115 protein-coding genes, 1 tRNA gene, 1 riboswitch and 6 other annotated features (2 of these 123 running past the window's edge) are annotated in these 115343 nt (G+C 45.6%); of the genes, 15 read left to right on the plus strand and 101 right to left on the minus strand.

Features of this window, described 5'->3' with window-relative positions; all coding sequences use genetic code 11:
* The 25 genes from obgE to JOJ89_RS15405 form a co-directional block, all read right to left on the minus strand.
* Nucleotides 1-21, minus strand: partial view of a GTPase ObgE gene (obgE, locus tag JOJ89_RS15285; protein WP_029279391.1) — the start only. Its footprint begins 1266 nt before the window's first position; the window shows 21 of its 1287 coding nt (coding positions 1-21); it begins with the start codon at nucleotides 19-21; the stop codon falls past the left edge of the window.
* A gap of 22 nt (nucleotides 22-43) precedes the next feature.
* Nucleotides 44-613 carry a sporulation initiation phosphotransferase B gene (locus tag JOJ89_RS15290; protein WP_277987891.1) on the minus strand — a complete coding sequence of 190 codons (570 nt, stop codon included), beginning with the start codon at nucleotides 611-613 and terminating at the stop codon, nucleotides 44-46.
* Between the two features lie 206 nt (nucleotides 614-819).
* Nucleotides 820-1113, minus strand: coding sequence for a 50S ribosomal protein L27 (gene rpmA, locus JOJ89_RS15295; protein ID WP_029279387.1), 294 nt, complete (start codon nucleotides 1111-1113; stop codon nucleotides 820-822).
* 1 nt (nucleotide 1114) lies between these two features.
* Complete coding sequence (locus tag JOJ89_RS15300; protein ID WP_203288264.1) at nucleotides 1115-1468, minus strand: ribosomal-processing cysteine protease Prp; 354 nt, start codon at nucleotides 1466-1468, stop codon at nucleotides 1115-1117.
* An 11-nt stretch (nucleotides 1469-1479) separates the two neighbouring features.
* On the minus strand, nucleotides 1480-1788 hold the full coding sequence (gene rplU, locus JOJ89_RS15305; protein ID WP_029279382.1) for a 50S ribosomal protein L21: 309 nt from the start codon (nucleotides 1786-1788) through the stop codon (nucleotides 1480-1482).
* A 15-nt stretch (nucleotides 1789-1803) separates the two neighbouring features.
* Nucleotides 1804-1887, minus strand: a sequence feature (ribosomal protein L21 leader region).
* 52 nt (nucleotides 1888-1939) lie between these two features.
* Complete coding sequence (locus JOJ89_RS15310) at nucleotides 1940-3370, minus strand: Rne/Rng family ribonuclease (RefSeq protein ID WP_203288266.1); 1431 nt, start codon at nucleotides 3368-3370, stop codon at nucleotides 1940-1942.
* 59 nt (nucleotides 3371-3429) lie between these two features.
* Nucleotides 3430-4296: a M50 family metallopeptidase gene (locus tag JOJ89_RS15315; RefSeq protein WP_029279379.1), complete on the minus strand. Its 867-nt coding sequence runs from the start codon at nucleotides 4294-4296 to the stop codon at nucleotides 3430-3432.
* Nucleotides 4289-5065 (minus strand): peptidoglycan DD-metalloendopeptidase family protein, encoded by a 777-nt coding sequence (locus JOJ89_RS15320; protein WP_203288269.1) that lies wholly within the window; start codon nucleotides 5063-5065, stop codon nucleotides 4289-4291. Before JOJ89_RS15320 ends, JOJ89_RS15315 begins: the two co-directional genes overlap by 8 nt.
* Nucleotides 5066-5195: 130 nt before the next feature.
* Complete coding sequence (minD, locus tag JOJ89_RS15325) at nucleotides 5196-6002, minus strand: septum site-determining protein MinD (protein WP_029279375.1); 807 nt, start codon at nucleotides 6000-6002, stop codon at nucleotides 5196-5198.
* A 2-nt stretch (nucleotides 6003-6004) separates the two neighbouring features.
* Entirely contained in the window at nucleotides 6005-6688 is a 684-nt protein-coding gene (gene minC / locus JOJ89_RS15330; protein ID WP_203288271.1) for a septum site-determining protein MinC, read from the minus strand.
* A 175-nt stretch (nucleotides 6689-6863) separates the two neighbouring features.
* Nucleotides 6864-7385, minus strand: coding sequence for a rod shape-determining protein MreD (gene mreD / locus JOJ89_RS15335; RefSeq protein WP_029279371.1), 522 nt, complete (start codon nucleotides 7383-7385; stop codon nucleotides 6864-6866).
* Complete coding sequence (gene mreC / locus JOJ89_RS15340) at nucleotides 7382-8278, minus strand: rod shape-determining protein MreC (RefSeq protein ID WP_029279369.1); 897 nt, start codon at nucleotides 8276-8278, stop codon at nucleotides 7382-7384. The genes mreD and mreC overlap by 4 nt, the downstream gene beginning before the upstream one ends.
* Before the next feature lie 94 nt (nucleotides 8279-8372).
* Nucleotides 8373-9395, minus strand: a complete 1023-nt coding sequence (locus tag JOJ89_RS15345; RefSeq protein ID WP_029279367.1) for a rod shape-determining protein — start codon at nucleotides 9393-9395, stop codon at nucleotides 8373-8375.
* Between the two features lie 113 nt (nucleotides 9396-9508).
* Nucleotides 9509-10192: a RadC family protein gene (radC, locus tag JOJ89_RS15350; protein WP_029566785.1), complete on the minus strand. Its 684-nt coding sequence runs from the start codon at nucleotides 10190-10192 to the stop codon at nucleotides 9509-9511.
* Nucleotides 10193-10228: 36 nt separating this feature from the next.
* Nucleotides 10229-10798 carry a Maf family protein gene (locus JOJ89_RS15355; RefSeq protein WP_203288273.1) on the minus strand — a complete coding sequence of 190 codons (570 nt, stop codon included), beginning with the start codon at nucleotides 10796-10798 and terminating at the stop codon, nucleotides 10229-10231.
* A gap of 159 nt (nucleotides 10799-10957) precedes the next feature.
* On the minus strand, nucleotides 10958-11986 hold the full coding sequence (locus JOJ89_RS15360; protein WP_203288275.1) for an SPOR domain-containing protein: 1029 nt from the start codon (nucleotides 11984-11986) through the stop codon (nucleotides 10958-10960).
* A gap of 117 nt (nucleotides 11987-12103) precedes the next feature.
* The gene (locus tag JOJ89_RS15365) at nucleotides 12104-12931 is read right to left on the minus strand and encodes a hypothetical protein (RefSeq protein WP_035319196.1); all 828 of its coding nucleotides are present in this window, start codon (nucleotides 12929-12931) and stop codon (nucleotides 12104-12106) included.
* Entirely contained in the window at nucleotides 12912-13529 is a 618-nt protein-coding gene (locus tag JOJ89_RS15370) for a PilN domain-containing protein (RefSeq protein ID WP_051865417.1), read from the minus strand. Before JOJ89_RS15370 ends, JOJ89_RS15365 begins: the two co-directional genes overlap by 20 nt.
* On the minus strand, nucleotides 13530-14561 hold the full coding sequence (gene pilM, locus JOJ89_RS15375) for a type IV pilus biogenesis protein PilM (protein WP_203288277.1): 1032 nt from the start codon (nucleotides 14559-14561) through the stop codon (nucleotides 13530-13532).
* Nucleotides 14562-14577: 16 nt separating this feature from the next.
* A complete protein-coding gene (locus JOJ89_RS15380) occupies nucleotides 14578-15336 on the minus strand; it encodes a prepilin peptidase (RefSeq protein ID WP_203288279.1) in 759 nt (252 codons plus the stop codon).
* A complete protein-coding gene (locus JOJ89_RS15385) occupies nucleotides 15336-15746 on the minus strand; it encodes a type IV pilin protein (protein WP_203288281.1) in 411 nt (136 codons plus the stop codon). Before JOJ89_RS15385 ends, JOJ89_RS15380 begins: the two co-directional genes overlap by 1 nt.
* A gap of 106 nt (nucleotides 15747-15852) precedes the next feature.
* A complete protein-coding gene (locus tag JOJ89_RS15390; RefSeq protein WP_203288283.1) occupies nucleotides 15853-17058 on the minus strand; it encodes a type II secretion system F family protein in 1206 nt (401 codons plus the stop codon).
* Nucleotides 17058-18098, minus strand: coding sequence for a type IV pilus twitching motility protein PilT (locus JOJ89_RS15395; RefSeq protein ID WP_203290361.1), 1041 nt, complete (start codon nucleotides 18096-18098; stop codon nucleotides 17058-17060). Before JOJ89_RS15395 ends, JOJ89_RS15390 begins: the two co-directional genes overlap by 1 nt.
* Nucleotides 18099-18103: 5 nt before the next feature.
* Complete coding sequence (locus JOJ89_RS15400; RefSeq protein ID WP_242524619.1) at nucleotides 18104-19759, minus strand: GspE/PulE family protein; 1656 nt, start codon at nucleotides 19757-19759, stop codon at nucleotides 18104-18106.
* 4 nt (nucleotides 19760-19763) lie between these two features.
* On the minus strand, nucleotides 19764-21071 hold the full coding sequence (locus JOJ89_RS15405; protein WP_203288285.1) for a VanW family protein: 1308 nt from the start codon (nucleotides 21069-21071) through the stop codon (nucleotides 19764-19766).
* A 184-nt stretch (nucleotides 21072-21255) separates the two neighbouring features.
* On the opposite strand from JOJ89_RS15405, the gene JOJ89_RS15410 reads away from it, so the two are divergent.
* Genes JOJ89_RS15410 through JOJ89_RS15420 form a run of 3 tightly spaced genes read left to right on the plus strand, consistent with a single transcriptional unit; the run spans nucleotide 21256 to nucleotide 23877 of the window.
* Complete coding sequence (locus tag JOJ89_RS15410; protein WP_035319200.1) at nucleotides 21256-21687, plus strand: type IV pilus modification PilV family protein; 432 nt, start codon at nucleotides 21256-21258, stop codon at nucleotides 21685-21687.
* On the plus strand, nucleotides 21684-22193 hold the full coding sequence (locus JOJ89_RS15415) for a prepilin-type N-terminal cleavage/methylation domain-containing protein (protein ID WP_029279342.1): 510 nt from the start codon (nucleotides 21684-21686) through the stop codon (nucleotides 22191-22193). The genes JOJ89_RS15410 and JOJ89_RS15415 overlap by 4 nt, the downstream gene beginning before the upstream one ends.
* Nucleotides 22194-22203: 10 nt before the next feature.
* Nucleotides 22204-23877 (plus strand): hypothetical protein, encoded by a 1674-nt coding sequence (locus JOJ89_RS15420; protein ID WP_203288287.1) that lies wholly within the window; start codon nucleotides 22204-22206, stop codon nucleotides 23875-23877.
* A 34-nt stretch (nucleotides 23878-23911) separates the two neighbouring features.
* Here JOJ89_RS15420 and JOJ89_RS15425 read toward each other — a convergent pair whose 3' ends face one another.
* The 3 genes from JOJ89_RS15425 to JOJ89_RS15435 form a co-directional block, all read right to left on the minus strand.
* Nucleotides 23912-25624, minus strand: a complete 1713-nt coding sequence (locus JOJ89_RS15425) for a sensor domain-containing diguanylate cyclase (RefSeq protein ID WP_029279339.1) — start codon at nucleotides 25622-25624, stop codon at nucleotides 23912-23914.
* Between the two features lie 83 nt (nucleotides 25625-25707).
* Nucleotides 25708-27012 (minus strand): bifunctional folylpolyglutamate synthase/dihydrofolate synthase, encoded by a 1305-nt coding sequence (locus JOJ89_RS15430; RefSeq protein WP_029279337.1) that lies wholly within the window; start codon nucleotides 27010-27012, stop codon nucleotides 25708-25710.
* 72 nt (nucleotides 27013-27084) lie between these two features.
* Entirely contained in the window at nucleotides 27085-29727 is a 2643-nt protein-coding gene (locus JOJ89_RS15435) for a valine--tRNA ligase (protein ID WP_029279335.1), read from the minus strand.
* Between the two features lie 75 nt (nucleotides 29728-29802).
* Nucleotides 29803-30032 (minus strand) — a binding site (T-box leader).
* A 161-nt stretch (nucleotides 30033-30193) separates the two neighbouring features.
* On the opposite strand from JOJ89_RS15435, the gene JOJ89_RS15440 reads away from it, so the two are divergent.
* Complete coding sequence (locus JOJ89_RS15440; protein WP_029279333.1) at nucleotides 30194-30385, plus strand: hypothetical protein; 192 nt, start codon at nucleotides 30194-30196, stop codon at nucleotides 30383-30385.
* Between the two features lie 27 nt (nucleotides 30386-30412).
* Here JOJ89_RS15440 and ysxE read toward each other — a convergent pair whose 3' ends face one another.
* Nucleotides 30413-31450, minus strand: a complete 1038-nt coding sequence (gene ysxE / locus JOJ89_RS15445; RefSeq protein ID WP_081414174.1) for a spore coat protein YsxE — start codon at nucleotides 31448-31450, stop codon at nucleotides 30413-30415.
* A gap of 93 nt (nucleotides 31451-31543) precedes the next feature.
* Nucleotides 31544-32551, minus strand: coding sequence for a stage VI sporulation protein D (gene spoVID, locus JOJ89_RS15450; RefSeq protein ID WP_029279330.1), 1008 nt, complete (start codon nucleotides 32549-32551; stop codon nucleotides 31544-31546).
* A gap of 155 nt (nucleotides 32552-32706) precedes the next feature.
* Between spoVID and JOJ89_RS15455 the strand changes: the two genes are divergently transcribed.
* Entirely contained in the window at nucleotides 32707-32895 is a 189-nt protein-coding gene (locus JOJ89_RS15455) for a CsbD family protein (RefSeq protein ID WP_029279327.1), read from the plus strand.
* Between the two features lie 83 nt (nucleotides 32896-32978).
* Nucleotides 32979-33146, plus strand: coding sequence for a SoxR reducing system RseC family protein (locus JOJ89_RS15460; RefSeq protein ID WP_139015502.1), 168 nt, complete (start codon nucleotides 32979-32981; stop codon nucleotides 33144-33146).
* Between the two features lie 39 nt (nucleotides 33147-33185).
* On the opposite strand, the gene hemL is transcribed toward JOJ89_RS15460, so the two are convergent.
* Genes hemL through hemA form a run of 6 tightly spaced genes read right to left on the minus strand, consistent with a single transcriptional unit; the run spans nucleotide 33186 to nucleotide 39430 of the window.
* Nucleotides 33186-34472, minus strand: a complete 1287-nt coding sequence (gene hemL / locus JOJ89_RS15465) for a glutamate-1-semialdehyde 2,1-aminomutase (protein ID WP_203288289.1) — start codon at nucleotides 34470-34472, stop codon at nucleotides 33186-33188.
* A gap of 19 nt (nucleotides 34473-34491) precedes the next feature.
* A complete protein-coding gene (hemB, locus tag JOJ89_RS15470; protein ID WP_203288290.1) occupies nucleotides 34492-35472 on the minus strand; it encodes a porphobilinogen synthase in 981 nt (326 codons plus the stop codon).
* A 3-nt stretch (nucleotides 35473-35475) separates the two neighbouring features.
* The gene (locus tag JOJ89_RS15475) at nucleotides 35476-36258 is read right to left on the minus strand and encodes a uroporphyrinogen-III synthase (protein ID WP_203288292.1); all 783 of its coding nucleotides are present in this window, start codon (nucleotides 36256-36258) and stop codon (nucleotides 35476-35478) included.
* Nucleotides 36258-37190 (minus strand): hydroxymethylbilane synthase, encoded by a 933-nt coding sequence (gene hemC / locus JOJ89_RS15480; RefSeq protein ID WP_029566806.1) that lies wholly within the window; start codon nucleotides 37188-37190, stop codon nucleotides 36258-36260. Before hemC ends, JOJ89_RS15475 begins: the two co-directional genes overlap by 1 nt.
* A 32-nt stretch (nucleotides 37191-37222) precedes the next feature.
* Nucleotides 37223-38056: a cytochrome C assembly family protein gene (locus tag JOJ89_RS15485; protein WP_029279318.1), complete on the minus strand. Its 834-nt coding sequence runs from the start codon at nucleotides 38054-38056 to the stop codon at nucleotides 37223-37225.
* Nucleotides 38057-38074: 18 nt separating this feature from the next.
* The gene (hemA, locus tag JOJ89_RS15490; protein ID WP_029279317.1) at nucleotides 38075-39430 is read right to left on the minus strand and encodes a glutamyl-tRNA reductase; all 1356 of its coding nucleotides are present in this window, start codon (nucleotides 39428-39430) and stop codon (nucleotides 38075-38077) included.
* A gap of 268 nt (nucleotides 39431-39698) precedes the next feature.
* On the opposite strand from hemA, the gene JOJ89_RS15495 reads away from it, so the two are divergent.
* The 4 genes from JOJ89_RS15495 to JOJ89_RS15510 all read left to right on the plus strand — a co-directional run bounded on the left by JOJ89_RS15495 (nucleotide 39699) and on the right by JOJ89_RS15510 (nucleotide 41141).
* A complete protein-coding gene (locus JOJ89_RS15495; protein ID WP_029279315.1) occupies nucleotides 39699-40184 on the plus strand; it encodes a LiaI-LiaF-like domain-containing protein in 486 nt (161 codons plus the stop codon).
* 122 nt (nucleotides 40185-40306) lie between these two features.
* Nucleotides 40307-40564: a hypothetical protein gene (locus JOJ89_RS15500; RefSeq protein ID WP_234703411.1), complete on the plus strand. Its 258-nt coding sequence runs from the start codon at nucleotides 40307-40309 to the stop codon at nucleotides 40562-40564.
* Between the two features lie 105 nt (nucleotides 40565-40669).
* Nucleotides 40670-40816, plus strand: coding sequence for a hypothetical protein (locus tag JOJ89_RS15505; RefSeq protein WP_161781208.1), 147 nt, complete (start codon nucleotides 40670-40672; stop codon nucleotides 40814-40816).
* A 115-nt stretch (nucleotides 40817-40931) separates the two neighbouring features.
* On the plus strand, nucleotides 40932-41141 hold the full coding sequence (locus JOJ89_RS15510; protein WP_029566809.1) for a hypothetical protein: 210 nt from the start codon (nucleotides 40932-40934) through the stop codon (nucleotides 41139-41141).
* Here the strand turns inward: JOJ89_RS15510 and JOJ89_RS15515 are convergent.
* Nucleotides 41138-41386 carry a hypothetical protein gene (locus JOJ89_RS15515; protein WP_203288294.1) on the minus strand — a complete coding sequence of 83 codons (249 nt, stop codon included), beginning with the start codon at nucleotides 41384-41386 and terminating at the stop codon, nucleotides 41138-41140. The genes JOJ89_RS15510 and JOJ89_RS15515 overlap by 4 nt on opposite strands.
* An 82-nt stretch (nucleotides 41387-41468) precedes the next feature.
* Between JOJ89_RS15515 and JOJ89_RS15520 the strand changes: the two genes are divergently transcribed.
* Nucleotides 41469-42104, plus strand: a complete 636-nt coding sequence (locus JOJ89_RS15520) for a hypothetical protein (RefSeq protein ID WP_203288296.1) — start codon at nucleotides 41469-41471, stop codon at nucleotides 42102-42104.
* Between the two features lie 38 nt (nucleotides 42105-42142).
* Here the strand turns inward: JOJ89_RS15520 and yihA are convergent, their stop codons facing one another.
* The 26 genes from yihA to JOJ89_RS15650 all read right to left on the minus strand — a co-directional run bounded on the left by yihA (nucleotide 42143) and on the right by JOJ89_RS15650 (nucleotide 71201).
* Nucleotides 42143-42730: a ribosome biogenesis GTP-binding protein YihA/YsxC gene (yihA, locus tag JOJ89_RS15525; RefSeq protein WP_029279293.1), complete on the minus strand. Its 588-nt coding sequence runs from the start codon at nucleotides 42728-42730 to the stop codon at nucleotides 42143-42145.
* A complete protein-coding gene (gene lon, locus JOJ89_RS15530; RefSeq protein ID WP_203288298.1) occupies nucleotides 42727-45051 on the minus strand; it encodes an endopeptidase La in 2325 nt (774 codons plus the stop codon). Before lon ends, yihA begins: the two co-directional genes overlap by 4 nt.
* A 203-nt stretch (nucleotides 45052-45254) precedes the next feature.
* On the minus strand, nucleotides 45255-46913 hold the full coding sequence (lonB, locus tag JOJ89_RS15535) for an ATP-dependent protease LonB (protein ID WP_029566813.1): 1659 nt from the start codon (nucleotides 46911-46913) through the stop codon (nucleotides 45255-45257).
* Nucleotides 46914-47185: 272 nt separating this feature from the next.
* Nucleotides 47186-48451: an ATP-dependent protease ATP-binding subunit ClpX gene (gene clpX, locus JOJ89_RS15540; protein ID WP_203288300.1), complete on the minus strand. Its 1266-nt coding sequence runs from the start codon at nucleotides 48449-48451 to the stop codon at nucleotides 47186-47188.
* A 447-nt stretch (nucleotides 48452-48898) separates the two neighbouring features.
* Nucleotides 48899-50185 (minus strand): trigger factor, encoded by a 1287-nt coding sequence (gene tig / locus JOJ89_RS15545; RefSeq protein ID WP_029279285.1) that lies wholly within the window; start codon nucleotides 50183-50185, stop codon nucleotides 48899-48901.
* Nucleotides 50186-50427: 242 nt separating this feature from the next.
* The gene (locus tag JOJ89_RS15550; protein WP_203288302.1) at nucleotides 50428-51435 is read right to left on the minus strand and encodes a tetratricopeptide repeat protein; all 1008 of its coding nucleotides are present in this window, start codon (nucleotides 51433-51435) and stop codon (nucleotides 50428-50430) included.
* Between the two features lie 71 nt (nucleotides 51436-51506).
* Entirely contained in the window at nucleotides 51507-52094 is a 588-nt protein-coding gene (gene leuD, locus JOJ89_RS15555; protein ID WP_203288304.1) for a 3-isopropylmalate dehydratase small subunit, read from the minus strand.
* The gene (gene leuC / locus JOJ89_RS15560; protein ID WP_203288306.1) at nucleotides 52066-53505 is read right to left on the minus strand and encodes a 3-isopropylmalate dehydratase large subunit; all 1440 of its coding nucleotides are present in this window, start codon (nucleotides 53503-53505) and stop codon (nucleotides 52066-52068) included. The genes leuD and leuC overlap by 29 nt, the downstream gene beginning before the upstream one ends.
* Before the next feature lie 77 nt (nucleotides 53506-53582).
* The gene (gene leuB, locus JOJ89_RS15565) at nucleotides 53583-54695 is read right to left on the minus strand and encodes a 3-isopropylmalate dehydrogenase (protein ID WP_029279274.1); all 1113 of its coding nucleotides are present in this window, start codon (nucleotides 54693-54695) and stop codon (nucleotides 53583-53585) included.
* Between the two features lie 43 nt (nucleotides 54696-54738).
* Nucleotides 54739-56283, minus strand: coding sequence for a 2-isopropylmalate synthase (locus tag JOJ89_RS15570; protein ID WP_029566818.1), 1545 nt, complete (start codon nucleotides 56281-56283; stop codon nucleotides 54739-54741).
* On the minus strand, nucleotides 56270-57292 hold the full coding sequence (ilvC, locus tag JOJ89_RS15575) for a ketol-acid reductoisomerase (protein WP_029279270.1): 1023 nt from the start codon (nucleotides 57290-57292) through the stop codon (nucleotides 56270-56272). Before ilvC ends, JOJ89_RS15570 begins: the two co-directional genes overlap by 14 nt.
* A gap of 111 nt (nucleotides 57293-57403) precedes the next feature.
* Entirely contained in the window at nucleotides 57404-57919 is a 516-nt protein-coding gene (gene ilvN, locus JOJ89_RS15580; protein WP_029279266.1) for an acetolactate synthase small subunit, read from the minus strand.
* A complete protein-coding gene (ilvB, locus tag JOJ89_RS15585; RefSeq protein ID WP_029279265.1) occupies nucleotides 57916-59634 on the minus strand; it encodes an acetolactate synthase large subunit in 1719 nt (572 codons plus the stop codon). Before ilvB ends, ilvN begins: the two co-directional genes overlap by 4 nt.
* 150 nt (nucleotides 59635-59784) lie before the next feature.
* Nucleotides 59785-60042, minus strand: a binding site (T-box leader).
* A 3-nt stretch (nucleotides 60043-60045) separates the two neighbouring features.
* Nucleotides 60046-60951: a branched-chain-amino-acid transaminase gene (gene ilvE, locus JOJ89_RS15590; RefSeq protein WP_029279264.1), complete on the minus strand. Its 906-nt coding sequence runs from the start codon at nucleotides 60949-60951 to the stop codon at nucleotides 60046-60048.
* A gap of 827 nt (nucleotides 60952-61778) precedes the next feature.
* Nucleotides 61779-61854 (minus strand) — tRNA-Arg (locus tag JOJ89_RS15595).
* Nucleotides 61855-61978: 124 nt separating this feature from the next.
* Nucleotides 61979-62491 (minus strand): metallophosphoesterase family protein, encoded by a 513-nt coding sequence (locus JOJ89_RS15600; RefSeq protein ID WP_029279262.1) that lies wholly within the window; start codon nucleotides 62489-62491, stop codon nucleotides 61979-61981.
* A 19-nt stretch (nucleotides 62492-62510) separates the two neighbouring features.
* A complete protein-coding gene (locus tag JOJ89_RS15605) occupies nucleotides 62511-63098 on the minus strand; it encodes an XTP/dITP diphosphatase (RefSeq protein ID WP_029279261.1) in 588 nt (195 codons plus the stop codon).
* Between the two features lie 5 nt (nucleotides 63099-63103).
* Nucleotides 63104-63862, minus strand: coding sequence for a ribonuclease PH (gene rph / locus JOJ89_RS15610; RefSeq protein WP_029279259.1), 759 nt, complete (start codon nucleotides 63860-63862; stop codon nucleotides 63104-63106).
* Between the two features lie 169 nt (nucleotides 63863-64031).
* Nucleotides 64032-65117, minus strand: coding sequence for a GerMN domain-containing protein (locus tag JOJ89_RS15615; RefSeq protein WP_029279257.1), 1086 nt, complete (start codon nucleotides 65115-65117; stop codon nucleotides 64032-64034).
* A 569-nt stretch (nucleotides 65118-65686) separates the two neighbouring features.
* On the minus strand, nucleotides 65687-66484 hold the full coding sequence (racE, locus tag JOJ89_RS15620; RefSeq protein ID WP_029279255.1) for a glutamate racemase: 798 nt from the start codon (nucleotides 66482-66484) through the stop codon (nucleotides 65687-65689).
* 9 nt (nucleotides 66485-66493) lie between these two features.
* Nucleotides 66494-66946, minus strand: coding sequence for a MarR family winged helix-turn-helix transcriptional regulator (locus JOJ89_RS15625; protein ID WP_029279254.1), 453 nt, complete (start codon nucleotides 66944-66946; stop codon nucleotides 66494-66496).
* A gap of 188 nt (nucleotides 66947-67134) precedes the next feature.
* On the minus strand, nucleotides 67135-67359 hold the full coding sequence (gene gerE / locus JOJ89_RS15630) for a spore germination transcription factor GerE (protein ID WP_029279253.1): 225 nt from the start codon (nucleotides 67357-67359) through the stop codon (nucleotides 67135-67137).
* Between the two features lie 134 nt (nucleotides 67360-67493).
* Nucleotides 67494-67961, minus strand: coding sequence for an acyl-CoA thioesterase (locus JOJ89_RS15635; protein ID WP_029279251.1), 468 nt, complete (start codon nucleotides 67959-67961; stop codon nucleotides 67494-67496).
* Between the two features lie 72 nt (nucleotides 67962-68033).
* Nucleotides 68034-68798 (minus strand): succinate dehydrogenase iron-sulfur subunit, encoded by a 765-nt coding sequence (sdhB, locus tag JOJ89_RS15640; RefSeq protein WP_029279249.1) that lies wholly within the window; start codon nucleotides 68796-68798, stop codon nucleotides 68034-68036.
* A gap of 3 nt (nucleotides 68799-68801) precedes the next feature.
* Nucleotides 68802-70562, minus strand: coding sequence for a succinate dehydrogenase flavoprotein subunit (sdhA, locus tag JOJ89_RS15645; RefSeq protein ID WP_029279247.1), 1761 nt, complete (start codon nucleotides 70560-70562; stop codon nucleotides 68802-68804).
* Between the two features lie 30 nt (nucleotides 70563-70592).
* Nucleotides 70593-71201: a succinate dehydrogenase cytochrome b558 subunit gene (locus JOJ89_RS15650; protein WP_029279245.1), complete on the minus strand. Its 609-nt coding sequence runs from the start codon at nucleotides 71199-71201 to the stop codon at nucleotides 70593-70595.
* A gap of 347 nt (nucleotides 71202-71548) precedes the next feature.
* On the opposite strand from JOJ89_RS15650, the gene JOJ89_RS15655 reads away from it, so the two are divergent.
* Entirely contained in the window at nucleotides 71549-71965 is a 417-nt protein-coding gene (locus JOJ89_RS15655) for a YslB family protein (protein ID WP_051827337.1), read from the plus strand.
* A 49-nt stretch (nucleotides 71966-72014) separates the two neighbouring features.
* Here the strand turns inward: JOJ89_RS15655 and JOJ89_RS15660 are convergent, their stop codons facing one another.
* The 13 genes from JOJ89_RS15660 to zapA form a co-directional block, all read right to left on the minus strand.
* Nucleotides 72015-73256, minus strand: a complete 1242-nt coding sequence (locus tag JOJ89_RS15660) for an aspartate kinase (protein ID WP_029279241.1) — start codon at nucleotides 73254-73256, stop codon at nucleotides 72015-72017.
* Nucleotides 73257-73386: 130 nt separating this feature from the next.
* Nucleotides 73387-73568, minus strand: a riboswitch (Lysine riboswitch).
* Nucleotides 73569-73642: 74 nt separating this feature from the next.
* Complete coding sequence (gene uvrC / locus JOJ89_RS15665) at nucleotides 73643-75427, minus strand: excinuclease ABC subunit UvrC (protein WP_029279239.1); 1785 nt, start codon at nucleotides 75425-75427, stop codon at nucleotides 73643-73645.
* 281 nt (nucleotides 75428-75708) lie between these two features.
* A complete protein-coding gene (gene trxA / locus JOJ89_RS15670) occupies nucleotides 75709-76023 on the minus strand; it encodes a thioredoxin (protein WP_029279237.1) in 315 nt (104 codons plus the stop codon).
* Nucleotides 76024-76187: 164 nt separating this feature from the next.
* Nucleotides 76188-77165: an electron transfer flavoprotein subunit alpha/FixB family protein gene (locus JOJ89_RS15675; RefSeq protein WP_029566825.1), complete on the minus strand. Its 978-nt coding sequence runs from the start codon at nucleotides 77163-77165 to the stop codon at nucleotides 76188-76190.
* Nucleotides 77166-77222: 57 nt separating this feature from the next.
* Nucleotides 77223-77996 (minus strand): electron transfer flavoprotein subunit beta/FixA family protein, encoded by a 774-nt coding sequence (locus tag JOJ89_RS15680; RefSeq protein WP_029279233.1) that lies wholly within the window; start codon nucleotides 77994-77996, stop codon nucleotides 77223-77225.
* Between the two features lie 72 nt (nucleotides 77997-78068).
* Nucleotides 78069-78842 carry an enoyl-CoA hydratase gene (locus JOJ89_RS15685; RefSeq protein ID WP_029279231.1) on the minus strand — a complete coding sequence of 258 codons (774 nt, stop codon included), beginning with the start codon at nucleotides 78840-78842 and terminating at the stop codon, nucleotides 78069-78071.
* Between the two features lie 42 nt (nucleotides 78843-78884).
* Nucleotides 78885-79469 carry a fatty acid metabolism transcriptional regulator FadR gene (locus JOJ89_RS15690; RefSeq protein WP_029279229.1) on the minus strand — a complete coding sequence of 195 codons (585 nt, stop codon included), beginning with the start codon at nucleotides 79467-79469 and terminating at the stop codon, nucleotides 78885-78887.
* A 472-nt stretch (nucleotides 79470-79941) separates the two neighbouring features.
* Nucleotides 79942-81630, minus strand: a complete 1689-nt coding sequence (locus tag JOJ89_RS15695) for an AMP-binding protein (protein ID WP_203288308.1) — start codon at nucleotides 81628-81630, stop codon at nucleotides 79942-79944.
* Between the two features lie 332 nt (nucleotides 81631-81962).
* Nucleotides 81963-82367, minus strand: coding sequence for a DUF350 domain-containing protein (locus JOJ89_RS15700; protein WP_029566828.1), 405 nt, complete (start codon nucleotides 82365-82367; stop codon nucleotides 81963-81965).
* A 17-nt stretch (nucleotides 82368-82384) separates the two neighbouring features.
* On the minus strand, nucleotides 82385-84742 hold the full coding sequence (locus JOJ89_RS15705; RefSeq protein WP_203288310.1) for an endonuclease MutS2: 2358 nt from the start codon (nucleotides 84740-84742) through the stop codon (nucleotides 82385-82387).
* Between the two features lie 44 nt (nucleotides 84743-84786).
* Nucleotides 84787-86511 carry a DNA polymerase/3'-5' exonuclease PolX gene (polX, locus tag JOJ89_RS15710; protein WP_029566830.1) on the minus strand — a complete coding sequence of 575 codons (1725 nt, stop codon included), beginning with the start codon at nucleotides 86509-86511 and terminating at the stop codon, nucleotides 84787-84789.
* Between the two features lie 115 nt (nucleotides 86512-86626).
* Nucleotides 86627-87169, minus strand: coding sequence for a CvpA family protein (locus tag JOJ89_RS15715; RefSeq protein WP_029566831.1), 543 nt, complete (start codon nucleotides 87167-87169; stop codon nucleotides 86627-86629).
* An 8-nt stretch (nucleotides 87170-87177) separates the two neighbouring features.
* A complete protein-coding gene (gene zapA, locus JOJ89_RS15720; RefSeq protein ID WP_035207236.1) occupies nucleotides 87178-87450 on the minus strand; it encodes a cell division protein ZapA in 273 nt (90 codons plus the stop codon).
* A 103-nt stretch (nucleotides 87451-87553) separates the two neighbouring features.
* On the opposite strand from zapA, the gene rnhC reads away from it, so the two are divergent.
* Nucleotides 87554-88492 carry a ribonuclease HIII gene (gene rnhC, locus JOJ89_RS15725; protein WP_203288312.1) on the plus strand — a complete coding sequence of 313 codons (939 nt, stop codon included), beginning with the start codon at nucleotides 87554-87556 and terminating at the stop codon, nucleotides 88490-88492.
* 54 nt (nucleotides 88493-88546) lie between these two features.
* On the opposite strand, the gene pheT is transcribed toward rnhC, so the two are convergent.
* From pheT to JOJ89_RS15740, 3 genes are all read right to left on the minus strand, one after another.
* Entirely contained in the window at nucleotides 88547-90961 is a 2415-nt protein-coding gene (gene pheT / locus JOJ89_RS15730) for a phenylalanine--tRNA ligase subunit beta (protein ID WP_203288314.1), read from the minus strand.
* Between the two features lie 14 nt (nucleotides 90962-90975).
* Nucleotides 90976-92010: a phenylalanine--tRNA ligase subunit alpha gene (pheS, locus tag JOJ89_RS15735; protein ID WP_029279212.1), complete on the minus strand. Its 1035-nt coding sequence runs from the start codon at nucleotides 92008-92010 to the stop codon at nucleotides 90976-90978.
* Nucleotides 92011-92075: 65 nt separating this feature from the next.
* Nucleotides 92076-92320 (minus strand) — a binding site (T-box leader).
* 61 nt (nucleotides 92321-92381) lie between these two features.
* A complete protein-coding gene (locus tag JOJ89_RS15740; protein WP_029566834.1) occupies nucleotides 92382-93134 on the minus strand; it encodes a TrmH family RNA methyltransferase in 753 nt (250 codons plus the stop codon).
* A gap of 354 nt (nucleotides 93135-93488) precedes the next feature.
* Here JOJ89_RS15740 and sspI point away from each other — a divergent pair, with 354 nt between their 5' ends.
* Nucleotides 93489-93701 carry a small acid-soluble spore protein SspI gene (gene sspI, locus JOJ89_RS15745; protein WP_029279208.1) on the plus strand — a complete coding sequence of 71 codons (213 nt, stop codon included), beginning with the start codon at nucleotides 93489-93491 and terminating at the stop codon, nucleotides 93699-93701.
* Between the two features lie 47 nt (nucleotides 93702-93748).
* On the opposite strand, the gene JOJ89_RS15750 is transcribed toward sspI, so the two are convergent.
* Both JOJ89_RS15750 and JOJ89_RS15755 read right to left on the minus strand, forming a co-directional pair.
* Entirely contained in the window at nucleotides 93749-94834 is a 1086-nt protein-coding gene (locus tag JOJ89_RS15750) for a M42 family metallopeptidase (protein WP_029279206.1), read from the minus strand.
* 62 nt (nucleotides 94835-94896) lie between these two features.
* Nucleotides 94897-95385 (minus strand): dUTP diphosphatase, encoded by a 489-nt coding sequence (locus JOJ89_RS15755; protein ID WP_203288316.1) that lies wholly within the window; start codon nucleotides 95383-95385, stop codon nucleotides 94897-94899.
* 128 nt (nucleotides 95386-95513) lie between these two features.
* Here JOJ89_RS15755 and JOJ89_RS15760 point away from each other — a divergent pair, with 128 nt between their 5' ends.
* On the plus strand, nucleotides 95514-95909 hold the full coding sequence (locus JOJ89_RS15760; protein ID WP_029279202.1) for a hypothetical protein: 396 nt from the start codon (nucleotides 95514-95516) through the stop codon (nucleotides 95907-95909).
* A gap of 22 nt (nucleotides 95910-95931) precedes the next feature.
* Here the strand turns inward: JOJ89_RS15760 and JOJ89_RS15765 are convergent, their stop codons facing one another.
* The 20 genes from JOJ89_RS15765 to pnpS form a co-directional block, all read right to left on the minus strand.
* On the minus strand, nucleotides 95932-96516 hold the full coding sequence (locus tag JOJ89_RS15765) for a TVP38/TMEM64 family protein (protein ID WP_051827309.1): 585 nt from the start codon (nucleotides 96514-96516) through the stop codon (nucleotides 95932-95934).
* Nucleotides 96517-96577: 61 nt separating this feature from the next.
* The gene (locus JOJ89_RS15770; protein ID WP_203288318.1) at nucleotides 96578-96847 is read right to left on the minus strand and encodes a DUF1294 domain-containing protein; all 270 of its coding nucleotides are present in this window, start codon (nucleotides 96845-96847) and stop codon (nucleotides 96578-96580) included.
* A gap of 65 nt (nucleotides 96848-96912) precedes the next feature.
* The gene (rplT, locus tag JOJ89_RS15775) at nucleotides 96913-97272 is read right to left on the minus strand and encodes a 50S ribosomal protein L20 (protein WP_029279197.1); all 360 of its coding nucleotides are present in this window, start codon (nucleotides 97270-97272) and stop codon (nucleotides 96913-96915) included.
* 27 nt (nucleotides 97273-97299) lie between these two features.
* Entirely contained in the window at nucleotides 97300-97500 is a 201-nt protein-coding gene (gene rpmI / locus JOJ89_RS15780; RefSeq protein WP_029279195.1) for a 50S ribosomal protein L35, read from the minus strand.
* Between the two features lie 21 nt (nucleotides 97501-97521).
* Nucleotides 97522-98040, minus strand: a complete 519-nt coding sequence (gene infC / locus JOJ89_RS15785) for a translation initiation factor IF-3 (RefSeq protein WP_161781213.1) — start codon at nucleotides 98038-98040, stop codon at nucleotides 97522-97524.
* A gap of 49 nt (nucleotides 98041-98089) precedes the next feature.
* Nucleotides 98090-98219: a sequence feature (ribosomal protein L20 leader region), on the minus strand.
* A 132-nt stretch (nucleotides 98220-98351) separates the two neighbouring features.
* Nucleotides 98352-100280, minus strand: coding sequence for a threonine--tRNA ligase (gene thrS, locus JOJ89_RS15790; protein ID WP_203288320.1), 1929 nt, complete (start codon nucleotides 100278-100280; stop codon nucleotides 98352-98354).
* A gap of 54 nt (nucleotides 100281-100334) precedes the next feature.
* Nucleotides 100335-100576 (minus strand) — a binding site (T-box leader).
* 78 nt (nucleotides 100577-100654) lie between these two features.
* Entirely contained in the window at nucleotides 100655-101479 is an 825-nt protein-coding gene (gene ytxC, locus JOJ89_RS15795; RefSeq protein WP_029566838.1) for a putative sporulation protein YtxC, read from the minus strand.
* 116 nt (nucleotides 101480-101595) lie between these two features.
* A complete protein-coding gene (gene dnaI, locus JOJ89_RS15800) occupies nucleotides 101596-102531 on the minus strand; it encodes a primosomal protein DnaI (protein ID WP_029279187.1) in 936 nt (311 codons plus the stop codon).
* Between the two features lie 21 nt (nucleotides 102532-102552).
* A complete protein-coding gene (locus tag JOJ89_RS15805; protein WP_029279185.1) occupies nucleotides 102553-103950 on the minus strand; it encodes a replication initiation and membrane attachment family protein in 1398 nt (465 codons plus the stop codon).
* Between the two features lie 84 nt (nucleotides 103951-104034).
* Entirely contained in the window at nucleotides 104035-104493 is a 459-nt protein-coding gene (gene nrdR, locus JOJ89_RS15810) for a transcriptional regulator NrdR (RefSeq protein ID WP_203288332.1), read from the minus strand.
* A gap of 114 nt (nucleotides 104494-104607) precedes the next feature.
* Nucleotides 104608-105006: a hypothetical protein gene (locus JOJ89_RS15815; RefSeq protein ID WP_029279181.1), complete on the minus strand. Its 399-nt coding sequence runs from the start codon at nucleotides 105004-105006 to the stop codon at nucleotides 104608-104610.
* 116 nt (nucleotides 105007-105122) lie between these two features.
* Nucleotides 105123-105503, minus strand: coding sequence for an adenosylmethionine decarboxylase (speD, locus tag JOJ89_RS15820; RefSeq protein ID WP_029279179.1), 381 nt, complete (start codon nucleotides 105501-105503; stop codon nucleotides 105123-105125).
* Nucleotides 105504-106925: 1422 nt separating this feature from the next.
* Nucleotides 106926-107948, minus strand: a complete 1023-nt coding sequence (locus tag JOJ89_RS15825) for a glyceraldehyde-3-phosphate dehydrogenase (RefSeq protein WP_029279177.1) — start codon at nucleotides 107946-107948, stop codon at nucleotides 106926-106928.
* 126 nt (nucleotides 107949-108074) lie between these two features.
* Nucleotides 108075-108680: a dephospho-CoA kinase gene (gene coaE, locus JOJ89_RS15830; protein ID WP_029279175.1), complete on the minus strand. Its 606-nt coding sequence runs from the start codon at nucleotides 108678-108680 to the stop codon at nucleotides 108075-108077.
* A gap of 17 nt (nucleotides 108681-108697) precedes the next feature.
* Nucleotides 108698-109333 carry a sporulation membrane protein YtaF gene (gene ytaF / locus JOJ89_RS15835; protein ID WP_029279173.1) on the minus strand — a complete coding sequence of 212 codons (636 nt, stop codon included), beginning with the start codon at nucleotides 109331-109333 and terminating at the stop codon, nucleotides 108698-108700.
* 61 nt (nucleotides 109334-109394) lie between these two features.
* Nucleotides 109395-110219: a DNA-formamidopyrimidine glycosylase gene (mutM, locus tag JOJ89_RS15840; protein ID WP_203288345.1), complete on the minus strand. Its 825-nt coding sequence runs from the start codon at nucleotides 110217-110219 to the stop codon at nucleotides 109395-109397.
* A 12-nt stretch (nucleotides 110220-110231) separates the two neighbouring features.
* Entirely contained in the window at nucleotides 110232-112862 is a 2631-nt protein-coding gene (gene polA, locus JOJ89_RS15845) for a DNA polymerase I (protein ID WP_203288347.1), read from the minus strand.
* Nucleotides 112863-112963: 101 nt separating this feature from the next.
* A complete protein-coding gene (hflC, locus tag JOJ89_RS15850) occupies nucleotides 112964-113899 on the minus strand; it encodes a protease modulator HflC (protein WP_203288349.1) in 936 nt (311 codons plus the stop codon).
* A complete protein-coding gene (gene hflK / locus JOJ89_RS15855) occupies nucleotides 113889-114866 on the minus strand; it encodes an FtsH protease activity modulator HflK (protein WP_203288351.1) in 978 nt (325 codons plus the stop codon). Before hflK ends, hflC begins: the two co-directional genes overlap by 11 nt.
* A 200-nt stretch (nucleotides 114867-115066) precedes the next feature.
* Nucleotides 115067-115343 carry the final stretch of a two-component system histidine kinase PnpS gene (pnpS, locus tag JOJ89_RS15860; protein WP_203288363.1) on the minus strand. The gene runs 1484 nt beyond the window's last position, so the window shows 277 of its 1761 coding nt (coding positions 1485-1761); the start codon falls outside the window, past its right edge; it ends in the stop codon at nucleotides 115067-115069.

A 115343-nucleotide genomic window follows, 5' to 3' on the forward strand; every position in this document is an offset into this window, starting at 1 on the left:
TTTCACCTGATCTATAAACATGGTAATCCTCCGTCCAAGCCAATTATGCAAGTTCAACCGCAACGGTCAATTCATTCGGGGAAAGCTCATAGTGCTTCACTTCAACCCCGCTTTGCTCATTTGCTTTCAGCCAGTTTAATAACAGTGCTTTATCTGTTATTATGCCGTTAAAGTCAAAAAAGAACCGGGCTTGTCTTTGATTGGCTTCTGTTTCTATTGTAATGCTCATATGATTTTCAGCGCAGCGGTCCGCAGCATCATCAAGAATCTGAAAGAAATGTCCGCACCAATCTGTAGCTGTCTGATCGAGTTCAGACAGATCACACGCAGTGCCGAGCACCTCGTATTCGAGGGCATACTGATGCCTGTGCCAGTTGAACGTCATCAGCATACTCGCAAACGAAAGCATCTTCAGATTGCAGAGCTTTGATTCATTCTGGGATTCAATCACAATTTCTTCGATAATCTGCTGTACGCGGTCATATTTATTCAGCGTTATGTTTCCTTTTAGTAACTGAAGTTTATTCATCCAGTCGTGGCGGGAATGACTCAGCACCTCGACAATATTCCACTCTTCATTTGTTTTTTCATGTCGGCACTCCTGCTCCCTTATCTTTCTCTATTCATTTCTCTAGGAGTTTCAACTTGGAAACTGAATGTCGTACTAAATTATAACAAACAATCCAGGGGAAAATAAGGGCAATTTGAAAAAAGCAGAAGGAATCAGCTAGATGGGGGGTATTGAATGAGGCTGCCATCGTTTGCATTTAATAAACAAAAGAAAAACTCTAACCAGGGGCTAGAGTTTTCCTAAAGAAATTATGCTTCTTGTGCTACAGGATATACGCTAACTTTTTTGCGGTCACGTCCGAAACGCTCGAAACGCACAACTCCGTCCACTTTCGCGAAAAGAGTGTCGTCGCCGCCGCGGCCAACGTTTTCACCTGGATAAATTTTCGTACCGCGCTGACGGAAAAGGATAGAACCACCGCTTACGAATTCGCCATCTGCACTCTTAGCGCCAAGACGCTTAGAGATTGAATCACGTCCGTTCTTAGTAGAACCTACTCCTTTTTTAGAAGCGAAGAACTGAAGATCTAAAGTTAAAAACATTCTAGTCCACCTCCTGCTGGTTGTTATTTATAACAATGTGTATGAAATGCCCGTAGCTAAGTTCAATTGACTGCAGAGAAACAAGCATTCCCTCAAGCAGAAGCTGTGCCTTGCCGGCTGCTTCCTGCTCAAGTTCCTGCGGCAGCTGAAACGAAAGATATCCTCCGTCACCGCCCTGCTCGACAATCGGCGTTATGCCTGTTAATTTATGTACTGCATTAACAGCGCCGAATACGACAGCAGATGCTCCAGCACAGACAATGTCCTTGCCGTGAACATCGAAATCGGCATGTCCAGATAATGTAAACGATTCAATTAAGCCGCTGCTGGAGCGGTTAATGACTGCTTTTATCATCTTAAAAAGCCTTATGCGTTGATTGCATCAATAACAAGTTTCGTGTATGGCTGACGATGACCTTGCTTTTTGCGGTAGTTTTTCTTAGCCTTGTATTTGAATACAGTGATCTTTTTAGCGCGGCCCTGTTTTTCAACTTTCGCTGTAACAGTCGCACCAGCAACGATCGGGCTTCCAACTTTCACGTCATCTCCGCCGATGAATAATACTCGGTCAAAAGTAACAGTGTCGCCTTGCTCACCAGCAAGCTTTTCAACGTAGATCGCCTGACCAGCTTCTACCTTGATTTGTTTGCCACCAGTTTCAATAATTGCGTACATTCCTATGCACCTCCTAATTAGACTCAGACTCGCCAGCAGACAGGTGTTCCGGATGAACCGAAAGGCTTAAAACCTGCATCTGAGCGGTTGTAGCACGGGTGCTACAATCAATAACATAACAATACTATCAAAAGCAGGCTATCTGTGTCAATCACATTTTCTCTTTCTTTTTCAGCAGGCGGATAATTTCTTCCGCGTCTCCCTGGTGAATAATTCTGTATGTGCGTGATTCAGATGAAGGATTCAGGAAGATGCGAAAGCGCAAAACGCTCTCAAGGCGCTTAATATGTTCGTCCTGTTCTCCCCTGAAAATCCGCGCCGCGTCTGCCGGAAGCTCGACTAAAACAGCTTCATGCTCCATATACTGACGCTCCCACAGCTCCCGCTCAAGCCTGAACGCTGTCGTTTCCGCTGAAACGACCGTACCGGTGCCGCTGCAGTGCGGGCAGGGGCTCATCAGCAGGGAGGCAAGATCCGGCCGCACTCTTTTTCTTGTCATCTGAAAGATATTCATCTGGGTAAACCCGATAATCCTTGACTGCACCTTATCACGCTTAGCCTCTTTCAGCATTTGTGAGAGAACAGCCTGCCTGTCCTCCTGCCTGTCCATATCAATAAAATCAATGATGATCATTCCGCTCAGATTGCGGAGCCTGATCTGGCGGGCGGCTTCCTTTGCAGCTGCAAGATTTGTCTTCAGCACTGTATCCTGAAGAGAGCTCTTGCCGGAAAATTTCCCTGTATTAACATCAATGACTGTCATGGCTTCAGTCTTGTCAATCACAAGGTACGAGCCATTAGACAGCCAAACAATCCTCTTGAGAGCTTTCTCTATTTCCTGTTCAACATCATACGCTTCAAAAATCGGCTGCTTAGACTGGTGAAAGATAACCTCCGTCCCGCTGCACCGCGCTTTAAGATCCAGAGCAAGCTCACTCTCATCACAGACGATCCGGTCAATTTCCCCAAGGTCATACTCCCTCAGCATCCGGTCAAAAAACGGCGTGCCCTCTGCAAGCAGACATGGCACTTTATCCGGTTTTTTACTATTTGCTTCTTCGTATTTCCCTTTCAAATAATCAAATTCACGCGTGAGTTCCTCTTTCTCTCTACCGTTTGCCGCGGTTCTGAATACAAGGCCTTCTTCTTCTTTGCAAAGAGAGGCTCCGATGGCAAGCAGCCTCTCTCTTTCAGCGGGATCTTCAATTTTTTTTGAGACGGCTGTATATCCGGAATCAGGCATATAAACAAGATACTGTCCGCCAAACTCCAGTTTTGCTGTTAGTTTTGGCCCCTTATGGTCTGTTGCCTCTTTTACCACCTGAACAATGATCTGCTGTCCTTCTCTTATTCTTTTTTCCATAGAGGAAGGAAGGTCGTGGACAGACAGATAGCCGTTTTTCTCTGACCCAGTATCAACAAACGCAGCCGCCATTCCCTTCAGAACATTTAAAACACGGCCCGCGTAAATGGCGCCGGCCGTTTCATGTATGTGATGAATGTGTATCTCCTGGATCTGGCTGTCTTCAAGCAGCGCGCAGCGGTTCTCGCTGCCCTTTGCATTGAAAAGTAACGTACGCAATGAAACATCCTCATTTCTATAAGTGCTTTCTCTTATTTACTCATTTTATGAGGCCAGCGTCAATAGAGGTAGTTCAGCTCACCGACTGTCGACTGCACGCGCTTATCTGCAAAATAAGCATGCAGCAGCTCATTCTCATCAAGCTCAAACAGTTTTTTTCCGTCACGTTCAACAATAATTGGATGCTTGCATCCCCGCCTGAACTTCAGGAGGGTCTGATAGATCATCTCATCCTCATCTACTACAATCGGCTCAAGGATTCCCGGGTCCTGTTTATTGCCGTAATACCTCTCAAGCAAAAAACGCATGCTTACAAAGCTTCGGTGTTTGTATTCAGTATATAAGGAATAGATGAGAAATCCTGCAATGATCCAGACATTCAGCTGCTGCGGAGAGAACAGGAGAAAAAACAGCAAATACACTGCAAGAAAGACAGCTGACACAAGCAGCATCAATTTGTGGGCCTCCTGATAGGACCGCCTCACGGAAACAAACAAAAACAGCAGCTTTCCGCCATCCAGCGGCCAGATCGGCAGCAGATTAAACAGAAAGATCATTCCGTTGTAAAACGTAAAAAGCTGAAATGTTTCCGGGCTCATATAGCCTGCTGAAAACAAAAGAAAGGCAGCTCCCTGCAGAGGAAGATGCTGAAACGGTCCCGCAGCAATCGTAATAAGCTCTTCCTTCAGCGGCCTGTTCCCATGCTCCTCAACTTCTGCAACCCCTCCAAATGGAAGGAGGACAATTGATTTCAGCCTCCAGTCAAAATGTCTTGCAGCCATCGCGTGCCCAAGCTCATGCACAAGAATGATCACAAGCAGAATCAGCAGTGACTGAAAGTGGGCAGTCATGACTGAGATTCCCATGATCAGCCATAGAATGGGGTGAATATGAATGTGAAGAAACACAGACAAATATTTATTCAAAGGAGATCACCTGTATTGGGTCTATAAATTGCTCACCCTTTTTAATAGCAAAATAATACGTTCCCTTCTGATCTTCTGCTGCTTTGATTTTACCGATTTCCTTTCCGTTTTCAACGAAGTCATATAGGGAGACCTGCACTTCTTCGAGGTTTCCGTACCAGCTTTCTGTTGAATCGTCATGCTGGACGACAACCGTCAGACCTGACTCTTCCTTCTTTCCAATTTCAATGACAACCCCTTCATTCATCGCTTCAACAAGCGTGCTGCTTGTTTCAACCATGACACCCTGGCCGTTATCTTCAAACGTTTCAAGCACCTTGCCTGACGCAGGAGCGGTATACTGGTCTGAAGCAGGCTGTTTGTCAGCAGCAGGCTTGATCAGAGCCAGCGGGTCTCCGAACTGTTCCCCGTACCATTTCGATAGTCTCGCAAACTGGAACTCTTCTTCAAACGTGCCTGTTACAACATGCTGCACATTTTCAAACGGAGGCGAATCATTTTTAAACACGATCGCTGATACCAGCACAAGACAGGCGCCGATCAGCAGCTTGAACATAAACACATCCGGCTTAAACAGCGGATGCTGTCCTCTCCCGCCGTCACTGCCGGGATCGTACGAATGATACGCAGCGCCGCTGTATTTTTCCTCATCATCCGTGTAAGGAAGAGCTGAAAACGGTTTGGGATCCCGTTTAGAAGCATCTCCCAATCGGAGCTCCCGTTTTCTCTTCGCCATTTTTTTCCGCAGATCATCCGCACGATTTCCCATTGCAGCTCCCATCCCCTCATAGCACATTTACTGCATCATATGCCTTGTCCGACGGGTTTATGACAAGCCCTCAATGGAATTGCCTGAATGCACTAAAAAAACAGCCTCCCTGAATAAGGAGACTGTCCGTTTATACTCTTACACCGAAAAAGCGTTTGATTTTTGTAAACATGCCCGGATTTGCATCCTCAAGCGACTGAAGAGGAACGGCTTCGCCAAGGATCCGGCGCGCGATGTTCCGGTAGGCAATAGATGCGCGGTTTGAAGCGTCCATTGCGATCGGTTCGCCTTTATTGGAAGCTTTAATGACATCATCATCATCCGCTACAATCCCAATGAGGTCAATCGACAGATGAGCAACAATATCATCTATATCAAGCATATCGCCGTCTTTCACAAGATGATTCCGTATACGGTTAATCACAAGTTTTGGAGGTTCAATGCCTTCTTCACGTTCAAGCAGTCCGATAATGCGGTCTGCATCCCGCACAGCAGACGTTTCCGGAGTTGTTACGACAATTGCCTTGTCCGCCCCTGCGACTGCGTTTTTAAAGCCCTGCTCAATGCCTGCCGGACAGTCAATGACGATATAATCATAGTCCTGTTTCAGCTCATCAACAAGCTTTTTCATCTGGTCAGGATTCACAGCCGACTTGTCGCTCGTCTGAGCAGCAGGAAGCAGGTAAAGCCTGTCTTCAAAGCGTTTATCTTTAACCAGGGCCTGATGAATTTTGCAGCGCCCTTCGACAACATCCACCAGATCATAAATGATCCGGTTTTCAAGTCCCATTACAACATCCAGGTTGCGAAGACCGATGTCTGTATCAATGAGACATACCCGTTTTCCTAAAATCGCCAATGATGTTCCTAGATTGGCAGAAGTCGTTGTTTTTCCAACTCCGCCTTTGCCAGAGGTAATAACGATTGCCTCACCCACGGTTAAATTCCTCCCTCAAACCTTGTCAATTCAGGTCGTAAATGAGTTAACTGCTGCAGCCGGTCAATGACGATCGACTCGCTTTCATCTATGTACGCACATTCCATCTCATGCGTTTCTTCCCGGTCATAATCAGGCGCTCTGCCGACTGTCGAGCCAATCCGGATTTGCGACGGCATCATCACGGATGCGGCAATGACAGCTGAGCTCTTCCCGTTATATCCGGCATGAGCAATTCCTCTGAGTGTTCCCATAATGAAGATGTTGCCCCCGGCAATCACTGTGCCGCCAGGATTCACATCTCCTATCAAAAGAAGATCACCGTCAACCTTCAGAACCTGGCCTGAGCGGATGACCTTTGCCGCAGAAACGATTTCCGCTTCTTTTTTCATGCGTGCGGCATGTTCTCTTGTAACCACATTGCTTTCAAATGTTTCAACAACCAGATTCCGCTTTTTCTGGATCACAGCCTCAATTTGTTCCTGATGGTTTCTGTGAAGCAGACGGTTGCCCGCTTTAACGTTAACGGTGATCGTTGGCCCATCTTCATGTATATACTGTTTTAGAGACAGCATCTGCTCAAGATCATTCAGCAGTTCTTCAAACGAACACGAATCATCAAGATGCAGGGTTAGGCCGTCTTTCGTGCCTTTTATCGTGACATAATGCTGTTTTTGAGCCTTCATGACGTTCACCTCAACGACTATACAATTTCGACAGATCGATGCCTTCTTCCTCTTTTTAAAACGCAATTTCTGAAACTTTGTCCGTTTCCTGATTCAGGAAGAATGGATCACAAGCAGTACTCATTTCACCCGGCCATCTGTTTGCACAGGCCGTAATCTGCTGTCAGATTACAGTCTACAAATCGTCCATATAGTCCCTTTTCACTTTTGAAATAAAACGGCTCATCGGATAGATCAGGACGATGGCGCCAACTGAGTTTGCAAGAATCGTCGGAAGAAGCCTCAGATTTGTAAAATCATAGAATGGCAGATTCGAATAGCCGATCAGCATCTGAATGCCGTAAGAATAAAATTCCAGAAGAGTCACTGCCAGCAGAGACAGGAAAAGCACAACAAGCATGTTCCCCTGAAGAGCCTTCAGCGCTTTTGAGATCAGGTAGGCAAACAGCGGATAGGCAAACAAATAGATACCGAGGATTTCGGTATACACAATATCATGCAGCAGACCGAAAACCATCCCGTAGATAATCCCCATCTTCTGGCTGTAGTAAGCCGTAATAAAAACGATGGAAAGCATCACAAACCTCGGGATAATCACTTGATCTTCAGATGTAAACGGAAGCTCAATCAAATCGGTAAACGTGCTTTCCGATATAAAAACGAACAAAATGAAAAGAGGAAGGAGGATACGGTTCATGATTCCTCCTCCTCCTCTGGATCCATATTGGTAATATCGATCGTTTCTTTAACTCTGTCTGTTACAAATACCCGGTCAATATCATAAAGATCTGCTTCCGGCTTAATGTAGGCCATTTGCGAAAGGCCGTATGAATCGGGTTCTACTTCAAGCACTTCACCGATGACAAGACCTTCAGGGAAGATCCCGCTGCTTCCGGACGTTACAACTTTCTGGCCTTTTTCGATTTTGACGTCCGATTCAATCTTCTTAAGCAGAAGAGCTTTTTTCTTCTCGTCATATCCTTCGATTAGACCGAAAATATTTGGCTGTCCGTCTTTGCCCTGAATTTCAGCCGCGATCCGGTTTTTTCGGTCCGGGGAACTTAAAAGCTGAACGGTGGAATTGAATTTAGAGGTGCTTTTCACTTTCCCGATCAGGCCTTTATTTGTAATAACGGCCATATCCTTTTCAACGCCGTGCTGTGACCCCTTATCAATGGTAATCAGATCAAACCATCTGCCCGGGTCCGGGTTTCTCGCAATCAGCGCTGCCGGAATCGGATTGTATTCTCTAAGTGATTCCTGTGCACCCAGCTCTTCGCGCAGCTTTTCATTGTCGCGTCTGAGAGCCTGCAGCTCTGTTTCGATTTTCATATGCTCATCAATCTTGCTTTTGAGGAGCTTGTTTTCTTCATACGTATTTTTAAGATCGCCGACATTCTCAAAGAAGCCCGCTACATATTGTGCGGGCTTATGAAAGACTGTTTGAAATAATCCTGTTGAATCTTTGACAAATTGCTCCGGCCAAGTAAGCTCTCTGTCTTCTTTTAGCGAATAGCCGATCAATGCCACTAAAAAGATAATACTGACCAGGAGCAGGATAAGACGTTTATTCAAGAAAAACTGCGGCATGTGACTTTACACCCTCTAACTATTTGCTGTGTTCGCAGGAATCAGTCCGTGCAAATGCAGCTGTTTTAAAACGAACCTTCAGAAGGCACGTGTATTATCTGCTGTCTTTTGCTTTTGTTTTGAAAAGATGAATATGCTCAAGAGCTTTGCCGGTGCCGACTGCTACACAGTCAAGAGGATTCTCGGCAATGAGGACAGGCATGTTCGTTTCTTCACTAATCACTTTATCAATATTGCGAAGCAAAGCGCCGCCGCCAGTAAGGACGATGCCGCGGTCCATAATGTCCGCTGCAAGCTCAGGCGGAGTCTTTTCAAGTGTATTTTTAACAGAATCGACAATTGAATTAACCGTATCGCGAAGAGCCTCCGCAATTTCTTTCGCCGTAATTTCAATTGTTTTCGGTAGACCTGTCAGAAGATCGCGGCCGCGGATGTCCATGTTCTCAACGCCCTCAGGAGATCCTGCTGAACCGATTTCCATTTTGATGGATTCAGACGTACGGTCACCGATCATTAAATTGTACGTTTTGCGGATGTAGTTGACGATCGCATCATCCATTTCATCGCCTGCTACGCGGATTGACTGCGACGTTACAATCCCGCCAAGAGAGATGATGGCTACTTCAGTCGTACCGCCACCAATATCAACAACCATGCTTCCAGTCGGTTCCCAGACAGGAAGATTTGCACCGATCGCAGCTGCAAACGGCTCTTCTATCGTATAAGCATCACGTGCACCAGCCTGTCTGGTTGCATCGATCACTGCACGTTCTTCTACTGCTGTAATGCCGGAAGGAACACAGACCATAACGTAAGGCTTGCTTGAGAAAATGCCTTTTCCTTTTGTTGCTTGTTTTATGTAATACTTCATCATTGCTGCCGTTGTTTCATAGTCGGCGATAACCCCGTCTTTCATCGGGCGGAGCGCCACTACATTGCCGGGTGTGCGTCCGATCATATTTTTCGCGTCGTTTCCTACTGCCACGATCGACTTCGTGTCCGTCTGCATCGCAACCACAGAAGGCTCGCGCACAACAATTCCTTTTCCTTTAACAAATACCAGTGTATTGGCCGTACCCAAATCTATACCAAGGTCTCTTGTCCCAATTCCAAACATTACATGTATCTCCCTTTCTAAAAACCGAATTACTTATTTTAAAAGCAGTCAAATGCGACGGCGAAAAAAACTCATAAACATTATTATAGCGTAATTACACAAAAATAAAAGTGTTACAAATATCCTTTTTCTTTTAAACTCACATATTTTTGCTCGCCAATAATAAGATGGTCCAAAAGCTCTATCCCTAACATTTTACCACACTCTGTTAATCTTTTAGTAACTTCAATATCTTCTCTGCTCGGGGAAGGGTCGCCTGATGGGTGGTTATGGATGCAGATAATTGAAGCGGCAGAACGTTTCAGCGCTTCTTTAAATACTTCGCGGGGATGAACAATGGAGGCATTCAGGCTTCCGATAAAAACGGTTTGTTTATGAAGCACCTGATTTTTCGTATTTAAATAGAGACAGACAAAATGCTCCTGTGACAAAAAGCGCATTTCTTCCATTACATAATTGGCGCCGTCCTGAGGAGATTTAATGACATATCTGTCTTCATAGGCAAGACGGTTGATCCGTCTGCCGAGCTCAAGCGCTGCCAGAACCTGAACGGCCTTTGCCTCTCCAATTCCGGAAATGCTCGTCAGCTCGGCGACTGATGCTTCTTTTAAAAACCTCAAGCCTTCAAAGTGGTTGAGCAGACGGTTGGCAAGCTGCAGAACAGACTCTTTTTTTGAACCTGTCCGAAGCAGGATGGCCAGCAGCTCATGGTTGGCAAGACTTTCAGGACCGTCATGAATCAGCCTTTCACGCGGCCTGTCTTCCAGCGGGAAATCATGGATTTTCAGCACTTCCAATCTGTTTCTCCTCCTGAGTCCCTCTCTGCCTTTCTCTTAACGGATGTAGCCCGCTTTTTTAAGCTCTCTCGCTGTCCTCGACAAAGGAAGTCCTACGACAGAAAAATAATCGCCGCGGATTTCTTTTACAAACAGCGATCCAAGACCCTGTATGCCGTAGGATCCTGCCTTGTCCATCGGCTCTCCGGACAGCACATACTCTTCAATGTCTTCATCTGTGAGCGGCCAGAATGTCACATCTGTCTGCTCGTAAAAAACGATTTTCTTCTCTTGATGCAAAATGGCAACACCTGTGAGCACCTGATGTGTCCTGCCTGAAAGCTTGGCAAGCGTTGTTTTTGCATCCTCTTCATCTGCAGGTTTCCCTAGAATTTCGCCACCGTACACGACTACTGTATCCGATCCAAGAACAACGGAGTCTCTGAAGCGCTCTGCAACGGCAGCGGCCTTCTGCTCAGCGAGCGACATGACAATGTCAGAGGGCGAAAGCGCCGGGTCCACTTTCTCTTCCACATCACTGACAACAACTGTAAACGGGATGCTGACTTTTTCAAGAAGCTCTTTTCTGCGCGGAGATCCTGACGCTAAAATAAGATGATGTTCCATTCTTCAACATCCTTTCATTCGGTTTAAAGGGAGATACACTCGTATCTTAGCAAACACAGGCAGGATGCACAAACGGCCAAAATGGAATTTTGCACGGAAAACAGCAGCTTTTTCTGCAATAAAAAAAGCATCTCTTTTCATCGAGATGCCCCGGGAAATTTAATTTAGCGAAACGAGCAGGTCCATCAGCTTCTGCTGGGCGGCCCATCCTGTCTTTTCATCCGCGCCTTTCGAAAGCATTGACGACACATCCGTTAACTCTTTTTTCATCGAAACAAGACTTTCATCCTTCGGTTTAAGCTTTCCAAGCTCTGTGAGAACAGCTTCAGATTTCGATGTTACCTCTTTGCTGTTCCCTTCCACTGCGGCAGATGACAGGGTAACAAGTGTTTTGAAATGGCCGATGAATGCCGACGCATCTTCATTTGATTTCACAGAGAAGTCAGCTGTTTTTCCGCTCCATGTATCAATGGAGCTGGATTTATAGACATTGCTCAGCCCATCTGCCTCCTGTTTTTCATTGCCGACTCCCCCGTAAACGAAGTAGGAGCCGTCTTCCTCAACTGCTGCAGCGGGAAACCCTTTAGCTTTTAAGTCGGCAGCCGTTGCTTCGGCACCCTCTTTAGAAGAGAACTTTCCGATTTGGGCGAAGTAAAGCTGCATCGTTTGCTCTGCAGCTCCTGAGCCAGCGTCCCCTCCTGCTGCCTCAGGAGCCGCTGCCACGTCCTCAGCCTGTCCTGCGCCTGTCTGAAGAGCGGCAGGCAGATCCTCATCTGACATGAAATTCAGGGCAAGAAATCCGAAGCTTACGCCCAGCACAATCGCAAGCACAATGGTGATGGCATATTGCTTAAAAGGATAGGCACTTAGATGAACCTTCTTCCCTGTACTGAAATATGGAGAATGCTTTGATTTTGAGGATACCTTTTTAACGGCGACAACCTTGGGATCATCCTGGAAAACCTCCCCGTCATCCTCCGGGAGAACCCATGTGAACTCATCCTCTTTTTCAGCATCGGACGCGGCGGCCTCCTGTTCAGCCATCGCTTTCTCATTCCAGCTCGTTACAGGAATGTCAGGCTTTTCTGCCTCCTCCCCTTTCTTTCCTTTCTTCCGGCTGTTCTTGTCTTTCCAATTCCGTTCCTCCCCGTTGATCTTCACCTTCATTGCATGTGCACGCTTGTCCACCTCTACACCGCCTATCTGTACGATTCAAGTATTTGGTATTCATGCTAGCACAGCAAAAATAAAAAAGAACAAGACATTTGTCGTCTTGTTCAGAAAGGTTTTCGTCAAATACCCGCTCTATTCGCCATCTTCTTCCTTTACAAGCGAAGGATTAAGAGGATTGAGCTTGCCCACCGGCTCCGGGGCTGCCACTTTTGGAGTCTCATCCTTAAGGTCCTGAAGGGTATCCATATAAAAGGCAGAGACCTGCAGCGAATACTTAAGCGGCTCCGCTTCCTGATCAAGCGAAGTCAGCTCTTTCACCCCGTTGAATGTCAGCAGATCCACTTTCGCGACGCGCTGCTGATTTTCTAGCTCCGAGATAAACGCCTCCATATCAAAATAGCGGCTGGACGTCACTTCAAGGGAAATGAGGATTCGCTTTAGTCCCTCAGGTGCTGCAGGCAGCCCAGCGCTCTCCTGAGCACTTACAGGCTGTGCAGGCGGTGCGTCCGCTGATTCTGACGGCACCTCTGCAGTTCCAGATTGATCCGCAGGAGCCTCTGAGCTTTCAGCCCCGTCAGCCGGAGCTTCACTTGGGACAGCTTCCGGTTCGGCCGGCGGCAGGAATGCATCTTCGCTTTCAGCGAATGTGACGCTTTCTATTTTACTGTTTGAAACCGTTTCAGCCTTTTCAAGATCCAGCACAAGCTGTTCCACCATCGGGGAAACCGGGACTTTTCGCTGTAATTCTACAGAATGAACAGGCGCCTTTGTTTCTGTCGAAGGATTTTCACCTAACGTTCCGATTTGGGTCAAATACATGTCCCTTGAATTCTCAAGCGAGCTGATTTCTGCCTTAACAGGCTTTATAAAGAGGTGGTACGAACCGAAATAGAGCAAACCGAGAGTGAAGGCTGCTGCAAGCAGGAGGAAAAAATGTTTTTTATGAAGATGAATCGTCATCAGTTTGTTCCCCGCTCTCTGCTTGTAAATAATCCGGATTCAATGTAAGAATATACTGCGCTTCCGACCGAGGGAGCCCGCCTGATTCTTCTCCCTCAGGAGCCTCTGTCCCCTCTTCTTTGACAGCGGTGATGCTGATTAAATCGGCTTTGGTGAAGTAGGCAGATTCTTTTAATCTTGCAAGATAGTACGCTGCCTCTCGGTTTGTGTCAAATTGAACGGAAAGCGTCAGCTCTCCAGCATCATTATAGGAGAAGGTTTTAAAGAACCCCCGTTCAGGAAGCTTGCCTGCGAGTTCTTTCACAACCGGAACAGAATCGAGCGATACGCCGTCAGCGTATTCAACAGCGCTTTGAAGAGAGGAAACCGAAGAGCTTGTATTGCTTTTTGTTCCTTTTTCAGCTGCGAGCCGCTCATACTCTGATTGGAGTGCCCCAGCCTGACTCTTCAGCTCTGCTTTTTCTCCATTGGCAGAAGTCAGCTGAATGATAAAAAGCCCCGCAAAAATAACGGCGATAAAAGCAAGAAGAATATAAAGCGTGGCATTGGCCACATTCCTGGGATCTTTTTTCGGCAGCAAATTAATATCAGCCAGCATTTAACGCACCTCTTTTAATGCCAGACCGGCAGTCAGATAAAACGAAGCAGGCAGCGGAGTTTTATTCAACGTTTCAGCTTGCGCATTCTTTAATGAATCAACAGGATAGTCATACCGTTCAGCCAGAAGCCGCTCTGCTTCATGGAGCAGCGGGTGATCTCCCGTCAGGATGAAGGATGAAACTTCATCATTCCCCTGATTCAGTGAAAATCTGTAGAAATTGAGGACATGGTCGATTTCCTTTATAATTTCGTTTGCCTGGAGACGGAAATCTTCTGGTGAAATATTTACTTTTACGTACTTTTCACCTGAATCTATGAATTCTAATTCTCCGTTTTTCCTTACGTATTGCTCTCCTTTGTCTAAAACAAGGTAGTTTTTATCAACCTCTATGTTCCGCATAAACACAGGCTGCTCCTGCTGAAAGATGCTCAGATTTACACCTGACAGATCATACTGGATAAGCATGACAGAGGCTGCATGATCCACTTTTGGTTTTTGATTCAAATAAAAACGGTACTGACAAAGGGGAGAGATATCGGCGGCATCCGGTTTCAGGCCCGCATTGTCAAACAGGTCGGAATAGCTCCTGACAAGCTCTTCACTTGACGCAAACAGCAGCAGATGAAGCTCTTTGTCCGTCCGGCCTGTCACTATGTAATCAAAAACAGCCTCATCAAAAGGCAGATGGATCGACGAACCGATTTCCACATAGAGATGTCCGCGTATCTCATCGTCGATTAAATCACCGGGGACACTCACCTTCCGGATCACTACATGAGAATCAGGAACCGTAAACCGGATTTTCCTGCCCTTAATGCCCCATTCTCTCACACACTCATCCAGTATGAGGGAAAGGGTGTCAAAATCCTGGATGACCCCTCCGCGGATAAGTCCTTCAGGAAGCAGGCGCTCTTCGCACATTCCCATCATCAATGGTTCTGCCTGCTTCAATTCCGCATAGCGTATGGCATCATCTTTAATCGTAAAATTTCCTGTCTTTTTGCTGAAACGAAATCCCGAAAGCCTCAATATGTTCCCTCCTTTCCTAGTAACCGATCAAACGGATATACCAGTCTATTAATTGTTCTCCAAAAAAGTAGGCTGCAAGAGTCCCTGCCATGATGGAAGGGCCGAACGGCATCGGCTCCTTCCGCTTTGCTTTTCCAAGAAGCATCGCTATTCCTCCGGCAAGCGAGCCGGCGAGACACGAGAGAAAGAAGGCAAGCAGAACAAGCTTCCATCCAAGAGCAAGGCCAAGAACGGCAAAAAGCTTGATATCCCCGCCGCCCATTCCTTTGCCCCTCGTCACGAAAGCAATCGCATAAAGCAGCGAAAATCCGGCTGCAGCGCCTGCAAGCGGATCCCACCAAGGCGAAAGCGGAATTAAAATTCTTTCAAAAACCAATAGTCCGCCGAAAAACAGCAGCACTTTATCTGGGATCACCATATATTTCACATCAGACACAAAGATAATCATAAACAGCGAAATAAGCGTCAGAGCAACAGCCAGTTCCCCTGTCCACCCCAAAAGCAAAGCCGCCGCTGCAAAAAGCAGCGCCGTCATTCCTTCCACAAACGGATACAGCGGAGAGATGCGGGCTTTGCATTTTTTGCACTTACCGCCCTGTAAAACATAAGAAACAACAGGAATAAGCTCGCCTGCTGTTAATGTATGTCCGCACCCCGGACACGCGGAACGTGGTGCGACTATGGATTGTTTCATTGGAACACGGAGGCCGACTACGTTGTAGAAGGAGCCTAGTAGGAGGCCGTAAGTAACTATGAAAAATAAAAAAGTTACCATTATTGAGAAGTGTCGTTAGCACGCAACTTAGCCTCAGTGGCATAAGTTTTAGTAATATTATTTTTTGTAACTTTAATATTGGTATAAGTGTACTTCCCATTAGTAACAGCCATTGTAATAGAGTATTGGCCCACTCCATTTAAATTATCGTTTAACGCTGTACTTGGGTTAGTTCCTTGGTTGGTGTTTGTATAAGTAACACCGCTAGTTGAACCATTAGTTGAATCATATAATTTCGCAGCTTCTAAGACAGATATTGCCTCTGCATGAACTGCATCTTCTTTAGATTTCTGTATCACATTCCCAATAGCTGGAACAGCAATAGCCGCAATAATCCCCAAAATCACAACAACAGCAAGCAATTCGATCAGCGTTAATCCCCGTTCGTTCTTAAGCATTTTTTTAAACATGTCTCTTTCTCCTCATCTAGTAATTTAGAAGTATAGGTCTTTGTGTTTATTCTATCGTCATTATAGCATACAAAATTGGATTTTACTGCTAATTTTTTCTCGAAAATCAATTTATTTTGTTGAAAATATCAAACATAGGTACTAGGATGGAAGTCACGACAACACCGACAATTCCTGCAAGAAAGACAATCATCAGCGGCTCGATCAGCGACTTCAGTCTGTCTGTCGCCTGCTCGACTTCATCTTCGTAAAAATCCGCAACTTTCGAGAGCATTTCATCGAGTGATCCCGTCTCCTCCCCAATCGCAATCATCTGCGTAACGAGCGGCGGAAACACCCAGTGATCTCTCATTGGCTCTGTAAGAGAATGACCTTTTTCAAGTGCATTTCTCGACTCTTTCAGCACCCGGCTGATCACTTCGTTTTCTACGATGCTTTCCACAATTGAAATCGCCTGCAGGATCGGAACAGAGCTTGAGAACAGAGAACTGAGTGTTCTCGTCATTCTTGCAAGCGCCGCCTTCTGCAGCATTTTTCCGAAGATCGGCATTCTCAGAGTCGCTGCATCCAGATAATACTTTGTTGAAGGCTGCGATTTCATGGCTGCAAGGCCCGCTAAGAACAGGAGAATGAAGATAATCACAAGCCACCAGAACGACTGCATCCATTCACTAGCCCCTAGAACAAACTTCGTAATAAGAGGAAGTTCTGCCCCGAAGTCCTGGAACATATCCACAAACGTCGGCACAACGGCCACTAACAAGAAAATGACGACAGCTATGGCAACAATCCCGACAACGGCAGGATAGGCAAGTGCGGAAATGATTTTCTGCTTTGTTTTATGCTGCTTTTCATAGTGCAGCGCCAGCCTGTCGAGCGTTTCGTCCATATTCCCTGCAGCTTCCCCGGCTTTGACCATATTCGTAAACATATTGGAGAAGATTTTCTTATGCTTTGCCGCTGCGGCAGACAGCGGATTTCCTGACCTGAGCTCTTCTTCTACGTCAAAAAGCGCTTTTCCGAGTGCTTTGCTTTCTGTTTGTCTGGCAAGAATGTTCGTCGCATCTACCACGGAAATTCCCGCTTTTAGAAGCGTGGAAAACTGCCGAAGATAAATGACAAAATCCTGCAGCTTAACAGGATTGCCTATGCTGATTTCTTTGGTCAGCAGGGTTTCCTGCAGCTCCTCAATCTTTGTAATTCTAAGGCCTTTTTCCTGCAGTTTCACCATGGCATCCCGTTTTGAAGTGCCGGCGATCACGCCGCTTGTCTGGCCCGCTTTTCCCCGGCCTTCATATTTGAACCGCGCCATTACCGTATTGTCTCCTGCAAGAAGGGCTCTGCCATTTCCCTCAAAATTACGCCCGATTGAACAAGTTCTCTTATTGATCCTTCTAGCGTCATCATTCCCTGATCACGGCTTGTCTGCAAAATGTTATGAATCTGGTGGATTTTCTCATTTCGAATTAAATTCGCAATGGCAGGGTTGTTCACTAAAATTTCCGTGGCCGCTCTTCTTCCTCTGAAGTCCGCCGTCTGAAAAAGGCGCTGAGACAGAATGCCGGTCAGCACGGATGCTAGCTGAATCCTTACCTGCGCCTGCTGGTTCGGAGGGAAAACATCTATGATTCTGTCAATCGTTGAAGGTGCGCTGGATGTGTGCAGCGTCCCAAGGACCAGATGCCCTGTTTCAGCAGCAGTAATAGCCGTATGAACAGTCTCTAAATCCCTCATTTCACCGACAAGAATGACATCCGGGTCCTGCCTGAGCGCTGCCCTTAATCCATTGGCAAAGTTCAATGTATCAAATCCCACTTCTCGCTGATCGATGATGCACGAGCCATGCTTATGAAGATATTCAATCGGATCTTCAAGAGTAATAATATGCTTTCTCGCTGACTGGTTCATATGATGAATCATTGCTGCAAGGGTGGTCGATTTGCCGCTTCCTGTCGGGCCTGTCACTAAAATAAGCCCCTGAGGTTTATGGGACAGTGTTTTCAGGACTTCCGGAAGATGCAGGTCCTCAAGTGTCGGGATGGACGTTGGAATAATCCGGATGGCAAGCGCAGTACAAGAACGCTGCTTATAGGCGTTCACTCTGAATCTTGAAACGCCGGATATTCCGTATGAGAAATCCAGCTCCCCTTTTTCCTGAAACTTTTCCCACATCGCCTGGGGAAGGATGGATTTCGCCATTTCTTCCGTATCCTCCGGTAGCAGAGCGACACCGCTGTAGCTTCTCAACTCACCGTTGATTCTCAGCATAGGCGCTATCCCTACGGTAAGGTGAATATCTGATGCCTTTAGTTCAAAGGCCTCTCTCATAATTCCTTCAAGTTTCATTTTCATCATTATCACTCCGATAGGGCGACGCGCAGTATTTCTTCCGTCGTCGTCAGCCCCTGCTTTACTTTCAGCAATCCGTCGTCTATCAGGAAAAGCGTTTTGTTTTTAATGGCAAGCTCACGTATTCCTGAGAAGGATTCACCATTCATAATCACTTTTTTCATTTCATCTGTGACAACGAGCAGCTCATGAATGGCAAGGCGGCCTTTGTACCCTGTCATATTGCATGTTCCGCATCCTCTTCCCCGTACAATGGATTCAACCGTCATGCCCCGCTTGGCGAAAATCTCCTTTTCCCGGACAGATGGCTGAACAGTTTCCGCGCAATCGCGGCATACTTTTCTGACAAGCCTCTGGGCGACGACTCCTGAAAGAGAAGTAGCAACGAGAAACGGCTCGACACCCATATCAATGAGACGTGTGATTGTACCGACCGAATCATTTGTATGGAGAGTACTGAGTACAAGATGACCTGTCAGAGACGCACGTATGGCAACTTCAGCGGTTTCTTTATCTCTTATTTCACCAACCATGATGATGTTCGGGTCCTGTCTCAAAATGGATCTTAGCCCTTTTGCAAACGTCATGCCGACAGTCTGGTTGACCTGGATCTGATTGATTCCTTCAAGCTGGTACTCGACCGGATCCTCAATGGTGATGATGTTAACATCCTCAGAGTTCAATTTGTTCAAAGCCGCATACAGCGTCGAAGATTTCCCTGAACCGGTCGGGCCGGTAATCAGCACAATTCCCGACGGCCGTTCAATCAGCTGCGAGAATCGCTCAAGATTTCTTGGATGGAAGCCGAGCTGCGTCATGTCATTTAACGCACTGCTGAGATCGAGCACCCTGAGAACAATTTTTTCCCCGTAAATGGTGGGCAAGGTGGCGACACGCAGATCAATCGGATGAAAATCAAGCGTCAGTTTAATTCTTCCGTCCTGGGGAACCCGCTGCTCCGTTATATCGAGGTTGGACATAATTTTGATCCGGGCGGTAAGAACGCTCTGCATGTGTTTCGGAAGAACACGCTCCGTTTTCAGGACGCCGTCTATTCTGTAGCGAACAGCAATCTTTGTTTCCTGCGGATCGATATGAATATCGCTTGCCCGCTGCTGGACGGCATTTTGAAGCAGCTGATTGACAAGCCTGACAATCGGCGAGTCCGCTTCAGTTGCTTTCTCATCCTGCACCGTCTCCTGAGGCATCCCGATCAGCTGGTCAATGTCTTCTTCCATATCAAAATACTTTGTGATCGTTCTTAATATATCGTCCTTTGTGGCAATCGCCGGTTCTACCTGAAAGCCTGTGGAAAGTCTGAGATCTTCAATTGCGTAGTAATCCATCGGATCCGCCATTGCGACATACAGCTTGTCCCCCTCTTTTTTCAGGGGAATCATGTAATTGCGTTTAGCCGTTTCCTTTGGAATCAAGGTGAAAAGCTTCGTATCAAAGGGATATCTGAACAGGCTCACATGCGGAATGCCCAGCTGAAATTCAAGCACTTCAATCAGCTGCTGCTCCGTTATATAGCCTCTCTGAAGGAGCGCATCCCCAAGCTTCTGCCGCTCACTTTTCTCTTTTAACGTGACCTTCAGCTGTTCATCCGTTATCAGGCCTGTTTCCACAAGAAGATCTCCAAGCCTTTTTCGCGTCTGCTTCAAAGTGTTATTCATCTCCTTTTTCAACTGCAGGTTCTTCCCACAGCTCCTGATCACTGCCGGTTTTAGGACTGTTCTCAGGAAGGTTTTCTAGTGCAGGGTTCTCCGCATTGGCCGGAGCTTCAGTTTGACCGGATTCAACGCCCGGCTGAACTCCTTCACCTGGAGCAGCCGGAACGGACTCCTGCTGTTCTTTCTTGAGCGGCTTCACTTCCACTCTGTGAACAGGTGCATAATAGTCATCAGAGATCAGGGTGCTTGAAAGAAGCTTTCCTTCACGGTTCAATTCATTTCTGTAGACCGCAGCTGACTGACCGTTTCTGCCTTCTTCTATGACTCTCGTTGTATTGTCATTAAGAGCCGAGTCGTATTGGATGATTTTTTTCGGCTTGTAGCTTTTCTCATTTTCCATCGTCAAACTGTACGTGTTTTCAAATGCGGCACCTTCAATGCTGATGGTTAAAGAAGCGCCGTCCTGAGCAAGCTTCAGCTCGTATGCAGCATCGTTGGGATTGTAGAAAACAAGGTCCCGTTTTCCTTTCGCAAATGCCGCTTCTTTCCCGAGTTCTGCATAAGACGGTAGCTCCGCACTAATGTGCCGCTCAAGAATTTCAAAGTTGATCAGCAGAATGGTCTGATAGATTCCGGTGGCCAGCTGGCTCAGAGCGTCATCCTCCATCTCAAGGGCAACCTCTTCCACATAAGCTTCTAACGAGAACGATCCGAAGGGTGCAATTTCTATAACAGCAGGCTGCTCTAAAACAGCTGAGCCGGCAGGAATCACCGTACCTGCAAGCAGCGTTTTTGGCAGCTTTTCTTTCACAAGGTAGTCTTCAATAGACAGGGTGAAGATCCCCTCCGTTAATTCGGACGCTGCAAGCTCAATTTCTGATGCCAGCGTCTTCTGATCAACAGCCGGCAATACGTCCGGACCAAGCTCGTTTTCCAGAAAAACGCCGAGAGCTTCTGGATCAACAGCGGCAATCAGCTTGTCCGTTTTATTTTCAAGGGCAAGCTCTGCCGTTTTCTTCACATCAAATGTGACAAAGTTGGAATCAAGACCAAGCTCCCGGTCTGCCTGGAGAAAATAAAAGCTGTTTTCTTTCCATACGGCAACTCCCTGATTCAGCTTCTCTTCCGCTTCTTCCAGCGTTAAACCCGCTAATACAATTCCGCCGACCTCCACACCTTCAGGAACCGTCTTTACATTAAAAAGCGCCCCATACGCTTTCACACCGAAAAAAGAAAATCCAAAGAGAATAAAAACACATCCGAACAAAACAAGTAACACTTTTCCTTTTGATGATGTACCCACTTCATGCCCCCCCTTTTGTCACAATACGCTTTCTACTAGTTAAATAAACCTAAGTCATTCGAATTATTATTTTCCAAATACTAGACAAAAATCGACTAGTTTTATTGTATAATAGCTCTATTCAGATGGAAAGAAAGATTTTCCTTCAAATCCATAAATTATAATAGAAAGTACGGGGATGCCTATGAAAAAGGCTTTACAAAAGGAACAGGGGTTCACACTGATTGAAGTTTTAGCCTCCATCGTCATTTTGACCATCATGTTTTCTGTATTAAGCAGTTTTTTCGTGAATAGTGCTTCTTACTCAAATTCTTTCGACAAAAACATTACATCCCAGCAGTTAAGCAAAAGTCTTCTCGAGGCCTATCAGGCGGAAGGATTTATTGAAGCAAAAAGAAAAATAAACACAGGAGAGAATCTTGCCCCTGATGTCATAAAGCAGAAACTCGCGCTTCATGAAGATGCTTTTTCTCTGAACGGATATTCTGCCAATGTCTCCTTCAGAGAACCGTCTCAGGCAAATTTGCGAGGAAAGCTTGTAGAGATTTCTGTCACAGTGACAAACCGTGACGGGATATCCTCCTCTTCAACACTCGAGGGGTATGTGCGCAAATGAAGAAACTTCATTTAAATCAAAAGGGAATAACACTGATCGAGCTGCTTTTGGTGCTTGTCCTCTCATCTATCATTCTCACAATGAGCACGGGATTTTTACTATCTATGATGAAAGCAGGGGAATCTACGCTTTCTAAAACCAATCTCAGAAATGAGGCGGTCCTGATTATTGACTCTTTAAATAAGGCGCTTGAGAACGCGGATGAGTTTGGACTTGGAGATATAAAAGGACAAGAGCTTACAAAAGTTACTCCCATTAAAATCACTAAAAGGGTCAATGCTTCAAATGTATTGGAAGAAACAAGAATGCCTATTCCGGTCATTTTTTCAGGCGGAAATTTAAGCATTGACGGAAAACCCGTCAACAATGAAAACATTTCTTTAGAAGGCAGCCATTTTTTTATTGCAGAGGATTCCTCGCAATTGATCTGCAAGCTTGTCCTGAAAGAAAAAAACACAGATTCAAAACCGTATGAAATCCTGAAAGTATATAACCTGGCAGATTGAGGTGATTGGTTTGAAAAAGTTAAATCAGAATGGCTATGCCCTGCTTAACGTGCTGATGGTTTTTACATTGGTCACCATTTTGGGAATCTCACTCCTCAGCATAACAATCAGTTCTCAAGCATATGTAAAGCATTCTAAAACGTACCTTGAGGATATGACGAAAGCAGAAAAACGCCTTGACGAAGCGTCCGCAGAATATGAAGTTCTTTTAGAAGGCATCAACAATGAAGTGCTGAATTCTCAAACACTGCTCACTAAATTGGGCAGTTTGGAGGCAAGAATTGAACAGCGGTCAGGTATTGAGGTAATCGCAAAAACACTTAAGCAGATCACTGCAACCAACAATCTGTTTGTGCAGACTGTCGATATTACTGCTCCGGTCGGGCCTGAACATGCCGGAAAAAAATTAAAGCGAACTCTAAAGGTGTCTACAATTGCAGATATCTTTAATTACGGGGTAGTAACGAATGGAGATTTAACATTAAACGGTGCAGTAGATATTAAGGGGAACATCTTTGTACAGAAAAGGCTTTATTTAAGCAATAGAGGAAAGTTCATTCAATCTGGTACAACGTATTATCCTGGAACCGTTTATCCGTCGATACAGGGTGATATGACAGTAAAAGGGCTGGATGCTTCGGGTCAGCCCTATTCATCTGCCTATTTTTACAACAGTTCTTCTTCCAGCACCACCGCTCAAAATTTCCGGCCGATAACGAATACAGGCAGCCTGTCGAGTTATTTTGTGTCATCACCAAGAATAAGAGATGCAATTGTTTCAACAAACCAGATTAACATTCTGGGCCGGATTAATGAAAAACATGCAGCTTACACAGCAAGAAAAGGACAAATAGCAAACGGTTTAAACAACAGCCTCCTTTCCGGCACCACCGTTTACAATACCAGCAAAAAGTTTCTTCAAAATCTTGAATTGACCGGTGTTCTCAACGTAGCAGGCGATGTTTTGATGGAAGGCAATTTCACTATGGGGGAAGCAGGCAGGCTCATTACAAGCGGCAATGTCTTTATTAATGGACAGGCGGATCTAAAAGGCACCATCGAATTAACAAACCCGAACAGCTATGTCTATATTAACGGAAAAGCTGCGATATCAAATCTGAATCTCGATGGACAAATGTATATCTCGGATGCAGCAGATATCCGATCAGATTTTAATACGAACGGAACGGTTTATGTGGAAAAGAATACATCAATCGAAAATCTCAACAATGTAAGCGGCGGAACAGCGGTTATCTTGAGCAACGGCAGCATGCTTGTCGCAAACAATAATGAGTACAGCAGTACACCGAAGATTATTGATGCTTTTCTTTATTCCAATGAAACGCTTGAAATGTACGGAGTAGGTTCCAACATTAAAATTAAAGGAGGCGTTTATGGATCGAATATTATCTTGAACGCCACCAAGGGAGAAACAAGAAATAGCCTAGGTGGACGATATGTCTGGGTTGGCCCTAAATGGTATCATTATGAATGGCGCTATGATTTAGATCCTGAACTTTATAACAACGTCGGCGGACTGTATTTTGAAAAAAATCAGCAAAAGCCGGGATTGCCCTCAAGGCTGCAAATAGAATTCAAAGAGGACCTGATCCTTAATCCCCCTACAGGCATTCCGACAGTAGAAAAACTGAAAGTCGAGACCATTGATACCGAAGTTAAATAACAAAAAAAGCCGGCATTTTTTATGCCGGCTTTTCCTATTTCACATATTCCGCAACCCTGTTCCGTCCCGCCTGCTTTGCACCGATGTACATGGCGCGGTCTGCGTGGCGGATGAGGTCGAGCGGTCCTTCTGCATCTTCAGGGGCTGTTGCATAGCCGATGCTTGCTGTGATGGAGACAGGCTGCCTCTTTCCGTGATGCTGGATGCTTTGTTCGACGATAAAGGGACGGTTTGCAATGCTTTGGCGGATGCCCTCAGCGGTTGCAAAGCACGCAGGCTTGTCCATATTTGGAAGAAGGATCACAAATTCTTCCCCGCCGTACCTTGCAACCGTACCTCTGTCACCTATGAATCTCGTAAGCCGCTCAGCAAGCGAGATCAAAATTTCATTCCCTGCCTGGTGCCCGTATGTATCATTCACCTTTTTAAAGTGATCAATGTCGAGCAGGATCAGCGAAAGCTTCTGCCCTTTGAGCTGAACCAGTTCAGTGTATTCATATTCAAGAAGCTTTTCCATATAGCGGTAATTGTAAAGGCCCGTTAATGGACAGCGTTCACTTTGTTTTTTCGTTTCTTCGTAGCTCTTTGCATTTTCAATTGCCACACCAAGATAGGCGGTCAATAGATCCGTAATCATCAGCTGCGCCCGGTCATAAAACCGTTTCTTGTTAGACGCCAGAATGACAATCCCGACGACCTTCTGGTTTCTGACAATCGGAACGGCAATCACGCTTTCTATGCTTTCCGGCAGGAGTGTTCTCTCAAGCTTTGCCCAGTGGTCCCTCTTTTTGTAGAGCACGCTTTTTTTGGTTGCATAGACGAGGCCGCTTACGCCCTGGTGAACGGAAATGGACTCTTTTGCGTGTTTCACAATCTTTCCGTTGTCGAGCTTTCGGATGACCTTCAGTTCATTGTCGCTGATGACATCAATGATATAAGCATAGTCCGCTTTGATCATGGACGTCAGTTTGTCCAGATACACTTCAACGACTTCCTTCACTTCAAGCCTTTCAGTAAGCTGATGGCCGATTTCGCTCGCTTGCTGAAGATAGGTATTCAGCCGCTGGCTCTGTGAGAGAAGCAGGAGGATAAACGAGATTCCCACAAAAGGAATTCCTACAAAGAAGAGAGCCTGCGGTCCAAGGTCAAGATAGAGCAGGTAGAGCAGAATGCCGACCGGCAAAAACATGAGCGTTGTGAAGATCTCCCACAGAAAATCCCTGGAAAAAAACTTTTCTTTCTTTTTGTAGAAGATTCCTCTGATGACATGCTGCAGAAAGAAATGATTCACAAGACAGATGGTAAACGAATAGGCAATGACCTTCAGGATGAACGGCAGCGTTAGAGCCTCATGATCATGTGTGCCGCCAATCGCATAATAGACGGCTGCCCCTGCTGCTGATACGATCAAAAACATCAGCGAGTTTGTTGGATACCGGTAAATTTCCCGTTTTCCGATTCTGAGCTTCAGCAGGAGCACGGTGAGCGCTGCCTGCATAAGAATCATTTCAACAAAAGGCCCAAAAAGGAGAAAAACGGATATGGAAACACCCTGTGCGAAAAAGACAGGGGTTTCGTTGACAATGATCGGGAAAATCGAAACAATGCACATGAAAACCAGAAAAGCGGCAATCGTCCATTCATTTCCTGAAATCTTTACCGGCCAGAGAGTGTAAGCTGCAAATAGTGCTGAAGGAAATACAAAAGCCCAGACGGCCCATAAAATGGACTTCAGCTTTGTTTCCATGGATTGTCCTCCTCTCCCGCCGTGCTGTTTTTTATATTTTAACAAAAATTCAGATTTCTGTCATTTATTTCGGGACTATCAGCCTAATTTTCATGTGATATTTTTCGACAATAAGGCCTAACCTCAGAAATGAAGTAGAGAGAACCTGTGACTAAATAGATGTCCCCGCTCTCACCTGCTGTCATCATTTCATCAATCGCCCCTTTCCAGTCTTCATGGAACGATTTTACCGGATGCGTGCATGCTTCATACAGCTCTGATGCGCAAGCAGCTCTCGGAAAATCAAAAGTTGTGAAATGCATGGTATCTGCAATAGCGGAAAGAGTTGAAATCATCGGGCTGTATTCCTTGTCCTTCAGGGCAGAGAAAAGAACATGGATCCGCTTGCCGGCATAGTGCCTTCTCATCACTGCCGCAAGACTTTCCGCTCCCTCTTTATTATGAGCACCGTCAAGAATGATGGCAGGAAACTCGGAAACCTGTTCAAACCTTCCGCTCCAATTTGTCTGATGAAGGCCTTTTCGAATGTGCTCATCCCCAGCAGCAAACAAGTCATGAACCCTTAAATAATCCAGAGCCATAACAGCAAGCGCGGCATTTTGCACCTGATGCTCTCCCCTCATGGAGATCTCAAGCCCTTCGAATGAGTGATATGGTGTTTTCATATCGAACCTCTCCCCGCCTCTTAGCGGTTCGTGTTTCAGAACAGGAAAAGAATCGTGGAAAAGATCAGCGTTTTTTTCTGCCGCTCTTCTTTTTATAACGTTCAAAGCACGCTCATCCGTTACTGCCGTAAGCATCGGTACACTCTGTTTAATAATGCCCGCTTTTTCACCGGCAATTTCCTCTATGGTGTTCCCCAGAATATGCATGTGATCATAGCCGATGCTTGTAATCATGGTCAGGACCGGCTCTGAAATATTCGTTGAATCTAATGTGCCTCCAAGCCCTGTTTCAAGCAGCAGCACATCTGTTTTTTCATGGTTTCCGAAATAATAGAAAGCCATGGCGGTGATGATTTCAAACTCGGTCGGCCCTCCAAGCTCTGTTTGCTCAAGCTCGTCTGACAGCGGTTTTATCGTATTTGCCAAAAACAGCATCTCCGCATCCGGAATAGGAATTCCGTTCATGCTGATCCGCTCGTTGAAGGTTTCAAGGAACGGGGATGTGAAGGTGCCGGTTTTATAACCTGCTTCTGTAAGCACGTTTCTCATGTAGGCAATGGTCGATCCTTTTCCGTTTGTGCCTGCCACATGGACGGTTTTCACTTTTTTATGCGGATTACCGAGTCTGTCAATCAGCCATTCCATACGCTTCAGGCCGGGTTTGATGCCGAATCTGAGGCGGGAATGTATCCACCCGACAGCTTCTTCGTACGTTTGAAACATATCATCTGCCCCTTCTTTTTATGTACATGAAAACTCGGGCATGATCATCAATCACACCCGAGCCTTTGTCATTCAGCCTTTCAGCTCTCCGATTCTTGAAAGAACGGCTTCTCTTTTTTCTGTATAATCTTTTTCTTTCGCGCGTTCTTCTTCTATAACCTTCTCAGGCGCTTTTTTAACGAAGCCTTCATTGCTCAACTTTTTCTGAACACGTTCAACTTCTTTATTTAATTTATCAAGCTCTTTCTCAAGGCGTGCAATTTCTTCATCGAGGTTGATCAAGCCTTCAAGAGGGAAGATCAATTCCGCTCCTGTTACAACAGATGTCATCGCTTTGTCGCCTGTTTCAGCATCTATGCCGATCGAAAGGCTTGACGTGTTGCAGAAACGCTCGATATAGGCGCGGTTCTGCTCGAGCTGATTTTGGATGTCTGCTGATTTTGCCTTGATCATCATTGGAATTTGCTTGCTCATCGGCGTGTTCACTTCTGCTCTTACATTTCGAACCGACCGGATCACTTCAACTAGAAGCTTCATATCTGCCGCCGCAGCTTCATCCGTAAGTGAAGGATCAGCAACCGGCCATTTGGCGGTTGTAATGGATTCCCCTTCGTGAGGGAGGTTCTGCCAAATTTCCTCGGTAATAAACGGCATGAACGGATGAAGAAGTCTCATCGTGTTATCTAGTACATATGCAAGAATTGAACGGGTTGTCTTTTTCGCCGCTTCGTCTTCGCCATAAAGCGGAAGCTTCGCCATTTCAATGTACCAGTCACAGAAATCATCCCAGATAAAGTTGTACAGATGACGGCCGATTTCACCAAATTCGTATTTATCGGCAAGCTTTGTCACGTGCTCGATTGTTTCATTGAGGCGTGTAAGAATCCACTTGTCAGCCACTGATTTTTCACCGGTCAAATCGATTTCATCATATTTCAGGCCGTCCATGTTCATCAGCGCAAAGCGTGAAGCGTTCCAGATCTTATTGGCAAAGTTCCATGTTGCTTCTACTTTTTCGTAGCTGAAACGCAGATCCTGGCCAGGCGAGCTTCCTGTTGAAAGGAAGTAACGAAGAGAATCCGCTCCGTACTTATCGATTACATCCATCGGGTCTACGCCGTTTCCAAGTGATTTACTCATTTTGCGTCCCTGCTCATCGCGGACAAGTCCGTGAATCAGCACGTCTTTGAATGGACGCTTGCCGGTAAATTCAAGACCCTGGAAAATCATGCGGGAAACCCAGAAGAAAATGATGTCATAGCCTGTTACAAGCACATCTGTCGGATAGTAGCGCTGATAGTCAACTGAATCCTCATCCGGCCAGCCCATTGTAGAAAACGGCCACAGTGCCGAACTGAACCACGTATCAAGCACGTCTGTATCCTGTTCCCAGTTTTCAAGGTCTGCAGGCGGTGCGTGATCAACATGCACTTCGCCTGTTTCTTTATGATACCAGGCAGGTATGCGGTGTCCCCACCAAAGCTGTCTTGAAATACACCAGTCGCGGATATTTTCCATCCAGCGCATATAGGTATTCTCAAAACGGTTTGGAACAAAGTTCACTTTGTCTTCTTTGTCCTGAAGCTCAATCGCTGCATCTGCAAGTGGCTGCATCTTAACGAACCACTGCGTAGAAAGGTACGGCTCAACAACCGCTCCGCTCCGTTCGCTGTGCCCGACTGAATGCATGTGCTCTTCAATTTTGAACAGAACATCCATTTCCTGAAGATCCTTCACGATCTGCTTTCTGCACTCAAAACGGTCAAGTCCGCTGTAGATTCCCGCTTTCGCATTCATCGTTCCGTCCTCGTTCATCACAAGAACACGTTCAAGGCTGTGGCGGTTTCCGATTTCAAAGTCATTCGGATCGTGCGCCGGAGTAATCTTAACCGCTCCGGAACCGAATTCCATATCTACATAGTCATCTCCGACAATCGGAATTTCGCGTCCTACGATAGGGAGAACAACGGTTTTGCCGATCAAATGCTTGTAGCGCTCATCTTCCGGGTGAACAGCAACCGCTGTATCGCCAAGCATCGTTTCAGGACGTGTCGTGGCAACTTCAATGGCACCGGAACCGTCTGACAGCGGGTAGCGCATGTGGTAAAATGCGCCCTGAACATCTTTATAGATAACTTCTATATCAGAAAGAGCCGTTTTTGTCTGCGGATCCCAGTTGATAATATATTCGCCGCGGTAAATGAGTCCTTTTTTATAAAGAGAGACAAATACCTCATTAACCGCTTTTGAAAGGCCTTCATCAAGCGTAAACCGCTCTCTTGAATAATCTAGGCCAAGGCCAAGCTTAGACCACTGCGCGCGGATATGGGATGCGTATTCTTCTTTCCATTTCCATGTTTCCTCAACAAACTTTTCGCGACCAAGGTCATAGCGGGACTTGCCTTCCTCGCGAAGCTTTCCTTCAACTTTTGCCTGAGTGGCGATTCCGGCATGGTCCATTCCAGGCAGCCAGAGAACGTCATAGCCCTGCATGCGTTTCATGCGCGTCACGATATCCTGAAGCGTCGTGTCCCAGGCATGGCCAAGGTGTAGCTTTCCTGTTACGTTCGGCGGGGGGATGACAACCGTGTACGGCTGCTTTTCCTGGTCGTTTGAAGCTTCAAAAAACTTTCCCTTCAGCCAGTAGTCGTAGCGATCGCGCTCAATTGCCTGCGGATCATATTTTGTAGAGAGTGTCTGCTCCTTGTTCTCCATGTTTCTTCCTCCTTAAAATCTTCAAATCAGTTCATTTCCGCACTTTTCGGAAAATAAAAAACTCCCCTCGTCCGGTAAAAGGACGAAAGGAGTTGATTTCGCGGTGCCACCTTTTTTCACAGGCAAAAAAGAACCTGTGCTCTCAAATGGGATAACGGCGTTCATGCCGATTCTCTCTACTTCATGGTTCAAGAGAATTACTCCAGGGCGACCTTCAAGCACGCTTGTTTAAGAAATCTCTCAGCAGGCGATTTCTCTCTCTGAAAACAGCTTTCCGCTTTACTCTTCCCTATCACGGTATGTGTTCGATTATGAAAACATGATATATGTTGTATTGTATACAATCCAGTCATTTCACGTCAATCATCTTCTCCATTTTTCACAGTCTTTATTCCCGAAAAGGCACAAAACTGGGTAAATGCACATATTCTTTATACAAGAAGGATTCAGTGAGGAGAGTTTTAGGATGCGCAGAAAAATAAACGATTATAACCTGTCGCCGTATGTAAAGCAGTTTAAGCTCATTGCCGGACAGTTCATCGTGCCGATTACCATCTTTCAGACCGTCCGGACCCTGATTTTCCCGTCGCCCGTCGACCTTGTCCTGCTGGCGCTGCTGATATTGCTTGGGGTGGCGCTTTATATGGAATGGATTTAAAAAACCCAATCACTGATTGGGTTTTGTTTATGTCGACTGCTCTGCGGCCAGTTTTTTGTTTTCTTCGATCTGCGTCACCTTCATGACGAAGTACTCGATGTTTTTAAAGGTCCAGTAAGATTTGATCAGGTCCTGATTTTTCTGAAGCTGCGACGCGCTTCTGTCATTCAGGTTCATGTGCTTTTTCACTTGTTTGTAGACAAAATCCGGATAGGCAAGATAGCAGATGAACAGCTGCATTTCCTCTTCTCTGTATGGAAACGTCTGCTGATAGGTGTAAAACCAGTCGGCACAGTTATCATCTGCAAACGGGTACGTATGGAACGTCCTGTGGTAAAAGAGAAGCGCATCATCAATGGGCGATGAATACCTGGCATGTTCAAAATTGGTGAAATACCCCGTTCCCTGTTCATCATACAAGTAGTGATGAATGGACGCTCTGCCGTGGATCATGACTTGCCGCACATCCTCTTTTTCCTTCATCATCTCATACCACTCATCAAGTTTTTTGCGGGCAAATTCTGTCGCACGGGCGGTTTCAAAGTAATACGTGACGGCCTGCAGTTCAAACGGGGAGAGATACCACTTCTTCTCGCATTCCTCCACGTATTTTTCATACTGGGCTTTGTTGTCGTCCCATTGCTTGGCAAGGGTATCGTAGTGAATTTTCAGGGCATTCTGATTCAGCTTTTCCTCAGCAGCCGTTCTCTGGTGAAGCGCTGCAAGCTCCCTGAACATATTTTTATGCCGCTCATCCCGCTCTTCTTCTGTTTCGTTGGTGAGCCAGGGCATAATGTAGTACCAGTTTTCTCCGTCAGAGGTGAAAAACTGCCGGTGCCTGTTTCTGAAGATGGGTACATACCCTGAATAGCCTTTCTGATGAGCACCGTGAAGCGTTTCAATGAATTGGCCATTCCGGTTCGATGACATCTTTTTCAAGGCGTAGGAGGCACCTGAACTGGCATAGACCTTCGTCAGTTTATCTGTAACAGACTCCGCATATTCCGCTTTCAGCTCATACTCTTTTAAAACCTCCGCAAGTTTATCCATATTTTCTCTCATCATTTTTTGTCCCACTTCCTTTTAGCCGGGTCTCATTTAAAGAGACTTACAAAAAAAACAGCTGAGGAACTCTCCTCCCCAAGCTGCTTTCTTTTCTTAATGAGTATTTGCGTAAACAGGAATGTAAAGTGTCTGGCCTTCGTGCACATCTGCGCTTGAATTCAGCTGATTGACTCTGTGCAGCTGCTGGACCGTAATCCCGTAGCGGTCGCAAATGCTGTCAATAGTGTCACCCTGCTGGACAAGGCAGATCTTAAGCTTTGTAAACTCCTCTTCTTCATCCCGTTCAAAAAGCTTCGTCAAGTAGAGGGAGTTTTCCGTCTGCTTTGGTTCCTCCTGCTTTCTTGCCTGTTCTTCTTTTCTTGCTTTCGGACTTTGCTTTTGAGGCGCCTTATACGGTTCCTCATACTGCGGCCTGCTTGCAAAATAAGAAATGTCCGGTGCAGCCGCTTCTTCCTCTGCAGCCTCTTTTTTCACTTCTACATGAAACGGTTCATACAGATCGTCATGATTTTGGCTGCCTGCATGCGCAAAAGCATCATATTCTTCTACTTGCGTTTCCTCTTCATACAGTGCCTGAGGTGAGCGGAACAGCGGCTGGAGCTCTGGTTCCTGCTCCTGCTCAAACACATATTCCTGCTCCTGCTCCTGTTCTTCTTCCGCCTCAGCAGCCGCATCCCCGCTTGCAATACCACTGATTTCAAGGTCAGCTACGAGCCTAAGGTTTCTGCTTTCTGACAGATCATAATCAAAAGACTCAATCGTTACATACACTTCTTCCAAGTTTCCAATGCGGTTTCTCGGAATCGTGATATCTACAGGAAAACCGTGAACAAGCTGCGATATGCCGTCTTCTCTTGTTTCTACACTGCTGATAAACCGGAGATTGGCATATTCAAATTCCTCTTCGCTATAATCCTCATCTATTTTGTACTCACCCGTAAGCTTAAGCGCACCCCGAATCGAGATGTACTGGTCAAACTCCTGGATGGTGATGTCTGGATCTAATGAGATGGATAACAGCTCACCCACTTCCTGTCCCTTTTGAAACCAAACGGATTCCTCAACAGAGAACCGCAATGATGATTGTTGATCCTGTGACAACTTGAACTCCTCCTTTCAGGTGTCCTTACGAAAATACCTGTGACATTAAAGGAATATGCCGCACGGTGAAGGTTTATGATTTTTTTGATCAAATGCCTGGTTTAAGCTCAGGAAATGCAGGGAACATGAAGGATACAAGAAAGGAGTGTTTGATGATGTCAAAAGATCACGGCATGAGCGACAAAGTAAAAGGCAAGGTAAACCAGGCTAAAGGCGAAGTGAAAGATCAGGTGGGCAATGCAGCAAACAATCCTGAGCTTCAGCGTGAAGGAAAGAAAGACAAACTGAAAGGGAACCTTCAGGAAGACGCCGGAAAAGCAAAAGAAGGTTCAGCTAAATATTGAGTACATAGAGAACCTGCCGTCTGCAGGTTCTCTTTTTTCCGCCCCATTTGCTATACTAAAAGAAAAACATTCAGGAGATTAGTATGAGACCCCTATTCTTTGTTATCATCGGCGCAATTTTTCTGCTTCAGATTCCGTTATGGATCACGATTGTATCTGATTTGCTTATGATTGCCGTCGCCATTATCGGACTGACCATTATCCTTGCCAGCAAATGGCTGAGCCGGAAATCAGGATATACGCCCAAATAATAAAACCCCCTGCACATTGACTCGCAGGGGGTCTTCACTTTATTTAAGGGCAGCGAATGCTTTCTCTGCCGCTGCAATCGTTTTTTCAAGATCCTCATCACTGTGGGCAGTGGAAAGGAACAGACCTTCGAACTGTGACGGCGGAAGGAACACACCTTCGTTTGCCATTTCGCGATAGAACTTTGAGAAGTACTCGAGATTGGATGTTTTCGCTTTTTCGAAATTGATGACGTTCTCGTCTGTAAAGAAAAAGCCAATCATAGATCCCGCGCGATTCACTGTAATCGGAATGCCGTGTTTTTCAGCAGCCGCTGTTAATCCTTCTTCAAGGATGTCCGCTTTTCTGCCGAACTCTTTGTAGGTATCCGGAGTAAGCTGGCTGAGCGTTGCATAGCCTGCTGTCATCGCAAGAGGGTTTCCGGACAGGGTGCCTGCCTGGTAAATCGGTCCGCTTGGGGCAACCTGTTTCATAATGTCGGCACGGCCGCCATATGCTCCGACAGGAAGTCCGCCGCCAATCACTTTCCCGAGACATGTCAGGTCAGGCGTCACGCCGAAGTACCCTTGAGCACAGCCGTAATCAACGCGGAAGCCCGTCATCACTTCATCAAAGATAAGCAGTGAGCCGTACTCCTCTGTGATGCTGCGCAGGCTTTCGAGGAAGCCTGGAAGCGGAGGGACAACTCCCATGTTACCAGCCACCGGCTCAACAATCACACCGGCAATGTCATCACCGAACTGTTCAAAGGCATATTTCACGCTTTCCATGTCGTTGTATGGAACAGTGATCGTGTTCTTTGCTACTCCTTCAGGAACTCCCGGGCTGTCAGGCAGTCCAAGTGTTGCAACACCTGAACCTGCTTTGATCAGCAGGGAATCCCCGTGGCCGTGATAGCAGCCTTCAAATTTCAAAATCTTATTTCTTCCGGTAAAACCGCGTGCAAGTCTCAGGGCACTCATCGTTGCTTCTGTTCCCGAACTCACCATCCGGATGATTTCAATAGATGGCACGCGGTCAATCACAAGCTTGGCCAGCTCATTTTCAATCAGCGTCGGAGCCCCGAAGCTTGTACCGGATTCTGTCACCTTTTTAATGGCTTCAACAACCGCGTCATTTGTATGGCCTAAAATAAGTGGTCCCCATGAAAGCACATAATCAATATATTCATTACCGTCAATATCGTAAATTTTAGAGCCTTTTCCCCGCTCCATGAATATGGGATCCATATCGACGGATTTAAAGGCGCGAACAGGGCTGTTCACTCCGCCCGGCATCAGCCCTTGAGCTTCTGCGAAGGCCTTGCCTGATTTTTCATAACTGCGCATTTGACTTCTCCTCCTGCGATTAGTGTTGTTCCTTCAGCCAGCGTGCACAATCCTTGGCATGATACGTCAAAATCATATCCACGCCTGCGCGTTTCATGCTGATCATCATTTCCATCACGATTGCCTTTTCATCGACCCATCCGTTTTGTGCGGCTGCCTTGATCATGGCATATTCGCCGCTTACGTTATAGGCAACAATCGGCACGTTAAAGTTATTTTTCACATCGCGGATGATATCAAGGTAAGACAGGGCAGGTTTCACAATCAGGAAGTCCGCCCCTTCCATCATGTCCGATTCTGCTTCTCTGAGCGCTTCAAGGCGGTTTGCAGGATCCATCTGATACGTTTTGCGGTCTCCGAACTGAGGAGTGCTGTGGGCAGCATCCCTGAACGGACCGTAAAAGGCGCTTGAGTATTTAATTCCGTATGACATAATCGGCACATCTTCAAATCCCGCTTCATCCAGGCCATGGCGAATAGCAGCCACAAACCCGTCCATCATGTTTGAAGGCGCGATAACATCGGCACCCGCTCTTGCCTGGCTGACCGCAGTGCGCGCCAGCAGATCAAGCGTCGGGTCATTGAGGACTTTTCCCTCTTTCACAATTCCGCAGTGGCCGTGGTCTGTATACTGACAAAGACACGTATCGGCAATCACAACAAGCTCAGGGAAATTTTCTTTGATCTGTGCAATCGCACGCTGAACGATGCCGTGGTCATGGTAAGCCTGTGTGCCAAGCTCATCCTTATGATCAGGCACTCCAAAGACGATAACGGATTTGATGCCGAGATCGCTTACTTCCTGCATTTCTGCATTCAGGTAATCAAGCGAAATCTGTTCAACGCCGGGCATTGATTTTACCTCATTGCGTTTTTGCTCGCCTTCAACAACGAAGATCGGATAAATAAAGTCTTCTGCGTGCAGATGTGTTTCGCGGACGAGTGACCTCATGCTGCCTGTGCTCCGGAGTCTGCGGTGTCTGTTAAATTGAATGTCCATAGCTTATTCCTGCCTTTCAGCGTGTGTTTGGATACGGTCAATCATGGCATCGATGGTGTACGGATCTGACACAATGCCGTCATAGCCGTACTTCTTAAGCGTTTTATGTGTGATCGGTCCAATGCTCACAAGCGTAACGCCCTTGAGCAGAGTATCCAGATTTTTGTTTTTCATGACCTTCATAAAGGCATCAACAGTGGATGAGGAGGTAAAGGTAATGTAATCGAGTTTTTGCTCCTGAAGAAGCTGCTCAATTCTGTCTCCATCCTCTGTATTATGTATTGTTTCATATAGCGTAAGGTCTGTCACGGAGAAGCCCTTGAGAGTCAATTCTTTCATGAGAATTTCCCTGGCAAGATTCCCCCTGAAGAGATAAATATGCTGGAACGGCCTGATGCTCCCAGCGATTTCTTCAGCAAGCCTTTCAGCTACATACTCCTTCGGCATGATTCTGACCGTATAGCCCCTGTCTTCAATCAGCTGCCTTGTTTTCCGCCCCACGGCGGCAAATGTGCAGTGCGACAGGAAATCAGAAGGGAAGCCGTGCTCTTTCAGAAAATCAAAAAAGAAAAGCACCCCGTTCATGCTCGTAAAGACGAGGCAGTCTTCAGCCTTAATACCTTGAACTGCCTCTTTAAGTTTATGTATATCCTTCGCTTTTTCAAAGGAAATCAGCGGAGCAGCAACAGGAACTCCGCCGGCTTTTTTAATTTTCGCTGCAAAAGTGGTTGCCTGCGTTTCTTCTCTCGTAATCAGAATGGTCTTTCCTGAGAGACCGCCGGCCATTAAAGGTCTAGCTCCTCTTTTACCTTGTCGATCAGCTGCTTTGCTCCCTGAGCAATCAGTCTTTCAGACACTTCTTTTCCCATGGCTACGGGATCTTTGCCTGTGATTCTTTCTTTATAAATCTCTTTTCCGTCAGGAGAGGCAATCAGTGCGGTAAGAGAAATTTCTTTGTCAAAAGCGACTTCTGCATACCCTGCAATCGGCACCTGGCATCCGCCCTCCATCACGTGAAGGAAGGTGCGCTCCGCCTGTACGGCAAGCTGTGTCGCTTCATCCGTAAAATGGGACAAAAGAGTAAGCAGTTCGTGATCGTCTGCGCGGCATTCGATGGAAAGTGCTCCCTGGCCGACTGCCGGAACGCAGTCTTTCGCATCAAGAAACTCTGTCACAACGTCCTGGCTCCAGCCCATTCTCGCAAGACCCGCTGCAGCAAGGATGATCGCATCGTAATCTTCGTGCTGAAGTTTTGCCAGGCGCGTGTCGATATTGCCTCTGATCCACTTAATATCAAGATCAGGCCTCATGGCAAGGAGCTGTGCGCTTCTTCTTAAACTGCTTGTTCCCACCACTGCACCCGCAGGCAGATCAGCAAGACTGACGTGATTTTTAGAAATAAAAGCATCCCGCGGATCTTCACGGTGCGGAATGCAGCCAATTGTCAGCCCTTCCGGCAGAACAGCAGGCATATCCTTCATGCTGTGAACAGCCATATCAATCTCGCCGTCAAGCATGGCCTGTTCAATCTCTTTTACAAAAAGGCCTTTTCCTCCCACTTTCGAGAGGGTGACATCAAGAATCTGATCGCCCTTTGTCACGATTTCCCGGACTTCAAAGTCAAAAGGCAGCCCGATTTTTTTAAGCTGGTCAATCACCCAATTCGTCTGGGTCAAAGCCAGTTTGCTTCGTCTGGATCCTACAATGATTTTGCGCATAATGAGTTCCTCCAACTAGGATGTATCTTGCATTAAGAGTCCCAAATATGAAACCTTGAAAGGCTTCCGAATAAAAAGAAATTAATTAATAAAATTAAAAAGGCTGCTGCGTTATAATACGCAACCTGTTTCCCGTGCCATTCCTTCACGATCCGGCTGTATAAATAATAGCCGTACACAAGGAGCATCATGAACGAACCAGTTACCTTCGCGTCGTACCAGTGGAAGTTCGGGATTTTTAAATATGCCCAGATCATCCCGAGTATTAAGCTCAGTAACAGCATCGGTACACCGATCACATTTAATACATATGACATGTGATCAAGCTTGGCCAGGTCGTCAATCCGGATAAGCTGCTTGCCCCATTTTTTCTTCTTCAGCAAATTATACTGAATCAAATACAGAATGGAAAAAACGAAAGACAGGGTAAAAGCCCCGTAAGACAGGATGGCCATTGTGATGTGTATAAACAAAAGCTCCGAAATCAGCTGTCCGGAAACCGCTGCCGATTCATATTGTGATGGCGCGAATGTGTGGATGCTGAGCATGATAAATCCGAGTACATTTGTAAAAAAGATGATAAAATCCGCTTTCAAAAAACGGTTTAAGACGACTGACAGCGTCACAAGCACCCACGAATAAAAATAAAGCCCTTCTGATATGTTCAGGACTGGAAATCTGCCGGTCTCAAACATTTGATAAAACAAAAAAATTGTTTGCAGCAGCCAAACAATAGAAAGCAACCAGAAGGCAATTTTGTTAGCCTTCCGGTTGTTATGAATAAAATCTATGAAAAAAAAGAGAACACTGAATGCATAAAGAATAATAATCAGTTCATTAATTCTAGGTAAACTCATTTCTGGCATACATCAAATTCCTCTCACTTACGTTTGAAGTGAAGCTCTTGCCTGCCCAGGCACTGCCTGAGAGCTGCTTAAAGAAACCGAGTTTTCTCTGCGTTTTTGCTCTTCAACTGCTTCTTCAATATCAAAGATCTTCATGAAAAGCTCCAGATTCTGTTCTGCGTCCGAATCAGCAGCAAGCTCTTTCACCTTAAGAATCGGATCGCGGAGCATTTGGTTAATGATGCTTTTGGTGTGCTTGTTCAGAAGCTTCAGTTCACGGTCAGTCAGATTAGGCATTTTGCGCTCGAGGCTTTGCATCGTTTCCGCCTGAATGCCAAGAGCTTTTTCGCGAAGCGCCGAAATGACAGGAACAACTCCGAGTGTGCCAAGCCATTGCTTGAAGGCGACAATCTCCGCCTCTAGCATTAATCCGATTTCCTCAGCTGCTTTTTGGCGCTCCTGAAGGTTTGCGTCCACAATTCCCTGAAGATCGTCAATATCATACAGAAACACACTTTCAAGTTCATCAAGAGCAGGGTCAAGGTCGCGGGGAACCGCAATATCCACCATAAACAGCGGCTTGCCCTTTCTCATTTTTTCAGCAGGAGCCATCATCTCTTTTGTGATGACAAAATCGCTTGAACCGGTTGAGCTGATCAGAATATCAGCTTCAACAAGCGCGCACTGAAGCTCATTTATCCCTTTTGCATGGCCGCTGAATTTCCTTGCCAGAACCTCTGCTTTTTCAAACGTGCGGTTAACAACCGTCACTTTGCGCACTCCGCTGCCATGAAGGTTCTGTGCAGCAAGCTCGCCCATTTTGCCGGCACCGAGAATAAGCACATGCTTGTTCGTCAGGTCGCCGAATATTTTCTTCGCAAGTTCAACAGCCGCATAGCTGACAGAAACTGCGTTAGCTCCGATATCAGTCTCAGAGTGTGCTTTTTTGGCAAGAGTCACTGCCTGCTTAAACAGATGGTTAAATACCGTTCCGATCGTACCTTCTGTTTGTCCGAGCATGAAGCTTGTACGCACCTGGCCGAGAATCTGTGTTTCTCCGAGGACCATTGAATCCAGTCCGCATGAAACACTGAAAAGATGCTCAATGGCACCATCATTTTCATACATAGTTAAAAAAGGAGAAAAGGAATCCTTATCAAGGCCGAACCACTCGGCTAAAAATGCTTTAATATAATAACGGCCAGTATGAAGCTGGTCCACAACCGTATAAATCTCTGTCCGGTTACATGTCGAAACAATGATGTTTTCAAGAATGCTCTTCTGCTCTTTCAGTGCTTTCATGGCATCTCCGAGTTCATTCGGCTGAAAGGTCAGTTTTTCACGGATTTCGACAGGGGCAGTTTTATAATTTAAGCCTACAGCTAAGATATGCATAATGTCATACACCCCACATACAAGAATTCTATTACTATTATACCATGTGTCTGTTTTTTCTCTTTTTACAAATGTGAACAGTTCTTGAAAGCTTGCCGGACTGTGATATCATACTAGTTAAACAGCCGGCATGATTCCGCATGACAATGCGGATTCGTGCTGATTTGTATTTTAAACAGCAAAAGCTGCAGCAAATTCGTCCACCTTGAACAATACCAAAAAAAGTGCTTACAATCAAGGTAATCGTCTTAATTCAGAGGTGACTGAAATGAAAAAATCGACAAACTTTTCTGCCTATGCCCTGCTTGCGATCGGTTTTTACTATGCTCTGGAAACCTTTCAGATCAAGCTTTTTGACCAGCAGCAGTCATGGCAGACACTGCTCATTCTTTTTGGGCTCGCTTTTCTGATCGGAGGCCATTTTGATCAGGATGAAAATGCCATACTTCCAGGCATTTTGCTTGGAGGACTCGGCGTGCACTTTCTTTGCTTCGGGCAGTTCCCCGACTGGCCTGAACACGCGCCTGCCATCACCTTTATCATCGGACTCGGCATCATACTCCGGTCGGCCAAAACAAAAACAGGATCCATACAAGGAATCATTCTACTCCTGCTCGCCGCATTTCTCCACTTTTTCGACTCGATCATTAACGGTCTCGGGTGGGTCGAACAAGGCGTTCAGGTCGTCCAGAAATTCTGGCCTGTTCTGTTAATTCTTGGCGGTTTTTACTTATTGTTTCTGAAAAAGAAGTAAATATGTAAGAAAATCCTCATAAAAGGGAAAGGAGTTTCATCTCCTTTCCCTTTTGTGTGTTTTCCAAACAAGTTCACACTGCACGCATCCAGAACATATACTAAGGTATTACAGCAGGAGAAATGGAGGATTGGATTGTGCCGGTATCTGTCGTATTCAATATGATCAATGTTGTAAGCATGGCTGCAAATTCCATCATTTCTTCGGGGCAGAACAGCCAGCCGGACTGGAATGCCCAGGGGAAATTCAATTCAGGAAACGGGAACTTCATCAATTCGGGTGCAATTGGCTGCACAAATATTATCAACGATCAGGATCTGGCCGATATGGCGATTGCCCAGCCTGAAAATATCAACCCTCAGCCTGTTTCACAGATTTAGATGAAAAGTTTATCTATACAGTTCACCAATATAAATGTGACCTCCCTTTCCGGAAACTCCGGAATTTTCACAGGGACGAATACTCAATATGACTGGACAGTGAGCATGAAGAGCAATTATGGATTCGGGAAAATCATGGGTGCGAATAATCTGGCGGTAGATACAGTGAATATTATTCATGATGATGATTTTATGGATTCGGATTTTACCCAGAATCAGGGTTCCAATGATCAGCCTGTCTATCAGAGCTGACTGAAAACCACCGCAAACGGTGGTTTTCTTTATGCCGCGGTCATACTTCACCGGAGATTCTATATACATGTAATAGGGGAAAATCGTGTGCAGAGTTTGAGAGAGGGGCCCGGAATTGGCAAACATCCATTTTCATTCAATAAATGTCTACCAGATAAAGCATAGCTCAGGCATGTTTTATGGAGAGAACTTTCAGTACAAATGGACAAATCGCTCCGGCGCCCATGAGGGATTTGGACGAGTACGCGGAAATTCCAATACCATTCATCATACAATCACATTGGCAAACGTTCAGAAAAAGAAAACAGACGGCGAACAGAATTAGGGCGCCCCGCTTCCTTTGTCCGTCTGCTGAGACCCTTTTTCTTTTTTTACATGCTCATGCAGGACAAGATGTATCGTATGGGCGATTTCATTTTCATTGCCGGAGATTCTGCCGAAACCGGAGTAACTGCCTGCCGCAGTATTCCACTTGACCTGCCTGTTTCTTCCTATAAAAACACCAGAGTTGTCAGCTATTTCAAGAACGTTAAGGTCCGAAAAAGATATTTTAGAGGATCTGATTTTCATTGCATCTGCCTCCAATCAAAATTCCGGTTTGCCTCCTATTTTATTCACCAGTCAGGCGAACGTGCTAAAGGGGTGAAACGGTATGACGCTTGAGGATGAGTCTTTCCTGACACTTCTTCGCAAAATTGAAAAAAGGCTGCATGCATTAGAGGAAGCGGTTAACGCTCAAAACCTCAGCCGCCAAACCTTTCACATAGACCGGGTACAAACTATGAATGTTCATGAGCTTGTTTACAGGCTTGAAAATATAGATGTAAAGCAAGTGAACGGAACGATGAATATAGGAAATACCTTTCTTTCAAAATCACGTCAGCAGCCAAAGCGGGAAAATGATATTTCCATTATCGTTAATGGAAAACACATTCCTTACGAAATAAACGAAAAGAAAAGCAGTCAGCCTCTGCCTGATCATGATCAGGCCCTGTCCTCATCTTTTAGAATCGGAGATATACACATCGGCACAGTGGAAGGTGCCTCAGCCGTGAACTTCGGCAATAACTTTCCTTCCAATTTCAAAAACAGCAGCAAGCTGAATCAGGGGTTTGGCAACATCCTTGGAAACGGAAATGATATCCACGATATCTTTTCGCATCAGGATGAAAGGGATACAATTAAAGTTTTCAGCGAGGGCCCCGATCAGCCTCAGCCAGAATGGCTGAAATCGCTGAAAGAGGTGCAGAATGATGACACCGATGATGAGAAAGAGGCAGAAAAATAAAAAAACCTGTGCAGATTGTTCTGCACAGGTTTTTGCGTTTAGACTCCAGTGTACTGTCTGATGACAGCCCAGGATTCTTCTTTGCCGAGCCCTGTTTCGGATGAGAAGCAGATCATCGGGTCTTCAGGGTCCTTATTCAGCGTTTCTCTTACGACTTTCATGTGTTTTTGCCATTTGCCTTTAGGGATTTTATCTGCCTTTGTGGCAACGACCATGACAGGAATATCATAATGCTTTAAAAATTCGTACATCATGACATCGTCTTTTGACGGTGCATGGCGCAGGTCGACAAGAAGGACGGCTGCACGAAGCTGCCTTCTTTTCGTAAAGTACGTTTCGATCATTTTTCCCCAGGCTTCGCGCTCGGTTTTTGAAACCTTTGCATACCCGTAGCCGGGCACATCCACAAAATGCATGATTTCATTGATGATGTAAAAGTTCAGGGTCTGGGTTTTGCCGGGTTTTGATGACGTTCTGGCAAGGTTCTTCCTGTTAAGCAATTTGTTGATAAACGATGATTTTCCTACGTTTGAGCGTCCTGCCAGTGCAATTTCAGGCAAATCAAGATCAGGGTACTGATCCGGCTTTACTGCACTGATGACGATCTCGGAACTTGTGACTTTCATTTACTCTCTCCCGTTAATGCATGCTGCAGCACTTCATCAAGATGTGATACAGGCACAAAAGTTAATTCACTCCGTACACTTTCCGGAATATCTTCAATATCCCGTTCATTGTCTTTTGGCAGGATGATTTTCGTCAGCCCTGCACGGTGAGCGCTTAGCGTTTTTTCTTTTAATCCGCCGATCGGCAGCACTCTGCCTCTAAGGGTAATCTCCCCTGTCATGCCTACTTCTTTTCTGACCGGCCGTCCGGTAAGAGCTGAAATTAAGGCAGTTGCCATGGTAATCCCTGCAGATGGCCCATCCTTCGGCACAGCGCCCTCCGGCACATGAATGTGAATATCATTTTTCTCGTGAAAATTCTCATCAATGTTCATTTCTTTAGCGCGCGAACGAATAAAGCTGAAGGCAGCCTGTGCAGACTCTTTCATCACATCGCCAAGCTTTCCGGTCAGAATCAGCTTTCCTTTTCCAGGTGAAAGGGACACTTCGATCGAAAGGGTATCTCCGCCGACAGTCGTATAGGCAAGGCCAGTCGCTACTCCAACCTGATCCTCAAGCTCTGCCTGGCCATACCTGAATTTATTCTTGCCGAGATAATCGGACAGATTTTTATCAGTGATGATTAATTTCTTTTTCTCTTCAGATACAATTTGCTTCGCCGCTTTTCTGCAGATCGATGCAAGCTGGCGTTCAAGGCTGCGCACTCCCGCCTCGCGCGTGTGGTAGCGCACAATGTTTCGGATCGCAGACTCTCTTATTTGAAGGTGGGATTTTTTCAGCCCGTGATCTTTCAGCTGCTTTGGCAGCAGATGATCTTTGGCAATGTGAATTTTCTCAAGCTCTGTGTATCCGGCAATTGTGATAATCTCCATCCTGTCACGAAGCGGGCCCGGTATCGTGGCCAGATTATTGGCCGTTGCAATGAACATAACCTTTGACAGATCATACGTCTCTTCAATGTAATGATCGCTGAACGTATGATTTTGTTCAGGGTCAAGCACTTCAAGCAGAGCTGAAGAAGGGTCCCCCCTGAAATCATTGGACATTTTATCGATTTCATCAAGCAAAAAGACCGGATTGATCGTTCCTGCTTTTTTCATTCCCTGGATAATGCGGCCCGGCATTGCCCCTACGTAGGTTCTGCGGTGGCCGCGAATTTCGGATTCATCCCTGACTCCTCCAAGGGAAATGCGGACAAAATGACGGTCAAGGGATTTTGCCACTGACTTCGCAAGGGACGTTTTCCCCACTCCGGGAGGTCCTGACAGACAAAGAATCGGGCCTTTTAGCGAATTGGTCAGCTTTTGGACGGCAAGGTATTCAAGCACGCGGTCTTTTACTTTTTCAAGGCCGTAATGGTCCTCATCAAGAATTTTCTCGGCGCGCTTTAGATCAAGACGGTCTTCTGTCGCATTTGACCACGGCAGGGAAATGAGCCAGTCGAGATAATTGCGGATAACCGAGCTCTCAGCAGAAGTTGAAGGTACTTTTTCGTACCGCTCAAGCTCTTTAAGCGCTGTAAGCTTTACATGGTCAGGCATTCCCGCTTCCTCAATCCTGCTGCTCAGGATATCCACTTCTCCGGTTTTGCCTTCTTTATCGCCAAGCTCTTTTTGGATGGCCTTCATTTGTTCGCGGAGATAGTATTCCTTTTGCGTCCGTTCCATTGACCTTTTGACTCGCTGGCCGATTTTCTTTTCAAGCTGAAGAACTTCTTTTTCATTGTGAATAATCTCAATGACCTTGTTCAGCCGCTCTTTAATGTCCAGGGTTTCAAGCACATCCTGCTTTTCTTTGAGCTTAAGCGGAAGGTGAGAAGCAATGATGTCAGCCATTCTGCCGGGTTCATCAATGTCTGAAACAGTTGAGAGCGTTTCTCCGGAAATTTTTTTTGACAGCTTTATGTACTGATCAAAATGATCAAGCAGTGTTCTCATCAGAGCTTCATCTTCAGCATCCTTGCTGTCTCTTTCATCCAAAGGAAGAGCGGTTACCGAAAAATAGTCGCCTTCATCTGTGTATTTGGTCATTTCTCCGCGCTGCATGCCTTCGACAAGAACTCTGATTGTTCCATTTGGAAGCTTCAGCATCTGTTTTATTTTTGTGAGCGTGCCTACTTTGAAAATATCCTCTTCAGCAGGTTCATCAATTGAAATATCCCGTTGTGTCGTTAAAAAGATTATGTGATCATCCATCATCGCTTTCTCAAGCGCCTGTACGGATTTTTCGCGTCCTACATCAAGGTGAAGTACCATTGTCGGGTACACTAACAATCCTCTAAGAGGTAGGAGGGGGACGATTTTCTCTTCTTTTTTCGCCAACTTTAAAAGCACCTCCATGACTAAGTATCAATCATTATAATATAAGAGCTTCGTTCTTGTACAATCCTATTCTGCAGGCAGAGTCATCTGTAAAGCATATAGGTTTACCTTATGTAGTATACCCTTTCCGTAACCAGAAGACTAAAGAAATTACTTCTTAACTTCAAGCAAAATACTTTTCCCCATAAAAAAACCCCGAGATATTACCCGAGGTCCTGTTTTATAAGTGTAACCGGGTTTTCCTGCTCAGTTGGCGGGTTGACGAGTGCAAGGTCAAAGACTTCCTGCAAGTGAGCGACCGGTATGATGCTGATGCCTTCAATGGTCTTTAAGATGGACTGCATGTTTTCAGCAGGAATAATCACGGTTTTTGCGCCCGCAAGCTTGGCTGCTTTAATCTTAGGCACTACTCCGCCAATCGGCTTTACACTTCCGTGAATGCTGATTTCCCCTGTCATGGCTACTGTGTGATCGACCGGTATTTTATGAATGGCTGAGAAAATTCCCGTAGCCATCGCTATGCCGGCTGATGGACCGTCAACAGGAATGCCGCCTGGGAAATTGACATGAATGTCATAGTCATTGGCGTTGATGCCCATTGAGCGAAGGACTGTGATGACATTTTCAATGGATCCTTTTGCCATACTTTTTCTTCTGACGGATTTCCCTCTGTCGCCGATGCTTTCTTCTTCAACAATGCCTGTAATGTTTATTGTGCCTTTATCCTTTGCATAAATAACGGTTACCTCGATCTCAAGCAGCGAGCCTGAATTTGGACCGTGCACAGCAAGTCCGTTTACAAGACCGACCCTGGCGTCTTCATAGATTTTTTTATCATGCCGCGGCGTCAGCTGGCTTGAACTGACAACCCATTCAATATCCTGCATGGTGATTTCGCTGCGGTCTTCCGTCATGGCCATCCCGGCTGCAATCTGCATCATATTGACAACTTCGCGGCCGTTCCGCACATAAGAGGTCAATGTGGCAATGCTCTTGTCGCTGACGTTCATATTCACTTTTACTGCTGCTTTTTTAGCAACAATGGCCAGTTCCTCTGACTCCAAATCCCTGAAAAAGACCTCAAGACATCTTGAGCGGATGGCCGGCGGAATTTCGTTCGGTGTTCTTGTTGTCGCACCGATCAGCCGGAAATCAGCAGGCAGTCCATTTTGAAAAATGTCATGAATATGGTTTGGAATTTGTGTGTTTTCTTCGCTGTAATAAGCACTCTCTAAAAAGACTTTTCTGTCTTCAAGCACTTTTAGAAGTTTGTTCATCTGTATAGGATGAAGCTCTCCGATTTCATCAATGAACAGCACACCGCCATGTGCATTCGTGACGGCTCCTTGCTTCGGCTGGGGAATCCCCGCTTGTCCCATGGCTCCTGCTCCCTGATAAATAGGGTCATGAACAGAACCGATTAAAGGATCTGCAATGCCCCTTTCATCAAATCTCGCCGTTGTGGCATCAAGTTCAATAAATACGGCCGAAGGCTTAAATGGGGACTTGGCATTGCGTCTTGCTTCTTCTAGAACCAATCTCGCAGCCGCGGTTTTCCCCACTCCGGGCGGACCATATATAATCACGTGCTGCGGGTTGGGTCCGCACAGGGCGGCTTTAAGGGCCTTAATGCCGTCCTCCTGCCCCACGATATCTGTAAAGCTTTTAGGACGCACTCTCTCAGATAAAGGCTCTGATAACTTAATTGATCTCATTTTCTTCAGCTGTTCCATTTCTTTTCGTGATTCGCGGTCAATTGAAACTTTCTGCGTACGCTGATTTTTTAATAAGTTCCAAAAGTACAAGCCAATGATGACCCCGAAAAAAAGTTGTACAAACAAGGCAATGCCAGTCCAGCTCATAGTGGTCCCTCCTACTGCGATGTCATTTTATCCCGCATAAACGTGCAGTAATCACCCGCCGGCTTTCCTGTCCGCACATGCCCGGTCTGTTCCACTCGTCATCTATTGATGAAAGTTTCACTGTACAAGCTAGTATCTCCGAGGGGTAATTTTAATAAACGTAAATATGCCAACTATAATTGCGCCGTTTATGTATAAAAACAATTGAAAACGAGAAAGGAAATAACAGCAAAAACCCCTGGAATACAAATTCCAGGGGTGTAAAATACAGGTTATGCAGATGTTTTGGTATCTTCGACGATAACCGTTCCATCTGTCAGCACTAGCTTAGGAGGAACTTTGTCTGTTACCGTTTCTGCCGTAATGACACACTTCGTAATATCGTCGCGGGACGGTAGCTCAAACATTACTTCAAGCATGATTCCCTCGATAATAGAACGGAGTCCGCGTGCGCCTGTTTTGCGTTCAATCGCCTTTTTGGATATTTCCATAAGGGCATTGTCTTCAAATTCAAGCTCTACGCCGTCAAGATCAAGCATTTTTTGATACTGCTTAACAAGCGCATTTTTAGGCTTTGTCAGAATTTCAACAAGGGCTTCTTCATCAAGCGGCTGAAGGCTTGCAATAACCGGCAGACGGCCAATGAACTCCGGAATAAGCCCGAAGCGGAGAAGATCCTCCGGAAGTACTTTAGACAGAAGCATTTTTTGGTCCAGATCATCATCCTTCTTATCGGATCCAAAGCCGATGACCTTCTGGCCAAGACGGCGTTTTACGATTTGCTCGATGCCGTCAAACGCTCCGCCGCAGATAAAGAGAATGTTTGTTGTATCGATCTGGATGAATTCCTGATGCGGATGCTTGCGTCCGCCCTGCGGCGGAACACTTGCAACGGTTCCTTCAAGAATTTTAAGAAGGGCCTGCTGCACACCTTCACCTGACACATCGCGAGTGATGGACGGGTTTTCGGATTTGCGGGCCACTTTATCGATTTCATCGATATAGATGATCCCTTTTTCAGCCTTTTCTACATCGTAATCAGCAGCCTGGATCAGTTTTAGAAGGATGTTTTCAACATCTTCCCCGACATATCCGGCTTCTGTAAGCGATGTTGCGACGGCAATCGCAAACGGTACATTCAGGATGCGCGCCAGCGTCTGGGCAAGAAGGGTTTTACCGCTTCCCGTAGGCCCGATCATGGCGATGTTGCTTTTTGAAAGCTCAACTTCATCAATTTTGCTGTTGGAGTTGATGCGTTTATAGTGATTATAAACCGCAACTGCCAGGCTTTTCTTTGCCTGTTCCTGACCGATGACATATTCGTCAAGAATTTCACGAATCTCCTTCGGCTTTGGAACATCCTTAAATTCTACTTCTTCCTCTGTTCCAAGTTCCTCTTCAACGATCTCTGTGCACAGCTCTATGCACTCGTCACATATATAGACACCCGGTCCAGCAACTAATTTACGGACTTGGTCTTGTGTTTTACCGCAAAACGAACACTTAAGCTGACCTTTTTCGTCGTTAAATTTAAACATGTCTTCACCCCTTATTTCTTTGTATCATCAGCGGGCCACACCTTTACCGGACGGGACAGCAGCATCATGCATGCTTATCCTCAGGCAGAAAGGAAATGGGGATGACGATTGCGCAACTGACTTGCCGCAAGAAGCGGAAAAAGTCTGAAAAAATTGGTATGTATTGCATTGTACCATAAGTATGTAGACTACTGGAAATAAAACAGCTTTACCTAAAAGAGGAGTATATTATAGTATTCGCTCTTCCCGGCCAAAATCCTTGCTGGGGTAAAAAATGAGTTCATTTCTTACCTCTATATGTATGTAGCATGCAGTAATTATATAGTACCCAAAGAGCGGAAAAATAAATCCGGACGGGCACATCGATTTGCGCCGAATCGCCTCATAGCTCTTTATTTTGCAAAACAAGGCACGAATGAACTCGCGCCTTGTTTCATTTTATCATTATTAAGCTGCTTCTTTGCTGTTTTCAACAAGGAAGTCGATTGCTTTGCGTACTTTAAGATCTTCTTTCAGTCCTTCAAGAGATCCAAGAGCCTGCTTGATGTTTTCAACCGGCATGTTGTACATTTCTGCCATTTTAGCAATTTCAGCTTCCACTTCTTCATCAGTAGCTTCGATGTTTTCAGCTTTTGCGATTGCTTCAAGAGTCAGGTTGTACTTCACGCGTTTAGATGCATCTTCTTTCATTTGCTCTTTAAGTGCATCTTCGTCCTGGCCTGAGAACTGGAAGTAAAGTTCAAGGTTCATGCCCTGAGCTTGAAGACGCTGCTCAAACTCCTGCATCATGCGGTTTACTTCATTGTCGATAAGCACTTGTGGGATGTCAACTTCTGCATTGTCAGAAGCTTTGTCAACAAGTGTGTCGCGAAGTGTATTTTCAGCTTCTGCTTTTTTAGCTTCTTCTAAGCGAGTTCTTGTTTTAGCTTTAAGAGCTTCAAGGCTTTCAACTTCTTCGTCCACATCTTTAGCGAACTCATCGTCAAGAGCTGGAAGTTCTTTCGCTTTAATTTCGTGAAGCTTCACCTTGAATGTTGCAGGCTTTCCTGCAAGGTTTTCAGCGTGATATTCTTCAGGGAATGTTACTTCAACATCCTTTTCGCCGCCAGCTTCCAAACCTACAAGCTGATCTTCAAAGCCAGGGATGAATGAACCTGAGCCGATTTCAAGCGTGTAGTTTTCAGCAGTGCCGCCTTCGAATGCTTCGCCGTCAGCGAATCCTTCGAAATCAATAACAACTGTGTCGCCGTTTTCAACAGTGCCTTCTTCTTTAACAACAAGCTCTGCGTGACGCTCCTGAAGTGTTTTAAGTTCTGCATCAACATCTTCATCAGATACAGATGCGTCCATTTTTTCAACTTCAAGGCCTTTGTATTCGCCAAGTTTCACTTCAGGCTTTACAACCACTTTTGCAGTGAAAATAAGGTTTTTGCCTTTTTCGATTTGCTCAACGTCGATCTCCGGACGGTCGATCGGATCGATTCCCGCTTCTTCAACCGCTTGAGGATAAACCTCAGGAAGAAGGATATCAAGCGCATCCTGGTATAGTGATTCGATGCCAAAGCGCTGTTCGAACATTGCGCGAGGCACTTTACCTTTACGGAATCCAGGTATATTTACTTGCTTTGATACTTTTTTGAATGCTTCGTCAAGGGCTTGGCCGAACTTTTCAGCTTCAACTTCTACTGTAAGAACGCCTTGGTTGCCCTCAAGCTTTTCCCATTTTGCAGACATTAGTTTCCCTCCAAAAAATCTATTTGAAATAGTGACATAATCTAGGTTAGGTTTTGACAGAGGATACCTGTCCATTGTTGACAAACAGCTTCTCTGCTATACCCCTATGTAGATGACTTACTAAATCGTCCAGTGTATGGCTGATGTCTGCACGCACAGGGATGTGTTCCCTCTTGTACGGCTGATCATCAATTTACAACCATTTCATTATAACATAGAAAAAATTCCTTTCAACATATACGTTAGATTTGCAAATAAGAAATTTCTTCTATTTCGTAGATTTTTTTCACAGCCTGCACTAGCTCATCCTGCGCGATATCATATGAATCACATACCTCTTCTGCAGGTGCCGAGATCCCGTGCATCTCATAGCCCGTATAATGAAGGGCTGCGGCCCAGAGCCTTGCTTCCGGCGGTTCCGGCAAAAATGGAAACAGCACATACAGGTGCCTGATCCAGATTTCTTTCACCGCTTCATAAAGCGACGGGTTTTCCTGTCCGAGGATATCATCAAGGGCATTCAGCACTTTTTTCGTAAAAGGCATCTCGGATAAGTCCTCGAGCTCTGACGGAACAACCGCCATCATATGGCCGAATTTTGCAACTTTCACTTCTTTTGCCGTCTCATTTTCCATGAGGAGATGCAGAATCATGGACTGTACGACAGGATGGCTTTCAGGATTCTTCAGAATCGTCTGCAGCTTCTGCATGTGCCTTGAAACATTCCGGTCCTTCAGCGACTGTACATAAGCTACCTGCTGATTAATCGTATCCAGAAGCAGTTTAGGTTCACCGGGTTCGCTTTCATCATCATCCTCTTCAAAAATGGACCCTTCATCTTCATTCATTTTCCTGCTGAAATCAAGAAGCTTGTAAAAATGCTCCGCCTGATCGTGGGGAAGATGATTCTCCTGAAGGACAGCCTCGATTGTCTGCTGCACTTCCTCGTACTGTCTCAGCTGAATTAAGATGGTCAAGTAGACCTGCAGGACCGTAAAATAGTCCCCGATATCTTCATGAAGCATTTTTTTGCAGACCGTCTTTGCTTCATTCAAATCGCCAAGCTCCATCAGACAGAGCGCAATGCCAAGATGAATTTCCGCTCTGTCCTCGCCAAGCTCAAGCACTTCATAAAAGAGAGGCAGCGCCTCTTTGAACCGTTTATTTTTTAAAGCGTCCAGTCCTTTATCAACCAAGCGCTCACTTAAGTTAGGGAATGGAATGACTTTTCTCTGTTTCTTCTCGCTCATTCAATCATCTCCGCTGTGCATTTGCCTTCAAGTTTACCAATGGAGTTTGAAGAACACAAGAAAAGCCTGGATTATCTTAACCAGGCTTTTCTTGTGTTTTCGTAATTTGAAATCTGCTCTTCATACATAAAGGTGAGGGAAATTTCATCATGGCCGTTTAAAAGCATATCCTTCCAGTATGGATCAATGTCAAAATGGTAAAGAACATCTTCACCTTCGCGGATTTCCTGCTTTTCCAGATCGACCGTACACTCGAAAGCTCCCTTTTCAACCAGCTGCTGATGAATCTTTTCTTCTACTTTAATAGGAAGAAGACCGTTCTTCAGACAATTCTGATGGAAGATATCGGCGAAGGAAGGAGCAATAATCACTCTGAATCCGAAATCTGAAAGCGCCCACGGTGCATGCTCTCTTGAAGATCCGCATCCGAAGTTCTCCCCTGCAATCAGAACGCTTGCCCCCTTTGCCTCAGGCTTGTTCAGTTCAAACTCAGGATTTTCAGTATGATCGCTTGTATAACGCCAGTCAAAAAAAGCGAAGCGTCCGTATCCAGTGCGTTCTATTCGTTTCAGAAACTGTTTGGGGATAATCTGATCGGTGTCCACATTTGATCTGTTCAGTACCGCTGTTTTACCCTTGTGCACTTGAAATGCTTCCACTTGCAGCCCCTCCTATCCATTCTCTTACATCAACAAATTTCCCGTTAAGCGCCGCTGCTGCAGCCATTGCAGGACTGACAAGGTGCGTTCTTGCTCCTTTTCCCTGACGGCCTTCAAAGTTCCGGTTGGAGGTAGAAGCACAGCGCTTTCCTTCCGGCACGACATCATCATTCATGCTCAGGCACATGCTGCACCCTGATTCCCGCCACTCAAAGCCCGCTTCTTTAAACGTATGGTGAAGCCCTTCAGCTTCCGCCTGGAGCTTTACATTTTGCGAACCGGGAACAACGATTGCCCTTACGGAAGGATTCACTTTATGGCCTCTGATTACTTCTGCCGCCTGACGCAGGTCTGTGAGTCTCGAGTTTGTGCAGGAGCCAATAAAGACATAGTCTATTTCTATCTCTTTTATCGCGGTATCCGGCTCCAGGCCCATATAAAAATAAGCCCGCTCTGCCTCCTGTTTTTCCTCCTGTTTTGAGAACATGCCTGTGTTCGGCACTCTCTCATCTATTGACACAGCCATTCCGGGATTTGTTCCCCATGTGACCATCGGGGCAATGTCAGATGCCAAAACGATAATCTGATCATCATATTCCGCACCCGGGTCGCTGTGGAGTGTGCGCCAGTATGCAACAGCTTCTTCAAATCCCTCTCCCTTTGGAGCATAAGGTCTTCCCTCAATGTACTTGAACGTTGTTTCATCAGGTGCAATCAGTCCAGCTCTGGCGCCGGCTTCAATTGACATGTTGCAGACCGTCATTCTCTCATCCATCGACATATTTTCAATGGCTTCACCTGTAAATTCGATTACATACCCTGTGCCGAACCTCACTCCGAAGGAACCGATAATGGAGAGAATGACATCTTTAGCCGTCACGCCTTTTTTCAGGGATCCCTTTATGTGAACATTTAATGTTTTCGGCTTCTGCTGCCAAAGCGTTTGAGTGGCGAGGACATGCTCTACTTCACTTGTTCCGATGCCGAATGCCAGAGCTCCGAATGCTCCGTGTGTCGATGTATGGCTGTCTCCGCATACGATGGTTTTGCCCGGCTGTGTCAGGCCAAGTTCCGGTCCGATGACGTGAACAATTCCCTGATCTGAGCTGTTAAGGTCAGCAAGCCTGATGCCGAATTCTCTGCAGTTTGTTTCAAGGGCGCTTACCTGGAGCCGCGCTGTTTCGTCTTTAATATCAAACCGGTTGACGGTCGGAATGTTATGATCCATTGTGGCAAAAGTGTTTTCAGGCTTTCTCACCTTTCTCCCATTTTGTCTTAAGCCCTCAAACGCCTGGGGAGACGTTACTTCATGAATCAGGTGCAAATCAATATATAATAGGTCCGGCTGATGATCTTTTCTGTATACTACATGATCATCCCAAATTTTTTCGACGATTGTTCTTGCTTTCAAGACTGATACCTCCCTGCACGTATTTATATAGAAGGAAAAGAGGGGCGCTTTTCATCGAAATGAAAAGCGCCGGTTTTTTATGCGTAAGCTTCCATAATGTTAAAGATGGCGTGGTCGTCAGCCAAAGCAGCTTTCACTTCTTCAACCAGAGCCGTTGTAGAAAGAGGAGCTTCTCCTTTTTTCGCAAGGTCTGCTGTGCGCTTCCCTGAATCAAGCACATGTTTTACGGCATTTTCAACAGCTTCTGCCTCTTCATTCATACCAAAGGAATGTCTGAGCATCATCGCGGCGGATAAAATCATCGCCACTGGATTTGCTTTATCTTCTCCTGCAATGTCAGGTGCAGAACCATGGACCGGTTCATACAGATGGAGACCGGTTGAGCTCAGGCTTGCCGATGGCAGCATGCCGAGCGAGCCCGTCAGCATTGAAGCTTCGTCACTTAAAATGTCGCCGAACATGTTCTCTGTTACGATGACATCAAACTGTTTTGGATTATGAATGAGGGCCATGGCTGCATGGTCGACAAGCATGTGCTGCAGTTCAACATCCGGATACCTTGCAGCTACCTCTTCAGCGACTTCCCTCCACATTCGGCTCGATTCTAAAACATTTGCCTTATCAACTGACGTCACCTTTTTCTGCCTGCCCTGGGCAAGCTCAAATGCCTGTTCAATGATCCGCACCATCTCATCACGCTTATAAAAAAGGGTATCGACAACCGTCTCTTCACCGCCGTAAACCTTGCGCTCACTCGGTTTTCCAAAGTAAAGGCCACCCGTAAGCTCTCTTACAATCATGAAGTCGACGCCTTCCACAAACTCCCGCTTCAAAGGGGAAGAATCAAGGAGACTTTCCACTGTCTCCACAGGACGAAGATTTGCATACAGATCAAGCTCCTTCCTGAGAGCCAGAAGCCCCCTTTCAGGCCTTAAATGCGAAGGATTCTGATCCCATTTCGGGCCTCCTACAGATCCGAGCAGGACGGCATCAGCCTCTTTGCACATGTTCAGCGTTTGTTCAGGAAGCGGAGAATTGGTTTCATCAATTGCCGCCCCGCCGATCAGTCCATACTGAAAGTGAAAACGATGGTAGTAATGCTCTTCAATGGCCTTCAGAATCTCTACAGCACCGTTCATCACTTCTAATCCGATGCCGTCTCCCGGCAATAATGCAATTTTCTTCTCCATTTTTTCTGCCTCCTTCATGATTTTTAATCTGGTTTTTCTTCTATTAGACAGTCGCCTTTAATTGTTCCTGTGCCTGTGCATTCAGAATGAGAATCCGGTTGACAGCGTTCAGGTAGGCTTTCGCTGATGCTTCAAGAACATCCTGCGCCATACCCCTTCCGCTTGATTCCACCCCGCCAACAGTGACTCTGACAAAAACCTGTGCAAGAGCATCCCGGCCGCTTGAATTAGACTGGATCCGGTAGTCAAGAAGTTTAATAGTAAAGCCGGTACAGCGCTCAAGCGTATTGTAGATCGCCTCTACACTTCCTCCTCCGGTAGCAGCCTCCTGTACAAGGACCTGCTCCTGGTTTTTGAGAGTTACAGTGGCAGTCGGCACTTGTGAGGTTCCGTACTGAACTTGAAGCGATACAAGTTCAAACATATCCTCGCTCTTTTCCACTTTTTCCTCGATGACAAGTGCTGCAATATCCTCATCCGTAAATTCTTTCTTTCTCTCAGAAAGGGTTTTGAATGTTTTAAAGATTTTATGTGTCTCTTCTTCTGTTACATTGAAGCCAAGCTCAGCCACTTTGCTCTTGAAAGCATGGCGGCCTGAATGTTTGCCGAGCACCATCGCATTGGATCCGACCCCGACCAATTCTGGAGAAATAATTTCATAGGTTGTTTTTTCTTTCAAAACGCCGTCCTGGTGAATGCCTGATTCGTGCGCGAATGCATTTTTCCCTACAACCGCTTTGTTTGGAGGAATCATCATGCCGGTCAGTTTGCTGACCAGGTCACTCGTTTTTTTGATTTCATCAAGCTTCATGTTTGTTTTGGCCCCAAAATAATCTGAACGGATGTGAAGCGCAACGCCGATTTCTTCAAGTGAAGCATTTCCTGCCCGCTCTCCGATTCCGTTGATCGTTCCCTCAATCTGTCCCGCCCCGTTTTCAATGGCAGCAAGCGAGTTGGCTGTTGCCATTCCAAGGTCATCGTGGCAATGGGCGGAAAGAATGACATTTTCTATCCCTTTTACATTTGATTTTAAGTACTGAAAGATCTCCCCGTATTCCTTCGGGTTAATATAGCCGACTGTGTCGGGAATGTTGATGACATTTGCGCCAGCTGCTATGACCCGCTCTACAATCTTGGCCAGAAACGGCAATTCGCTCCTGCAGGCATCCTCTGCAGACCACTGAATAAGCGGAAAGAATTTAGATGCGTATTTGACTGATTCGACCGCTGTCTCAATGACCTGGTCCGGAGTCTGTTTCAATTTGTATTGCATGTGAATCGGAGATGTTGCCAAAAACACATGCAGCCTTGGATTTGCACCGTCTTTCAAAGCTTCCCACGCGGCATCAATATCTGTTTTGACCGAACGCGCAAGACCTGTGACCGAGCAGTTTTTAATGGTTCGTGCAATCTCCTGCACGGCTGAAAAATCACCCTTTGAGGAAGCCGGGAAACCGGCCTCCATAATATCAACGCCAAGACGTTCAAGCTGAAGGGCAATCTGCAGTTTTTCCTTTGCATTCAAATTCACTCCGGCTGATTGTTCCCCGTCTCTCAGTGTTGTATCAAAAAGGTTAATTTTTCGCACTGGCGACCACTTCTTTCCGTTTAGGTTTTACAAATGGCATCATTTCGCGCAGCTTTCTGCCGACTGTTTCAATCTGATGCTCACTTTCTCTGTTGTTGATCGCGTTGAACTGAGGACGGTTCACCTGATTTTCTACGATCCAGTCTTTAGCAAATTTCCCTGATTGAATGTCATTGAGCACTTCCTTCATGGATTCTTTTACTCTTGCATCTACTACTCTAGGTCCTGACACAAAGTCTCCCCACTGGGCTGTATCAGAGATGGAGTATCTCATGCCCGCCATGCCGTCTTCATACATAAGGTCTACGATGAGCTTCAGTTCGTGCAGACATTCGAAGTAGGCAAGTTCCGGCTGATATCCCGCTTCCACCAGTGTTTCAAACCCTGCTTTCACAAGAGAAGTAAGTCCACCGCACAGAACAGCCTGTTCTCCAAATAGATCTGTTTCTGTTTCTTCTTTAAATGTAGTTTCAAGAACTCCCGCACGCGCTCCTCCGATTGCCTTTGCGTATGCAAGAGCAAGATCTTTCGCCTGGCCAGTAACATCCTGATAGACCGCAAACAATGCTGGAACACCGGCACCGTCTTCAAAGGTTCTTCTTACAAGGTGACCCGGTCCTTTAGGAGCTACAAGAAATACGTCAACAAATTCCGGAGGAACGATCTGGTTAAAGTGAACATTAAATCCGTGTGCAAAAACGAGCGCATTTCCCGGCTGAAGCTGATCTTTGATTTCTTCTTCGTATACTTTCTGCTGCTGTTCATCCGGCAGAAGCACCATCACGACATCAGCCTGTGCTGCAGCTTCTTTAACTGTTGTTACCTCTACTCCGTCTGATGCTGCTTTATTGAAGGATTTTCCTTTGCGGACACCTACTACAACATCTGCTCCGCTTTCTTTTAAGTTCAGTGCATGTGCATGGCCCTGTGAGCCGTAGCCGATTACTGCGATCTTTTTGCCTGATAGTACTTCCTCATTTACATCACCGTTATAATAAACTTTTACCATGTTCATTCTCTCCTTTTATTTTCCATTTTTTATTTGATTTGTAATTGTATACGTTCCATCCGTTCCCTTTCGCTCCACTGAAGGCTGTTAACATTCATTGCCGTCTTTTCTTTATACAATTGAATATGTTTTCGAGCTTGACGGCCGCTGTGTTCCTCTTGGGAACGCTGTTGTGCCGGTTCTGGCTATTTCTTTGATGCCATAGGGTCTGAGGAGATCGATGATGGCTTCTATTTTGTCTGATTCCCCCGTTACTTGAACGACCAGGCTGTCCCGGCTGACATCTATGATGGCAGCCCGGAATGGTTCAATGACGCCCTGCACTTCCATTCTGACTGCCGGTGCAGCGATCACTTTGATCAGCGCGAGTTCTCTTGCAACGATTGATTGATTGGTAATGTCCTGAACCTTCAGCACGTCGATTTGCTTGTTAAGCTGTTTTGTAATTTGTTCTACTTCTTTTTCGTCCTCAACATGGATGACGAATGTCATGCGGGATATGCCTTCAATTTCTGCATGCCCGACTGTGATGCTTTCAATGTTATAGTGTCTTTTCGTAAAAAGTCCGGTAATTCGGTTGAGTACGCCGGACCGGTTGTTTACGGTTAATGTCAATATTCGCTTCATTCCTTAACACCCACCATTTCATGCAGTCCTTTTCCTGGCGCAATCATTGGATACACATTTTCCATCTGGCTTACATTTACGGAAATCAGGACTGGCTCTCTGGATCTAAGCGCTTCTTTAAAGGCAGGGAAATCACTTTCAGTCTGAATATTCAGTCCTTTCATGCCATACGCTTCCGCAAGTTTCACGAAATCAGGCTGTGATTGAAAGACCGACTGGGAATATCTTTCTTCATAGAAGATTTCCTGCCACTGCCTTACCATTCCAAGCACGCCGTTGTTTAAAATAATGACCTTTACTGGAAGGTTAAGTTCGTGAATAACAGAAAGCTCCTGAAGGGTCATTTGGAATCCGCCATCACCAAGGATCGCCGCAACAGTCGCGTCTTTTTCAGCAAGCTGCGCCCCAATCGCCGCCGGAAGTCCAAAGCCCATTGTTCCAAGCCCGCCGGATGTGACCCATCTGTTCGGCCGCTGCATCCGGTAATACTGAGCCGCCCACATTTGATGCTGTCCGACATCAGTAGTTACGATCGCTTCTCCATCTGTCCATTCATGAATCAATTCAACCATGTGCTGCGGCTTCAGCTCTTCATTTGAAGGCTTATACCAGAGAGGCAGCGTCTTTTTGTTTGTTTGAAGAGCTCCATACCACTCATCATGCTCGCTTCTTTTCCCGTTTTGATGAATGAGCTGTTCAAGAACCAGCTTCGCATCCCCGACAACCGGAATCTGCGTTTCGACCACCTTGCCGATTTCGGCTGGATCAATGTCGATATGAGCAATGACAGCCTTCTTAGCAAAGTGATTTAAGTTCCCTGTCACCCTGTCGTCAAACCGCGCTCCCACGCTGATCAGCAAATCGCAGTCATAAAGCGCCATATTGGCGGTATACGTACCGTGCATCCCTGCCATTCCGAGGAACAGCGGATGATCTGCCGGGAAACTGCCAAGTCCGAGAAGGGTGCTTGCAACCGGAATTTGCTGCTGTTCTGCATATTCTTTCAGCTTGTCGCTTCCTTTAGCGTGAATAACACCTGCACCCGCGAGAATCACTGGTTTTTTAGCACGGCTTACAGCTTCTACAAGCTTTCTGATCTGGAGGTAATTCGGCTCTGTCTTCGGCTGATATCCGGGAAGGTGTACAGGTTCGTCATAGTTGAAAATCCCTTCAGCTACAGCGATATCCTTCGGCACATCTATCAGTACTGGTCCCGGTCTGCCGGTTGTTGCAATATGGAATGCTTCTTTGATGATGCGCGGAAAGTCGTTGACATCCCTTACTTGATAGTTGTGCTTTGTAATCGGCATTGTAATTCCGAGTATATCCGCTTCCTGAAAAGCATCGGTTCCAATTACAGAAGTCGCAACCTGTCCGGTAAAGACAACGAGCGGAAGGGAATCAATCATCGCGTCTGTGAGTCCGGTAATTAAGTTTGTAGCTCCCGGTCCAGAGGTGGCGATTACGACTCCGGGTTTGCCTGAAACCCTTGCATAGCCTTCTGCTGCATGAATGCCTCCCTGTTCGTGTCTCGTCAAAACGTGAAACATGCCTGAACTGTACAGCTTGTCGTAAATCGGAAGGACAGCTCCTCCGGGGTAGCCGAAAATCACCTCTGTGTTTTCCCGTCTAAGAGCTTCAATCATCATCATGGCACCGGACATCGTTTCCGTACACTTGGCAGAATCAGCGTCCAATTGTACCTTCATATTCATCGATTTTTGCCTCCTTTTTTCCCGCTATCATCTAAAGAGCCCTGCTTCTCTAGTTACTATTGAAGCTTTATCCAGCGCAAGACTGGTCTTTTTGCCTTAAAATCCACATAAAAAACCTTCCCGCCCCAATATTGCCCACTAGTTGTGAGTCAAAGGGGCGAAAAGGTTTGAAAACACTTTTCGCGGTACCACCCTTGTTCATGGCCTAAAATCAGGCCACCTTATGAAAGCTTAAAGCTTTCTTTTGGTAACGGGTGGTGTGAAAAATAGCACCCGGCTGATCCTACTCTATTTCAAATCAGCACTCAGAGGCGAGTTCACGCTGGAAGGGAACACCGGCTTTCAGCAGCCGCCGGCTCTCTGTGGATCCTTGTTTCCATTGCTACTTATCCTCTTCAAAGTTTTCACTTATTAACTTACACTTAAGCTTGAATTGCCTGTTTCAACTTTCACGCCGTCTTCAATGACTTTTTTCCTGAATTGCTCAAGCAGGCGGTTTGTGTGCTCGCCCGGCTTGCCGTCACCGATTTCCCTGCCGTCTACCTTTACAACGGCAATGACTTCTGCTGCTGTTCCTGTCAGGAAAACCTCATCAGCTGTATACACATCGTGGCGGGTAAATGGTTCTTCCCGCACATCATAGCCAAGTTCTGCCGCGATTTCGATGATGACGTTTCGCGTCACTCCTTCAAGAGCGCCAAGATATCCCGGCGGAGTCAGGAGTTTGTTATTTTTATAGATAAAGACGTTGTCTGCAGATCCTTCTGCGACATAGCCCTGATCATTCAGCATGAGCGCTTCGCTTACATTTGCCAGATGAGCTTCAATTTTTACAAGAACGTTATTTAAATAGTTGAGTGATTTTACTTTCGGACTGAGAACATCCGGACGGTTCCGTCTTGTAGGGACTGTCACAATATCAATTCCTGTTTCATAAAGATGTTTAGGAAAGATTGAGAGCGGCTCTACTATAATGACGACATTTGCCTCTTTGCATTTATATGGATCAAGCCCAAGATCTCCTACTCCTCTTGAGACTACCAGTCTGATATAAGCATCATCCAGTCCGTTTTTCTCGACCGTTTTCACTGTCAGGTCTGTAAGCTCTTCCTGGGTGTACGGCATCGTGAGCAAAATGGATCTCGCTGATTCATACAGTCTTTTCATGTGCTCTTTTAAACGGAAGATGTTGCCGCTGTAGACTCTGATTCCTTCGAAAATCCCGTCTCCATACAAGAATCCGTGATCATACACCGAAATCTTCGCATCTTCTTTTCTTACAAATTCCTTGTTCAAAAAAATCCATTGGTCACCCATAAAGAGCACACCTTTCTTTTAAAGTCTAAACGCGTTAATCAGCTGAATTCCAGTGTGTAAAAAAAATCCTTATAACGTTAGTTATGGACTCTTTTAAAAGATATAAAGTGATCTTGCTGCCGCAGCTAAACGGCCTGTTATGTTTTTCTTTTAATGAACCTCACATGTTCATGTAACTTATATTTGAGCCTATCTTACGCCCATTAAAAAGCGGTGTCAACCGTCTTTTTTGGAATTGTTAGATAATTTAGATTTGTTTAATAATTTGTATACGCTTACATGCCTGTCATTATAGGAATTGTGTTTTTGAAAAATTTTTTTGAAGTTTTTTTCTGTGAGATTGTCTGACAGGGTTTTGGGTGATTTCAGCTGGGGAAAAGGAACTTTTTGAGGGTGAATCCGGAAAGGGATTCTTGATGAAAACGCGTAAGGTGCTGAGGGAAAATTATGAACATTTTTTGAACAAATGGGAGATGGCACATTTACCCGTTCCCTTTCGCTCCAGGAACTTGCTTTCCGCGGGGAGGGCCGGGAGCTTCCTCGCTGCGCTTGCGGGATCTTCAGTGCTCTCTTTATCCCCCAGAAAAGCGGAAGCGCCCGTTTTGCTCCGGCAGTCAGATAAGAAATCACCCGAAAAGTCCGGGTTTGACTTTTTGGGGGATTTTGTTCTGACAGAGGAGTTGGGCGCTGCAGCTGGACATGGAGTCAAGTGCCTTCCGCTTCAGTCCACTGTTGTTTTACGCATAAGTCAGCGAAATACAGAAAACAACAAAATCAAACAAAAAAACTTCTTTCATTTTCAGAAAGAAGTTTGTATGTATAAAGTATGGCGTCCCAGGAGAGATTCGAACTCCCGACCAACGGCTTAGAAGGCCGTTGCTCTATCCACTGAGCTACTGGGACATGTTTTTTGTGACAATCGCGATTATGTATCAGCGACATTTCTTATTATATGTGCGATCAGCTATAAAGTCAATAACTTTTTCTAAAAAGTTTTGAAAGAGGGAAGAAATTCCCCCTTTCCTTTTTAAGACAGCTCAAACCTCTGCGCCATGCCTTTTACAGGCGTTCCGTCCTGCTGATAAAATGTTACAGCTGCCGACCCGTTTTGTATTTCTAATATAACATATGTTTTTTCGATGCGCATCCTCGGCAGCCTGATGCTGCCAGGATTAATGAAGAGGATGCCGCCGGCAGATTCTGCGCCTGCAACATGGGAATGCCCGAAACAGACAATCTTTGCACCGTGGTCCTCTGCGGCATATTTCAAGTTCATCAGTGTGGACTTCACATTATGCATATGGCCATGCGCAATGAAAAAACGGAACCCGCCTGCTTCTTCAATCAGTTCCTCCGCATATTTCTGTTCATAATCGCAGTTTCCCCGGACTGAAACAAAGCCCTGCATAGAAGGGTGATCGGCAGGCAGCTCTGAATCGCCGCAGTGAAACATCGCTTCTGTTTCAGATTCATGCCTTTTTCTGATCTCCTGAAGCTCGTCTGTCAGCCCGTGGCTGTCGCTGATAATAAGAACCTTCATCACTCATAACTCCCTGTAATCAGGCTTGGAGCAGCTCTGACAGCTTCTTTAGAGCCGCTGCCCTGTGACTGATTTTGTTTTTCTCTTCTTTTGTCAGCTCGGCCATTGTTTTTGCTTTATCCTTGACGAGGAAAATCGGGTCATATCCGAACCCATTTTCTCCAGCCGGCTCTTCTGTTATATACCCTTCGACAGATCCTTCAACCGTCACCGTTTCCCGTCCGGGCTCAGCAAGTGCAAGTGCACAGCGGAATCTTGCGGTGCGCTCTTCCTTATCTGCGTCCTTGAGCTCAGCCAGCACCTTTTGGATATTGGCAGCATCATCTTTTTCCGGACCTGCATATCTTGCCGAAAAAATACCCGGCTCTCCGTTCAGGTAGTCAATCGACAATCCTGAGTCGTCAGCAATCGCCATTTTTCCGTAAAGTCTCGAGATTGCCTCAGCTTTTAAAATGGCATTCTCTTCAAAAGTCGAACCCGTTTCCTCTACATCAGGTGCATCATCAAAATCAAGCAGCGAGATGCAAGTCAAATCGTATGCAGAAAGAATCGTCTGAAATTCAAGAAGCTTTCCTGCATTTTTTGTGGCAATAATGACTTCCTTCATCAGGTTCATTCCTTTCCGTTCTTTTGATCCGCAATTTTAAGGGCTAAATCACCCAGCGCTTCCATTTGGATCGTAACCAAAGACTGAATTCCTTTTTCTGCTAGGTTTAAAAGTTCATTCAGCTCTTCGCGAGAGAACGTTGCCTCTTCGCCTGTTCCCTGCAGCTCTACAAATCGTCCTGACCCTGTCATGATGACATTCATGTCCACTTCTGCAGATGAATCTTCAATATAGTTTAGATCGAGAATCTCGCCAAGCTTTGAATCCATGCCGACAGACGTTGCAGCAAGAAAATCTGTGATTGGCAGCGAACTGATTTTCTTTTCTGACAGAAGCTTTCCAAGAGCAATCGTCATGGCCACAAATGCACCTGTAATGGATGCTGTTCTTGTACCGCCGTCCGCCTGAATCACATCACAGTCGATCCAGATTGTACGCTCGCCAAGCTTGTCCAGGTCTACCACTGCGCGGAGAGCTCGTCCAATCAGGCGCTGAATTTCCATTGTTCTGCCGGTAATTTTCCCTTTTGAAGATTCTCTGATCGTTCTTTGTTCAGTTGCCCGGGGCAGCATCGAGTATTCTGCTGTAATCCAGCCTTTACCTTCTCCACGCATAAACGGGGGCACACGGTCTTCAATGCTGGCATTGCAGATGACCTTTGTATCTCCCACACAGATCAGAACAGATCCTTCCGGGTGTTTCACATAATCTGTAACTATTTCTACTCGTCTGATTTCATCTTGCTTTCGTCCGTCATGTCTCATTATGATTCCTCCGATCATTCCTGATCCTGATTGATTTGCTTTTTCGTTATATGTATAGGGCTTGTCCCGGCTTTATTCAAAAAAGATATAAGGTCCGGAGGCAATAAAGAAGAGGCAGTGCTAAAGACTACCTCTTCGTTTCACTTTATAGTATATCAAAAATCACCGATTAAAAACTACCTGTGTTGACATTCACTGGACGCGCAACAGGTTCTGTCATCTTTTTGCCGTCCTCGTTTACAAGGTCTGCCTTGCCGTCCACTGTCAGCACAACGTTTTCAATTCCCGCCTGCTCAGTCAGAGACAGAACAAGTGAATTTACGACGTGGGAGGATACCATCTTTTTCTCTTCATCCGCACTTCCGTAAATGGATTCGTTAAAATTAAGCGTGACCGTTCCGTCTTCAAGCTTAGGCTCTTCCAGCAGCTTCACATCTTGTGAAAAATCACTGAGGAGCGCAGTATTTGCGGACGGCCCTTCTGTCAGTTTTTTTACAACAGCGGCAATCGGATCTTCTTCATCATTGCTCACGCGTGTTGTAACAGGCACATAATACGTCTTGTCGTCGTGCTGCGCTGTATAATAAACCGTAAGCGGTTTTGTATCTGTAATATCCATGACGCCTGCAGTATCCAGGTTGATGCCGTCAGCTCTGCTCAGCTCGCTGCTGATCGGCGTGCCCCCTACAGGCATTTCGTTTTGCTCATGGCCGTTAATCATGATTTTGACGGTTTTGACAGAATCAAACTGAGTAAGCGTCCATGTGATTGACTGAAGAATCTTCAGCTCATCTTCTTTTTGATAATTTTTAAATTCTTTTGAAAAATCAACAACGGCAACGCCGTCTTTCACATTGACGCTGACCTGTGTATCCTGCGGAATAACCGCTCTGAATCCGTCAGGCAGCATATTTGTCACAGGCCCGCCTTCAACAAGGTAGTCAAGCACCTGCTTTGCTACGCCTTCCTGCTTTGGCAGATCAAATGTCTGGGCGACGACAAGTCCATTGCTGTCAATTAAATATAACTGCCTGGAGTATGTTTGTGCCGCCTCTTCCCCTTTTTTCCCTTCTGCTGTTGTTTTCTCCTCTTTTACTGTTTCTTCAGCAGCTTTATCTCCTTCATCCACATACGATACGTCTTGTGGAGGATCGATTTCCTTGGCCTTCTCCCCGCCGAACAATCCGCAGCCGGACAATAACAGCGCCGAAGTCATTACAGTAGCAGCAATCTTCACGTTTCTCTTTTGAGACATACATTTCCCTCCTAAGGCAGTTTGTACTACTATGTATACGAGCTGTTAATTGAATTAGACCGAAATCAGGAAGAAATTTTTAATAGAGCGTGAGAGGAAAGAAATTGACTGCTGTAAAACAAGTTCTTGATGAAATGAATGTAAAAAAAAGAGTCTGGGAAAAAACATGTTAGTAAGGTTAGAGTCGGAAGATTAATAAAAAACATTTTTTGATGTCATTTCTTGAGACAACGCCACAAATGTGGATCAACTTCCGATTAAAGTGGCACCACTCTGGCGAATGACGCCACTAATGTAGATCAACTTCCGAATAAAGTGGCACCACTCTGGCGAATGACACCACTAATGTGGATCCACTTCCGATAAAAGTGGTACCACTCTGGCGAATGATGCCACAAATGTGGACTTACCTCTTATAAAAGTGGCAGCACTCCGTCTGTATCAGCAAAATTAAGTATCTATTTCTAATTCCAGTTGTATGGTCCAACACCATAAAAAAAAACCGAACTAGTTATACCCTAGTTCGGTTTTAGATGGCTAACATATTTATGTCACAGCCTCTGCCTTAATTAAAGCGCAATAGACTGAACATTTTTCACCGGCTCTTCAAACAGCTGCGAAGCGATGCGCTGGAAGAGATCCTTAGATCCGGTTGTCAGGAAGAGGTGGTGGTTTTCCTCCTGCGATTCATTCAATGCTTTCTTATATGACAGGATCGTACTTACCTCACGGGCAGTTTCGTCTCCTGAACTGATAATCTTTACTTTTGGTCCCATATAGTTCTCGATCAGGTCTTTAAGAACCGGATAATGCGTGCAGCCGAGAATCAGTGTATCGATCGGATGGTCCTTCAGCGGAAAAAGGGAATCCTCTACAATGGAGACCGCATAGTCATTATCAAAGTCCCCGCTTTCAACAAGCGGAACAAATGCCGGACAGGCAAGGCTTTCAACCGTCACTGACTTCTTGATGGTCTTCAGAGCCTTTTCGTACGCGCCGCTTGAGACCGTGTTTACCGTTCCAATGACGCCGATGCGGTTGTTTCTTGTCACTTTAATGGCTGTGCGGGCACCCGGGAACACAACGCCGACAACAGGAATATCAAGCTCATCCTGAATTTCCTGAAGGGCAATGGCTGTTGCCGTATTGCACGCAATCACAAGCATTTTAATATGATGGTTAGAGACGAGGTAATTCGTCATCTGCCATGTAAAAGCCCGAACCTCTTCAATCGGTCTTGGACCATAGGGACATCTTGCTGTATCACCTAAATAGATGATGTCTTCATTTGGTAGCTGCCTCATAATTTCCCGTGCAACGGTCAGGCCGCCGACACCGGAATCAATGACGCCGATTGCTCTGTTCAAAAAATCGCCTCATTCTTCTCTCATTTCTAGGTGCAGTTTCGTCAATGAGCTTTCAAGCTGAATTATTTCCTGCATATCATAATTTCTGATTACGTTTTTTAAGTATTCTTGCCGCTTATGAATGACTTCTTCGATAATGCGCTGGCCTTCTGCCAGAAGGTGCACTCTTACCACTCTGCGGTCATTTGGATCTTTCACGCGCACGACAAGTTTGTTTTTCTCCATCCGGTCAACCAGATCAGTCGTAGTGCTGCATGCTAGGTACAATTTGTTGGATAATTCACCGACTGTCATGTCGCCGTGTTCAGAAAGCCATTGCAGCGCCACAAACTGAGGCGGTGTAATCGGGAATTGACTCAGGATCTCCCGGCCTCTCTGCTTCACCATCACAGAAATATGCCTTAAGGATTTTTCCAGGTCAGCCACCATTTTATCACTTAATACATCATTATGAACTGTCATCAGCAACCCTCACTCATTTAATCTGACCGCACGGAGCAGAATGTACACTAGTATTGTGCGTATCATATCCATTTTCTATGTTTTCACACAAAAATGCAAGTTTGATATTTTAGCTGACAGTCATTTCAGGAAAAAATCCCGGCAGAAATAATAACCGGCCAGCCTAGAATAAGGTCAGCCGGTACGTATTAGAGCTCAAGTTCACCCATACGAAGAAGCTCAACAACTGCCTGTGATCTTCCTTTTACTCCAAGCTTTTGCATCGCATTGGAAATATGGTTCCGAACTGTTTTTTCACTAATGAAGAGCTCGCCCGCTATTTCTTTCGTCGTTTTATCCTGTACTAATAATTCGAAAACTTCTCTCTCTCTTTTCGTGAGTAGTGGCTTTGATTGAAACTCTTTCTCTTTCAAGAATGGTAACCCTCCTTGCTAGGTGCGAGCCGGTCTAACGAATGGGTATAAGATTAGTCAACATATAGTATGTGCACTCTGTATTGGCGGTGACTGTTACTTTAGCTGATTCGTGAAATTCGGTGTCTATTTTTTTATGTGGCAAAGACCTCAGAACCTATGAGCATTTTCTTTTCCGCATTCAGAAATGGTACACTTTTTCCATTGTATTTCGATATCTGCACAACGGTTCCTCGTCCTGTAAAGCAGACTTCCCTTTTTTTATTTACCGCGCAGTAATGGAGCTCGGCAGACGAATTTCCAACAGATGCAGCTTTGACAAACAGCAATAGTTCCTCATCAAAAAACACCTGCCTGATGTAATCGCACTGGATGTCGGCGACAACAGGAATCAGTTCCCCGTCCTTCTTCAGCCAGTTCTCCATCAGACCTGCATGTTTAAAAAACTCGATCCTCGCTTCTTCAAAATATGCAATTGGAGCTGTGTTGTTCATATGCCCGAACATATCTGTTTCGGAAAAGCGAACCTTTAAAGGATGATGAAAAGCAAATGTATCCTTCCACTCCTGAAGAGGCATTGTGATATATGGAATTTTGTTCATGGCTGTTCCTCTTTTCTTTGATGATATGTAAAAAACACCTCTTATTTAAAGAGGTGTTTTTCTTCTTACTGCTTAGACTTGATCGCTTCCGAAGAAATTGCGGAAGGCCTGGAACGTTGTATCTCTGTTCAGTGCAGCAATAGAAGTCGTTAAAGGAATTCCTTTAGGACATGATTGCACGCAGTTTTGAGAGTTTCCGCAGTTTGCAAGTCCTCCGTCACCCATAATCGCTTCAAGACGCTCGGCTTTGTTCAATGAACCTGTTGGATGAGCGTTAAACAAGCGAACCTGTGAAAGAGGAGCCGGTCCGATGAAATCAGAATTACTGTTAACGTTCGGGCATGCCTCAAGGCAAACTCCGCACGTCATGCATTTTGAAAGCTCATATGCCCATTGGCGTTTTTTCTCAGGCATACGGGGGCCAGGTCCAAGGTCGTATGTTCCGTCAATCGGAATCCACGCTTTTACCTTCTTAAGGGAATCAAACATTCTGCTGCGGTCAACCTGAAGGTCGCGCACAACAGGGAATGTCTTCATCGGCTGAAGGCGGATCGGCTGTTCAAGCTGGTCGACAAGTGCTGTACATGACTGGCGCGGCTTGCCGTTAATCACCATAGAACAGGCTCCGCATACCTCTTCAAGACAGTTCATATCCCAAGTGATCGGCGTTGTTTCTCTACCCTCAGAATTCACAGGATTCCTTCTGATCTCCATCAGCGCGGAGATCACGTTCATATTCGGACGGTAAGGAATTTCAAATGTTTCATCATAAGGGGCGGCACCGGGCTCATCTTGGCGAGTAATAATAAAACGAACTACTTTCTTTTCACTGTTCATTTCTTATTCCCCCTTTTTCTTCTTCGAGTAGTCGCGTTTGCGCGGTTCGATTAAGCTGACGTCCACTTCTTCGTAGTGGAACTTAGGAGCAGCAGTCAGACCGGCAAACGTAGCCATCGTCGTTTTAAGGAAGTCTTCATCATTTCGTTCAGGGAATTCAGGCTTGTAATGCGCTCCGCGGCTTTCGTTGCGGTTATAGGCGCCCAATGTCACGACGCGGGACATTTGAAGCATGTTCTGAAGCTGGCGGGTAAACGTAGCACCCTGGTTGCTCCATTTCGCCGTATCATTAATATTGATATTCTGATAGCGTTCAATCAGCTCTTGGATTTTCTCATCGGTTTTCAGAAGCTTGTCGTTGTAGCGGACAACCGTTACATTGTCAGTCATCCATTCGCCAAGCTCTTTATGAAGCACGTAGGCATTTTCAGTTCCGTCAAGGTTCATGATGTTCTGCCATTTTTCTTCTTCCTGCTTCACATGAGCGTCATATACAGCAGATGAAAGATCTTCAGCAGAAGCATCTAAGCCGCTGATATAGTCAACCGCTTTCGGACCTGCCACCATTCCGCCGTAGATGGCTGAAAGAAGGGAGTTCGCACCAAGACGGTTTGCGCCGTGCATGGAGTAATCACATTCTCCCGCAGCAAATAAGCCGGGAATATTCGTCATCTGATTATAGTCAACCCACAGACCGCCCATTGAGTAATGAACAGCAGGGAAGATTTTCATTGGAAGCTTGCGCGGGTCATCACCCATGAATTTTTCATAAATTTCGATGATGCCTCCAAGCTTAATGTCAAGCTCTTTCGGATCTTTATGAGACAGATCAAGATAGACCATGTTCTCGCCATTGATGCCGAGCTTTTGAGAGACGCACACGTCGAAAATTTCGCGTGTTGCGATATCACGCGGAACAAGGTTTCCGTATGCCGGATATTTTTCCTCAAGGAAATACCATGGCTTCCCGTCTTTATACGTCCAGACGCGTCCGCCTTCTCCGCGGGCTGATTCACTCATCAGGCGAAGCTTGTCATCTCCCGGAATAGCTGTCGGGTGAATCTGAATGAACTCGCCATTTGCATAGTGAACGCCCTGCTGATAGACGATGGAAGCTGCTGATCCCGTGTTGATGACAGAGTTTGTTGATTTTCCGAAGATGATTCCAGGTCCGCCCGTTGCCATGATGACAGCGTCGGAACGGAATGACTTGATTTCCATGCTTGTTAAATCCTGACCGGTGATACCTCTGCATACACCATCGTCATCGACAACGGCTCCAAGGAATTCCCAGCCCTCGTACTTTGTAACAAGACCTGCCACTTCATAGCGGCGGACCTGCTCATCAAGCGCATACAGAAGCTGCTGACCTGTTGTTGCACCGGCAAATGCCGTGCGGTGATGCTGCGTTCCTCCAAAACGGCGGAAGTCAAGAAGCCCTTCCGGTGTACGGTTGAACATGACACCCATGCGGTCAAGCAAGTGAATGATTGACGGAGCTGCCTCGCACATCGCTTTTACAGGAGGCTGGTTGGCAAGGAAATCCCCGCCGTAAACTGTATCATCAAAATGCTCCCAAGGAGAATCGCCTTCTCCTTTTGTATTTACAGCGCCGTTGATTCCGCCTTGTGCACAAACGGAATGAGAGCGCTTAACTGGTACTAACGAAAATAAATCTACATGAACGCCGGATTCTGCTGCTTTGATGGTTGCCATCAGGCCTGCCAAACCGCCTCCGACGACAATAATTCTACCTTTACTCATCTGGCCCACTCCCTTTGATTCTAGTACTCATCAAACAAATGCAAAAATAGTGCTGACTCCAACGTAGGACAGTGCAAGGAAAAGTGCGATTGTCACGTAAGTGGAGATCAATTGTGATCTAGGAGTGACTGTAATTCCCCAGCTCACAGCAAATGACCACAGGCCGTTTGCAAAGTGGAAGATTGTTGATACTACACCAACTACGTAAAAAACAATCATGAATGGATTGCTGAAAATAGAGGCCATCATATCAAAATTCACTTCTGCTCCAAAGGCAGCTGCAATTCTTGTTTCCCACACGTGCCATGAAACGAAAATCAGTGTAATAACACCTGAGATTCTCTGAAGCATGAACATCCAGTTGCGGAAGTATCCGAACTTGCTGACGTTGTTTTTCGCTGTAAACGCAATGTAAATTCCGTAGATTGCATGGTATAAAAGCGGGAGGAATATAATAAATGTCTCCAGAACAATTCTAAACGGCAAGCTTTCCATAAAATGTGCAGCATTGTTAAATGCTTCTTCTCCTCTTGTTGCAAAGTTATTTACAACAAGATGCTGAATTAAGAAGACGCCAACCGGAATCACTCCAAGCAAGGAATGAAGTCTTCGGTTCAAATACTCTCTGTTTCCAGCCATCTCAACATAACCCCCTAGTAATCTTAAAATCTTTTTTTTAATGTTTCTCCTATTCCCCGGCAATCTTTTAAAAAAATAAACATTGTATGATAAAATGTGACAAATTTATTGTACTCCTCACGCGGTACAGCGTCAAGAAAACGTGTTCATAAATTTTAATTTTGTGACAAATCTCTTTTTCAAACAATTTTTATTTTCTTAAAATACTAATCTGGCGCTGATCGGTCAGATAATTTACTTTTATTGCATGTGCCTCATGCCGCATCTTGATATATAATAAAAATCAGAAAGAGGGGAAGAATGTGAAAAAAACGAAAGAACAAATTGACACGGCACAGCTCAGAGATATGCAGGTGCCTGCGTTTGCATATGAACTCCTTAGAGAAGTGCTTATTCCTGACATTTTGGGGAACGAGTCCGCTTCCATGATGTACTGGGCAGGCAAGAGCCTTGCGCGGAAGTATCCGGCAGAATCCATCGACGAGCTGATCGCTTTCTTTTCGCTCGCAGGCTTTGGAAACCTTTCACTTGTACATAAGAAAAAAGACGAAATGGAATTTCAGCTGCAAAGCGAACTGATCCAGGCAAGATTTAAAACGATGAAAGAACCTTCGTTCCAGCTTGAAGCAGGTTTCATCGCCCAGCAGGTGCAGCGCATGAACAAGCAGATCACCGAAACATATGAGCATGTTAAAAAACGTGCGGACAAAGTTCACTTTACTGTGAAATGGGACTACAAAGACATGGAGTTTGAAAACGAATAAAGGACGGGTACTCATGATACCCGCCCTTTTTTTATTTTCATCAAAGCTCTCAGTTGGCGCCAAGGACGCCTGCCGGCTGCTCTGAAAGTTCAAATGCGTCGTGCAGCGCTTCTACCGCTTTCACCATATCAGCATGGCCGACTACCGTTGAAACTTTTATTTCTGACGTGCTGACCATTTTCACCTCAATCTGTTCCTTCGCAAGAACATGGAACATTTCCGCGGCAACTCCCGGGTTTGAGACCATTCCGGATCCTACGATCGAGACTTTGGCCAGGCCGTTTTCAAATTCGATCCGTTCAAATCCGAGTTCCTCCTTATACGTTTCAAGAACGTGCACGGTCTCTTCGACCTCACCTGTTTTAACAGAGAATGAAAGAGAAGCAATCTGTGCGTTTGCTGTACTTTGAATAATAATATCCACATTGATTCCGTGGCTTGCGAGTGTTTTGAAAATGGTGGAAAGAGCCATCAATCCGTTTTGCAGCCCGCAAACCGTCACTTTTGACACCTGATCTTCAAATGCAATGCCTCTTACAATTAAATTCTGTTCCATATCTGTTTCCTCCTCAATAAGCGTGCCCCGTTCGGCTTCTGTGCTGGATCTGACTTCAAGCGGTACTCCGTAATTTTTGGCAAATTCAACTGCACGCGGATGCAGGACACCCGCTCCCAGGTTAGCGAGCTCAAGCATTTCATCATAGGAAATTCCCTCAAGCTTTCTTGCCCCTTTTACAAAGCGCGGATCGGTTGTGTAAACACCCGTCACATCTGTATAAATATCGCATTTGTCCGCTTTCAGCGCCGCTGCTAAGGCAACTGCTGTTGTATCGGATCCTCCGCGTCCAAGAGTCGTAATCTCGCTGCCGTCTGCAAAGCCCTGAAATCCGGCAACAACGACGATTTTCCCTTCAGAAAGCCGTTTTTCTATTTTCTCTGTATCAATTCCGGAAATTCTCGCATTTCCATGGACGTGCTCTGTGCTGATGCCGGCCTGCCAGCCTGTATAGGAAACAGCGTCATAGCCTTTCGCCTGCAAAGCCATTGTCAGTAGAGAGATGGTCACTTGCTCTCCTGTTGAAAGCAGCATGTCCATTTCGCGCTTGCTTGGTTTTTGTGTGATTTCAGCTGCAAGTGATACTAAATGATCCGTTGTTTTCCCCATTGCCGATACAACGACAACAACACTGTTGCCCTTTTGGCTTTCTTCAGCTGCACGGTTGGCAGCATTCATGATTTTCTCCGGAGAACCAACTGATGTGCCCCCAAATTTTTGTACAATTAAACCCATATCGCCTCTCGCCTTTCAAGTCTTATTTGATCGTCAGCAAGTAAAAGGGAGAATCCCGGAAAACGCAAAAAAAGCAATGAGATTCTCTATCTCATTGCTTGCATAAACGAATAATGGAACTTCATTCATACAATGAGATAGCGCTCCAAGAAAAACATCTTCTTGACAATCCTGCGTCTCTTAAACGCAAAACCAGCAAAGAGAAGAAATGGCTCTTTCTTTGCTTCGGCGGCGCTCCCCTTTCACGCGTCTTCAAAGGAATCCATTTTCCTCTGACGCGCTACTCTTGAAGTCCGCACCTCTACCGTCATTTAACGAACTAAACGATCTGATTTATGAAATTAGTTAAAATTTTAGCAAACCTTACTGCTTAAAGCAAGAACATTTTATGCTTCTTCTTTTTCCTGCAGTTTTTCATAGATTAATTCTGCGGTATTTGAAGGCATGCCTGCAGCGATAATGTCCTCAATACTTGCCTCTTTCATTTTTTTCACAGACCCGAAATGTTTCAGCAGGACCTTCCTGCGCTTTTCGCCAACGCCGGGTATGTCATCCAGAATCGATTGAAAAGCGGTCTTTCCGCGCGTCTGCCTGTGGAAAGTAATCGCAAACCGGTGAACCTCATCCTGAATGCGCTGGAGGAGATAGAACTCCTGGCTGTTTCGTTCAAGCTCCACAATTTCAGGCGGACTGCCGACCATGAGGTTGGATGTTCTATGTTTGTCGTCCTTTACAAGGCCTGCTACAGGTATGGTCAAGCCAAGCTCATTTTCAAGCACATCCTGAGCTGCTGCAAGGTGGCCTTTTCCCCCGTCAATAATAATCAAGTCAGGAAGCGGTAGTTCTTCTTTCAGGACGCGCGTATATCGTCTGCGGACAACTTCCCGCATCGACTCATAATCATCAGGGCCTTTAACGGTTTTAATTTTATACTTTCTGTATTCCTTTTTAGCAGGCTTCCCGTCAATGAAAACGATCATGGCCGATACCGGATCTGTACCCTGAATGTTTGAATTATCAAAGGCTTCAATTCTTGCAGGCGTATAAATACCCATTTTTTCACCCAGCTGGTCGATCGCTTTTATCGTTCGTTCTTCATCGCGCTCAATCAGCGAGAATTTTTCTTTAAGGGCAATTTTCGCATTTTCATGTGCAAGCAGAACGAGATCCTTTTTCTTTCCCCGCTGAGGCTGCGTCGCAGTGACTCCGAGAAGCTCAGCAGCCATCTCCCGGTCAACGCTGTCCGGAAGCAGTATTTCTTTAGGAAGAATGTGATTGCTCTTTGAGTAAAACTGGCCGAGGAAGGTTAAAAACTCTTCTTCCGGTTCCTGATAAAGCGGGAACATGGCAATATCCCGTTCAATCAGCTTGCCCTGTCTTACAAAAAACACCTGAACGCACATCCACCCCTTGTCGTACGAATAACCGAACACATCGCGGTCGACAAAGTCATTCATCGTCATCTTTTGCTTTTCCATCGTGGCGTCAATATGGGCAATCTGGTCCCGGAATTCCTTCGCACGTTCAAAGTCAAGGTTCTCAGATGCAGCCAGCATTTTCTTTGAGAGTTCCTCTTTAATCTGCTTAAATCCGCCTTTAAGAAAGCGCGTCATTTCGTCCACCATCTGCCTGTTCTGTTCCTGGGTCACATTGTAGACGCAGGGTGCAAGGCATTGTCCCATGTGGTAGTAAAGGCATACACGATCAGGGAGTGTGGAGCATTTTCTTAGAGGATAGAGGCGGTCAAGCAGCTTTTTCGTTTCCCTTGCTGCCTGCACGTTTGGATAGGGACCGAAGTATTTTCCTTTATCCTTCTTTACATTTCTGGTAACGATCAGCCGCGGATGTCTTTCACCGGTGATTTTGATAAACGGATAAATTTTGTCATCCTTCAGCATGATATTGTATTTTGGATCATGCTTTTTTATCAGATTCAGCTCTAAGATTAGCGCTTCTATATTTGAAGAGGTTACAATGTATTCAAAATCCCTGATTTCACTCACAAGCCGCTGCGTTTTCCCGTCATGCGAGCCTGTAAAATAAGAACGGACACGATTCTTCAGCACTTTTGCTTTTCCGACATATATAACGGTGCCGAAACGGTCCTTCATCAAATAGCAGCCCGGCTGATCCGGCAAAACGGCCAGCTTTTCTTTTATCAATTGCTCCATTGCGGACACTCCATTAATAAGGTTTATTCCAATATTGTACCATTTTCCTGTCTGTGAGTCGTGCGGAGATATGCATGCTAATTTGCAGACGCAGTCAGAGGAGAATTCGTGCCTGTTTTACAGGCAGCGGGGCAATCATTTCCTGAGCAATAATTGACATATTTTTCGAATCGGAGAGGAGCTTTTTCTCCTTTTTGAAAGAGAAACGAAAAACCCAAGCTCGTAAGCCTGGGTTTTCATTTTGAAAGATCCAGCCGAATGATCTCAGGCAGGTTTTCGAATTATGCGTGTTTGTTAAGTAGTTCAGCTAAAGCTTCTTTAGGCTGGAATCCAACCGTTTTGTCTACAACTTCGCCGTTTTTGAATACAAGCAGAGTCGGAATGCTCATAACTCCGTATTTGCCTGCTGTTTCCTGGTTTTCATCAACATCAAGCTTAACAACTTTCACTTTGTCGCCCATTTCCTGATCAAGTTCTTCAAGAACCGGAGCAATCATTTTACAAGGTCCGCACCATGGAGCCCAAAAGTCAACGAGGACTACGCCTTCGCTAGTTTCTGCTGTGAATGTTTGATCTGTTGCATTTGTAATTGCCATTGTAATTTCCTCCTAAAATCGAGTAATAACTGAAGTATAGCATTAAAGAATTGGGTCTGCGAATTTTTTGCTCACATTTACTTTTCCCCAACTTTATGAGGAAAAACATATCCAGACTGGAGAAAATAAAAACACGACGGGCAAGGTCGTGTTTTTATGGTCTTTTAAGAATGTACTTTAAGCTTTTTGAATTCTTCCGTCAGAAGCGGAACGACTTCAAAGAGGTCACCCACAATACCGTAATCGGCCACTTTAAAGATATTTGCTTCCGGATCTTTGTTGATGGCAACAATGATTTTCGAGTTGGACATACCTGCTAAATGCTGAATGGCTCCGGAGATGCCGCAGGCAATGTACAAGTCAGGAGTGACAACTTTTCCTGTCTGGCCGATCTGCAGGGAATAATCGCAGTAATCCGCATCACATGCACCGCGGGAAGCGCCAACCGCTCCGCCAAGAACATCCGAAAGCTCTTTAAGAGGGTTAAAGCCGTCTGTGCTTTTCACTCCGCGTCCGCCTGCGACAATCACTTTTGCTTCTGAGAGATCCACGCCTTCAGTTGCTTTGCGCACCACTTCTTTTACAACTGTGCGAAGATCTTTGATATCAGCTGTTACTGAAGATACTTCGCCGCTTCTTGATTCATCCTTTTCAAGAGGAGCAATGTTATTTGGACGAATTGTAGCAAAAATTGTTCCGTCAGTCACAATTTTCTTTTCGAACGCTTTTCCTGAGTAGATTGGTCGAGTGAACACGGCATTTCCGCCTGTCACTTCTAAATCCGTTGCATCTGAGATCAGGCCTGAACCGATTTTCGCAGCGATTTTAGGCGATAAATCTTTTCCAAGAGCTGTATGGCCAAAAACCAGACCTTCAGGTTTTTCCTGTTCAATTACAGCCAGAAGAGCCTGTGAATAACCGTCAGGCGTATATGTTTTCAGCTTTGCGTCTTCCACCGTAATTACACGGTCCGCACCGTAATGGATCATTTCCTGTGCAAGTGAAGCAACGCTTTCCCCTAAAAGAACAGCTGTTACTTCCCCGCCTTCTGAAATCGTTTTGCCTGCAGCAATTGCTTCAAAAGAAACATTGCGGAGTGATTGATCACGTACTTCTCCGAGTACCAGTACTTTTCGTGCCATTATAGAGTCCCCCTGTTATACGTTTGATAGAAAGTAATTCCGTGCTGGTCCAGATTGTCAGATGACTTTCGCTTCGTTGCGAAGAAGTGATACCAGTTCTTTTACCTGGGCATCAAGCTCGCCCTGAAGCACTTTTCCTGCTTCTTTCTTTGGCGGCATATAAATTTCGATTGTTTTCGTTTTCGGTTCAACGTCATCTTCCTCTAGATCCAGATCATCCAGTTCCAGCTCTTCAAGCGGCTTTTTCTTTGCTTTCATGATTCCAGGCAAAGATGGGTAGCGCGGCTCGTTCAGTCCCTGCTGTGCTGTTACAAGCAAAGGAAGTGATGTTTCGATTACTTCTGAATCACCTTCTACATCACGGACAACGGTAGCCTGATTTCCATTGATTTCAAGCTTAGTAATTGTCGTAACATAAGGAATATCAAGAAGTTCTGCAAGACGTGGGCCTACCTGGCCTGAACCGCCGTCAATCGCAACGTTTCCGCCGAGAATCAAATCTGCATCCTTGTCTTTAAAATATTCAGCAAGAATCTTTGACGTTGTAAACTGATCTCCGTCTTCAAGATCGTCTTCCGTATTAATAAGAACAGCCTTGTCACACCCCATGGCAAGAGCTGTGCGCAGTTCCTTCTCAGCCTCTTCGCCGCCGATTGTCACAACTGTTACTTCCCCGCTGTTTGCATCGCGGATCTGAATCGCTTCTTCAATCGCATATTCATCGTAAGGATTAATAATGAACTCGGCGCCGTCTTCGTTGATTTTGCCGTTTTGAAGCGTTATTTTTTCTTCCGTATCAAACGTTTTTTTCATGATTACATAAATATTCATGTCCATCCCCCTATTTACGTTAAGCATTCAAATTGTATAGAAAAAACGTATGTAACGTTTAATCAGTGACGTTTATTCGCCTTTGAACTGCGGCTGTCTTTTCTCAAGGAAAGCACTTATGCCTTCTTTGGCGTCCGCACTTTCAAAAACGGTGCCGAAATATCCGGCTTCCTTCTTTACTCTTTCATGGTAAGGAAGAGTTTTAGAAGCGTTGATCAGATCAATGGCTGCCGCAACGGCTATCGGACTTTTCGCTGCAAATTTCTTTGCAAGCTTCATTGTCTCTTCAGCGAGAGAGTCTTCAGGAAAAGCATGGTTTGCAAGTCCATAGGACACCGCTTCCGTACCTGAGATCGGTTCGCTCGTCAGCAGCATTTCAAGCGCTTTCGCTTCTCCTACATATTTAGGGAGGCGCTGCGATCCTGCAAATCCCGGAATCAGGCCAAGCTGCAGTTCAGGCAGTCCAAGCTTTGCGTTTTCAGTGACAAGCCTTACGTGGCAGCTCATTGCGAGTTCAAGACCGCCGCCAAGGGCAGCTCCATGGATTGAAGCGATGACCGGCTTTGGAAAGGTCTCGATTCGTTCAAAAAGCTCCTGGCCGTTTGCGGCAAGTCCTGAAAATTCTTCGCCGTTTTTCACTGCCGTAAATTCCTTAATGTCAGCTCCTGCAGAGAAGAAACGTCCTTCTCCGTGAATGACAATAACTCTTACCTCTTTGTTTGATTCAAACTCATCCATCAGTGATGAAAGCTCTTTCAAAACATAGGACGATAATGCGTTTGCGGGAGGTTGGTGTATGGTTACGTCCGCAACATAATCTTCTACTTTGACTTTTAAATAACTCACAGCTCAGGCCTCCTTTTGTGCATGTTGGCGCAGAGGGTGACGCTACACCCTGCCGCAGCCGTTGATTAAAAGTTTGTGAACATTTCCCGCAAGTGCAGGCAGGTCAAACTTCAGGTCGTTCATAACCCAAGTTGTGACTGTTTCGTCAATCGTTCCGAAAATCATTTGCCTTGCAAGTCTTGCATCGAGATCCTCGCTGAATTCAGAGGTATCTTTCCCAGTCTGAATAATGGAGTCAAGGATATTCAGGTACCCTTTGAGTATCTCGTTGATTCTCAGGCGAAGTTCCTTATTGGACTGCCTGAGTTCAAGCTGGGTCACAACAGCCAGGTGATGGTCTTCTGCCAATAGAGAAAAATGCTTTTCTATCAACATATATAATTTCTCCGCAGCCGTGTCTTTTCCTGCTATTTCTTGTTGAATTTTTTCGATGAACACGCCCATCTTTTCCTGAAAGAGGGAGATAAGGATATCTTCTTTGTTCTTAAAATACAGATAGATGGTGCCATCAGCTACTCCAGCCTGCTTGGCAATCTTTGATACCTGTGCGTGATGGTAGCCGTTTTCGGCAATCACGATGACAGCTGCATCAATGATCTGGAGGTATTTTGGTCGTTTTTGCTTCAAAGTTCATTCTTCCTTTCAAATAATGAATGAATCATCATTCATATTTTCATCATAAAATGACAAAGCTCTTCTGTCAAGAAAAAGATGCAGCCCGGCAAAAGGTAATAGAAGTGTCTCTTCATCATAGCGTGAAAAGACCCCCGCAGCAACTCGGGGGGCCGTTTCAAGTTATTCTTGCCTGTTGCAATGTACCCGTTCCCTTTCGCTCCAGTCACAAGATTACCGCAGGGAGTGCCTGGAGCCTCCTCGCTGCGCTTGCGGGATCTTCAGTGCCCTCTTCATCCCATAGAAAAGCGGAAGCGCCCGTTTTGCTCCGGCAGTCAGATAAGAAATCACCCGAAAAGTCCGGGTTTGACTTTTTGGGGGATTTTGTTCTGACAGAGGAGTTGGGCGCTGCAGCTGGACAAGGAGTCAAGTGCCTTCCGCTTCAGTCCACTGGAGTCTAAACAAATAATACGGAGCTGATGATAACTCAATTCGCATTTTTCAGCTTTTCTTTTTCCTCTTCAACTAGAGAGCGCCTCAAAATCTTTCCGACAGCTGTCTTTGGAAGCTCCTGACGGAATTCATAGATTCTTGGAATTTTGTAAGCTGCCATATGTTTGCGGGCAAATTCGTCAAATTCCTGCTCGGTTGCTTCTTCTCCGTCTTTCAGGACGATGTAGGCTTTGACCGTTTCCCCTCTGTACGGGTCAGGTATGCCTGCGACGACCACTTCCTGCACTTTTTCATGCTCATAAAGCACTTCTTCGATCTCGCGCGGATAGATATTGAATCCGCCCGCTATAATCATATCTTTCTTTCTGTCGACAATATAAAAATAGCCTTCCTCATCCATATAGCCGATATCACCTGTAAGCAGCCAGCCATCCTTAATGACGGCAGCCGTCTCTTCAGGCTTTTTCCAATATCCCTTCATGATCTGGGGACCTCTGACAGCAATTTCTCCGAGCTCGTTAAACGCGGCCGGTTTTCCGGTTTCAAATGAGAGGATCACAGAATCTGTGCTGGGCCACGGCACACCGATGCTTCCTTTTTTTCTGTGTGACCAGAGGAAGTTGGAATGTGTAACAGGAGATGCTTCAGAAAGACCGTATCCCTCCACAAGTTTTCCTCCGGTTTCCCGTTCAAATTGCTCCTGAACCTCAACTGGAAGCGGCGCAGATCCGCTTATGCAGGACTCAACGGAAGAAAGGTCATATTTTTTAAGATCGGGATGATTCAACAGGGCGATATAAATAGTCGGAGCGCCAGGAAACAGGGTTGGCTTCAGCTTGTCGATTGCTTTCAGCGTATCTGTCGCATCAAACTTCGGCAGCAGAATCATCTTATATCCCTGCATGATGGACAGGTTCATGACCGCAGTCATTCCGTATACGTGAAAGAACGGCAGGATGCCGAGAACAGATTCTTCGCCGCGCCTGCACTGATACATCCACGATGTGCACATGGACGTATTTGCCACAAGATTTTCATGTGTCAGCATAACACCTTTTGGAAACCCTGTTGTGCCGCCTGTATATTGAAGAAGAGCCACGTCCTCTTTTGTATTCACTTCAAATGTTTCTACTTCCGTGCTCTCCCTTTTCATAATTTCTTTAAACTGGTGTGTATGTCCGCCATGCTCGATTTTGACGACAATCTGGTTCTGTTTTTTCTGCACGAACGGATAGAGCAGATTTTTAGGGAATGGAAGATAATCTTTGATGCTTGTTGCGATGATGTGTTGGAGCCCTGTTAACGCTTTCATTTTTGAGACCCTTGGATAGAGAAGGTCGAGCGTAATGATGTATTTGGCGTCAGAGTCATTCAGCTGATATTCGAGCTCTCTTTCCATATACAGCGGATTTGTCTGAACGACTATTCCTCCGGCAAAAAGGACGCCGTAGTAGGCAATGACTGCCTGAGGGCAGTTCGGGAGCATGATCGATACGCGCTCATCTTTTTTCAGTCCCAGCTCCTGAAGGTAGGCTGCAAGTTTCAAAGATTGTTCATGGACTTCCCTGAACGTCAGCTCCTTTCCCAAGAAGTGAATGGCGGTTTTTGCCGGAAACTCATCTGCTGCTTTTGTAAGATAGGCTTGTAGAGGCAGGTTGTCAAATTCTGTGTAGTGGGGTATTTCGTCAGGATATAGATGAAGCCATGGTTTTTGCACTTCCATTTTCATTCCTCCCTTTGCTGCCATTATGACTTTTGGCTTATATAGAAAGTATACCAAAGATATATTCAGAATATAGAATATTTTTTATTAATTTAACTATATGAAAAAAACCCGGATTCATGTTATGAAATCCGGGTTCTCTTCTGAGACTGGTTTTTGGGAGCGTTTTGTCTGAAGCCGCTCCCTTCCGCTGCAGTCCGCTAATATTTGTTTAAAGCCAATTTCTCGAACTAAATTTAAGCAAAAAAGACCAGAAAGATAATTCCCACTGCAATGAAAAGGCCGCATACGGCGAGCAGTACTTTTGCTAATGTTTCCACTGTTTTCTCCCCTTATATCCCTGCGCCGATCACGTAGGACAATCCGATGGAAATGACCATTGAGATAAACCCTACAGCACGGTTGTCCTTTTGGATTTCATCATCGATTCTGAATTTCGGCGTTAAAAATTCATAGATAAAATAGCCCAGCAGCAGCAGGACGAATCCAAACATGCCCCAGCCGATCATTTCAAACAGTGAATCATGCTGCCCGATGGAAAAACGGAAGACGTTGGCAATTCCGAAGATTTTGCCTCCTGTTGTCATCGCAACGGCCAGATTCCCTTTTTGAATTTCATCCCAGTTGTTGTACTTTGTCACAATTTCAAATATCGCCAAAAAGACAACGATGCATAAGATGACCACGCTGAAATACGCAGCTGTTTGAACGAATTCATTCTCCCAAAATTGATTCATTGAAGATCTCCTAATGTCTATTTTAATTCAACAATCGTTACACCCGTTCCGCCTTCTCCTGCTTCTCCGTAGCGCGTGCTTTTTACGTTCCTGTGTTTTTTCAGGTATTCCTGCACCCCTGTGCGAAGGGCTCCGGTACCTTTTCCGTGGATAATGGAAATCCTCGGGTAGCCCGCAAGAACAGCATCATCCATATACTTCTCAACCCTCATGAGGGCATTTTCGTAGCGTTCTCCCCTGAGGTCAAGCTCAAGTGATACGTGATAATCCTTACCCTTCACCACAGCAAGCGGCTTTGTTTCAACCGGTTTAGGCCTGCTGATGTACTGGAGGTCCTTTTCGTTCACTTTCATTTTCAGGATGCCGATCTGAACCTGCCATTCGCCCTCTCCTACTTTGGAGAGAAGATGGCCTTTTTGATTAAAGCTGATGACTTTGACTTCGTCTCCTTCTTCAAACCGGTGTTTCTGAGGAGCGGTTTTCACAGGTTTTTTGCTCTTTTCAAATTCCGGAACAGCTTCTTCCAGGCGTTTTTTTGCATCGATCAGCTCATGCTCTTTAATGCCTGTACGATGTTCTTTCTGCATTCTTCTCAGCTCGCGGATAATCGATTCTGCTTCCGCTTGTGCAGCTTCCACTTTTTCAGCTGCTTTCTTTTCTGCTTTTTCAAATAGTTTATCACGTTCTTCATTGAATTCGAGTATTTGTTTTTGCAGTTCGGCATGAAGATCCTCTGCATCTTTTCTAAGCTGCTCTGCCTCTGTAAGCTCAAAGTCCGAACGTTTTTTGCTCTCTTCAAGCGAGGCAATCATAGAATCTACTTCATTGCTGTCTTCGCTCATATGAGATTTCGCACGGTCAATCACTGAATTCATGAGACCAAGGCGCTTTGAGATTTCAAATGCGTTGCTTCGTCCCGGCACACCAATCAGCAGCTTGTATGTCGGGCTCAGTGTTTCCACATTAAACTCGACACTTGCATTCACGACGCCTTCGCGGTTGTATCCATAAGCTTTCAGCTCAGGATAATGGGTCGTAGCGATGACCCTTGCCCCCCTGTGATGAACTTCATCCAGGATGGATATCGCAAGCGCTGCGCCTTCCTGAGGATCTGTTCCTGCACCAAGCTCATCAAACAGCACGAGACTTTCAGAATCAACCCGTTTCAGAATATCCACAATGTTGACCATGTGGGAAGAAAACGTACTCAAGCTCTGTTCAATCGACTGCTCGTCCCCGATATCGGCATACACATTTTCAAAAACAGCCATCTCCGATCCGTCAAGCGCAGGAATTTGAAGCCCTGACTGGGCCATCAGCGTGAACAGGCCGACGGTTTTAAGCGTGACGGTTTTTCCCCCTGTGTTAGGTCCTGTAATCACAATCGTGGAAAAATCTGTCCCGAGCTCAATGTCGTTTGGGACTACTTCGTCAGGATTTAAAAGAGGATGGCGCGCTTTGAACAATTTGATTCTTCCGCTGCCGTTCATTTCCGGCTTGGATGCTTTGATTTTTTTGGCGTAGCCTGCTTTTGTAAACATAAAGTCCATTTCGCTCAAAGCTTCAACATTAACCAGAAGTGCTTCAGACTCTTCGGCCACTTTAAGTGACAAATCCGTTAAAATCCGGTCAATTTCTATTTTTTCTTTCATCCGTGACTGCTGAAGCGTGTTGTTCAAATCAACAATGACCTGAGGCTCAATGAAAAGCGTAGCTCCTGATGATGACTGGTCATGGACAATGCCGCCGTATGCGGAGCGGTATTCCTGCTTAACGGGAATGACATACCGTTCGTTCCGGATTGTAATGATGGCATCAGAAAGCATCTTTTGGGCAGATGACGACCTGATCATCGATTCTAGTTTCTCTCTTATCCGTGATTCAGTTGTTCTAAGGGACGTTCGGATCGACCGCAGTGTGTCGCTTGCCCCGTCAAGCACCTCTCCGTTATCTCCAATGCAGTGCGAAATTTCCTGCTCAAGTTCCTGCAGAGGTTGTATTTGGGCTGCAAACCCGTCAAGGTGAGGCAGTTCAATCCCGCCTTCAATCATATCCTCAATAAACCGCTTCATCTGTTTCCCGGCATAGAGGGTCCCTGAAATCTCTGTCAGTTCATAGGGATTCAGCATGCCGCCGATTTGAGCGCGCTTGATGCTGCTGCGGATATCGGTCAGCCCGCCAAGCGGAACATTGCCTTTAAGTCTCAGCACTTTAGCTGCTTCATCGGTTTGCTCCTGCCATGTTTTCACTTCTTCAACATTTGTTGAAGGAACCAGCTTGTCTGCTTTTTCTTTCGCCAAAGATGACGACGCATGCTTCACAAGCTGTTCTTTTACTTTATGAAATTCCAATACGTTCAACACTCGCTGCTGCACGTTATACAGCCTCCTTGCTGTCTTTTAGACCCATTAGACCGCGTTTATCTGCTGTCTTCTTTTTTCAAAAAGGATTGCAGCTTGTCCAGGTCCCATGTATTTATCACATTTTCAGCTTTCACCCAGCCTTTAATGGCCGTTGAAACGCCTGTTTTCATATCTTCAAGCATGTCCAGGTTATGGGCGTCCGTATTGATGGCAACCTTGACTCCTGCCTCATGCGCTTTTCTGATGTGTTCTGCACTCAGATCCAGCCTGTTTGGGTTGGCATTCAGCTCAAGAACCGTATCTGTCTCTTTTGCAAGCTGAATCAGCATCTCAACATCAGGTTCATATCCGCTGCGTCTGCCGATCAGTCTCCCCGTAGGGTGTGCAATCATATGGACACGGTGGTGGTCCAGCGCCGTTTTCAGCCGTTTCATAATCACATCCTGAGGCTGGGAAAAACTTGAATGGATGGAAGCAATCACAAAATCCATGCCATCCAGCACATCGTCGCTGTAATCAAGCGTTCCGTCCGGCAGAATATCCATCTCTACACCTGCAAGAATCTTAAAATCATCGTACTGCTCATTCAGCTTATCAATTTCCTCCCGCTGTGCTTTTAACCGTTCGGGAGTCAGGCCGTTTGCAACCTTCAAATACTGAGAATGATCCGTAATGGCCATATAGTGATAGCCCCGGAGCCTGCACGCTTCCGCCATTTCACTGATGGTAAACGCACCATCGCTCCATGTGGAGTGCATATGGAGATCTCCTTTTATATCCTGGAGTGAAATCAGTTTTGTATCTTTGCGGTATTTTTCAACCTCTGTTCCGTCCTCCCTGATCTCGGGCGGAAAGTGAGGCAAATCAAAATGTGCATAAAACTCTTCTTCCGTTGAAAACGTCTTGATTTCGCCTGTTTCGGTATTTTCAACTCCGTACTCGCTGATCTTTTCTCCGCGCTCTTTTGCAAGCTGGCGCATTTTCACATTGTGATCTTTTGATCCCGTGAAATGATGCAGCGTTGAGGCAAATTCCTTTAATGTAACTAAACGGAAATCGACGCCAATTTCATATTCATATAAAAGCTCGACAGATACCTTCGTATCTCCGCTTGCAATGACGGAAGAAATGTTCGGCATCTTAAGAAGCTGCTCTCTGACAAACTGCGGATGATCTGTCGCGATGATAAAGTCCAGATCTTTTACTGTTTCTCTCATGCGCCTTAAGCTTCCGGCCCTGCTGTATTTCAGAATTTCCCCGCACGACTCAAGATATGTCTCAATTTCATCTGCGATCGGCAGGACAAAAGAAAGCGGAAGCCTTTCAGGGCGTGTGCCCATTTCCTTGATGGCCTCAAGGATTTTTTCTTCCGTTTTCTTGCCGAAGCCTGCCAGCGCCTGCACTTTTTCTTCTTCACATGCCTGTTTAAGAGATTCAGCATCCGTAACGCCGAGCTCCTTATACAGCTTCGCTATTTTCTTTCCGCCGAGTCCCGGCAGCTTTAACAGCGGGATAAGCCCTTGAGGCACCTCTTCCTGCAGCTGCTTCAGCGTTTCTGATTCTCCGGCTTCCATATATTCTTTAATGACAGCAGCCGTCCCTTTTCCGATGCCTGCAATCTTTGTAAAATCATCAATCGCAGTAAGACTGCGGTCATCTGTTTCCAGAGCGTTTGCCGCTTTTCTGAAAGCTGCGGTTTTAAACGGATTTTCTCCTTTAAGCTCCATATGAACGGCAATAAGCTCAAGCAGTTTAATGACATCTTTTTTATGTATAGTCAACGTTTTTCACCTCATGTACGTGATCAAATCATCTAGTTAGAATGATACAAATAATTGAAGCAAATGTACAATCGTCTACTTGCGCCAAAAAAACTTCTCCTGATTGGAGGAGAAGTTATTTTGGTGCATATTGGATCCACAGTTCCTGAACTTTATCTGAAAAATACGGTGTATGGTGGACAATCACTTTGGCAATTCCCGAATCCCCCATCGCCGACTGTACTTCAGGGATGGGCAGAAGACCTCCGATAAAAAGGAGAATGAATAAAATCAAATAGACTTCTAGAAAACCAAGAATGGCACCGGCCCATTTATTCAGCTGCTTTAATACAGGAAGGTATGTAACAAAATCAAGCATAGATCCGACAATCTGAAGCACGATCTTTGTTCCGATGAACAAGATGACAAATGCAACAGCGCGGTAGTAAGCATTCTCAAGGTTTCCGCCTGTAAAGAACGAAATGCTGGAGCTGCTTTCCCCAAAGCTCGGGTATGGCACCCACAGCTCAAGCTTCGGCGCCAGAACCCCGAAGTATTTATAAGCTACAATGTAGGCGATAATGAATCCTGCAAGGTGAATGAACTGAAGGATGAATCCCCGTTTCAGTCCGACGAGCAGACCCATGATCAAAATAATTAAAAGGGCAATATCAAGCATTAACTGCGTCAATCCTTTTCTGTAATTTGTCTCTCTAGTCTTTCAAATTCATCTCTTAATTTCAGGTAGTCATGAACAACATTGACCGCCGTCAGAACGGCAAGTTTATTTATATCAAGATTAGGACTTTTACTGCTGATTTCCCGCATTTTATCATCAACAATAGAAGCCACCAGACGCACATGACTTGTGCTTTCTGTGCCTACTATTGAAAATTGCTGTCCATATATATCAACTGTCGTTTTCTTTTTTGAGTGGTTATCCAACGAAAAATCCTCCATTCTTGAGAATCCTAATCTTTATCATAACATGATATTTAGTATAATGGAAAGATAATGCCAATCAATCCCCTACCCAATAATACTATAGAAGAGGTGTCTTCTCTTGTCCAATGCCGTTATAAAAATTGATCAGCAGACCATGCTGAAAATGAAAACCTATTATTCTTCCGGACTCGGATCAAAGCTTCCACCGGGTGCCGTTTTTACTGCAAAAGCAAACGGCTGCTCCATCACCGCCTACAAATCAGGGAAAGTTCTTTTCCAGGGAAATCTTGCAGCAGAAGAGGCTTCCAAATGGTCCGAACCCGAGAAAAAGGCTACTAAGAAACCTTCGCAGCAAAAGACCATTTTCAGTCCGCCGCCAAACATTTCATCTCTTTCGATCATCGGATCAGATGAAGTCGGCACGGGTGACTTTTTCGGCCCTATTACGGTCGTTGCCGCCTATGTAAAAAAGGAGCAGATTCCGCTCCTTCAAGAGCTTGGAGTAAAGGATTCAAAACACTTGAATGACACTCAGATCATTGCGATTGCGAAGGACCTTCTTAAAGTCATTCCATACTCCCTGCTGATCCTGCACAATGAAAAATACAACCAGCTCCAAAGCACGGGAATGTCCCAGGGGAAAATGAAAGCCATTTTGCATAACCAGGCGATAAACAAACTCTATGACAAGATTGCACCAGAAGAACCTGAAGGCATATTAATTGATCAATTTGCAGAGCCTTCTCTGTATTTCAAGCACTTATCTGGAAAATCCTTCAAAAGAGAAAAAACATTTTTCAGCACAAAAGCAGAAGGGATCCACCTGGCTGTTGCCGCCGCCTCGATTCTTGCGCGCTATGCCTTTTTAAAGGAAATGGACCGCCTGTCAGAAAAAGCAGGAGTTACACTTCCAAAAGGAGCAGGAGCTAAAGTAGACGAGGCTGCCGCCGCCATCATCCTGAAAAAAGGCAGCCCGGCACTGAAAGAACTGACGAAGTTTCATTTTGCAAACACCGAAAAAGCTGAAAAAATCGCCGCAAAGAAAAGAAGAAGATAAAAAAGAGCAGCCGGACCTTGATGGTCAGCTGCTCTTTTCCTGTTCTTGCTGCGATTAGCCTCTCAGCACGGCGGCAAATTTTTCCTCGACCGTACGGAGAACTTTTTCATGCGCCTTTGTTACTTCTTCGTCTGTCAGTGTTCGCTCAGGATCAAAGTAGCGAAGAGAGAAGGCCAGTGATTTTTTATTTTCATCAAGCTTATCGCCTTCGTATAAATCAAAAATGGAAACGTCCTTCAGCAGCTTTCCTCCAGCCTCTGAAATAGCGCTCTGCAGATCGCCCGCTACAACGTCTTTATCAACAACGAGGGCAATGTCTCTCGTCATAGACGGAAAGCGCGGAATAACAGAGAATGTTAATGGTTCTGCTTCTGTTTGAAGAAGCTCCTGAAGAGCAAGTTCAAACACGTACGTCTCAGTCAGATCCATTTGCTTTTGAAGCTTCGGATGCACCTGTCCGATAAATCCTGCAGAAACGCCGTTCAAAAGAATTTCTGCTGTACGTCCAGGATGAAGACCGTCGCGTTTTGTCTGCTGGTAAGTGATGTGTTCTTTTAAGCCTAAACGATCGAACAGGCCGTCAAGAATTCCCTTTACAACATAGAAATCGACCTGTTTCTTCTCAGCCTGCCACTGATTCAGGTGCCAGAGTCCAGTTACAGCACCGCTTAATCGTTCTTTTTCCAGAGGCTGTTCACCTGGTCCGTTTGAAATGAACACAGAGCTCATTTCATAAAGAGCAGCCTGGTCATTTTGACGGGCAAGATTGTATTTCAGCGTCTCAAGCAAGTGAGGAATTAAGCTGAGGCGAAGAACACTGCGCTCTTCACTCATCGGCATGGACAGGCGTGTCAGATCAGAAGGCTGAAGTGCAAACTGAGAAGCTTTGTCTTCACTCGTCAGTGAGTATGTGATTGCCTGATGCAAGCCGGCTCCTTCTAAGAAGCGGCGGGCCATACGGCGTTTTTGCTGATAATCGGTCAATTTGCCTGGTGCTGATGCGCTGACAGGGAAAGTAGACGGAATGTTGTCGTAGCCGTACAGTCTTGCAACTTCTTCAATCAAATCTTCTTCTATTGTAATATCTCCGCGTCTTGTAGGAACTGTAACCGTGAAGGCACCGTTATCCTCCTGCACTTCAAACCCAAGGCGTGTAAAGATGGACTGCATTTCATTCCCTGAAATATTCATGCCGAGCACACGGTTAATTTTATCGATGTGAACGGTCACGACTGCAGGTTCAGCTTCAAGATAATTCACTTCAGCCGATCCTGAAAGCACCTCTCCACCCGCAAGCTCTGCCATCAGCTGGGCAGCGCGTTCAGCCGCAGCACGGACTCGGTTTGGATCGACGCCTTTTTCAAAGCGCGCACTTGCTTCACTTCTTAGGCCGTGATCTTTAGACGATTTTCTTACAGTCTGGCCGTTAAAATACGCGGACTCAAGAAGAACAGTCGTTGTATCAGAATGAACTTCTGAATTCTCCCCGCCCATCACACCTGCGAGTGCAATCGGCTCCGTTCCGTTTGTAATGACTAGGTGCTCCGGAGTAAGAGTGCGTTTTTGTCCATCCAGTGTTACGATTTCTTCGCCGTTTTTTGCCATGCGGACAAGGATTTCTTTTGAGCCTAAACGGTCATAGTCAAAAGCATGAAGCGGCTGACCGTATTCGAGCAGTACGTAGTTCGTAATATCCACCACATTGTTGTGCGGACGGATACCTGCAGCCATCAATCTTGTCTGCAGCCATAGCGGAGACGGAGCGACCTTTACATTCCGAACCACTTTCGCTACATACAGCGGATTTTCTTCTTTTGCTTCAACAGCGACAGAAATGCTCTCAGATGCCTTCTCTGAACCTTCATCGTGCGTCAGGTCAGGGTACGTTACGCTTCTGCCCAAAATAGCCGCTACTTCATGCGCAACTCCAAGCATGCTCAGGCAGTCTGAGCGGTTTGGGGTAAGACCAAGCTCAAGAATCTGGTCATCACGCCCAAGTTCTGCAAGAGCATCTTTTCCAGGCTCAGCATTATTTGGAAAGACAAAGATGCCTTCAGCGTATTCTTTTGCCACCGTCTTTGATTCAAAGCCCAGTTCCTGAAGAGAACAGATCATTCCGTTTGACTCTTCGCCGCGAAGCTTTGCCTTTTTGATTTTAAAATTACCAGGAAGCACCGCGCCTACTGTTGCCACAGCTACTTTTTGTCCTTTATCGACATTTGCAGCACCGCAAATAATTTGAACAGGGTTCTCGCCGCCTGTATCGACCAGACATTTGTTGAGCTTATCTGCATTCGGGTGCTGCTCTTTTTCAAGCACATGCCCGACGACTACACCGCTCATCCCTTCGTTTAAAACCTCTACACCCTCTACTTCAATCCCGCTTCGGGTGATTTTTTCTGCCAGTTCTTCTGCCGGGATTCCGCTGAGATCCACGTAATCCTGCAGCCATTTATAGGAAACAAACATTTGGAACCCTCCTTTTATGCTCTTTTAAATTGTTTAAGGAAACGCATGTCGTTCGTGTAAAAATGACGGATGTCATCAATGCCGTATTTCAGCATGGCAATTCGCTCCGGTCCCATGCCAAAAGCAAACCCGCTGTATTTCTTCGAATCAAACCCGGCCATCTCAAGAACATTCGGATGAACCATTCCTGCACCTAGAATTTCAATCCATCCCGTTCTTTTGCAAACACTGCAGCCATTGCCGCCGCAAACGAAGCATGAAACATCGACTTCAACTGAAGGCTCAGTAAACGGGAAAAAGCTTGGGCGCAGACGGATTTCGCGCTCTTCGCCGAACATCTTTTTAGCAAAAACTTCAAGTGTTCCTTTCAAATCGCTCATGCTGATGTTCTCGTCAATGACAAGTCCTTCAATTTGCGTGAACTGGTGTGAGTGTGTCGCATCATCATTATCACGGCGGTATACTTTGCCTGGACAAATGATTTTGACCGGTCCCTGCCCTTTAAATTTCTGCATCGTTCTTGCCTGGACAGGTGATGTGTGAGTCCGAAGCAGCGTTTCTTCCGTTATGTAGAAAGAATCCTGCATATCACGTGCCGGATGTCCTTTTGGAAGATTCAGCGCTTCAAAGTTGAAATAATCTGTCTCTACCTCAGGGCCTTCTTCAACGGAATAGCCCATGTTAAGGAAAAGGTCTTCGATTTCCTCAATGACAGACGTGATCGGATGATGATTCCCTGTGCGCACAGGTCGCCCTGGAAGTGTCACATCAATTGTTTCAGCTGCCAGCTTCTCTTCAACTGCCGCTTCCTCAAGTCCTTCTTGTTTAGCTGAAATGCTTGTGGCAATGCTCTCGCGCACCTCGTTGGCCAAAGCTCCCATCAGCGGGCGCTCTTCTGCAGAAAGTTTGCCCATTCCGCGAAGAACTTCTGTGATTGGCCCTTTTTTACCTAGATATGATACACGGATCTCATTCAGGCTCTTTAAATCATTTGCTGCCTGAATTTTTTCAAGCGCTTCAAGCTGAAGCTGTTTTAATTGCTCCTGCATCGTTTATTCCTCCTTTTATTTCAGATGATTCCTGATTTTTTTGAACAAAATAAAAAACCCGTCCAAAAAGGGACGAGTTGACAGTCGCGGTACCACCCTTGTTAACAGCAAAAAGAACCTGCTGTTCACTTCGTTCATAAATAACGGATAGGATCCGGAGCACCTTTACACCCTGGATTTCTCCGGATGGTCCTGGTGTCAGCTAAAGAGGTGAATTCATCTGCTGCTGTCAAAAAAATGCTCACAGTCACCGGCATTTTCTCCCTGATTGACGCTTTCGCAGACTACTCTTCTCTGTCAACGCTTTTTCATGGTATGTAACTGTCTTTTATTATAATGAATTCATGTTGGCGATGCAACCACGCTTTTGTCTATTTCACAAGGTGATACATCAGGATTCCTGCAGCAACTCCAGCGTTTAAGGATTCAGCTTTCCCAAGGATCGGGATGTACAGATTCTGGTCGGTAAGGGACAGCCATTCCTCCCTTACCCCGCTGCCTTCATTGCCGATAAGCAAGGCAAAGTGTCCGGAGGTTTCTGCTTTTCTGTAATCGGATCCGTTCTGCAGGGAGGTTCCGTAAATGGCCACTTCATTCTGCTTCAGTTCTGAAATGGCTTCATCCATTTTTTTCCTTACAACCGGTATGTGGAAAATGGAGCCCTGTGAGGAACGCACGACTTTTGAATTATATGGATCAACTGTCCCATCCCCGAGAATGACGCCGTCAAGACCTGCTGCATCGGCTGTCCGGATTATGGTTCCAAGGTTCCCCGGATCCTGAAGCGCATCAATCAGTATGACTTTTTTCCATGTGCTTATGCTTCCGCTGTCCTTCTGGATGCATACGGCTGCAGCACCTTGAGGGGTTTCTGTCTCGGAAATGGCTTTCATGATTTCTTTTGTTACGTAGATGATGGAGAGATCATCGACGTCCCAGCCTTTTGGAATAACTGTGTCTTCTGAGAGGATCAGCTCTTTTATATTTGATTTATTTTTAATGGCTTCTTCTACAAGATGCATGCCTTCAATTAAAAAGGTGCCTGATGCATCACGTTCTTTTTTTGTGTGAAGTTTGCGCCATTGTTTGACTTTTTGATTTTGTATGGATTCGATTCGCTTCAATTGTCCTGCTCCTTTTAGTGTTGGGTTTTCCTGCCCATCTTTTTTCTTTTGTTAATATCACAAGCTATAGAAGAATTTGGTTCTGAACTTATACCCGTTCCTTTCCGCTCCAGAAACTTGCTTTCCGCGGGGAGGGATGGGAGCCTCCTCGGCCAGCCTGCGGGGTCTCCCATTCCCTCTTCATCCCGCAGGAGTCAAGTTTCTTCCGCTGCAATCCACTGGAGTTTAGGCATATCTTATGAAACGGCCATATTCGCTGAAAGCTTTTTTATTATTTTAACGGAAGATACATAAAATAAGCAAAGTGACGCACGATAAACAGAGATCAACTATTTTAAAAATGGAGTGAGTCATATGGATTTAAATTTACGAAATGCCATTATCTCAAATGTTTCGGGTAATGACCAGGGGCAGCTTGAGGATACGATTGTCGATGCGATCCAAAACGGTGAAGAAAAGATGCTTCCGGGACTTGGCGTTCTGTTTGAAGTGATCTGGCAGAATTCAAGTGAAGATGAAAAGAATGAAATGCTTACGATTCTTGAAGAAGGCTTGAAAAAGAAATAAATGCCGGGCGGCTGCCCGGCATTTTTTTATGGGATCTTGCGCTTTTCTTAGTCGAATGTAATAGCTTTTACAGTTTCGTCATCTAAACGCTTAATAACTTCTGTAATCAGCTTAACCGCATTTTCATAATCGTCGCGGTGAAGCATGGCTGCATGGGAATGGATGTATCTTGTTGCAATGGTGATGGAAAGTGCAGGCACACCGTTTGCTGTCATATGGATTGCACCTGAGTCTGTTCCTCCGCCTGCAATTGCATCGAACTGATATGGAATATTCATTTCATCAGCAACGCCTGTAACGAAGTCGCGAAGTCCTTTATGGGAAACCATTGATGCATCATAAAGAATAATCTGCGGCCCTTCTCCCATTTTGCTTGAAGCTTCTTTGTCAGAGATTCCAGGAGTATCGCCGGCAATCCCGACATCCACTCCAAATCCGATATCCGGCTGGATGGCATGAGCAGAAGTGCGCGCTCCGCGGAGCCCTACTTCTTCCTGAATCGTTCCTACACCGTAGACAACGTTTGGATGATCAGCATCTTTCAGGCCTTTCAGGACGTCAATGGCAATGGCACAGCCGATGCGGTTATCCCATGCCTTGGCAAGAAGCATCTTCTCATTGTTCATCACGGTAAATTCAAAATAAGGAACAGCCTGGTCTCCCGGACGAACGCCGAATTCCATTGCTTCCTCACGGCTTGAAGCGCCTATATCAATAAACATATCTTTAATATCCACCGGTTTTTTTCTAGCTTCCGGAGGCAGGATATGCGGCGGCTTAGAGCCGATTACACCTGTTACATCCCCTTTATTCGTCACGATGGTTACTCGCTGGGCAAGCATCACCTGTGACCACCATCCGCCTACTGTCTGGAAGCGGAGAAACCCTTTATCGTCAATTTGCGTGATCATAAAGCCGACTTCATCAAGGTGGCCCGCTACCATAATCTTCGGTCCGCCTTCTTTGCCGGTCTTTTTAGCAATCAGACTTCCAAGTCCGTCTGTTGTTACCTCATCGGCATAGGCTGATATGTAGTTTTTCATAACCTCTCTCGGTTCGCGTTCATTTCCGGGAATTCCCTTTGCGTCTGTCAGATCCTTCAGCATCTGAAGTGTTTCGTCTAATTTTGTCATCCCTTTACCCCTCTCGTTTATTATCTACTATTATACTAAACGCTGGAAAGTAATACAAAATGTTAATAACCCTGTTTCTGGCGGTCATGGTTCACTTCATTCTTTTTCATATAGGCATCTTCAATCTGGGCTCCCGAAAATCCAAGGACCTGTCCAAGGTGCATATACTTGCTGAACAGCCGGATAAATTGTTCATCCTCATGGTTCTTTTCAAACTCGGCAATTGCGTTAAAAACATCGGCAAAATGAGCAGTCAGTGTCTTTTCTTCCGCATTCTGCTGCATCTCGATTCCGCTTGTTTTTCCAATCTCGATTCCAAGGGACAAAATAAAATGGACGCCGTCCACGTACTCTTCAAGAATGACATCTGTTTCCGCCGGCGGTTTCAGGCTCCAGAATTTAAAGCATCTCGTCTCATTCGCCAGTTCACCCACTTCCACATACAGGGCAAGAATCTTTTTGTGAATAAGGGATTCCTTCTCAAGGCCGTGCTGTTTTTCTATTTTCATGTCAAGGGTATGCTGCATCTCAAACAGTTTTGTTAAATTCACGATTTCACTCTCCTCTACGAGCCCATTTTATCACTGCAGGAACCATGCTTCAAAAATTTTTCATGAAATATGAAACCTTAAGGCGTGTTTATACGTATTGTAACAAAATATGTCTTGGAGGCATTGCTATGATTGTTATTTTTCTACGGCTGCTCCTGCTCGCACTCGTTGTTTTTATCCTTTATTCTTTAGCAAAATACGTGCTGAATCCTAAACGCAAGCTTGAGCTTGCACAAGAACAGAATCAGTTTTATCTGCTCGATGACCCGGGCAATGTCCGAAAGAATTTTCTGCTTACCTACAAAGGCGTCCGTTTTGAAGGCGAGAAATATCTCGGCACGACCGATCAGGCGTTTGAAGTTGTCTCCATTTTCATCTGGACCGACACACCGAGCAAGCTTCAGGGACTTTCTTTATCAGACTTTACCTTTATCACAGACAAAGTAAAAGAAAACTATCCGCATGCAGCCATTGACTGGAAGAGTCCGGTCAGAGAATTTCTCTCAAAAGCACAAAAGCCGTGACCTTGTCGATCACGGCTTTTTGCTATTTCAGAAAAAATTCGTTCCATTTAATAATGCTTCTTCGTTCTCTGAGCAAGTAGACAAATACGACAAGCGTGCAGAGGATCAGAACGGTCGCAATGAGCGACAGTCTGCCAAAGTAAGTGCCAAACGAAGTAAAACAGAAGGCCGCAGGAATATGAGTCCAGAAGGAAAGCTTTGCATATTCTTTAAACGAGCCTGATCTGTCCAGAATGCAGAGGGATAAGAGCGAAAAATTCACGAACGGAATCATCCGAAGCACGGTAATCTGCCCAACCGAAAGACGCGTATAATTTCCCATCCATTTTTTCTTAAGCCCTGAAAAACGGTCTAAGAAGGAAGGAAACTGTTTCGACAGCGTATAAAAGGTGATGCTCGCAACAGTCAGCCCGATAATGGAATAAAACGTGCCGAATTCTGTTCCGAAAAGAATGCCCCCGACAATGCAAATGGCCACAACGGGTATGAACAAAAACTGCCTCAAAATGTGCATGCCGATAAAAAACACAGGTGCCAGAAATCCCGCAGACTGGACGGTATTGACCACAGCCGAAGTAGCAAGATCGATTGTTCCCACCTCTTTCATGCAGTCCCTGATGATGCTGTGTGAGAATCGTTCCCTAAAGTGTATCGGCTGGGAGGCTGTCTTATGACAGTTTATAAAGAAAATAGACAAACAATATGAGATGGACAACCATAAGTGCCGGAAGGCCTGCCGCAAATGTTCGGTGCTTCGTTTTGTGGCGGTACGTATTCATCCCTATAGTAAGTCCCGCTGCACCCCCGATAAAGGCGACAAGCCAAAGAGTGTTCTCCTTGATTCTCCACTCGCCCCGTTTCGCTTTTTTCTTATCCGCTCCCATTATGTAAAAGCCGTATACATTCAAGATCAAGTAGTATGCAATCACGAGTGCCATATCATTCAACTCCATAATAAATGATAAAAAGACCATTCTCATACGGTGAGAATGGTCTTGTGGTATTAGCTGTTAAGTTTAGCTTTAGCAGCGTCTGCAAGTTGAGCGAAAGCTTTTGCATCAGTAACTGCAAGCTCAGAAAGCATTTTGCGGTTTACTTCGATGCCTGCAAGCTTCAAGCCATGCATTAAACGGCTGTAAGAAAGACCGTTCAAGCGTGCAGCAGCATTAATACGAGTGATCCAAAGCTGACGGAAGTCGCGCTTTTTCTGACGGCGATCACGGTAAGCATACATTAATGATTTCATTACTTGCTGGTTAGCAACTTTGTATAATGTATGTTTTGAACCGAAATAACCTTTAGCTAATTTAAGAACTTTTTTACGTCTTTGACGTGAGACAGTACCGCCTTTTACTCTTGGCATGTCAATTCCCTCCTATGTGAAAACGAATTATTTAATGTTATCTAATAAATGACGGATGCGTTTGAAGTCGCCTTTGCTTACTAGCGTGCCTTTGCGAAGCTTGCGTTTTGCTTTCGTTGATTTGTTAGCAAATAAATGGCTAGTGTAAGCGTGTGAACGTTTTAATTTACCTGATCCAGTCTTTTTGAAACGCTTTGCAGCGCCGCGATGAGTTTTCATTTTTGGCATAAGGTATTCCTCCTCGTATCTTTACTTTTCAGCTTTTGGTGCAAGCACCAGGAACATACTGCGTCCATCCATTTTCGGATGAGACTCAATTGTACTTAAATCTTCACAAGCTTTAGAAAAACGGTCCAGAACACGCTGGCCAATTTCTTTATGAGTGATTGCACGTCCTTTAAAGCGGATGGAAGCTTTCACTTTATCTCCTTTTTCAAGGAACTTGCGTGCATTTTTAAGTTTTGTGTTAAAATCATGCTCATCAATCGTCGGGCTGAAGCGAACCTCTTTCATGCTGATGATCTTTTGATTTTTACGTGCTTCTTTGTCTTTCTTCTGCTGCTCAAAACGGAATTTTCCGTAGTCCATAATGCGACATACAGGAGGCTTCGCGTTTGCGGCAACTAACACTAAGTCAAGATTCGCTCTGGCAGCAATCTCAAGCGCCTCTTGGCGTGTTTTGATTCCAAGCTGGTCGCCGTTTGCACCAATCAGACGAACCTCACGAGCGCGGATTCCATCGTTTACCATCATGTCTTTGCTAATAATTAGCCACCTCCAAGGATTTTTAACTGAACAGACTCTGCTCGCACTTTTTTCAAATAAAAAAGTGCGGGCGCATAAAACACCCACACTACGATTTAGTATACTAAGTATAAAATGGTCGTAAACCTGCAGACTGCGCAATGCGTCAATCAGGTGAGAAGCGGGTGCTTCTGCTTGCTAGACAAACGTTCTATTCAATTACCATGCAAATTATATCACGGAAAAAATTCCTGTGTCAAGTCATGCTGGCTTTTATTGCAACAAAAAGAATTGTATCAAACATCTTCCGCATGTGCAATACTTTTTTACAAGATTTATCTTTTAACTTCTTTCACAATGCCCTCAATAAATGCATCCAGGCTGATTGTTTCAGATTTCTGCTCGCCGTATTTACGGACATTCACAGCTGATTCGGCTGCTTCATTATCGCCCACTACAAGCATATAAGGTGTTTTCTGAATCTGTGCCTCGCGGATTTTATATCCGATTTTCTCATCGCGTGCATCAAGCTCGACGCGGAGTCCTTCAGCCTGCAGCTTCTCCTGAACGCTTTTCGCGTAATCAAGATGAACAGAAGGCGAAACCGGGATCACCTGAACCTGAGTCGGAGCAAGCCAAGTCGGGAACGCCCCTTTGTACTCTTCAATCAGGAAGGCCACAAAACGTTCCATCGTTGAGACAACCCCGCGGTGAATAACAACCGGACGGTGCTGTTTGCCGTCTTCGCCGACATAATTCAGATCAAAGCGTTCAGGCAATAAGAAGTCAAGCTGCACAGTAGAAAGCGTTTCGTCTTTTCCAAGTGCTGTGCGGACCTGAACATCAAGCTTAGGACCATAGAACGCCGCTTCCCCTTCTGCTTCAAAATAGTCATGGCCAAGCTCATCCATAGCAGATTTAAGCATACTCTGTGCTTTTTCCCACATCGCATCATCGTCAAAGTATTTCTCTTTGTCTTCCGGATCGCGGTAGGAAAGACGGAAGGAATAGTCATTGATGCCAAAGTCTTTATAAACTTCTTCAACAAGCTTTACAACCCGGATAAATTCATCCTTGATTTGGTCAGGGCGGACAAAGATATGGGCGTCATTCAGTGTCATCGCGCGGACACGCTGCAGGCCTGTAAGAGCTCCTGACATCTCATAGCGGTGCATCGTTCCAAGCTCCGCCACGCGAATCGGAAGTTCGCGGTAGCTGTGAATATCGTGCTTGTACACCATCATGTGATGCGGGCAGTTCATCGGACGAAGAACAAGTTCCTCATTGTCCATGGACATAGCAGGGAACATGTCATCCTGATAATGATCCCAGTGTCCGGATGTTTTGTACAGCTCGACACTGCCAAGCACAGGTGTATACACATGCTGGTAGCCCAGACGTTCTTCTTTATCCACAATGTAGCGTTCTACGATGCGGCGGATTGTCGCGCCTTTTGGAAGCCAGATCGGAAGACCCTGTCCTACTTTTTGAGACGTTGTAAACAGGCTCAGTTCTTTTCCAAGCTTGCGGTGATCGCGCTCTTTCGCTTCTTCAAGCAGGCGCAGATGCTCATCAAGGTCTGCTTTTTTAATGAAAGCCGTACCGTAAATGCGCTGCAGCATTTTATTGTTGCTGTCCCCGCGCCAGTATGCGCCGGCTACACTCAAGAGCTTAAATTCTTTCAGCTTTCCTGTTGAAGGAACATGCACTCCGCGGCAGAGGTCAAAGAAATCGCCCTGTTCATAGATGGTCACTTTTTCCCCTTCAGGAATGGCATCAAGCAGTTCAAGCTTTAAGTGATCGCCGATTTCTTCATACAGAGCCTTTGCTTCTTCGCGTGTTACTTCTTTGCGCACAACCTCTATGTTTTCATTGATGATCTTCTTCATTTCTTTTTCAATCGCCGGCAGATCCTCAGCTGAGATGGATTCTTCCATATCGATGTCATAGTAGAACCCGTTTTCAATAACAGGACCGATTCCAAGCTTTACATCTCCATATAATCGCTTAATTGCCTGGGCCAGTACGTGGGCAGAGCTGTGGCGGATGATTCCCAGAGCATCCGGGCTGTCGAGTGTGACAATTTCAATGCTCCCGTCCTGCTCGATCGGTGTTTTCAAATCAATCAGTTCACCGTTCAGTTTACCGGCAATGGATTTTTTTCTAAGACCCGGGCTGATGGAGGTTGCAATATCTTCAGTTGAGGTGCCTGCCTGATATTCCTTTACAGCTCCGTCCGGAAAAGTAATGTTTACAATTGACATCCTGTCGTCACTCCTTGCATGTTTTCTTAAAAAATAAAAAACTCGTCCCTTAAAATAAGGGACGAGTGATTATTCGCCGTGGTTCCACCCTTGTTTCCATTCACAATACGCACAGTGAATGGCTCAAAAAAGATCTGTAACGGGATTTCCCGTCAGCACTTACTGGGGACCCGAGTCCTTTTCAAAGCTGAAGTTCAGAGGCGGTAAGCAGGTTATTCGTACTGGGAAGCTTTCAGCCGTGTCTTCCCTCTCTTTGAGCCGTGATAACTCACCCGTGTCCTCATCAAAACATTTCTTCTATTCATAACGTATTATAAAAGCATTCCGGGAGGAAATCAAGCCGATTCCGCTTTTTCCCTTTCGGAAGCTGAATTTTAAACGCCTGCCATCTTTCTTGGATAAATGCTGACTCGTTCAAGAAAGATATTCTGGATCGTCTGCACCATTCCATAATCAGGTGAATCTGTATACAGGTGGATCCTCCCTGGGGCTATGGAGACAAGTGGAGCCAAAAGGGAAGCATCGATATACATCGGGTGCTGATGAACGAACGTCCTGTCAATATGCCCCGCTAAATCCTCTTTGCTGATTTCTGAAAAATGTTCATTATAAACGGTCAGGTCCTGTTCATGAACAATATGAATGACCTCTGCCTTCGTTTCCCTGTTCATGGCATACTCTCTTAAACTATGAATAAACGTCTGATATTCCTGTTCAAGCTTATACTCTTCAATCGCAAGCTCAATATATTTATATAAACGCTCCACATAGCTGTGGAGACGGAATTTTATAAAAGATGAAAGAGCAAATGCTAGATCAGGCTTAATAAAGTCATTCAACGCTTCATAAATCGGCGTTTCTCTCACGGGGAGCTGTTTTGCGCCGGGAATTTCCGTCCGTTCACCTTCAATGATCGCCTCTGCAATATGTATGATTTGCTGTTGCTCTTCAGGCTCATGAAAATAAAAGCGGTCCCTGATGATCGAAAGCATAAGACGTGATTCATTGTATTTAAGAATATAAGACGCAAGCGCCGGAATAAAAAGCGTTCTTGCCGCCGCATCAAAATCACTTGCCGAAACCCCGACTCCGTTTCCGTCAATTATGCACAATTCAACGTTCCGCCGATTCTGCTTAAGGACAAGCATTGTATAAAATCTTTCTGCTTCATCCGGAGAATTAAAAAATACTTTGATCAAGGTTGTCCCCCCTTTTAGCCAATACCTGATTCCATGTATATGGCCAGAGAAGAACAATTAGAATCACAAACCTAAAAAAAGCAGCACGCCGCAGAATTTGCGGTATACTGCTTTTTCTATCTTTCGCGCCAGTTGCGGCCTTTCAGTTCGAACGGTTCTGCCAGATACTTGATTCTCTCCATAATTCTCGCTGATTTTACAGGCTCTTCTTCGCCCCGCTGTGTAACGCTTAAATGCGACTGAAGATCTTTCATGCTGAAATTGGAGGTGAAAAACGTTGGAAGGTTTTCAAGCATGCGGTATTGGAGAATTGACCCGAGAATATCATCGCGCACCCAGCTTGACATCGCCTCGGCGCCAATGTCATCAAGCATAAGCACCTTTACCTTTTTAACCGCCTCAACCTTCTCTTCCAGCGAATGATCATGCATGGAGCTTTTTAATTCTCTGAAAAATTCCGGCACATACACTAGCATGGAAGGAATCTTTTTCTTTGCCAGTTCGTTTGCAATCGCTCCGAGAATATAGGTTTTGCCGATCCCGAACGGTCCGTATAAGTACAGCCCTTTGCGGTACTTGCCCTCCTGATAGTCCCTGCTGAAGCTGAGGGCCATGTCCACAACCTTCAGCCTGCTTGCTTCCTTGAGGTCGATGTCTTCAAGGGTTGCATTCAGAACGTCCCGGGGAATAAACATGGACTTGATGAGCGACTGCTGTTTTTTCCGTTCGTCATCCGCTTCTTTCGTCGGGCAGACCTCATATTTCAGGTCAATGGTTTTTCCCTGAAGGATGAGCTTCGGATGATAGCCTTCTACTAGATTTTTGCATTCTCGGAGACTCGGGCAGTCGGCGCAGCGCTTGCTTTGTCCAATGTATTCATAGAGTTTGATCAGGCTTCTGTTGATCATTTCTTCATTCACTTCAGAACTGTTTTCATGCAGAAACTCCTGGATATCCGGATTTTGCATGATCTGAGCCTTCATGGCACCCAGCCTCTTCTGAAAATCCTCCCGGCCTGAAAGACGCCCAAGAGATTTGTTGATGGATTCCATTTTGTTCACCTCCGCCTGAGATTAATTTTGTTCCCTGTACTGTCTGAGCTTTTCTTCAAGCCGTTTCCGTTCGAGCTCTGTTGCTTCGTCATCCTGTTCTGCGGCTGGAACTGCACGTTCTTCGCTTTGCTGTAAATACTCGGGCAGGGTTTCTTTCCGGACGATTTTTCTGCCGGAAGATGTTTTCTTTGAAGCCCAGTCCTGGTACTTTCTGTGCTCCTGCTTTGCAAGGTCCATCGCATCCTTTACAGTTGACACCTGTTTCCGGGCCCAGTGGCTCGCGATTCGCTGAACATACGTCTTTGAGAGCTTCATGTCGGTTTTGAGCATGACATAGTAAATCAGGACATTCACAACGCCTGGATGAAGCTTTTGTTTAAACATGACTTCTTCAACGATCTGCAGGTCTGCAGCAGATGGCTCTATGCCGTCTGCCAGGTCCTTTAAAAACTGCTTCGGCGAGATGCTCTCAAGCTGTTTGATCAGCGATTCTTCCTGTGACAGTTCAGCTTGAACCGCAGGCTTTGACCTGAGATGGGAAGGCTGTACTTTTTCAGTAAGCGCAGGAAGCTTTTCTCCATGCTCAAACTGATACCAGTCTCTTGCAGCCTTTCTGAGTTCGTCTATTTGAATGGCTTCATTCGCATCAATGGCGTTCATCACAACATTCTTCATCTCCATGGCTCCAATGCCGTAAAGATAAGAAAGTTTCTTGATCGTTTCTTTTACTTTCGGCGTGATGGATTTCCTTGGAATAACAGCTTCTGAAAGCCCGGCGAAAAACAGATCAAAATCAAAAACAGTGTCCGTCATATGGGGAGAGCTGCCCTCCTTGGAACCAAGAAAGTCCCGGCCTTCTTCAGGCACCATCGATTCCTGCATTTCTCCTGAAGCGAAAGAGTGCATTTCTGTTGGCTGCAGGGACTGAAACACCTCATTAAACGGCTTCGTCACTTGGGTCAAGTTTTCCGGAAGGCTGCTGTCTGAAAAATAGGTTTTCAGCTGACTGTATTTTGACTTTCCGATCCGGTTATACAGATAGATGTTCAATACCCCGTCTTGAAAAAACTCATCCGGCATGATAGGCGGCATAAGCTCATAGATGTAGAGTCTGGAATCTCCTTCTTCTTTCAGATAGGTTTTAAGCAGTCCTATGCCCTCAAGCTTTATCCGTTCTTCATAGATCTCCCTCAGGTTGTTTTGCATAAGAGACATCAAGCCATGATGCGTCGTTTCTCTGCTCCAGATCCGGTCCTGTTCAAGCTCTGACCAGAGTGTCATATAGAGGGCATAGCTTTTTGCCCCAAGCAGAGGCTGATAAAGCAGCGTCAGAACTTTTCTGTCAAAATCCTGCAGCAGCCCGTTCATTTTAACGAGATATCTGTCTACTGGAAGTAACTGTTTCCAATGATTGTCCATAGCATTCCCTCGGTTTCATCGGCCGAAACTCGCAGCACGCCTGCGAAAAGGAAAAAAGAGCCCAAAACCATGTTCTGCGCGCTCTTATTTCACCTTTTTGATCAGCTCTGATAGTTCTTGAATAAATACGTTTATATCTTTAAACTGGCGGTAAACGGACGCAAACCGGACGTAAGCCACTTCATCCACACCGGCAAGTCCGTCCATAACCATTTCGCCAATGTCGTCGCTGTTCACTTCTGATATTCCCTGATTCCGGAGTTCTTTTTCAATATCCTGCACAATCTCCTCCAGTTTAGGAAGAGGAACAGGGCGCTTTTCACACGCTTTAATGAGACCCCGAAGAATTTTATCTTTGCTGAATTCTTCCCGGACCCCTTCTTTTTTGACAACGATGAGCGGAATCTCCTCTACCTTTTCAAACGTAGTGAAGCGGTACTGGCACTCTTCGCACTCACGACGTCTCCGAATGGATTTTCCTTCATCAACCGGACGGGAGTCCAGAACTCTCGTGCCATTATGATGACATGTAGGACATTTCATACAACCAGCTCCAATCAAAAAGCATCGGGATTTTTGTTACAGTCTGATCATGATGCCGAATCTTTTCTTCTATCTTTCCCAAAAGCCTGGACTTTCCTTCGCAAGCACCCGTTATCACTTTGGATAAAGTCCAGTGCCGATAAACGGAAGATCCTTATTCAGCTTATCGTATGCCTCACTGATCAGCTTTTTGCTGAATCCGAAATCTGTTCCGAGCTTTGAATCTGTTGAAACGTTAAAATCGATGGCCGTTTCGTAAGGCCGTACAGATATGACCGTGACAATCATCAGCGCTTTTTTAGGTTTTTCAAAAGCAAGACTGATTTCGCCGTGCTCCTCGGAAACGGAGGTTACTTTCGCTCCAGGCATTCTGCCGAGCGTTTGCTGAACGGTTTCCATTGCCTTCTTGGCGGTTGTTTTATAATAGTGGCTTCTCAATGCCTCATCGTAGTGACTTTCAGACGTTTCCTGTCCTGAAGAGAAGAAACTTTTCATTTTATGCATAATGCTCATAGTCAGGCTTGGCTCCTTTTCTAATTAGAATAAAAGGTATGTATGTAAAAGGTAATGGCATAAGAAAAAGAGGTGCATGCTGCACCTCTTTCATTTTACATGAAAATGAGTAATCATTAAAGAGCTTTTACTTGTGCCTGTTTCACTTGTACAGGACCCATGCCGCGCGGGATCTCAATGTTCTCGCGTGTTTGTGCGCAAAGAGCCTCTGCAATATAGTCTGCTGCAACATTCGGGTTTAAATCTCCGCAAGTATATACATCAATGCTTGCATATCCATGTTCAGGGAAGCTGTGAATCGTTAAGTGAGACTCAGAGATGATAACAACTCCGCTCACACCTTGAGGAGCAAATTTATGAAAAGCTACCTCGCGCACTTCAGCACCTGATTTCAGTGCAGCATTTACAAACGTTTTTTCAATAAAGTCCATATCATTCAGTTTATCAAAGTCGCATCCCCACAGTTCAGAGATAACGTGACGTCCCATTGTTTCCATTATATGGTTCCCCCTTTAGGAATTTTAGTTTACATGAAGTTCTTCGCAATGGATTGTTGAACTACCACGGGGGAAAGTTAGTCCAGAGAGGTCCTAACCCTTTAAGTAGCCACAAGGCCGCGTTCATTAAGAAGTTCACGAAAAATAGTATACTTTCTTTAGTTTGTTTTTGCAACACACTTTTTTTAAAAAAATGATGCATCTCTTCTTTAGAGGGGCTCATAGCCCACGCTGCCGGGGGTTTTACTATTTTTTGAGCGGAGATAAATTTCGTTTTTTGGGGGAGTAAATAATTGAGTTAACTGTTTGTGCTCAGATAGGATTTTTGCAGAATTGTGCCGTTAAGGCAGATTCTTTTTTGGTTGAGGGTTCTGATCGGACGGAATAGGACCACCAAATCTGATTCTTCTCTGCTTGAGGGTTCTTATCGGACCGACTGGTGCCATCAAACCTGATTATTCTCCGCTTGAGGGTTCTTATCGGACGAATTGGTGCCATCAAAATGGATTCTTCTCTGCTTGAGGGTTCTTATCGCACGGAATGGTGCCATCAAAATGGATTCTTCTCTGCTTGAGGGTTCTTATCGGACGGATTGGTGCCATCAAAATGGATTCTTCTCTGCTTGAGGGTTCTGATCGGACGGAATAGGACCACCAAATCTGATTCTTCTCTGCTTGAGGATTCTTATCGGACGGAATAGGACCACCAAATCTGATTCTTCTCTGCTTGAGAATTCTTATCGGACGAATCGGTGCCATCAAAATGGATTCTTCTCTGCTTGAGGGTTCTTATCGGGCGGATTGGTGCCATCAAACTTGATTCTTCTCCGCTTGAGGGTTCTTATCGGACGAATCGGTGCCATCAAAATGAATTCTTCCCCGCTTGAGGGTTCTTATCGGACGGATTGGTGCCATCAAACCTGATTCTTCCCCGCTTGAGGGTTCTTATCGGACCGATTGGTGCCATCAAAATGGATTCTTCTCTGCTTGAGGGTTCTTATCGGACGAATCGGTGCCATCAAAATGGATTCTTCTCTGCTTGAGGGTTCTTATCGGACGAATCGGTGCCATCAAAATGGATTCTTCTCTGCTTGAGGGTTCTTATCGGATGGAATGGTGCCACCAAACCAGATATTTCTTTGGTTGAGGGTTCTTATCGGATGGAATGGTGCCACCAAACCAGATATTTCTTTGGTTGAGGGTTCTTATCGGATGGAATGGTGCCACCAAACCAGATATTTCTTTGGTTGAGGGTCCAATTCTAACGGAGATTTCATATGTGCTTATGTTTATTCACCCAGATCCCGGTGCTATTCTGCTTGATTAAATCCGCCAGATCAAATTTCTAGCAGGTTTGCACCACCCAAAGCAGCTGGAACCACAAAGAAAAGACAGCCAAAGGCTGCCTTTTCAACTTATCTATTTATACCGCCGACAACTTTTTCATTTTCGAAGCAACAAATCGAACGAGATCCACGACTCTGCATGAGTAGCCCCACTCGTTGTCATACCATGCGAGCACTTTGATTTTCCGGTCTGCCATGACGATGGTGGACAGGCCGTCAATGATTGCGGAATGAGGATTGGTGTTAAAGTCGATCGATACTAGCGGCTCTGTTGTAAAATCCAGGATTCCCTGGAGCTCACCGTCTGCAGCATCCATGAACGCAGCACTCACTTCTTCTACTGTCACGTCTCTTTTCACATCGACAACGAGGTCGACGAGCGAGACATTCGGAGTCGGGACTCTAAGTGCCATGCCATGAAGTTTGCCTTTAAGATGAGGCAGGACGAGTGACAGCGCTTTTGCAGCTCCTGTTGTTGTCGGGATTATCGACTGGCCGCATGCTCTTGCTCTGCGCAGATCTTTGTGCGGGTTATCAATGTTTTTCTGATCGTTTGTGTATGCGTGAACGGTTGTCATGAGGCCATTTTCAATGCCAAACTGTTCATCGAGCACTTTTACAACGGGTGCCAGGCAGTTTGTTGTGCATGATGCATTTGAAATGATGACGTGCTGTTCATTGTTGTAAGCCTCTTCATTTACGCCCATGACAACTGTAATGTCTTCATTTTTTCCCGGTGCTGTTAGGATGACTTTTTTTGCACCGGCCTGTACATGGTACATCGCTTTTTCACCGTCGTTGAATTTACCCGTAGCTTCAACAACTATATCAATATCCATGAGTCCCCAAGGTAAATCCCTCGGATCTCTGAAGTTAAGTAATTGGACCTTTTGTCCGTTAACAAGCAAATAATCATCAAAAGGAAGCACTTCCCCTTCGAACTTCCCGTGATTTGTATCATATTTGATCATGTGCGCCAGCGTCTCAGCCGGATAGCTTGCGTTGATGGCGACAATCGTCATGCTTTCTTCAAAGATTGCTTTTCTGAATACCATTCTCCCAATTCGACCAAAACCGTTAATGGCAATCTTCGCTTTCATACCATTACCCCTCTCGGATTATGTGATATACTAATATATGCTTATTCGCACGATTAGTATATCACATTTAAGCCCAAATAGGATGATTAAATGTTCTTTTTTCAAAAAAAAAAATGAAACCAGGCTTCATTTAGAAGCGAGGTTCCATTTCTCAAGCAATGTATGAAACTGTTTTTTTGTTTCTTCGATCGTTCCGTTGTTATCGATCACTTCATCCGCCTGATCCTTCTTTTCATTCAGGGGGAGCTGTGATGCGATTCTCCATTTTGCATCTTCTTCTGATAAGCCGTTGCGTCTCATCAATCTGCTCAGCTGCACATCTGGATTCACGTATACGACCAGCGTCACATCCGCCAAGTGTGTCAGCTTGCTTTCAAACAAGAGCGGGATATCCAGAACGACGGCAGCCTCCCCGCTTGCTTCCGCCTCTTCTTTTTGCCGCAGCATTTCTTTTCTGACTGCCGGATGAACGATGCTATTCAGTTTTTCCCGCTCGTTTGCGTTTTGAAAAATAATGCTTCCCAGCTTCTCGCGGTCAATCGATCCGTCTTCCTGAAGGATGCCGCTCCCAAATGCTTCTGCAATCAGCCGGTATGCCGGCGCGCCTTGTTCTACGACCTGTCTTGCGATGATATCTGCATCTATAACCGGGATGTTTGCTTCTTTGAACATGTTTGATACGGTGCTTTTTCCGCTTGCAATTCCGCCTGTTAAACCAATTGAGAGCGTCACTTTTATTCCCCCTGCTTCTAAAGCTTCCAGATTCCGAGTATAATCAGCAGAACTCCCGGAAGAAATGATAGTTTTTCCATCCAGGCAAATCTTGAAAAGAGGTGCCCGGATTTGATTCCGAACATCACAAACAAAGAGCTCATAACGGCCACAAGCACGCTTGTCGCCAAAGGAGAATAGCCGAGCAGCGCCGCTCCTATTCCTGCTCCAAACGCATCAAGCGACAATGCAAATCCGAGCAGAAGGGCTTCAACCCCTGTAATTGTGCCGGATTTATCTATATCTGCTGCAGCCGGTCTGCTCAAAATGTTAATGACGATGCCAAAAGACTTGATTTCAAGGTTAAGCAGGGTCTTTTCAGATTCTTCCTTTGTCATTTCCCTGACAGGCTGAAGAAACTGATAAAGCACCCATGCGCCAATTCCTATTAAGATAATGCCTCCGAGCTTTCCGGTCAGACTGTGGGGAAGGACTGAAGCAAGCGCGTGACCGGCCCCCATTGCAAGAAGCAAAGTAACTGCCGAACAGCAGGCAATGATAAAGACCGACTTAAACGGCATGCTCATTTTCCTTAATCCATAGGTGAAACCGACTGAAAAGCTATCCAGACTTACTGCAAATGCCAATAAAAAAAGTGATGCAGCTGCAACCATAAACCATGCCCCTTCCGCAAATGCTACGGTAGTATATGACATCGGCCTATGAGGTGTTCACTTAACTCTGGCAGCTGCTGCAGTAATGGGTTCCTCTTCCTCCAACTACTGTCTTAATAAGGGTTTCGCCGCAAACCTTGCATGGTTCATTCGTTCTTCCGTATACAAACAGCTGAAGCTGGAACATGCCGATCTGTCCTTGTGTATTCACATAGGATCTGACCGTGCTTCCTCCTTTTTCAACGGCTTCACTCAGCGTGCGCACAATTTCCAGATGAAGCTTTGCTGTTTCCTCTGCGCTGAGCCCGTTTGCGGGACGCTCAGGGTGGATGCCGGACCTGAAGAGCGCCTCATCTACATAAATGTTCCCAAGGCCTACAAGCACCTTCTGGTCAAGGAGGACAGCCTTGATTTTCCGGTTCGTCTTTTTCAGCTTTTCCTGCAGGTATTCAGGGGTAAAGCTTTCCGAGAACGGTTCCGGTCCAAGATGGGACAGGGGCATATGCAGTTCTTCCTCACCTTTCGTGAAAAGGTGCATAGTGCCAAACTTTCTGACATCCTTATACCTCAGCTCCGATCCATCCGTCATTTTAAATACAACATGCGTGTGCTTGTCGATGGGGTCAGATGACTGAAACAGACCGTATTTCCCTTCCATCCTGAGATGAGATACGAGGACATAGTCATCAAGGTGGAATTTGAGGAATTTCCCCCGTCTTCCGACATCCTGTATCGTCTGGCCGGCAACGGCATCCTGAAACTGCACCGTTTCTACCGGCTTTTTAATGATTTTGGGCCAGTGGATATATACGGCCTCTATTGTTTTTCCTTTGACTAATTCAATCAGTGTCCGTCTGACGGTTTCAACCTCCGGCAGTTCAGGCATATTTTCACTTCCTTATTTTGCGTCGTACCAGGATGAACCATAAGAATAGTCCACTTTAAGAGGCACTTTCAGTTCAACCGCGTGTTCCATCACTTGAGGAACAAGCTTTTCAAGTACCGGTATTTCTTCTTTCGGCGCCTCAAAGATCAATTCATCGTGCACCTGAAGCAATAGACGTGTTTGAAGTTTTTCCTCTTTCAGCTTTGCAGCCATATCAATCATGGCTTTTTTGATGATATCGGCCGCACTTCCCTGGATCGGGGTATTCATCGCCGTTCTCTCTGCAAAGCTTCGCACATTAAAATTCCTGCTCGTAATCTCAGGTATGTAGCGCCTCCGGTGAAGAAGCGTTTTGACATATCCGTTCTGCTTGGCTTCCTGTACGATCTCTTCCATATACTCTTTTACCCCGTCGAAACTTTCGAGGTAGCGTTTAATAAACTCTCCTGCCTCTTTTCGGGTAATGTTCAGACTTTGAGAAAGGCCATAATCGCTGATGCCATATACGATACCAAAGTTAACGGCCTTTGCCTGCCTTCTCATATTCGAAGTAACGGCATCCGCTTCAACGCCGAAAACGTCCATTGCTGTTTTTGTATGAATGTCAAGGTCATTTTGGAAGGCCTCAATCAGATTCCTGTCACCTGCAATGTGGGCAAGAACCCGAAGTTCAATTTGCGAATAGTCGGCTGCAAACATGACCCAGTCTTTTTCAGAAGGGACAAAGGCCTGGCGGATTTTGCGGCCTTCTTCAAGGCGGATCGGGATGTTCTGCAGGTTCGGGTCTGTCGAGCTCAGACGGCCTGTCTGGGTTAGCGTCTGTACATATCTTGTATGCACCTTTCTTGTGTCCTTGTGGACGACTTTCAAAAGTCCCTCAATATAAGTGGACTGAAGTTTGCCAAGCTGGCGGTAATGAAGGATTTCCTGCACGATTTCATGCTTGCCTGCAAGCTTTTCAAGCACGTCTGCAGACGTGGAATAGCCAGTCTTTGTTTTCTTTGCAGCAGGCAGCCCAAGCTTGTCAAAGAGAATGGAGCCAAGCTGCTTTGGCGAATTGATATTAAACGCCTCGCCGGCAAGGCGGTGAATGGTTTCTTCGAGGGTCATCAGACGGTCTGTCAGCTGACGTCCCATCTCCTCGAGACGTTCGATATCCACGCTCACACCTGTTGCTTCCATTTCCGCAAGAATAATGGATAGCGGCATTTCAAGATGGTGATAAAGCTCAAGCTGTTCATTTTCCTCAAGTTGGAGCTGAAGCTTTTCTTTGACAGCCTTTAAGGCAAGACCTTTTCTTACAAGGTGTTCTGCAAGCTTTTCCGTATCAGGAATGGCGCGTTTTGCCCCCTTGCCGTAAACTGTTTCGTCGGACTGAACGAGGTGAATGCCGCTGTGGCGGGCCACTCCTGCCGCATCCGCAAACGACTGTGATGGGTCCAGGATATAGGCAGCAAGCAACACGTCAAATTCAACCGCATTGAGCTCAATTCCTTGCCAGTGAAGAGCAACGATGGATTGTTTGGCATCATAAACCGTCTTGCGCTTCGTCCCGTCTGCCGCCCAATTTTTGAATGCCTCAGACTTTACGGCAAGCTCTGCCGGCACATAGAAGCTGCCATTTTCATTGATGACCGCAAGTCCGATTATACTGCTGCTGTGATAATTGTCATCAAGCACTTCTACAATCAGGACAGATTCATCAGCCAGGTGCTCCTCCGCTATTTCGTCGAGCATTTCAAATTGAACATCTTCAATTGGCTCAAGATCTTCCTCTGTGTCAGCCCCAAGCTTGTCCAGGAGAGAATTGAAGCCGAGCTCTTTGTAAATACCCGCTACATTCTTCGCCTCAAAGCCCTTATACTCGGCTTCAGACAAGGTAATTTCAAGCGGCGCCTCACAGTTGATGGTTGCAAGCTCTTTGCTCATGATCGCCTGTTCTTTATTTTCTTCAAGCTTTTCTTTTAATTTTTTGGCCGTAACCTTCTCTAAGGATTCATAGAGCCCTTCAAGGGTTTCATGTTCCTTCAGAAGTTTGATGGCCGTTTTTTCTCCGACGCCCGGAACACCCGGAATATTGTCTGAACTGTCTCCCATAAGACCTTTCATATCGATTATCTGCGAAGGAGACAGGCCGTATTTCTCCATGACAAATTGAGGCGTATAGGAATCAACATCTGTTATTCCTTTTCTTGTAATGTCAACGGTGATGTGTTCTGAGACAAGCTGCGTCAAATCTTTATCCCCGGATATGACTTTTACTTCAAAGCCGTCTTTTTCGGCTTGTTTTGACAGGGTTCCAATAATATCATCCGCTTCATAATTCGGTAGCTCATACCGTGAAATGCTGTAGGCATCAAGCAGTTCCCTGATAAACGGAAATTGCTCCGACAGCTCAGGCGGGGTTTTCTGCCGGCCGCCCTTGTATTCTTTGAACGTTTCATGCCTGAAGGTCGTTTTTCCCGCATCAAAAGCAACCAGCATGTGAGACGGCTTTTCATCTTCAAGTATTTTCATAAGGATCATGGTAAATCCGTAAATAGCGTTTGTATGTACACCTTTGTCATTGTTCAGCAGCGGAAGGGCAAAAAAAGCCCGGTAGGCAATGCTGTTCCCGTCGATCAGCACGAGTTTTTTCGGCATAGGTAAACCTCCCTGTAAAAGGATATTAAAAATCCCCTGATTTTCTTTCTCTATTCTACCATGACAGGCAGACAGAATGAAAATCAGGGGACAGGACGCTGTTAGTCAGTTCCGCCCATCAATGTTTTGGCATAGTCAGAGTCAAACGGCATGATAATGACCGTTTCTTCGTCGATGGTCTTTTTGTAGGATTCAAGTGTTCTGTACAATTCATAGAATTCCGGGTTTTTAGAATAGGAGCTGTTGTAGATTCTCCCCGCTTCCTGTTCTCCCTGACTTCTGATAACATCTGCGTTGGCTGCTGCCTTAGCCAGCATTTCCTTTACAGTCCGGTCGGTTGCCGCGATGGCGCTGTTTTTCTTAGCATCACCCTGGGACAAATAATCCTGGGCCGTTGACTGTCTTTCAGAGATCATGCGGGTATAAACAGAAGCTTCATTGTCCTCAGGCAGGTCGGTACGTTTAATTCTGACATCTGTGACTGTAATGCCGTATCCGTCCTTTTCCAAAAGCGCATTCACAATTTCCGTTACTTTATCGTTAATGCTGCCTCTTGATGACTTTTCATCATTGATGATTTCATCATAGTTGAGCCGGCCAAGCTCTGAACGGACTGTGGAAAAAGTGAACTCAGCCATTTTTGTTTCAGCGTTCACAAGCGTTCTCGCGTTGGCAATCATTTTCTTCGGGTCGTCTACTTTCCAGACAGCAAAATTATCAATCAGGATTCTTTTTTTGTCTTTCGTATTGATTTCCGCTTCTTCAACATCATATGTCATCTGGTATTTCGGAATTGATGAGACCGACTGGACAAAAGGAACTTTCAAGTGCAGCCCCGGCTTTTCTATGATTCTGACAACCTCGCCAAACTGGCGGACTACTTTATATTCATTTTCTTTTACAACAAACATGTTTGTGAAAAGAACAATCGCTGCAGCAAGGGTGAGTAAAAGCCAGAGTCCCGTCTTTATATATTTGCTGTACCCTCCGGAATCTCCGCGCTTTTCACTCATGTCCACCAAGTTGTCATTGGCCATTCTTTTCACTTCCTTCCTCAGTTTCAGGTTTTGGCTCTTCCTTCTTCTTCTGCAGTTCGCCAATAGGGAGATATTTCATTGTGCTGCCGTCATCTTTCATAAAATAGATCGTGGCTCCTGGAAGCACCTGATCGATCGTTTCAAGAATGAGACGCTTCTCTGTTATGCCCTCGGCTTTTTCATACTCGCTTAGAACAGCGTTGAAATTTGCTACTTCTCCGCGGGCTTTTTCAATTCTTGCTGTTTTGTCAGCTTCGGCTTTTGAGATGAGTGCATCCTCTTCCCCTTCAGCTTCCCGCGTTCGCTGATTTGAGTATTTTTTTGCTTCATTAATTTTTGTATTCATCGTTTCACGCGCGCTTGTTACGTCCGTGAAGGCTTTTCTTACCTCATCATTCGGAAGGTCTACATCCTGAAGTTTCACGGCCAGAACCGAGATGCCGATATCATACTTCTCCATCAGGGAAATCAGCAGTTCCTGAACATTTTCCTCAATTTCCACTTTTCCGGATGTGAGAGCATCGTCAATTTCAGAGCTGCCGATAATGCTTCGCAGGGAAGCCGATGTGGCGTCATACAGGATTTCCTCTGGATCTTCCGAGTTAAATAAGTACTTTTCAGGATCGGTAATTTTCCACTGCACAACCATATCTGCGAGGACGATATTTTCATCCCCTGTAATCATTTTCGTGTCCTTTGGAAAGGATTTTACTTCACCGTTTTCTTCTGAATATCCGAACTTAAGACTGAACGTTTCTTTGGACAGCTTTTCAACGGACTGAATTGGCCATGGCATTTTGAAGTGAAGACCGGGCTCACTGATGCCTTCTTCTACTTCACCAAATGTGATGATAACCGCCTGATCGGATTCATCGACCGTATACCATGTAGTAAATGCAACGATCAAAAGCACTGCAGCCAGCAGCACTGCTCCTATGATCGTGTAAATGCGCCTGATGCTGATCATTTCTCCGCCCCCTTTTTCTCTTCACAAATATTTACGTTCTTTCCATGAAAAGGTTTCATCTTTTTTTGAAGACAAAAAAAGGGACGAGAACAGGGATGTTCTCGTCCAAAAGATTGGCTCCTTGGATGAAGGGGTTTTCACTTAGTATATTATCAGCATTTTATTAAGCAGGAATAAATGTGATGTAAATATATTGTAAACTAGCCGTCAATTTGGTTTTTATTCAGTTTAACGGTAAACGCAGTTCCTTCCCCAACGGTGCTGCTCACATAAATCCGTCCTTTGTGCGCTTCCACCAGATGCTTGACAATGGCAAGCCCGAGCCCCGTTCCGCCTGAATTCCGGCTTCTCGCTTTGTCCACTCTGTAAAAACGTTCAAAAATCCTTGGAATTTCTTCTTTTTCAATGCCGATTCCCGTATCACTCACGATAAATACCGCCTGATCACCGCCGTCTTTAAGAATCACATTTACTTTG

The sequence above is a fragment of the Metabacillus sp. cB07 genome (assembly GCF_016839225.1).
In the GTDB taxonomy this organism is placed as follows: domain Bacteria; phylum Bacillota; class Bacilli; order Bacillales; family Bacillaceae; genus Bacillus_P; species Bacillus_P indicus.

What these genes read in the sequence shown, in the direction of transcription:
- JOJ89_RS15345 (WP_029279367.1), bottom strand. Translation starts at nt 9,395, where the DNA reads ATGTTTGGAATTGGGACAAGAGACCTTGGTATAGATTTGGGTACGGCC.
- minC (WP_203288271.1), bottom strand. Translation starts at nt 6,688, where the DNA reads ATGAAGGCTCAAAAACAGCATTATGTCACGATAAAAGGCACGAAAGAC.
- lonB (WP_029566813.1), bottom strand. Translation starts at nt 46,913, where the DNA reads ATGAGCTGGACTGGCATTGCCTTGTTTGTACAACTTTTTTTCGGGGTC.
- JOJ89_RS15395 (WP_203290361.1), bottom strand. Translation starts at nt 18,098, where the DNA reads ATGAAAATGAAACTTGAAGGAATTATGAGAGAGGCCTTTGAACTAAAG.
- zapA (WP_035207236.1), bottom strand. Translation starts at nt 87,450, where the DNA reads ATGGAGGATTTTTCGTTGGATAACCACTCAAAAAAGAAAACGACAGTT.
- yihA (WP_029279293.1), bottom strand. Translation starts at nt 42,730, where the DNA reads ATGAAAGTCACAAGTTCCGAGATCGTCATCAGTGCAGTAAAGCCGGAT.
- JOJ89_RS15700 (WP_029566828.1), bottom strand. Translation starts at nt 82,367, where the DNA reads ATGAATCAATTTTGGGAGAATGAATTCGTTCAAACAGCTGCGTATTTC.
- JOJ89_RS15495 (WP_029279315.1), top strand. Translation starts at nt 39,699, where the DNA reads ATGAAAAAATCGACAAACTTTTCTGCCTATGCCCTGCTTGCGATCGGT.
- polA (WP_203288347.1), bottom strand. Translation starts at nt 112,862, where the DNA reads ATGCCGAAAAAACTCGTGCTGATCGACGGGAACAGCATTGCCTACCGG.
- JOJ89_RS15770 (WP_203288318.1), bottom strand. Translation starts at nt 96,847, where the DNA reads ATGGCACTCGTGATTGCATACTACTTGATCTTGAATGTATACGGCTTT.
- JOJ89_RS15635 (WP_029279251.1), bottom strand. Translation starts at nt 67,961, where the DNA reads ATGAACAAAATTCCATATATCACAATGCCTCTTCAGGAGTGGAAGGAT.
- JOJ89_RS15515 (WP_203288294.1), bottom strand. Translation starts at nt 41,386, where the DNA reads ATGAAAATCAGATCCTCTAAAATATCTTTTTCGGACCTTAACGTTCTT.
- JOJ89_RS15805 (WP_029279185.1), bottom strand. Translation starts at nt 103,950, where the DNA reads ATGGACAATCATTGGAAACAGTTACTTCCAGTAGACAGATATCTCGTT.
- JOJ89_RS15750 (WP_029279206.1), bottom strand. Translation starts at nt 94,834, where the DNA reads ATGACAAAATTAGACGAAACACTTCAGATGCTGAAGGATCTGACAGAC.
- nrdR (WP_203288332.1), bottom strand. Translation starts at nt 104,493, where the DNA reads ATGAAATGTCCTACATGTCATCATAATGGCACGAGAGTTCTGGACTCC.
- JOJ89_RS15365 (WP_035319196.1), bottom strand. Translation starts at nt 12,931, where the DNA reads ATGACGATTCATCTTCATAAAAAACATTTTTTCCTCCTGCTTGCAGCA.
- JOJ89_RS15505 (WP_161781208.1), top strand. Translation starts at nt 40,670, where the DNA reads ATGAAGAGCAATTATGGATTCGGGAAAATCATGGGTGCGAATAATCTG.
- JOJ89_RS15625 (WP_029279254.1), bottom strand. Translation starts at nt 66,946, where the DNA reads ATGACAGTTCATAATGATGTATTAAGTGATAAAATGGTGGCTGACCTG.
- JOJ89_RS15815 (WP_029279181.1), bottom strand. Translation starts at nt 105,006, where the DNA reads ATGAGCATTATGCATAAAATGAAAAGTTTCTTCTCTTCAGGACAGGAA.
- JOJ89_RS15390 (WP_203288283.1), bottom strand. Translation starts at nt 17,058, where the DNA reads ATGGCGCGGTTCAAATATGAAGGCCGGGGAAAAGCGGGCCAGACAAGC.
- mreD (WP_029279371.1), bottom strand. Translation starts at nt 7,385, where the DNA reads ATGAACCGTATCCTCCTTCCTCTTTTCATTTTGTTCGTTTTTATATCG.
- ilvC (WP_029279270.1), bottom strand. Translation starts at nt 57,292, where the DNA reads ATGGTAAAAGTTTATTATAACGGTGATGTAAATGAGGAAGTACTATCA.
- hemL (WP_203288289.1), bottom strand. Translation starts at nt 34,472, where the DNA reads ATGCGCAGTTATGAAAAATCAGGCAAGGCCTTCGCAGAAGCTCAAGGG.
- JOJ89_RS15455 (WP_029279327.1), top strand. Translation starts at nt 32,707, where the DNA reads ATGTCAAAAGATCACGGCATGAGCGACAAAGTAAAAGGCAAGGTAAAC.
- JOJ89_RS15320 (WP_203288269.1), bottom strand. Translation starts at nt 5,065, where the DNA reads ATGGGAAATCGTGCGGATGATCTGCGGAAAAAAATGGCGAAGAGAAAA.
- tig (WP_029279285.1), bottom strand. Translation starts at nt 50,185, where the DNA reads ATGTCTGCAAAATGGGAAAAGCTTGAGGGCAACCAAGGCGTTCTTACA.
- JOJ89_RS15655 (WP_051827337.1), top strand. Translation starts at nt 71,549, where the DNA reads ATGCAGGTGCCTGCGTTTGCATATGAACTCCTTAGAGAAGTGCTTATT.
- sdhB (WP_029279249.1), bottom strand. Translation starts at nt 68,798, where the DNA reads ATGAACAGTGAAAAGAAAGTAGTTCGTTTTATTATTACTCGCCAAGAT.
- mreC (WP_029279369.1), bottom strand. Translation starts at nt 8,278, where the DNA reads ATGCCGCAGTTTTTCTTGAATAAACGTCTTATCCTGCTCCTGGTCAGT.
- sspI (WP_029279208.1), top strand. Translation starts at nt 93,489, where the DNA reads ATGGATTTAAATTTACGAAATGCCATTATCTCAAATGTTTCGGGTAAT.
- sdhA (WP_029279247.1), bottom strand. Translation starts at nt 70,562, where the DNA reads ATGAGTAAAGGTAGAATTATTGTCGTCGGAGGCGGTTTGGCAGGCCTG.
- hemC (WP_029566806.1), bottom strand. Translation starts at nt 37,190, where the DNA reads ATGCGCAAAATCATTGTAGGATCCAGACGAAGCAAACTGGCTTTGACC.
- JOJ89_RS15605 (WP_029279261.1), bottom strand. Translation starts at nt 63,098, where the DNA reads ATGAAGGAAGTCATTATTGCCACAAAAAATGCAGGAAAGCTTCTTGAA.
- JOJ89_RS15660 (WP_029279241.1), bottom strand. Translation starts at nt 73,256, where the DNA reads ATGGGTTTAATTGTACAAAAATTTGGGGGCACATCAGTTGGTTCTCCG.
- JOJ89_RS15410 (WP_035319200.1), top strand. Translation starts at nt 21,256, where the DNA reads ATGAAAAAGGCTTTACAAAAGGAACAGGGGTTCACACTGATTGAAGTT.
- ilvN (WP_029279266.1), bottom strand. Translation starts at nt 57,919, where the DNA reads ATGAAGCGAATATTGACATTAACCGTAAACAACCGGTCCGGCGTACTC.
- ytaF (WP_029279173.1), bottom strand. Translation starts at nt 109,333, where the DNA reads ATGGTTGCAGCTGCATCACTTTTTTTATTGGCATTTGCAGTAAGTCTG.
- JOJ89_RS15760 (WP_029279202.1), top strand. Translation starts at nt 95,514, where the DNA reads ATGATTGTTATTTTTCTACGGCTGCTCCTGCTCGCACTCGTTGTTTTT.
- hflC (WP_203288349.1), bottom strand. Translation starts at nt 113,899, where the DNA reads ATGGCCAATGACAACTTGGTGGACATGAGTGAAAAGCGCGGAGATTCC.
- JOJ89_RS15370 (WP_051865417.1), bottom strand. Translation starts at nt 13,529, where the DNA reads ATGCTGGCTGATATTAATTTGCTGCCGAAAAAAGATCCCAGGAATGTG.
- hemA (WP_029279317.1), bottom strand. Translation starts at nt 39,430, where the DNA reads ATGCATATCTTAGCTGTAGGCTTAAATTATAAAACTGCCCCTGTCGAA.
- JOJ89_RS15425 (WP_029279339.1), bottom strand. Translation starts at nt 25,624, where the DNA reads ATGGAAACAAAGCTGAAGTCCATTTTATGGGCCGTCTGGGCTTTTGTA.
- rph (WP_029279259.1), bottom strand. Translation starts at nt 63,862, where the DNA reads ATGAGACATGACGGACGAAAGCAAGATGAAATCAGACGAGTAGAAATA.
- hemB (WP_203288290.1), bottom strand. Translation starts at nt 35,472, where the DNA reads ATGGACATTCAATTTAACAGACACCGCAGACTCCGGAGCACAGGCAGC.
- JOJ89_RS15380 (WP_203288279.1), bottom strand. Translation starts at nt 15,336, where the DNA reads ATGGTAACTTTTTTATTTTTCATAGTTACTTACGGCCTCCTACTAGGC.
- JOJ89_RS15695 (WP_203288308.1), bottom strand. Translation starts at nt 81,630, where the DNA reads ATGGAAGTGCAAAAACCATGGCTTCATCTATATCCTGACGAAATACCC.
- thrS (WP_203288320.1), bottom strand. Translation starts at nt 100,280, where the DNA reads ATGTCAATTGTAAACATTACTTTTCCGGACGGAGCTGTAAAGGAATAT.
- JOJ89_RS15355 (WP_203288273.1), bottom strand. Translation starts at nt 10,798, where the DNA reads ATGGAACATCATCTTATTTTAGCGTCAGGATCTCCGCGCAGAAAAGAG.
- JOJ89_RS15520 (WP_203288296.1), top strand. Translation starts at nt 41,469, where the DNA reads ATGACGCTTGAGGATGAGTCTTTCCTGACACTTCTTCGCAAAATTGAA.
- speD (WP_029279179.1), bottom strand. Translation starts at nt 105,503, where the DNA reads ATGGAAACAATGGGACGTCACGTTATCTCTGAACTGTGGGGATGCGAC.
- ilvB (WP_029279265.1), bottom strand. Translation starts at nt 59,634, where the DNA reads ATGAATATGAAGGTACAATTGGACGCTGATTCTGCCAAGTGTACGGAA.
- JOJ89_RS15715 (WP_029566831.1), bottom strand. Translation starts at nt 87,169, where the DNA reads ATGCTTGATATTGCCCTTTTAATTATTTTGATCATGGGTCTGCTCGTC.
- ilvE (WP_029279264.1), bottom strand. Translation starts at nt 60,951, where the DNA reads ATGGGTGACCAATGGATTTTTTTGAACAAGGAATTTGTAAGAAAAGAA.
- JOJ89_RS15650 (WP_029279245.1), bottom strand. Translation starts at nt 71,201, where the DNA reads ATGGCTGGAAACAGAGAGTATTTGAACCGAAGACTTCATTCCTTGCTT.
- JOJ89_RS15600 (WP_029279262.1), bottom strand. Translation starts at nt 62,491, where the DNA reads ATGAAGGTTCTTATTATCAGCGACAGCCACGGGCTGACAGACGAGCTT.
- dnaI (WP_029279187.1), bottom strand. Translation starts at nt 102,531, where the DNA reads ATGGAATCCATCAACAAATCTCTTGGGCGTCTTTCAGGCCGGGAGGAT.
- leuB (WP_029279274.1), bottom strand. Translation starts at nt 54,695, where the DNA reads ATGGAGAAGAAAATTGCATTATTGCCGGGAGACGGCATCGGATTAGAA.
- JOJ89_RS15550 (WP_203288302.1), bottom strand. Translation starts at nt 51,435, where the DNA reads ATGAGCGAGAAGAAACAGAGAAAAGTCATTCCATTCCCTAACTTAAGT.
- JOJ89_RS15300 (WP_203288264.1), bottom strand. Translation starts at nt 1,468, where the DNA reads ATGATAAAAGCAGTCATTAACCGCTCCAGCAGCGGCTTAATTGAATCG.
- trxA (WP_029279237.1), bottom strand. Translation starts at nt 76,023, where the DNA reads ATGGCAATTACAAATGCAACAGATCAAACATTCACAGCAGAAACTAGC.
- JOJ89_RS15415 (WP_029279342.1), top strand. Translation starts at nt 21,684, where the DNA reads ATGAAGAAACTTCATTTAAATCAAAAGGGAATAACACTGATCGAGCTG.
- pheS (WP_029279212.1), bottom strand. Translation starts at nt 92,010, where the DNA reads ATGCAGGAGCAATTAAAACAGCTTCAGCTTGAAGCGCTTGAAAAAATT.
- JOJ89_RS15460 (WP_139015502.1), top strand. Translation starts at nt 32,979, where the DNA reads ATGAGACCCCTATTCTTTGTTATCATCGGCGCAATTTTTCTGCTTCAG.
- rpmA (WP_029279387.1), bottom strand. Translation starts at nt 1,113, where the DNA reads ATGTTTTTAACTTTAGATCTTCAGTTCTTCGCTTCTAAAAAAGGAGTA.
- hflK (WP_203288351.1), bottom strand. Translation starts at nt 114,866, where the DNA reads ATGATCAGCATCAGGCGCATTTACACGATCATAGGAGCAGTGCTGCTG.
- clpX (WP_203288300.1), bottom strand. Translation starts at nt 48,451, where the DNA reads ATGTTTAAATTTAACGACGAAAAAGGTCAGCTTAAGTGTTCGTTTTGC.
- JOJ89_RS15475 (WP_203288292.1), bottom strand. Translation starts at nt 36,258, where the DNA reads ATGGCCGGCGGTCTCTCAGGAAAGACCATTCTGATTACGAGAGAAGAA.
- rplU (WP_029279382.1), bottom strand. Translation starts at nt 1,788, where the DNA reads ATGTACGCAATTATTGAAACTGGTGGCAAACAAATCAAGGTAGAAGCT.
- rplT (WP_029279197.1), bottom strand. Translation starts at nt 97,272, where the DNA reads ATGCCAAGAGTAAAAGGCGGTACTGTCTCACGTCAAAGACGTAAAAAA.
- JOJ89_RS15485 (WP_029279318.1), bottom strand. Translation starts at nt 38,056, where the DNA reads ATGCCAGAAATGAGTTTACCTAGAATTAATGAACTGATTATTATTCTT.
- uvrC (WP_029279239.1), bottom strand. Translation starts at nt 75,427, where the DNA reads ATGGAGCAATTGATAAAAGAAAAGCTGGCCGTTTTGCCGGATCAGCCG.
- JOJ89_RS15680 (WP_029279233.1), bottom strand. Translation starts at nt 77,996, where the DNA reads ATGAATATTTATGTAATCATGAAAAAAACGTTTGATACGGAAGAAAAA.
- JOJ89_RS15385 (WP_203288281.1), bottom strand. Translation starts at nt 15,746, where the DNA reads ATGTTTAAAAAAATGCTTAAGAACGAACGGGGATTAACGCTGATCGAA.
- JOJ89_RS15825 (WP_029279177.1), bottom strand. Translation starts at nt 107,948, where the DNA reads ATGAAAGCGAAGATTGCCATTAACGGTTTTGGTCGAATTGGGAGAATG.
- JOJ89_RS15440 (WP_029279333.1), top strand. Translation starts at nt 30,194, where the DNA reads ATGCGCAGAAAAATAAACGATTATAACCTGTCGCCGTATGTAAAGCAG.
- JOJ89_RS15675 (WP_029566825.1), bottom strand. Translation starts at nt 77,165, where the DNA reads ATGGCACGAAAAGTACTGGTACTCGGAGAAGTACGTGATCAATCACTC.
- JOJ89_RS15500 (WP_234703411.1), top strand. Translation starts at nt 40,307, where the DNA reads ATGGAGGATTGGATTGTGCCGGTATCTGTCGTATTCAATATGATCAAT.
- rpmI (WP_029279195.1), bottom strand. Translation starts at nt 97,500, where the DNA reads ATGCCAAAAATGAAAACTCATCGCGGCGCTGCAAAGCGTTTCAAAAAG.
- mutM (WP_203288345.1), bottom strand. Translation starts at nt 110,219, where the DNA reads ATGCCTGAACTGCCGGAGGTTGAAACCGTCAGACGGACACTGATTGAA.
- JOJ89_RS15435 (WP_029279335.1), bottom strand. Translation starts at nt 29,727, where the DNA reads ATGGAGAACAAGGAGCAGACACTCTCTACAAAATATGATCCGCAGGCA.
- pheT (WP_203288314.1), bottom strand. Translation starts at nt 90,961, where the DNA reads ATGTTTGTTTCCTATAAATGGCTGCAGGATTACGTGGATCTCAGCGGA.
- ysxE (WP_081414174.1), bottom strand. Translation starts at nt 31,450, where the DNA reads ATGATGAGAGAAAATATGGATAAACTTGCGGAGGTTTTAAAAGAGTAT.
- JOJ89_RS15765 (WP_051827309.1), bottom strand. Translation starts at nt 96,516, where the DNA reads ATGAAAGAGGTGGGAACAATCGATCTTGCTACTTCGGCTGTGGTCAAT.
- JOJ89_RS15430 (WP_029279337.1), bottom strand. Translation starts at nt 27,012, where the DNA reads ATGTTTCAAACGTACGAAGAAGCTGTCGGGTGGATACATTCCCGCCTC.
- JOJ89_RS15615 (WP_029279257.1), bottom strand. Translation starts at nt 65,117, where the DNA reads ATGTCTCAAAAGAGAAACGTGAAGATTGCTGCTACTGTAATGACTTCG.